General features: G+C 73.0%; 100 protein-coding genes, 2 tRNA genes and 1 pseudogene (2 of these 103 only partly in view). 65 read left to right on the top strand and 38 right to left on the bottom strand.

The annotated features are described in order from the left end of the window. On the bottom strand, positions 1-374 hold the 5' end (the start) of the coding sequence (locus JNO44_RS40510; protein WP_205371380.1) for an FUSC family protein. The gene continues 1,603 nt to the left of window position 1, outside the view; 374 of the gene's 1,977 nt are visible here — the first part of the coding sequence; its start codon is at positions 372-374; the stop codon falls past the left edge of the window. A 123-nt stretch (positions 375-497) separates the two neighbouring features. On the opposite strand from JNO44_RS40510, the gene JNO44_RS40505 reads away from it, so the two are divergent. After that, the gene (locus tag JNO44_RS40505) at positions 498-1,256 is read left to right on the top strand and encodes a TetR/AcrR family transcriptional regulator (RefSeq protein WP_205368941.1); all 759 of its coding nucleotides are present in this window, start codon (positions 498-500) and stop codon (positions 1,254-1,256) included. Positions 1,257-1,314: 58 nt separating this feature from the next. Here JNO44_RS40505 and JNO44_RS40500 read toward each other — a convergent pair whose 3' ends face one another. Together JNO44_RS40500 and JNO44_RS40495 are read right to left on the bottom strand one after the other, a co-directional pair. Further along, complete coding sequence (locus tag JNO44_RS40500) at positions 1,315-1,776, bottom strand: hypothetical protein (protein WP_240167883.1); 462 nt, start codon at positions 1,774-1,776, stop codon at positions 1,315-1,317. 23 nt (positions 1,777-1,799) lie between these two features. Beyond that, a complete protein-coding gene (locus JNO44_RS40495; protein ID WP_205368940.1) occupies positions 1,800-2,363 on the bottom strand; it encodes a TetR/AcrR family transcriptional regulator in 564 nt (187 codons plus the stop codon). Positions 2,364-2,826: 463 nt separating this feature from the next. Between JNO44_RS40495 and JNO44_RS40490 the strand changes: the two genes are divergently transcribed. Next, positions 2,827-3,606: an SDR family oxidoreductase gene (locus JNO44_RS40490; protein ID WP_205368939.1), complete on the top strand. Its 780-nt coding sequence runs from the start codon at positions 2,827-2,829 to the stop codon at positions 3,604-3,606. 198 nt (positions 3,607-3,804) lie between these two features. Here JNO44_RS40490 and JNO44_RS40485 read toward each other — a convergent pair whose 3' ends face one another. From JNO44_RS40485 to JNO44_RS40475, 3 genes are all read right to left on the bottom strand, one after another. Then, positions 3,805-4,608 (bottom strand): DeoR/GlpR family DNA-binding transcription regulator, encoded by an 804-nt coding sequence (locus tag JNO44_RS40485; protein WP_205368938.1) that lies wholly within the window; start codon positions 4,606-4,608, stop codon positions 3,805-3,807. 262 nt (positions 4,609-4,870) lie between these two features. Further along, a complete protein-coding gene (locus tag JNO44_RS40480) occupies positions 4,871-5,752 on the bottom strand; it encodes a class II fructose-bisphosphate aldolase (RefSeq protein ID WP_205368937.1) in 882 nt (293 codons plus the stop codon). 130 nt (positions 5,753-5,882) lie between these two features. Next, positions 5,883-6,788 (bottom strand): SIS domain-containing protein, encoded by a 906-nt coding sequence (locus JNO44_RS40475; RefSeq protein WP_205368936.1) that lies wholly within the window; start codon positions 6,786-6,788, stop codon positions 5,883-5,885. A 361-nt stretch (positions 6,789-7,149) separates the two neighbouring features. On the opposite strand from JNO44_RS40475, the gene JNO44_RS40470 reads away from it, so the two are divergent. Continuing rightward, entirely contained in the window at positions 7,150-8,610 is a 1,461-nt protein-coding gene (locus tag JNO44_RS40470) for a sugar porter family MFS transporter (protein WP_205368935.1), read from the top strand. Positions 8,611-8,673: 63 nt separating this feature from the next. On the opposite strand, the gene JNO44_RS40465 is transcribed toward JNO44_RS40470, so the two are convergent. Next, the gene (locus JNO44_RS40465; protein WP_205368934.1) at positions 8,674-8,973 is read right to left on the bottom strand and encodes a YciI family protein; all 300 of its coding nucleotides are present in this window, start codon (positions 8,971-8,973) and stop codon (positions 8,674-8,676) included. Positions 8,974-9,063: 90 nt separating this feature from the next. Here JNO44_RS40465 and JNO44_RS40460 point away from each other — a divergent pair, with 90 nt between their 5' ends. Further along, positions 9,064-9,786 carry an endonuclease V gene (locus JNO44_RS40460; RefSeq protein ID WP_073448609.1) on the top strand — a complete coding sequence of 241 codons (723 nt, stop codon included), beginning with the start codon at positions 9,064-9,066 and terminating at the stop codon, positions 9,784-9,786. A 12-nt stretch (positions 9,787-9,798) separates the two neighbouring features. Here the strand turns inward: JNO44_RS40460 and JNO44_RS40455 are convergent, their stop codons facing one another. Beyond that, entirely contained in the window at positions 9,799-10,986 is a 1,188-nt protein-coding gene (locus JNO44_RS40455; RefSeq protein WP_205368933.1) for a saccharopine dehydrogenase family protein, read from the bottom strand. 235 nt (positions 10,987-11,221) lie between these two features. On the opposite strand from JNO44_RS40455, the gene JNO44_RS40450 reads away from it, so the two are divergent. Next, positions 11,222-12,757: a sialate:H+ symport family MFS transporter gene (locus JNO44_RS40450; protein WP_205371376.1), complete on the top strand. Its 1,536-nt coding sequence runs from the start codon at positions 11,222-11,224 to the stop codon at positions 12,755-12,757. A 66-nt stretch (positions 12,758-12,823) separates the two neighbouring features. Here the strand turns inward: JNO44_RS40450 and JNO44_RS40445 are convergent, their stop codons facing one another. Beyond that, on the bottom strand, positions 12,824-13,558 hold the full coding sequence (locus JNO44_RS40445; RefSeq protein WP_205368932.1) for an MgtC/SapB family protein: 735 nt from the start codon (positions 13,556-13,558) through the stop codon (positions 12,824-12,826). Between the two features lie 83 nt (positions 13,559-13,641). Between JNO44_RS40445 and JNO44_RS40440 the strand changes: the two genes are divergently transcribed. The 6 genes from JNO44_RS40440 (at position 13,642) to JNO44_RS40415 (ending at position 20,235) form a co-directional block, all read left to right on the top strand. Then, on the top strand, positions 13,642-13,818 hold the full coding sequence (locus JNO44_RS40440) for a hypothetical protein (protein ID WP_205368931.1): 177 nt from the start codon (positions 13,642-13,644) through the stop codon (positions 13,816-13,818). 174 nt (positions 13,819-13,992) lie between these two features. Continuing rightward, entirely contained in the window at positions 13,993-15,159 is a 1,167-nt protein-coding gene (locus JNO44_RS40435) for a CaiB/BaiF CoA transferase family protein (RefSeq protein ID WP_067345178.1), read from the top strand. Then, positions 15,159-15,464: a hypothetical protein gene (locus tag JNO44_RS40430; RefSeq protein ID WP_205368930.1), complete on the top strand. Its 306-nt coding sequence runs from the start codon at positions 15,159-15,161 to the stop codon at positions 15,462-15,464. Before JNO44_RS40435 ends, JNO44_RS40430 begins: the two co-directional genes overlap by 1 nt. Before the next feature lie 97 nt (positions 15,465-15,561). Further along, entirely contained in the window at positions 15,562-16,704 is a 1,143-nt protein-coding gene (locus JNO44_RS40425; protein ID WP_205368929.1) for an acyl-CoA dehydrogenase family protein, read from the top strand. A gap of 87 nt (positions 16,705-16,791) precedes the next feature. Further along, the gene (locus JNO44_RS40420) at positions 16,792-18,006 is read left to right on the top strand and encodes an acetyl-CoA C-acetyltransferase (RefSeq protein ID WP_205368928.1); all 1,215 of its coding nucleotides are present in this window, start codon (positions 16,792-16,794) and stop codon (positions 18,004-18,006) included. 33 nt (positions 18,007-18,039) lie between these two features. Then, the gene (locus JNO44_RS40415) at positions 18,040-20,235 is read left to right on the top strand and encodes a 3-hydroxyacyl-CoA dehydrogenase NAD-binding domain-containing protein (protein ID WP_205368927.1); all 2,196 of its coding nucleotides are present in this window, start codon (positions 18,040-18,042) and stop codon (positions 20,233-20,235) included. Positions 20,236-20,271: 36 nt separating this feature from the next. Here the strand turns inward: JNO44_RS40415 and JNO44_RS40410 are convergent, their stop codons facing one another. Beyond that, the gene (locus JNO44_RS40410) at positions 20,272-21,054 is read right to left on the bottom strand and encodes a MerR family transcriptional regulator (RefSeq protein ID WP_205368926.1); all 783 of its coding nucleotides are present in this window, start codon (positions 21,052-21,054) and stop codon (positions 20,272-20,274) included. A gap of 134 nt (positions 21,055-21,188) precedes the next feature. On the opposite strand from JNO44_RS40410, the gene JNO44_RS40405 reads away from it, so the two are divergent. From JNO44_RS40405 to JNO44_RS40395, 3 genes are all read left to right on the top strand, one after another. Continuing rightward, positions 21,189-23,033 carry an AMP-dependent synthetase/ligase gene (locus tag JNO44_RS40405; RefSeq protein ID WP_205368925.1) on the top strand — a complete coding sequence of 615 codons (1,845 nt, stop codon included), beginning with the start codon at positions 21,189-21,191 and terminating at the stop codon, positions 23,031-23,033. 126 nt (positions 23,034-23,159) lie between these two features. After that, a complete protein-coding gene (locus tag JNO44_RS40400; RefSeq protein WP_205368924.1) occupies positions 23,160-24,602 on the top strand; it encodes an amino acid permease in 1,443 nt (480 codons plus the stop codon). 116 nt (positions 24,603-24,718) lie between these two features. Continuing rightward, positions 24,719-25,213 (top strand): macro domain-containing protein, encoded by a 495-nt coding sequence (locus JNO44_RS40395; protein ID WP_205368923.1) that lies wholly within the window; start codon positions 24,719-24,721, stop codon positions 25,211-25,213. 106 nt (positions 25,214-25,319) lie between these two features. Here JNO44_RS40395 and sph read toward each other — a convergent pair whose 3' ends face one another. After that, positions 25,320-26,336: a sphingomyelin phosphodiesterase gene (sph, locus tag JNO44_RS40390; protein WP_205368922.1), complete on the bottom strand. Its 1,017-nt coding sequence runs from the start codon at positions 26,334-26,336 to the stop codon at positions 25,320-25,322. A 561-nt stretch (positions 26,337-26,897) separates the two neighbouring features. Here sph and JNO44_RS40385 point away from each other — a divergent pair. Further along, positions 26,898-27,536 carry a TetR/AcrR family transcriptional regulator gene (locus JNO44_RS40385; protein ID WP_205368921.1) on the top strand — a complete coding sequence of 213 codons (639 nt, stop codon included), beginning with the start codon at positions 26,898-26,900 and terminating at the stop codon, positions 27,534-27,536. Positions 27,537-27,614: 78 nt separating this feature from the next. Here the strand turns inward: JNO44_RS40385 and JNO44_RS40380 are convergent, their stop codons facing one another. The 4 genes from JNO44_RS40380 to JNO44_RS40365 are packed head-to-tail and all read right to left on the bottom strand — an operon-like array spanning position 27,615 to position 31,934. Further along, positions 27,615-29,087, bottom strand: coding sequence for an aldehyde dehydrogenase family protein (locus tag JNO44_RS40380; RefSeq protein ID WP_205368920.1), 1,473 nt, complete (start codon positions 29,085-29,087; stop codon positions 27,615-27,617). Next, positions 29,084-29,965, bottom strand: a complete 882-nt coding sequence (locus JNO44_RS40375; RefSeq protein WP_205368919.1) for an oxygenase MpaB family protein — start codon at positions 29,963-29,965, stop codon at positions 29,084-29,086. The genes JNO44_RS40380 and JNO44_RS40375 overlap by 4 nt, the downstream gene beginning before the upstream one ends. 39 nt (positions 29,966-30,004) lie before the next feature. After that, on the bottom strand, positions 30,005-31,297 hold the full coding sequence (locus JNO44_RS40370) for a DUF6114 domain-containing protein (RefSeq protein WP_205368918.1): 1,293 nt from the start codon (positions 31,295-31,297) through the stop codon (positions 30,005-30,007). Positions 31,298-31,313: 16 nt separating this feature from the next. Next, on the bottom strand, positions 31,314-31,934 hold the full coding sequence (locus tag JNO44_RS40365; RefSeq protein WP_235094981.1) for a DUF6230 family protein: 621 nt from the start codon (positions 31,932-31,934) through the stop codon (positions 31,314-31,316). A 102-nt stretch (positions 31,935-32,036) separates the two neighbouring features. On the opposite strand from JNO44_RS40365, the gene JNO44_RS40360 reads away from it, so the two are divergent. Continuing rightward, the gene (locus JNO44_RS40360) at positions 32,037-32,963 is read left to right on the top strand and encodes an oxygenase MpaB family protein (protein WP_205368917.1); all 927 of its coding nucleotides are present in this window, start codon (positions 32,037-32,039) and stop codon (positions 32,961-32,963) included. A gap of 11 nt (positions 32,964-32,974) precedes the next feature. After that, positions 32,975-33,850 (top strand): oxygenase MpaB family protein, encoded by an 876-nt coding sequence (locus tag JNO44_RS40355; protein ID WP_205368916.1) that lies wholly within the window; start codon positions 32,975-32,977, stop codon positions 33,848-33,850. Between the two features lie 51 nt (positions 33,851-33,901). Here JNO44_RS40355 and JNO44_RS40350 read toward each other — a convergent pair whose 3' ends face one another. Next, positions 33,902-35,404 carry a M1 family metallopeptidase gene (locus JNO44_RS40350; protein ID WP_205368915.1) on the bottom strand — a complete coding sequence of 501 codons (1,503 nt, stop codon included), beginning with the start codon at positions 35,402-35,404 and terminating at the stop codon, positions 33,902-33,904. Between the two features lie 164 nt (positions 35,405-35,568). Between JNO44_RS40350 and JNO44_RS40345 the strand changes: the two genes are divergently transcribed. Next, positions 35,569-37,542: a Xaa-Pro dipeptidyl-peptidase gene (locus tag JNO44_RS40345; protein WP_235094983.1), complete on the top strand. Its 1,974-nt coding sequence runs from the start codon at positions 35,569-35,571 to the stop codon at positions 37,540-37,542. Between the two features lie 80 nt (positions 37,543-37,622). Beyond that, positions 37,623-38,954 (top strand): M14 family metallopeptidase, encoded by a 1,332-nt coding sequence (locus JNO44_RS40340; RefSeq protein WP_205368914.1) that lies wholly within the window; start codon positions 37,623-37,625, stop codon positions 38,952-38,954. A 66-nt stretch (positions 38,955-39,020) separates the two neighbouring features. Here JNO44_RS40340 and JNO44_RS40335 read toward each other — a convergent pair whose 3' ends face one another. Further along, complete coding sequence (locus tag JNO44_RS40335) at positions 39,021-40,010, bottom strand: FAD-dependent oxidoreductase (protein ID WP_240168042.1); 990 nt, start codon at positions 40,008-40,010, stop codon at positions 39,021-39,023. 372 nt (positions 40,011-40,382) lie between these two features. On the opposite strand from JNO44_RS40335, the gene JNO44_RS40330 reads away from it, so the two are divergent. After that, positions 40,383-42,353 (top strand): FUSC family protein, encoded by a 1,971-nt coding sequence (locus tag JNO44_RS40330; protein WP_205368912.1) that lies wholly within the window; start codon positions 40,383-40,385, stop codon positions 42,351-42,353. A 22-nt stretch (positions 42,354-42,375) separates the two neighbouring features. Here the strand turns inward: JNO44_RS40330 and JNO44_RS40325 are convergent, their stop codons facing one another. The 3 genes from JNO44_RS40325 to JNO44_RS40315 all read right to left on the bottom strand — a co-directional run bounded on the left by JNO44_RS40325 (position 42,376) and on the right by JNO44_RS40315 (position 47,411). Next, positions 42,376-43,572, bottom strand: coding sequence for a Cmx/CmrA family chloramphenicol efflux MFS transporter (locus JNO44_RS40325; protein WP_205368911.1), 1,197 nt, complete (start codon positions 43,570-43,572; stop codon positions 42,376-42,378). Between the two features lie 391 nt (positions 43,573-43,963). Continuing rightward, positions 43,964-46,399, bottom strand: coding sequence for a Tex family protein (locus JNO44_RS40320; RefSeq protein WP_205368910.1), 2,436 nt, complete (start codon positions 46,397-46,399; stop codon positions 43,964-43,966). Between the two features lie 142 nt (positions 46,400-46,541). Then, positions 46,542-47,411 carry an SCO6745 family protein gene (locus JNO44_RS40315; RefSeq protein WP_205368909.1) on the bottom strand — a complete coding sequence of 290 codons (870 nt, stop codon included), beginning with the start codon at positions 47,409-47,411 and terminating at the stop codon, positions 46,542-46,544. Positions 47,412-47,543: 132 nt separating this feature from the next. On the opposite strand from JNO44_RS40315, the gene JNO44_RS40310 reads away from it, so the two are divergent. Beyond that, the gene (locus tag JNO44_RS40310) at positions 47,544-48,503 is read left to right on the top strand and encodes a GlxA family transcriptional regulator (protein WP_073448557.1); all 960 of its coding nucleotides are present in this window, start codon (positions 47,544-47,546) and stop codon (positions 48,501-48,503) included. 61 nt (positions 48,504-48,564) lie between these two features. Further along, positions 48,565-49,236, top strand: coding sequence for a DJ-1/PfpI family protein (locus JNO44_RS40305; protein ID WP_205368908.1), 672 nt, complete (start codon positions 48,565-48,567; stop codon positions 49,234-49,236). A 48-nt stretch (positions 49,237-49,284) separates the two neighbouring features. On the opposite strand, the gene JNO44_RS40300 is transcribed toward JNO44_RS40305, so the two are convergent. Next, positions 49,285-50,055 carry an enoyl-CoA hydratase/isomerase family protein gene (locus JNO44_RS40300; protein WP_205368907.1) on the bottom strand — a complete coding sequence of 257 codons (771 nt, stop codon included), beginning with the start codon at positions 50,053-50,055 and terminating at the stop codon, positions 49,285-49,287. A gap of 54 nt (positions 50,056-50,109) precedes the next feature. Between JNO44_RS40300 and JNO44_RS40295 the strand changes: the two genes are divergently transcribed. From JNO44_RS40295 to JNO44_RS40280, 4 genes are all read left to right on the top strand, one after another. Next, a complete protein-coding gene (locus JNO44_RS40295) occupies positions 50,110-51,762 on the top strand; it encodes an ABC-F family ATP-binding cassette domain-containing protein (protein ID WP_205368906.1) in 1,653 nt (550 codons plus the stop codon). Between the two features lie 80 nt (positions 51,763-51,842). Then, positions 51,843-51,916: transfer RNA gene (locus JNO44_RS40290), tRNA-Met, on the top strand. A 137-nt stretch (positions 51,917-52,053) separates the two neighbouring features. Further along, complete coding sequence (locus JNO44_RS40285) at positions 52,054-52,644, top strand: HdeD family acid-resistance protein (protein ID WP_205368905.1); 591 nt, start codon at positions 52,054-52,056, stop codon at positions 52,642-52,644. Positions 52,645-52,846: 202 nt separating this feature from the next. Then, positions 52,847-53,338, top strand: coding sequence for an ATP-binding protein (locus tag JNO44_RS40280; RefSeq protein ID WP_205371372.1), 492 nt, complete (start codon positions 52,847-52,849; stop codon positions 53,336-53,338). Here the strand turns inward: JNO44_RS40280 and idi are convergent. After that, complete coding sequence (idi, locus tag JNO44_RS40275; protein WP_205368904.1) at positions 53,313-53,924, bottom strand: isopentenyl-diphosphate Delta-isomerase; 612 nt, start codon at positions 53,922-53,924, stop codon at positions 53,313-53,315. The genes JNO44_RS40280 and idi overlap by 26 nt on opposite strands. A 478-nt stretch (positions 53,925-54,402) precedes the next feature. Between idi and JNO44_RS40270 the strand changes: the two genes are divergently transcribed. From JNO44_RS40270 to JNO44_RS40200, 15 genes are all read left to right on the top strand, one after another. Continuing rightward, on the top strand, positions 54,403-56,223 hold the full coding sequence (locus JNO44_RS40270) for a DUF5941 domain-containing protein (protein WP_205371370.1): 1,821 nt from the start codon (positions 54,403-54,405) through the stop codon (positions 56,221-56,223). Continuing rightward, complete coding sequence (locus tag JNO44_RS40265) at positions 56,220-56,963, top strand: phosphocholine cytidylyltransferase family protein (RefSeq protein ID WP_102925479.1); 744 nt, start codon at positions 56,220-56,222, stop codon at positions 56,961-56,963. Before JNO44_RS40270 ends, JNO44_RS40265 begins: the two co-directional genes overlap by 4 nt. After that, positions 56,951-58,012: an iron-containing alcohol dehydrogenase family protein gene (locus JNO44_RS40260; RefSeq protein ID WP_039630807.1), complete on the top strand. Its 1,062-nt coding sequence runs from the start codon at positions 56,951-56,953 to the stop codon at positions 58,010-58,012. Before JNO44_RS40265 ends, JNO44_RS40260 begins: the two co-directional genes overlap by 13 nt. Further along, positions 57,990-58,769, top strand: coding sequence for a CDP-alcohol phosphatidyltransferase family protein (locus JNO44_RS40255; RefSeq protein ID WP_073448613.1), 780 nt, complete (start codon positions 57,990-57,992; stop codon positions 58,767-58,769). The genes JNO44_RS40260 and JNO44_RS40255 overlap by 23 nt, the downstream gene beginning before the upstream one ends. Before the next feature lie 14 nt (positions 58,770-58,783). Further along, positions 58,784-59,674, top strand: a complete 891-nt coding sequence (locus tag JNO44_RS40250) for a glycosyltransferase family 2 protein (RefSeq protein ID WP_039630803.1) — start codon at positions 58,784-58,786, stop codon at positions 59,672-59,674. A 76-nt stretch (positions 59,675-59,750) separates the two neighbouring features. Next, positions 59,751-60,680, top strand: a complete 930-nt coding sequence (locus JNO44_RS40245) for an ABC transporter permease (RefSeq protein ID WP_205368903.1) — start codon at positions 59,751-59,753, stop codon at positions 60,678-60,680. 4 nt (positions 60,681-60,684) lie between these two features. Then, complete coding sequence (locus tag JNO44_RS40240) at positions 60,685-61,476, top strand: ABC transporter ATP-binding protein (protein ID WP_205371368.1); 792 nt, start codon at positions 60,685-60,687, stop codon at positions 61,474-61,476. 484 nt (positions 61,477-61,960) lie between these two features. Continuing rightward, complete coding sequence (gene hpnC / locus JNO44_RS40235) at positions 61,961-62,827, top strand: squalene synthase HpnC (RefSeq protein WP_205371366.1); 867 nt, start codon at positions 61,961-61,963, stop codon at positions 62,825-62,827. Between the two features lie 26 nt (positions 62,828-62,853). Beyond that, the gene (gene hpnD / locus JNO44_RS40230) at positions 62,854-63,780 is read left to right on the top strand and encodes a presqualene diphosphate synthase HpnD (protein WP_420882774.1); all 927 of its coding nucleotides are present in this window, start codon (positions 62,854-62,856) and stop codon (positions 63,778-63,780) included. Positions 63,781-63,880: 100 nt separating this feature from the next. Continuing rightward, complete coding sequence (gene hpnE / locus JNO44_RS40225) at positions 63,881-65,350, top strand: hydroxysqualene dehydroxylase HpnE (RefSeq protein ID WP_205368902.1); 1,470 nt, start codon at positions 63,881-63,883, stop codon at positions 65,348-65,350. Then, complete coding sequence (locus tag JNO44_RS40220; protein ID WP_073448570.1) at positions 65,347-66,462, top strand: polyprenyl synthetase family protein; 1,116 nt, start codon at positions 65,347-65,349, stop codon at positions 66,460-66,462. The genes hpnE and JNO44_RS40220 overlap by 4 nt, the downstream gene beginning before the upstream one ends. 106 nt (positions 66,463-66,568) lie before the next feature. Next, a complete protein-coding gene (gene shc / locus JNO44_RS40215) occupies positions 66,569-68,668 on the top strand; it encodes a squalene--hopene cyclase (RefSeq protein ID WP_205368901.1) in 2,100 nt (699 codons plus the stop codon). Further along, the gene (locus JNO44_RS40210; RefSeq protein WP_205368900.1) at positions 68,668-69,324 is read left to right on the top strand and encodes a phosphorylase family protein; all 657 of its coding nucleotides are present in this window, start codon (positions 68,668-68,670) and stop codon (positions 69,322-69,324) included. Before shc ends, JNO44_RS40210 begins: the two co-directional genes overlap by 1 nt. A 5-nt stretch (positions 69,325-69,329) precedes the next feature. Then, on the top strand, positions 69,330-70,355 hold the full coding sequence (gene hpnH, locus JNO44_RS40205) for an adenosyl-hopene transferase HpnH (RefSeq protein WP_205368899.1): 1,026 nt from the start codon (positions 69,330-69,332) through the stop codon (positions 70,353-70,355). A gap of 93 nt (positions 70,356-70,448) precedes the next feature. Then, positions 70,449-71,831: an aspartate aminotransferase family protein gene (locus tag JNO44_RS40200; protein WP_205368898.1), complete on the top strand. Its 1,383-nt coding sequence runs from the start codon at positions 70,449-70,451 to the stop codon at positions 71,829-71,831. 50 nt (positions 71,832-71,881) lie between these two features. Here the strand turns inward: JNO44_RS40200 and JNO44_RS40195 are convergent, their stop codons facing one another. Further along, entirely contained in the window at positions 71,882-72,691 is an 810-nt protein-coding gene (locus tag JNO44_RS40195) for a tyrosine-protein phosphatase (protein ID WP_205368897.1), read from the bottom strand. A 275-nt stretch (positions 72,692-72,966) separates the two neighbouring features. Here JNO44_RS40195 and JNO44_RS40190 point away from each other — a divergent pair, with 275 nt between their 5' ends. Beyond that, positions 72,967-73,767, top strand: a complete 801-nt coding sequence (locus JNO44_RS40190) for an SGNH/GDSL hydrolase family protein (protein WP_205368896.1) — start codon at positions 72,967-72,969, stop codon at positions 73,765-73,767. An 82-nt stretch (positions 73,768-73,849) separates the two neighbouring features. Here the strand turns inward: JNO44_RS40190 and JNO44_RS40185 are convergent, their stop codons facing one another. Next, the gene (locus tag JNO44_RS40185) at positions 73,850-74,311 is read right to left on the bottom strand and encodes an ATP-binding protein (RefSeq protein WP_235094991.1); all 462 of its coding nucleotides are present in this window, start codon (positions 74,309-74,311) and stop codon (positions 73,850-73,852) included. Between the two features lie 136 nt (positions 74,312-74,447). On the opposite strand from JNO44_RS40185, the gene JNO44_RS40180 reads away from it, so the two are divergent. Genes JNO44_RS40180 through JNO44_RS40170 form a run of 3 tightly spaced genes read left to right on the top strand, consistent with a single transcriptional unit; the run spans position 74,448 to position 76,499 of the window. Continuing rightward, on the top strand, positions 74,448-75,314 hold the full coding sequence (locus JNO44_RS40180; protein WP_205368895.1) for a helix-turn-helix domain-containing protein: 867 nt from the start codon (positions 74,448-74,450) through the stop codon (positions 75,312-75,314). An 8-nt stretch (positions 75,315-75,322) separates the two neighbouring features. After that, positions 75,323-75,586 carry a DUF397 domain-containing protein gene (locus JNO44_RS40175; protein ID WP_039630776.1) on the top strand — a complete coding sequence of 88 codons (264 nt, stop codon included), beginning with the start codon at positions 75,323-75,325 and terminating at the stop codon, positions 75,584-75,586. 10 nt (positions 75,587-75,596) lie between these two features. Beyond that, complete coding sequence (locus JNO44_RS40170; RefSeq protein WP_205368894.1) at positions 75,597-76,499, top strand: SAM-dependent methyltransferase; 903 nt, start codon at positions 75,597-75,599, stop codon at positions 76,497-76,499. A 178-nt stretch (positions 76,500-76,677) separates the two neighbouring features. Here the strand turns inward: JNO44_RS40170 and JNO44_RS40165 are convergent, their stop codons facing one another. After that, the gene (locus tag JNO44_RS40165; RefSeq protein WP_240167882.1) at positions 76,678-77,646 is read right to left on the bottom strand and encodes a carbohydrate kinase family protein; all 969 of its coding nucleotides are present in this window, start codon (positions 77,644-77,646) and stop codon (positions 76,678-76,680) included. Positions 77,647-78,139: 493 nt separating this feature from the next. On the opposite strand from JNO44_RS40165, the gene JNO44_RS40160 reads away from it, so the two are divergent. The 7 genes from JNO44_RS40160 to JNO44_RS40130 all read left to right on the top strand — a co-directional run bounded on the left by JNO44_RS40160 (position 78,140) and on the right by JNO44_RS40130 (position 85,531). Next, positions 78,140-79,546 (top strand): NAD(P)/FAD-dependent oxidoreductase, encoded by a 1,407-nt coding sequence (locus JNO44_RS40160; RefSeq protein WP_205368892.1) that lies wholly within the window; start codon positions 78,140-78,142, stop codon positions 79,544-79,546. A 296-nt stretch (positions 79,547-79,842) separates the two neighbouring features. Further along, positions 79,843-81,021 (top strand): MBL fold metallo-hydrolase, encoded by a 1,179-nt coding sequence (locus tag JNO44_RS40155; protein WP_240167881.1) that lies wholly within the window; start codon positions 79,843-79,845, stop codon positions 81,019-81,021. Between the two features lie 493 nt (positions 81,022-81,514). After that, entirely contained in the window at positions 81,515-83,428 is a 1,914-nt protein-coding gene (locus JNO44_RS40150) for a sensor histidine kinase (RefSeq protein WP_240167880.1), read from the top strand. After that, a complete protein-coding gene (locus tag JNO44_RS40145; RefSeq protein ID WP_039630769.1) occupies positions 83,418-83,867 on the top strand; it encodes a roadblock/LC7 domain-containing protein in 450 nt (149 codons plus the stop codon). The genes JNO44_RS40150 and JNO44_RS40145 overlap by 11 nt, the downstream gene beginning before the upstream one ends. Next, positions 83,864-84,274, top strand: a complete 411-nt coding sequence (locus JNO44_RS40140) for a DUF742 domain-containing protein (RefSeq protein WP_205368889.1) — start codon at positions 83,864-83,866, stop codon at positions 84,272-84,274. Before JNO44_RS40145 ends, JNO44_RS40140 begins: the two co-directional genes overlap by 4 nt. Then, positions 84,252-84,875 (top strand): GTP-binding protein, encoded by a 624-nt coding sequence (locus JNO44_RS40135; protein WP_205368888.1) that lies wholly within the window; start codon positions 84,252-84,254, stop codon positions 84,873-84,875. Before JNO44_RS40140 ends, JNO44_RS40135 begins: the two co-directional genes overlap by 23 nt. Next, positions 84,872-85,531 carry a GAF domain-containing protein gene (locus JNO44_RS40130; protein WP_180990302.1) on the top strand — a complete coding sequence of 220 codons (660 nt, stop codon included), beginning with the start codon at positions 84,872-84,874 and terminating at the stop codon, positions 85,529-85,531. The genes JNO44_RS40135 and JNO44_RS40130 overlap by 4 nt, the downstream gene beginning before the upstream one ends. A gap of 107 nt (positions 85,532-85,638) precedes the next feature. On the opposite strand, the gene JNO44_RS40125 is transcribed toward JNO44_RS40130, so the two are convergent. Continuing rightward, positions 85,639-86,889 (bottom strand): acyl-CoA dehydrogenase family protein, encoded by a 1,251-nt coding sequence (locus JNO44_RS40125; protein ID WP_205368887.1) that lies wholly within the window; start codon positions 86,887-86,889, stop codon positions 85,639-85,641. A 276-nt stretch (positions 86,890-87,165) separates the two neighbouring features. Continuing rightward, positions 87,166-90,390 carry an amidohydrolase family protein gene (locus JNO44_RS40120; protein ID WP_205368886.1) on the bottom strand — a complete coding sequence of 1,075 codons (3,225 nt, stop codon included), beginning with the start codon at positions 90,388-90,390 and terminating at the stop codon, positions 87,166-87,168. 169 nt (positions 90,391-90,559) lie between these two features. On the opposite strand from JNO44_RS40120, the gene JNO44_RS40115 reads away from it, so the two are divergent. Further along, a complete protein-coding gene (locus JNO44_RS40115; protein ID WP_205368885.1) occupies positions 90,560-91,474 on the top strand; it encodes an alpha/beta fold hydrolase in 915 nt (304 codons plus the stop codon). Between the two features lie 20 nt (positions 91,475-91,494). Here the strand turns inward: JNO44_RS40115 and JNO44_RS40110 are convergent, their stop codons facing one another. The 3 genes from JNO44_RS40110 to JNO44_RS40100 form a co-directional block, all read right to left on the bottom strand. Next, entirely contained in the window at positions 91,495-92,397 is a 903-nt protein-coding gene (locus tag JNO44_RS40110) for a transketolase family protein (RefSeq protein WP_205368884.1), read from the bottom strand. 45 nt (positions 92,398-92,442) lie between these two features. Continuing rightward, positions 92,443-93,201 (bottom strand): thiamine pyrophosphate-dependent enzyme, encoded by a 759-nt coding sequence (locus tag JNO44_RS40105; protein ID WP_205368883.1) that lies wholly within the window; start codon positions 93,199-93,201, stop codon positions 92,443-92,445. A gap of 82 nt (positions 93,202-93,283) precedes the next feature. Then, positions 93,284-93,577 carry a YiaA/YiaB family inner membrane protein gene (locus JNO44_RS40100; protein WP_205368882.1) on the bottom strand — a complete coding sequence of 98 codons (294 nt, stop codon included), beginning with the start codon at positions 93,575-93,577 and terminating at the stop codon, positions 93,284-93,286. A gap of 175 nt (positions 93,578-93,752) precedes the next feature. On the opposite strand from JNO44_RS40100, the gene JNO44_RS40095 reads away from it, so the two are divergent. The 6 genes from JNO44_RS40095 to JNO44_RS40070 all read left to right on the top strand — a co-directional run bounded on the left by JNO44_RS40095 (position 93,753) and on the right by JNO44_RS40070 (position 99,473). Continuing rightward, positions 93,753-93,826 (top strand) — tRNA-Pro (locus JNO44_RS40095). A 668-nt stretch (positions 93,827-94,494) separates the two neighbouring features. Continuing rightward, on the top strand, positions 94,495-95,001 hold the full coding sequence (locus JNO44_RS40090; protein WP_039630751.1) for a helix-turn-helix domain-containing protein: 507 nt from the start codon (positions 94,495-94,497) through the stop codon (positions 94,999-95,001). A gap of 61 nt (positions 95,002-95,062) precedes the next feature. Then, the gene (locus JNO44_RS40085) at positions 95,063-95,635 is read left to right on the top strand and encodes a hypothetical protein (protein ID WP_079143372.1); all 573 of its coding nucleotides are present in this window, start codon (positions 95,063-95,065) and stop codon (positions 95,633-95,635) included. Next, complete coding sequence (locus JNO44_RS40080; RefSeq protein ID WP_205368881.1) at positions 95,628-96,848, top strand: MAB_1171c family putative transporter; 1,221 nt, start codon at positions 95,628-95,630, stop codon at positions 96,846-96,848. Before JNO44_RS40085 ends, JNO44_RS40080 begins: the two co-directional genes overlap by 8 nt. Before the next feature lie 141 nt (positions 96,849-96,989). Next, the gene (locus JNO44_RS40075; protein WP_205368880.1) at positions 96,990-98,213 is read left to right on the top strand and encodes a cytochrome P450 family protein; all 1,224 of its coding nucleotides are present in this window, start codon (positions 96,990-96,992) and stop codon (positions 98,211-98,213) included. A gap of 291 nt (positions 98,214-98,504) precedes the next feature. Beyond that, positions 98,505-99,473, top strand: coding sequence for a D-alanyl-D-alanine carboxypeptidase family protein (locus JNO44_RS40070; protein WP_235095002.1), 969 nt, complete (start codon positions 98,505-98,507; stop codon positions 99,471-99,473). 71 nt (positions 99,474-99,544) lie between these two features. On the opposite strand, the gene JNO44_RS40065 is transcribed toward JNO44_RS40070, so the two are convergent. Next, positions 99,545-100,039 (bottom strand): DUF309 domain-containing protein, encoded by a 495-nt coding sequence (locus JNO44_RS40065; RefSeq protein WP_240168041.1) that lies wholly within the window; start codon positions 100,037-100,039, stop codon positions 99,545-99,547. 222 nt (positions 100,040-100,261) lie between these two features. Then, the gene (locus JNO44_RS40060; protein ID WP_039630743.1) at positions 100,262-100,591 is read right to left on the bottom strand and encodes a DUF427 domain-containing protein; all 330 of its coding nucleotides are present in this window, start codon (positions 100,589-100,591) and stop codon (positions 100,262-100,264) included. A 112-nt stretch (positions 100,592-100,703) separates the two neighbouring features. Here JNO44_RS40060 and JNO44_RS40055 point away from each other — a divergent pair, with 112 nt between their 5' ends. Further along, on the top strand, positions 100,704-101,996 hold the full coding sequence (locus tag JNO44_RS40055) for a serine hydrolase domain-containing protein (protein ID WP_240167879.1): 1,293 nt from the start codon (positions 100,704-100,706) through the stop codon (positions 101,994-101,996). Between the two features lie 39 nt (positions 101,997-102,035). On the opposite strand, the gene JNO44_RS40050 is transcribed toward JNO44_RS40055, so the two are convergent. From JNO44_RS40050 to JNO44_RS40035, 5 genes and pseudogenes are all read right to left on the bottom strand, one after another. After that, entirely contained in the window at positions 102,036-102,839 is an 804-nt protein-coding gene (locus tag JNO44_RS40050; protein ID WP_205371358.1) for a GNAT family N-acetyltransferase, read from the bottom strand. A 131-nt stretch (positions 102,840-102,970) separates the two neighbouring features. Continuing rightward, a complete protein-coding gene (locus JNO44_RS44195; protein WP_240168040.1) occupies positions 102,971-103,435 on the bottom strand; it encodes a thioesterase family protein in 465 nt (154 codons plus the stop codon). A 69-nt stretch (positions 103,436-103,504) separates the two neighbouring features. Continuing rightward, positions 103,505-104,452 (bottom strand): annotated as a pseudogene (locus JNO44_RS40045) (3-hydroxyacyl-CoA dehydrogenase NAD-binding domain-containing protein); the annotation flags it as partial. Positions 104,453-104,507: 55 nt separating this feature from the next. After that, entirely contained in the window at positions 104,508-105,404 is an 897-nt protein-coding gene (locus JNO44_RS40040) for a beta-keto acid cleavage family enzyme (protein ID WP_205368878.1), read from the bottom strand. A 306-nt stretch (positions 105,405-105,710) separates the two neighbouring features. Beyond that, the gene (locus JNO44_RS40035) at positions 105,711-106,604 is read right to left on the bottom strand and encodes a TetR/AcrR family transcriptional regulator (RefSeq protein ID WP_205368877.1); all 894 of its coding nucleotides are present in this window, start codon (positions 106,602-106,604) and stop codon (positions 105,711-105,713) included. 203 nt (positions 106,605-106,807) lie between these two features. On the opposite strand from JNO44_RS40035, the gene JNO44_RS40030 reads away from it, so the two are divergent. The 5 genes from JNO44_RS40030 to JNO44_RS40010 all read left to right on the top strand — a co-directional run bounded on the left by JNO44_RS40030 (position 106,808) and on the right by JNO44_RS40010 (position 114,819). After that, a complete protein-coding gene (locus JNO44_RS40030; RefSeq protein ID WP_205368876.1) occupies positions 106,808-108,871 on the top strand; it encodes a SpoIIE family protein phosphatase in 2,064 nt (687 codons plus the stop codon). A 78-nt stretch (positions 108,872-108,949) separates the two neighbouring features. Next, complete coding sequence (locus JNO44_RS40025; protein WP_205368875.1) at positions 108,950-110,332, top strand: glutamine synthetase family protein; 1,383 nt, start codon at positions 108,950-108,952, stop codon at positions 110,330-110,332. Continuing rightward, a complete protein-coding gene (locus JNO44_RS40020; RefSeq protein WP_205368874.1) occupies positions 110,332-111,522 on the top strand; it encodes an amidohydrolase family protein in 1,191 nt (396 codons plus the stop codon). Before JNO44_RS40025 ends, JNO44_RS40020 begins: the two co-directional genes overlap by 1 nt. A gap of 58 nt (positions 111,523-111,580) precedes the next feature. Then, complete coding sequence (locus JNO44_RS40015) at positions 111,581-112,888, top strand: MFS transporter (RefSeq protein WP_420882725.1); 1,308 nt, start codon at positions 111,581-111,583, stop codon at positions 112,886-112,888. 524 nt (positions 112,889-113,412) lie between these two features. Then, complete coding sequence (locus JNO44_RS40010) at positions 113,413-114,819, top strand: NADP-dependent succinic semialdehyde dehydrogenase (RefSeq protein WP_205368872.1); 1,407 nt, start codon at positions 113,413-113,415, stop codon at positions 114,817-114,819. A gap of 25 nt (positions 114,820-114,844) precedes the next feature. Here JNO44_RS40010 and JNO44_RS40005 read toward each other — a convergent pair whose 3' ends face one another. Next, positions 114,845-115,343, bottom strand: the end of a protein-coding gene (locus JNO44_RS40005) for a caspase family protein (protein ID WP_205368871.1). It continues 1,091 nt past the right edge of the window; only the last 499 of its 1,590 coding nucleotides appear in the window; the start codon falls outside the window, past its right edge; the stop codon is at positions 114,845-114,847.

Raw genomic sequence — 115,343 nt, 5'->3', positions numbered from 1 at the left:
TTTCCCGGCGGCCCGATCCGCGCCGCATCGCACACCATCTTGTGCACCGCGGCGAGCAGCGAGGCCAGCACCACCAGCACCGCGGCCGAGGTCACCAGCGACGCCGCGGTCAGCGCGACGGCCAGGCTGGCCACCATCCCGAGCACCACCCACGGCAGCGTCCTGGCCCGCGCCGCATACGGCAGGCCGTGCGCGTACAGGGCGCACATCGCGCCGGCGGAGGTGTAGAGGACCAGGTCGAGTCGCCCCAGCCCGAGCAGCACCAGATCGGGGACGCCCAGGGCCACCACGGCGCTCAGCGCCGGCTTGTGCCAGATGTCGACGGGCCGCCGCAGCCGGACCGTGCTCCGGACCGGCAGCGGCCGGAATCGCACCGCGGTCGTCCCGCCCGGCGCCCCGGCGGTCGTCCGCTGCGCCTTCGATCGCCCCGTGGACCTGACGTGCTTGGCGTGCTTCCCCATGCAAAAACATTAGCAGGTGTTTTACTCGTAAAACTTATGGGTCGGATCACCCCGCCGGCACGCGACAATGTCCACGTGCCAACCGCCAAGAACGCCAAAGACACCAAGGGCCCTGCGATCACCAAGGGTGCGAAGAGCGCACAGGGCGCACGCAGCGCGGGGCGCGCGACGAGCCCCAAGGGCGAGGGGAAGGCGGAGCCGACCCCCGCGCCCGCCTCACCGGACCGCCGGCGCGAACTCCTGGACACCGCGGCGGAGGTGTTCGCCGCGCAGGGCTACAACGCGACCACGGTCCGGCAGATCGCGGACGCGGCCGGGATGCTGGCGGGCAGCCTCTACTACCACTTCGATTCCAAGGAATCGATGGTCGACGAGATCCTCGCGGCGTTCCTGGACGAGCTGTGGGCGGGTTACGACGCGGTGCTGGAGGCGGGCCTGGGGCCGCGGGAGACCATCGAGGCGCTGGTCACCGAGTCCTTCCGGGAGATCGACCGGCACCGTGCCGCGGTCGCGATCTACCAGAAGGAGGCCCGGTACCTCGCCACCCAGCCGCGCTTCGGCTATCTCACCGAATCCCGGCGGAAGTTCGAGCGGGCCTGGCTCGGCACGCTGGAGCGCGGCGTGGCCGAGGGCGTCTTCCGCGCCGACCTCGACCTCCGGCTGGCCTACCGCTTCCTCCGCGACACGGTCTGGGTCGCCGCGAGCTGGTACCGACCGGAGGGCCGGCACAGCCCCGAGGAGATCGCCCGCCAATACCTGGCCATGGTGCTGGACGGCATCGCACTCCCGTCCTGACGCCGGACGGGACGCCCGACGCCTGCCGCACGCCCCGTGGATCCGCGAGCGCCGCCCGTCAGCAGGCCACGTTCTTGACGTACAGGGCCCGCGGCCCGGCGGTCGTGCCGTACTGCACGTCCTTCGTCACGCCCTTGGGGAGCCGGCCCTGCGGATCCGCCTGGTGCGGGACGACGATGGTGTAGCAGGCCGGCCGCTGGGCGCACAGGTTCGTCAACCGGACGTACCGCTGCCCGCCCTGGCTGAAGAACTTGCGCACCTTCACGCACCGCGGCACCTGGTCGGCCGCCGCCTGTGTCGCCGTGGCCAGTGTCAACGAGGCGCCCGCCACCGCACCCGCCACTGCTATCGACATGATCTTCCGCATCTGCTTTCCCCCGTTCACGGCGCGGTGGCGGTCCGTCGACCGGTCCTCGTCCGGCGACCGGTCGATCGCCCCGCCCAGCGCGCCCGCGGTCTTCTTCGCGACGCTCGCCGCGCGGCTGTCGTTGCTTGCGGGCCTTCCTCGGCCCCGCCCCATTCTCCACACCCGCCCCCTGGATTTCAGCCCCTGGCCGCTGCCTGGAGCTCGTCCACCCGTAGATAGGCCAGGGCCCGTCGTGTGAGTTCTGCCACATCGGCGGGCTCGTCCCGCCATGCCCAGTGCTCCATGGCGACCGAGAGCGCATCGATCAACGCGCAGGCCAGCAGCCGGACTTCCATGCTGTGCTCGGTGGCCCCGGTGCGCGCCGCGAGCACCGGGACCAGCTGGTCCTGCATGTCGCGCCCCGCGGCCAGCCATCGCGTCCGGATCGCCGGCACGCTGCCCATGACGCGGATCAGCCGCCGGGCCTTGTCCGGGTCGGCCAGCCGCTGCGCCGACGCCGGGGCGTCGAACGCGGCCCGTACCGCGCTGGTCAGCGGCTCGTCCACGGGCCGGCCGGCGAGCTGCTCGACGAGCACCCCCACGCTGGAGGTCAGCACCGGTGTGAGTGCGTCCTCCTTGGCCGCGCAGTAGCGGTAGAAGGTGCGCAGTGAAATGCCCGCCGCCGACGCGATGTCCTCGACGGTCGTCGCCTCGTACCCGCGCTCGGAGAAGAGGGCGGCCGCGGTCTCAGCGATCTCCATGCGGGTCTCCTGCCGCCGCCGCTCCGTCAACGAGGGTCTGCCCCGCACTGTCGTCATCCGCCCCTCCGTCCTGCCCGCTCCCCGTGGCCACTTGCTCCGGCCCGCTGCCCGGCTCCACATATTGTCACGAACAAGCTCCTTGGCACGTCATGTCAAAAAAGCTATGTTGGCCCCGCTCCCGCTCCACCTGCCGCACTCCGCCCGTCCCGTCCGCACCGCCCCCCGCACGATGGCCCGCCCACCCGCACGAGTCCGACGCCACACCCCCGAGGGAGCGGGCTCGAAGACGCGAGTCCACCGCCGCGAGCCCGAACGCCAGGGTCCGACGGCGAGAGCCCGACGGCCAACGTCCGAGGGTGATGGCCCGAAGGCGATTGCCCGAAGGTGGGAGCCCGAAGGTGAACGTCCGCACACGACGGACCGCTCTTGACGGTCCACGCATGAGGGACCGAAGGAGCCGCCCATGCCCCGCCGCACCTACCTCGTCACCGGCGCCGCCTCCGGCATAGGCCGGGCCACCGCGGCCCGGCTCCGCGGCGGCGGCCACGCCGTGCTCGGCGCCGATCTCCAGGGCACCGAGATCACGGCCGATCTCGCCACCCCCGCCGGCCGCACCGAACTGGCCGAGCGTGCCGACGAGTTGACCGGCGGACGGCTGGACGCCGTGATCGCCTGTGCCGGACTCGCCCACTTCCGCCCCCTCACCCTCCAGGTCAACTATTTCGGCGTGGTCGCCACCCTTGAGGGACTGCGACCTCTGCTCGCCGCGGGCAGCGATCCCCGCGCCGTCCTCGTCTCCTCCGTCGCCGCCGTCCACCCGCCGGACCCGGCCATCGTCGACGCCGCGCTGGCCGGTGACGAGGACGCAGCCGTCGCCGCCGCCCAGGCCGCCATCGACCGGGGCGAGGGCCACACCGTCTACGGCTCCTCCAAGCACGCCATCGCCCGCTGGCTGCGCCGCACCGCCATCACCGACGACTGGGCGGGCGCCGGCATCCCGCTCAACGCCGTCGCTCCCGGCACGGTCGTCACGCCGATGACCGCACCGATGCTCGGTGACGCGGCGATGCGCGAGGTCGTGGACGCCAGCGTGCCGATGCCGCTGCACGGCCACGCCCGCCCCGAGCAGATCGCCCCCCTCCTGGCCTGGCTCGCCTCCCCGGACAACACCCACGTCACCGGCCAGATCCTCTTCGCCGACGGCGGCGCCGACGCCATCCTCCGCGGCGACACGGCCTGGTGAAGCGGCCTGGTGCGGCGGTCTGGTGAAGCGACGTGGTGGCACAGGTCCGACGGCGCGACCTGGTGACCGGGCCTGGTGCCCCGGCCTGATGACGCGACCTGGTGATGGTGACCCGGTCCGGTGACCCGGTCCGGTGACCCGGTCCGGTGACCCGGTCCGGTGACGCGCCGGCGCCCGACGGCTGCCGGCACGCCGCGGTCAGTCGCTCGCGGACGGGCGGGCCGCCACCACCTTCAGCCCGCGCTCCGCGAACTCCCTGCGGGTCTCCTCCGCCACCGCAGCGTCGGTGATGAGGGTGTCGAAGACATCCGCGTCACCGACCCTGGCGAAGCACCGCTCACCGATCTTCGACGAGTCCGCGACGACCACGGCCCGCCGGGCGCGCTCGGCCATGAGCCGGTTGATCCGGGCTTCCGCTTCGTCGTGCACGGTGGCCCCCATCACCGGATCCACGCCGTTGGCCCCGATGAACGCAATGTCGATGGAGATCTGCTGGAGCACCAACTCGCTGAACGGCCCCACCAGTTCATAGGAACGGGAGTGCGCCACGCCGCCCGTGAGCACGATCTTGATCTGCGGCCGGACGGCCAGCTCATTGGCGATGTTCAGCGAGTTGGTGACGATGGTGAGGTCCGGTTGCGGACCCGTCTCGGCGAAGTCCGTCCGGGTGGCGAGCACCCGCGCGATCGCCGTGGTCGTCGTCCCGCCGCTCAGCCCGACCACGTCCCCGCGCTCCACCAGCCGCGCGGCCGCCTTCGCCACCGCCTCCTTCTCCGTCGAACGGTGTCCCTGCTTGTACCGGATGGGAAGGTCGTAGGCCACCGAGCTCAGCACCGCCCCACCCCGGGTGCGGACCAGCAACTGCTGCTCGGCGAGGGCATCCATGTCGCGCCGCATCGTGGCGGCCGAGACCTCCAGCTCGGCCGCCGCCTCCTCGACATCCACCCGGCCCCGATCCCCGAGCAGCTCGAGCAGTGCGTTCATTCGTTCATGGCGCTTCATGGCGCGAGCCTAATTCGTTTTCCCGCAGGCAGTGCTCCCCGGCCCGGGCCCACTCGCCCACCTCCAGCCGTGCTCGCTCACCTCCCTCCGCTCAGGTCCACCCGCACATTTCCGCCCACCCGCTCACCTCCACTTCCTGGTCTCTGCGCGCTCCCCTCATGCGCCGTGCGGGCCCGGAGCCGGGACCGGCCCGCTGGCCAGTCGGGGCGTCCGGCCAAGGCCGCCGAGCGGTGGGGCGCCCGGCCGGCCGAGGGCCGGGGGCTCAGCTCCGCACCGTCGCCTCCGCGGTCCGTAGGGCGGGGACGGTCACCGGGGTGTTCAGGACCTCCAGCAGTCGGGCGGCTTCCTGGGCCACCGCTTCCCGGGCCGGCTTGAGGTACTTCCGGGAGTCGACCAGCCCCGGGTCTGCATCCAGCGTCCGCCGTATCGAGCCGGTGAAGACGGAAACCAGATGGGTGGAGATGTTGATCTTCGTCATGCCCGCGGCGATGGCCCGACGGAGCTCGTCGTCCGGCACCCCGGAGGAGCCGTGCAGGACCAGCGGCACCGGCAGCGTCGTGCGCAGCGCCGCGATCAGCTCCTTGTCCAACTCGGCGGTGCGCTCGCGCATCGCGTGGGAGGAACCGACGGCGACGGCGAGGGCGTCCACTCTCGTGGCCCGGACGAAGGCCAGGGCTTCCGCGGGATCCGTACGGGCTCCCGGCGCATGGACGCCGTCCTTCCCGCCGACCTCGCCGAGTTCCGCCTCGACGTAGGCGCCGCGCTCATGGCACCAGGCGGTGAGCGCGGCCGTGGTGGCGACGTTCTGCTCGTAGGGGAGGGCGGAGGCGTCCACCATGACCGAGCCCACCCCGGCGCCGATGCCCTGGTGGACCAGCTCCGCGTCGGTGATGTGGTCGAGGTGGACCGCGATCCGGGCCGTGGATCCCTCGGCGAGGGCGAGCGTGGCCCTGGTGAGGGGGAGCAGGCTGCCGTGATAGCGGATGCAGTTCTCGCTGATCTGCAGGATCAGTGGGATGCCGGTGCGCTCGGCGGCGGCGACCAGCGCCTCGGCGGTTTCCAGATGGATGACGTTGAAGGCCGCGGCGCCGACCCGCGCTTCGCGCGCGGCATCGACGATCGACGCGGTGGGGACGAGGGGCATGTGTCCTGACTCCCTTGCGGAAGGGGTGAGTTGACGGCGACCGGTGAAGAGCGATGGGTGAACGGTGATCGGTGCATGGTGAACGGCGGGATGGGGGAGGGGCGCGGGCCCGCGGCGCCGGGGTCCGTGGCTAGGACGTGGCGGGTTCCTGGAGCATCACCGAGCGGGTCAGGCTGCGGGGGTTGTCCGGGTCCAGGCCCCGGGCGCGGGCCCGCTCCAGGGCGACGCGCTGCACCAGCACCAGGTCGGCCAGCGGATCCCGGGCATGGCAGACGAAGCGCGCTCCGGTCCGGGTCACCTCCGCCTCCAGTCCCTCCGGTGCCCGGCCGAAGAGCCAGGTCACCCGGCCGGGAGCGGCTATCGAGATCGGGCCGTGGCGGTACTCCATCGCGGGGTAGGACTCCGTCCAACTCTGCGACGCCTCCCGCATCTTGAGCGCCGCCTCATTGGCCAGGCCGTACGTCCAGCCGCTGCCGAGGAACGCGAACTGTTCGGCGTCCACCCACTCCTGCTCGATCGGCGTCGCCAGTGCCTCCTCGGCGTCGCCGACCGCCCGGGCGACGTCCTCTCCCAGGTGCGCGCGCAGCAGCGTCAGTGCCGTGGTCGCGAAGCGGGTCTGCACCACCGACCGCTCGTCGGCGAACGGCAGCGCGACCGTCTCGTCGGACAGCTCGACCGCCGGGGTCTCGGTATCGCCGAGCACCGTCACCGTGGGGATCCGCCCCTTGACCGCCTCCAGCACCCGCAGCACCTCGGTCGTCGTCCCCGAGCGGGTGATCGCCAGCACCGTGTCATATCCGCGGCCGTCGCCGAGGAATGTCTCCGAGGCCGGGAAGGGGTCCGTCACGCCCAGCCCCGCGCCCTCGCGCAGGGCCGCGTAGGACTGCGCCATGAACCACGACGTGCCGCAGCCGACGACGGCCACGCGTTGACCGGCCTTGGGCAGCGGCCCGTCGGCGGCGCCGATCCGCGCGGCCTCCCGCCAGGTCTCCGGCTGGCTGCGCAGCTCCTGCTCCATGTACGACGTCCCGCTCATGGACACCCTCCCGTGGTGCGTGATCGATGGTTGCTGATCGATTGCAGCCAGGCTGCAACTTTCTGCTTCGCTAGAGGCGACTTTACGCATCTTCGCGCACGCGTTCCATCCCTCGTGCGGGTGATCGCGGTAGACGGGGTGCGTGGCGGTACCGCGCCAGGTGGGGGAGTGGCATGGCGTGAAGTGGACGTGGAGTGAAGCGAAAAACGGGTAAGTGGCTGTTGACATCTGTGTGAAAGGTGCCTGATATTCGCAAGATCAGTCATCCCGGCACGGGTCCGGTCATGGCTGAGGGCGCGGCGCCCAGGTGCCCGCCATGCCGTTACGCAGCAATGACGCTCCGTCGCACAAAGGACTCCCCATGTCCACTGCCCCGCTCTCCGCACCGCGCCCGTCGCCGCCGATGCCACGCCGCGCCGGCCGGCTGTTCGCCCTCACCGGCGCCGTCGTCGGCGTCATCTACGGCTACGACACCGGCAGCATCTCCGGCGCCCTGGTCTTCCTCAGCAAGGACTTCGACCTCACCGAGACCGAGAAGGGGCTGGTCAACAGCATCCTGGTATTCGGATCGATCCTGGGCGCGCTGATCGGCGGCAAACTCGCCGACGCGCTGGGTCGCAGGGCCGCGATGCTGATCGTCGCCTGCTCGTACGCGGTCTTCGTCGCGCTGTCCGCGGTCGCCCCCAACGTCGAAGTGCTCGACGCGGTCCGCTTCCTGCTGGGTGTCGCCATCGGCATCTCGATCGTGGCGGCGCCGCTCTATGTCGCCGAATCGACCCCGGCCCGTATCCGCGGTGCCTCCGTCGCCGCCTACCAGGTGGCCACCGTCGTGGGCATCGTCCTCACGTACTTCGTCAACTGGGGCCTGTCCGGCGGCGGTCACTGGCGCTGGATGCTCGGCCTCTCCGCGATCCCCGCGGCCCTCGTCGTGATCCCGCTGCTCCGCCTGCCGGACACCCCCCGCTGGTACGTCCTCAAGGGGCGCACCGAACGGGCCGTCGAGGTCATGGCGGCGACCGACCCGGACGCCGACCCGCACGCCGAGGTCGCCGCGGTGCGCGCCGCACTGACCGAGGAGAGCGGCGGCTCGGTGCGCTCGCTGCTGCGCAAGCCGTATGCCCGCGCCGCGGTCTTCGTGGTCGGCCTCGGATTCTTCTGCCAGATCACCGGCATCAACGCCGTGACGTACTACAGCCCGCAGATCTTCGAAGAGATGGGGTTCACCGGCAACGGCCAGAATTTCCTGCTGCCGTCCTTCGTCGAACTCGCCTCCCTGGTCGCCGCCGTGCTGGCCATCCTCATCATCGATCGCCTCGGCCGCCGGGTGGTGCTGCTCACCGGGATCGGCACGATGGCGGTGATGCTCGCGGTGCTGACCGTCGTCTTCAGTGCGGGAAAACTGCACGGCGCCACCACCTGGGTGGGCTTCGCCGCGATCCTCCTGTTCACCGCCGCCTTCAACTTCGGCTTCGGATCGCTGATCTGGGTCTATGCGAGCGAGGCGTTCCCGGCCCAGCTGCGCTCCACGGGGGCATCGGTGATGCTCACCGCCGACCTGGTCGCCAACCTCGTGATCGCCCAGTTCTTCCCGTCGCTGATGGCCAAGGCCGGTGCCGCCGCGACCTTCGCGGGCCTGGGCGTGCTCGCGCTCTGCGCCCTGGCGTTCGCCGCCGTCACCGCTCCCGAGACCAAGGGGCGTCAACTGGAGGAGATCCAGGATTACTGGCGCAACGGCGGTCGCTGGCCCACCGCACCCGAGCCCGGCCCGGTCGGCGCCGGGCCGCTCGGCGGTTCGGCCGCGTCCCCGGCCTCGCCCTCCTGATACACCAACACGAAGCCCGGCCCACCGGGTACGTCCAGCGGGCCGGGCCACGGTGCGAGGGGTTCAGGAGGGGAGCTGCTCCCGGTATTCCGCCAGGGCCGGCGCGGTCTTCGTCGCCACGAACTCGGTGATCCGGTACTCGCAGACCCCCTCGCGGACGAACGGGTCCTCGGCCGCGAGCTTCTCGGCGGTCGCCCGGTCGATCCCGGCGGCGATGATCACGCCCCCGTCGCGCGGGTCCTTCCGGCCGGACGCGATGAAGTGCCCGGCGGCATACCCCTGCTCCAGCCACGCCACGTGGTCCGAGAGAGCGGCGTCGATCCGGTCGAGCGGCGCGGTGTAGGTCAGCTCCAAGATGAACATGGCTGCAATATAGAGGAGGGGGTGGCGGTCGGCCGGGGCCGGTACGCGGCCGTCGCACCCGGTCGGCGGTTCGGTAGCGTTGCGGGCACCATGGACACTTCCGGAATCATCTCCCGCGCCGACGAACTACGGCACTGGCCCGCGGACGAGGCCGGGGCCCGCGCGGTCCAGGACCGGCTGCGCGCCCACGTACGACTCGACGAGGCCGGCCCGGAACCGGGCTTCGAGGGCACCGTGGTCGGCGTGGACGTCGCCTACGACGACGAGCGGGACGTGGTCGTCGCGGCCGCCGTCGCCCTGGACGCCCGCACCCTCGCGGTCGTCGACGAGGCCACCGCCGTCGGCCCGGTCCCCTTCCCCTACATCCCCGGGCTGCTCGCCTTCCGGGAGATTCCCACGGTCCTGGACGCGCTGGACCGGCTGGCCCGTATTCCCGACCTGGTGGTCTGCGACGGCTACGGGCTCGCCCATCCGCGGCGCTTCGGCCTCGCCAGTCACCTCGGGGTGCTGACCGGACTGCCCACCATCGGGGTCGCCAAGACTCCCTTCACCTTCTCCTACCAGGCGCCGGGGCCGGAGCGCGGCGCCACCTCGCCGCTGTGGGACGACCGGGCGGCGGGCGGCGAGCCCGAAGAGGTGGGACGTGCCCTGCGCACCCAACGGGGCGTCAAACCCGTCTTCGTGTCGGTGGGCCACCGGGTCGACCTCGACCGGGCCTGCGCGCACACGCTCCAACTGGCGGCCAGATACCGCCTTCCGGAGACGACCCGGGCCGCCGACTCACTGTGCCGCAAGGCCCTGGCGAACGTCTGACCGCCGCCTCGGCTACCGGCTGACCACCCGGAACGTGATCCCGGCATCCCGAAGGCGCCGGATCAGCGCGTCCCCCATGGCCACGGCCGTCGTCACCTGGCCCGCGGTCTCGGGGAGGTCGTCGAAGGCCAGGCTGAGCGCCGCCTCGGCGAGCATCTTGGCGGTCTCGTCGTAGCCGGGGTCGTCGCCCGCGACCTCGGTGACCAGGTGCACATCGCCGCCCGAGGCCACGAACCGCACCTTGAACCAACTCCGCGCCCGCCGCTCCTGGCTCGGCCCGTCGCCCGGTTGGAGCCGGCCCGACAACCAACGTCGGACGGGCGGTACCTGGGCGAGCACGGCCAGCGCCCCCGCGCCCACCACGCCGGCCACCACCGTCGGCAGCCGGCGCACCCCCGCGTAGTGCCGGTACCGGAAGTCGGGGCCGTAGTGGTCGAGGGCGGCGGCGGAGCGGGCGACGATCTGCGGGTCCAGGGTGGGCAGGGGGACGCCCCAGGTACGGGTCTCGCGGCTGTGGACGGGCGGGCCGAACGGCGCGCGCACGGAACGGCCGGCGGGCCGCGGTTCGGCTCGAAGGCGGGCCCGGGCGGCCCGGGCCATGGCGGCCGGGCGGGAGGCCGCGGTCAGTGCCGAGGCCAGGGTCCCGCCGGAGAATTGGCCGTTGGTCCGCACGAAGCCGTCGATGCGCACGGGGACGTCCTTGGGGAGCAGCCCCACCGTGTAGTGCACGCCCAGGTCGTACGGGACGGAGTCGAAGCCGCAGGCGTGGACGAGACGGGCCCCGGAGGCGCGGGCGGTGGCGTCGTGCCGCAGGTACATCCGGTCGACGAACTCCGCCTCGCCGGTGAGGTCCAGGTAGTCGGTGCCGGCCGCCGCGCAGGCCGCGACCAGCGGCTCCCCGTGCACCAGATAGGGCCCGACGGTGGTGGCCAGGACCCGGGTGCCGGCGGCGAGGGCGCGCAGCGAATCCGGGTCGGCGCTGTCGGCCCGGAGCAGCGGGAGGTCCGCGCAGGCCGGGTTGACGGCCGTCAGCCGGTCGCGCAGCCGCTCCAGTTTGGCGGTGCTGCGTCCGGCGAGCGCCCAGCGGCAGCCCTCGGGGGCGTGCCGGGCCAGGTACTCCGCGGTGAGCGCGCCGACGAATCCGGTCGCTCCGTACAGGACGAGGTCGTGGTCCCGCCCTGGGGTGTCCTGCCGTGGCATCTGCGTCCTCTCTGGTCCGGGGTCCGGACCTTAGGGAGTTGTCGACCGTACGTCAACGAACGGGTGGGGTGGTGGGGTTGCCGGCCCCGAGGAGCGGCCTGGTGCGTCCCGTCTTGACGCGGAGGGGGAGCAGGTCCAGATTCGTGCGGGAGAGGGGACGTCCGATGTCCGGTTTGACCGGGTAAGCGTGACGGGTGGACCGGGTCGCTGCTGGAGGAAGGCGGTTCCCGCGATGATGCACCCCGCGCAGATCCCCGACCGGTCGCCGCGCCGCCCCTGGTACCGCGAGGTCGCCCCGCACCAGTGGAAAGCGCTGTCCGCCGCCTGGCTCGGCTATCTCCTGGACGGCTTCGACTTCGTGCTGATCACGCTCGTGCTGACCGAGATCGCCGACGGCTTCCGCCTGGACACCGCGACCGCCGCCTCCCTCGTCTCCGCCGCCTTCATCACCCGCTGGCTGGGCGGCGCGCTCCTGGGGTCGCTCGGCGACCGCCACGGCCGGCGAACGGCCATGATCGCCAGCATCGTCCTCTACTCGCTCGCCACCTTCGCCTGCGGGTTCGCCTGGGACTACACCAGCCTGTTCGTCGCCCGCCTGGTGATCGGGGTGGGCATGGCGGGGGAGTACAGCACCAGCGTGACCTACGTCCTGGAGAGCTGGCCGACCCGACTGCGCAACCGGGCCTCCGGATTCCTGATCTCCGGCTATGCGGGCGGTACGGTCCTCGCGGCCCAGCTCTATGCCTGGGTGGTGCCCCGGTGGGGCTGGCGCTGGATGTTCTGGATCGGGGTGCTGCCCGTCCTCGTCGCCCTGTGGATGCGCCGCTCGCTGCCGGAGGCGGGGGACTGGCACACCGAGATCGGCGCCGCCGGGGCAGGACCCGGGGCGCGGCGCCCGGAATGCCCAAGTCCGTTCCGGCCGTTGTTCACCGGCGGTCTGCGGCGCCGGGCCAACGTCGTGCTGGCGGCGCTCGCCTCGGCCGCGCTGTTCTGCGCCTTCACCCCGCTCGGCGCGGGGTTCGTACCCTGGTCGGCCACGGTCGCCGCGCTGTGCCTGGTGGCCTTCGCCGCACAACTGGGCGGGCGTCGCGGCTGGTTGCTGTACGTCTCCCTGATGGTGACGGTGTTCTGCGCCTTCCTCTACAGCTGGCCGGTACAGGCGCTGCTGCCCACCTACCTCAAGTCCGATCTGGGATACACGCCCGCGCAGGTCGGCCACGTGATGTTCTTCGCGGGGTTCGGCACCATGGCCGGCTGCTGGCTGGCCGGGTTCACCGGCGACCTGCTCGGGACCCGGCGCGCCTACGCCTACACCCTGCTGGCCTCGCTGGCGTTCGTCTTCCCGGTGTTCGCGGTGCGCGGGAGTCTGGTGGGGCTGGGGGTGCTGATCTTCATGCTGCTGGCGTTGGGGCAGGGCATCTCCGGGATCCTGCCCAAGTACATCGCGGGGCACTTTCCGACCGGGGCCCGTGCCGCGTCGCTGGGCTTCGTCTACAACGTGGGGGCGCTGGGTGGCGCGGTGGCGCCGGTCCTCGGGGCGCAGCTCGCCCGGGGGATGTCCCTGGGGCGGGCGCTGGCGGTCCTCACCTTCGGGCTGACGCTCCTGGTCGTCGTCCTGGTGGGCGGCGATGTCCCGCGGCGGCTGGCGCGGCTGGTGGACCGTCAGATGCCCGGCGACCTGCTCACGTCGGGTCCGGAGCGCGGCGTGGGCGCGGGCGGGGCCGGCGGGCCGGATGCCGCCCGTGGAGCGGCGTCGCCCGGTGCGGTGTAACGAGGGGCGGGGAACGCGGCGTCCGACGGCGGTGGCAGCTGCCGCCGTACGCGGACACGGCCGGGTTCACTCCGTACTGTCGGTGCGCCGCCCCAGCGCCACGCCACGGACGCCCTCCAGTTCCGTCAGCGCCTCCACTAGAGGATGCGCGGAACCGTTGCCCTCCAGACGGAGCAGCACCTCGGCCGCCGGGTGGCCGTCCTCCTGGCCGGTCTCCACCTGGACGTCGGTGACCCGGAACCCGCTCCCGGTGCACAGCTCCAATATTCGTCCCAGCAGTCCGTGTTGCGCCTGGTAGGCGAGGCGGAGTTCGACCCGGTCGAAGACGGGTCCCGAGGCGATCCGTTCCGAGACCTTCGCGAAGCCGCGCACGATCAGGAAGTGCACCGCCGTGGCGCCGATCGCGAGCAGCGGCAGCCCACCGCCGCAGGCCATCCCGATGGCGCAGGTCAGCCAGATGGTCGCGGCCGTCGTCAGCCCCCGGACCGCGTCCCGTCGCACGAAGATCAGCCCACCGCCGATGAAGCCGATGCCGGAGACGACCTGCGCGGCGACCCGGGAGGGATCCAGCGCCACGCCGTCCGTGCCCAGCAGCGAGCCGAAGCCGTGGATCGACACTTCCATGAACAGGGCGCTGCCGACCCCGACGAGGGTGTGGGTGCGCAGCCCGGCGCTCTTCTGCCGGGCCTCCCGCTCCAACCCGATCAGCGAGGACAGCAGCAGGGCGATGGCCAGCTCGGCGAACTGCCGCAGCCCTTGGCCGGCGCGGACGTCGAATAATGCGGCGGCGAGGTGTGACATGACGGCATTGTCCCTCCGCCGGACCGGTGTCCGACGCTCCGCGGGCCGTTGTCGGTGGTCGCGGTTAGCGTTGAGGGCGATGGGTGGCGCGGGCGGTGCGCGGCCCGCCGGAGGCGCCGCGGGCGGTGCCGGACGGGGGAGTGGACGTGGAGGACGGCATGGCGAAGGCGGCAGGGCCGATGACGGCACCGGTGCGCGCGGTCGCGCCCCGCCGCTGCATAGCGCCCGAGCGGCTCATCGACCGGCTCGGCGGGAATTAGGCGCAGCAGCAGGCGCGCGAAGGTCCGTGACGGCGAGGGCAGTTGAGCATCGCCGACGCGGGCCTTTTGTCTTGACGGCCACTTGGCACAGGGGGGCTTGTGGAAAGTGGAACACGTTCTTAACATCACGAGTGTTACATCAGAAGTGTCACAGTGCGGAAGGCATGGGGCGCGATGACGCAGTCAGGGAACGGCCCGCTGAGCGGGGTGCGGGTGGTGGAGCTCGCGGGCATCGGCCCCGGCCCGTTCGCCGCCATGCTGCTCGCCGACCTCGGTGCCGACGTCGTCCGGGTCGACCGCCCCGGAGGCGCCGGACTGGGCATCGATCCGGCATCCGACATCACCAACCGCAACAAGCGTTCGGTGCTGGTGGATCTGAAGCAGCCCACCGGGGTGGCGCAGGTCCTCGACCTGGCCGAGCGTGCCGACGTCCTGATCGAGGGATACCGCCCCGGCGTGGCCGAACGACTGGGCGTCGGGCCCGAGCCCTGCCTGGCGCGCAACCCCCGCCTGGTCTACGGCCGGATGACCGGCTGGGGGCAGGAAGGCCCGCTGTCCGGCACCGCCGGGCACGACATCGGCTACATCGCCATCACCGGCGCCCTCGGCATGATCGGCCCGCCCGACGGCCCGCCCGCCATCCCCGCCAATCTGCTCGGCGACTACGCCGGCGGCTCCCTGTACCTCGTCATCGGGGTCCTCGCGGCCCTCCAGCACGCCCGCACCGAGGGCGGAGCGGGCCAGGTCGTGGACGCCGCGATCGTCGACGGCACGGCCCATCTGACGGCGATGATCCACGGCATGCTGGCGGCCGGCGGCTGGCAGGACCGGCGGGGCGCCAACCTCCTCGACGGCGGCACACCGTTCTACGGCGCCTACGAGACCGCCGACGGCGGGTACATGGCCGTCGGCGCGCTGGAACAGCGGTTCTACGCCGAGTTCATCCGGCTGCTCGGCATCGCGGACGAGGTCCCCGGCCGGGACGACCTCGCCGCCTGGGAGCAGCTCCGCACCGCCATCGCCGCCCGGTTCCGGACCCGTACCCGGGACGAGTGGACCGCCGTCTTCCAGGACTCCGACGCCTGCGTGGCACCCGTGCTCTCCCTGCGCGAGGCCCCGGCGCACCCGCACCTCGCCGCCCGCGGCACCTTCACCGAGCACGCCGGCCTCACCCAACCCGCCCCCGCGCCCCGCTTCTCGGCCACCCCCGGGACGGTCCGCAGACCTCCCGCCCGGCCCGGAGCGGACACCGAAGAGGTCGCCCGCGACTGGCGCGTGCCCGGCCTCGCCGCACCGGCCGACGGCCCGCGCCGCACCGAGCGGAAGGAGGCGGCCCACTGATGGAGCTCTCCGCCACCCTCCGGTACGTGACCGATCCGCGTCGCGCCGCCGAAGGGGCCGCCGCCCTCGGACGCGCCGGACGCACCCCCGTGCTCGGCCGCCGCAGACCGTCGCCGGCGGCATGGGCACGACGGGGAAGCACGTCCACCACGACCTCGCCGCCTACGGCTGCATGGGCGTCCTCTCGGACGAAGGCCGGGGGGACGCTCGCCGTGTGCCGGGAGGCCGGCGTGACGACGTTCAACGTCCGGCCCATAGGCCCCGATCCCGCCGCGCTCGGCGAGACCGTCACGAGCCGGCTCTGAGGGGACCGGGCACGAGGAAGCGCCCACCGGGGGACCCCGGACCCCCGCCCGAGCAGCCCCGCCGACCACCCAGGACCATCCCCGAAGGGACAGCAGAGTGAAGCGCCAGATCTTCACCGAGGACCACGACGCCTTCCGCGAGACGGTGCGCACCTTCCTCGCCAAGGAGGTGACGCCGCACTACGACAAGTGGGAGAAGGACGGCATCGTCAGCCGGGACGCCTGGCGGGCGGCCGGCCGGCAGGGACTGCTGGGCCTGGCCGTGCCCGAGGAACACGGTGGCGGGGGCACCACCGACTTCCGCTACAGCGCCGTCCTGGCCGAGGAGTTCACCCGCGCCGGCACCCCGGGCTTCGCCATCGGACTGCACAACGACATCATCGGTCCCTACCTGACCTCGCTCGCCACCGAGGAGCAGAAGCGCCGCTGGCTGCCCGGCTTCTGCACCGGCGAGACCATCACCGCCATCGCGATGACCGAGCCCGGCGCCGGCTCCGACCTCCAGGGCATCCGCACCGCCGCCGAGGACCGCGGCGACCACTGGGTCCTCAACGGCTCCAAGACCTTCATCTCCAACGGCATCCTCGCCGACCTCGTGATCGTCGTCGCCAAGACCACCCCCGAGGGCGGCGCGCACGGCCTGAGCCTGCTGGTCGTCGAGCGCGGGATGGCCGGCTTCGAGCGGGGCCGAAACCTCGACAAGATCGGCCAGAAGTCGCAGGACACCGCCGAACTGTTCTTCAACGACGTGCGGGTGCCCAAGGAGAACCTCCTCGGTGAGCTCAACGGTGCCTTCGTGCACCTGATGACCAATCTCGCCCAGGAGCGGATGGCGATAGCGATCGCCGGGATCGCCGCCGCCGAGCACCTGCTGGAGATCACCACCGGCTACGTCAAGGAGCGCGAGGCGTTCGGCCGGCCGCTCGCCAAGCTCCAGCACATCCGGTTCGAGATAGCCGAGATGGCCACCGAGTGCGCGGTCACCCGAACCTTCCTCGACCGCTGCATCGCCGACCACTCCGACGGCACCCTCGACGCCGTGCACGCCTCCATGGCCAAGTGGTGGGCCACCGAGCTGCAGAAGCGGGTTGCCGACCGCTGCCTCCAACTCCACGGCGGATACGGCTACATGGCCGAATTCCCCGTCGCCCGGGCCTTCATCGACGGCCGCATCCAGACCATCTACGGAGGGACGACCGAGATCATGAAGGAGATCATCGGCCGCTCCCTGCTCGGCTGACCCTCCCCGACTGTGCCGTCCCGAAGCATGACATCAGCGGCTGACCCCGCGGGCCCCCGACCCTGGGCCGCGAAGAAAGGCTTTTCAGTGAGCACCGAAGCGTATGTGTACGACGCGGTCCGCACCCCCCGCGGCCGCGGCAAGGCCAATGGCGCGCTGCACGGCACCAAGCCGATCGACCTGGTCGTCGGCCTGATCCACGAGGTGCGGCGGCGCTTCCCCGACCTGGACCCGGCCGCGATCGACGACATCGTGCTGGGCGTCGTCGGACCGGTCGGCGACCAGGGCTCCGACATCGCCCGGATCGCCGCGATCGCCGCCGGCCTGCCCGACACCGTCGCCGGCGTACAGGAGAACCGCTTCTGCGCCTCCGGACTCGAAGCCGTCAACATGGCGGCGGCCAAGGTCCGTTCGGGCTGGGAGGACCTGGTCCTGGCCGGCGGCGTCGAGTCGATGTCGCGGGTCCCGATGGCCTCCGACGGCGGTGCCTGGTTCGCCGACCCGATGACCAACTTCGATACCGGCTTCGTCCCGCAGGGCATCAGCGCCGACCTCATCGCCACCATCGAGGGCTATCGCCGTCGCGATGTCGACGAGTACGCCGCGCTCTCCCAGGAGCGGGCCGCCGCGGCCTGGAAGGACGGTCGCTTCGAGCGCTCCGTCGTCCCCGTCCGGGACCGCAACGGCCTGGTCGTCCTCGATCACGACGAACACCTGCGCCCCGGCACCACCGCCGACTCGCTGGCCGGCCTGAAGCCGTCCTTCGCCACCATCGGCGAGGCCGGCGGCTTCGACGCAGTCGCCCTCCAGAAGTACCACTGGGTCGAGAAGATCGACCACGTCCACCACGCCGGCAACTCCTCCGGCATCGTGGACGGCGCCGCACTGGTCGCCATCGGCTCCAAGGAGGTCGGCGAGCGCTACGGCCTGACCCCGCGGGCCCGCATCGTCTCCGCCGCGGTCTCCGGCTCCGAGCCGACGATCATGCTCACCGGCCCCGCGCCCGCCAGCCGCAAGGCCCTGGCCAAGGCCGGTCTGACCGTCGACGACATCGACCTGGTCGAGATCAACGAGGCGTTCGCCGCGGTCGTCCTGCGCTTCGTCAAGGACATGGGCCTCAGCCTGGACAAGGTCAACGTCAACGGCGGCGCCATCGCCCTGGGCCACCCCCTCGGCGCCACCGGCGCGATGATCCTCGGCACCCTCGTCGACGAGCTGGAGCGGCAGGACAAGCGCTACGGCCTCGCCACCCTCTGCGTCGGCGGCGGCATGGGCGTCGCCACCGTCGTCGAGCGTCTCTGACCCCCTCGTCCCGCCCACCACGGAGTACCAACCATGAGTGAATCCACCACCATTCGCTGGGAGCAGGACGAGACCGGCGTCGTCACCCTGGTCCTGGACGACCCCGACCAGTCCGCCAACACCATGAACAACGCCTTCAAGACCTCCCTCACCGCGGTCGCCGACCGCCTGGAGGCCGAGAAGGACGGGGTCCGCGGCATCATCTTCACCTCCGCCAAGAAGACCTTCTTCGCCGGCGGCGACCTGCGCGACCTGATCGCCGTCACCCCCGCCCAGGCGCAGCAGGCGTTCGAGGCGGGCAACGGCATCAAGCGCGACCTGCGGCGGATCGAGACGCTCGGCAAGCCTGTCGTCGCCGCCATCAACGGCGCCGCGCTGGGCGGTGGTTACGAGATCGCCCTGGCCTGCCACCACCGTGTCGCCCTGGACGCCCCCGGCACCAAGATCGGCCTGCCCGAGGTCACCCTCGGCCTGCTGCCCGCCGGCGGCGGCGTCACCCGCACGGTCCGGCTGCTGGGCATCACCGACGCGCTGCTGAAGGTGCTCCTCCAGGGCACCCAGTACAACGCCACCCGCGCCAAGGACAACGGGCTGATCCACGAGGTCGCCGCGACCCCCGAGGAACTGCTCGTCAAGGCGCGGGAGTTCATCGACGCCCACCCCGAGTCCCAGCAGCCGTGGGACGTCAAGGGCTACAAGATCCCCGGTGGCACCCCGGCCCACCCGAAGTTCGCCGCCAACCTCCCGGCGTTCCCCGCCAACCTCAAGAAGCAGCTCAACGGCGCGCCCTACCCGGCGCCGCGCAACATCCTCGCCGCGGCCGTCGAGGGCTCCCAGGTCGACTTCGAGACCGCGCAGACCATCGAGGCGCGCTACTTCGTCGAGCTGGTCACCGGCCAGGTCTCCAAGAACATGATCCAGGCGTTCTTCTTCGACCTCCAGGCCGTCAACTCCGGTGCCAACCGCCCCAAGGGCGTCGAGCCGCGCACGGTCCGGAAGGTCGGCGTCCTCGGCGCCGGCATGATGGGCGCGGGCATCGCCTACGCCTGTGCCAGGGCGGGCATCGAGGTCGTCCTCAAGGACATCACCCCGGAGGCGGCCGAGCGGGGCAAGGAGTACTCCGAGGGGCTGCTCGCCAAAGCGCTGGCCAAGGGGCGGACCACCGAGGCGCAGCGCGACGAGCTGCTGGCCCGGATCACCCCCACCGCCGAGCCCGCCGACCTCGCCGGCTGCGACGCGGTGATCGAGGCGGTCTTCGAGGACGTAGCCCTCAAGCACAAGGTGTTCAAGGAGATCCAGCACATCGTCGGGCCCGACGCGCTGCTGTGCTCCAACACCTCCACCCTGCCCATCACGCTACTGGCCGAAGGCGTCGAGCGGGACGCCGACTTCATCGGCCTGCACTTCTTCTCGCCGGTCGACAAGATGCCGCTGGTGGAGATCATCAAGGGCGAGCGGACCGGTGACGAGGCGCTGGCCCGCGCCTTCGACCTGGTGCGCCAGATCAAGAAGACCCCGATCGTCGTCAACGACTCGCGCGGCTTCTTCACCTCCCGTGTCATCGGCCACTTCATCAACGAGGGCGTGGCGATGATCGGCGAGGGCCTCGACCCGGCCTCGGTCGAACAGGCCGCGGCCCAGGCCGGCTACCCGGCCAAGGTGCTGTCCCTGATGGACGAGCTCACCCTCACCCTCCCGCGCAAGATCCGCAACGAGGCCAGGCGCGCCGTGGAGGAGGCCGGCGGCACCTGGCAGCCGCACCCGGCCGACGCCGTCATCGACCGCATGGTGGACGAGTTCGGGCGCCCCGGTCGCAGCGGCGGCGCGGGCTTCTACGCGTACGGCGACGACGGCAAGCGGGTCGGCCTGTGGCCGGGGCTGCGCGAGCACTTCCAGCGGGAGGGCGCCGTCATCCCGTTCCGGGACATGCAGGAGCGGATGCTGTTCTCCGAGGCGCTGGACACCGTCCGCTGCCTGGAGGAGGGGGTGCTGACGTCCGTCGCCGACGCCAACATCGGCTCCATCTTCGGCATCGGCTTCCCCGGTTGGACCGGCGGTGTGCTCCAGTACATCAACGGCTACCAGGGTGGGCCAGGGCAGGAGGAGCTCGTCGGTCTGCCCGGGTTCGTGGCCCGTGCCCGGGAGCTCCAGGCGGCCTACGGCGACCGGTTCGCGCCCTCCGCGCTGCTGGTCGAAAAGGCCGAGCGGGGCGAGAAGTTCAGCGACTGAGCGTGTGCGGGGGCGGGCCGTCGCGGCCCGCCCCCGTCACCCCGCGTCCGCGCCGCCGCGTTCGTCCCGGCCGCCGCGTTCCGCCCGGCCCTCGGGGGTGCCCTTGCCGAGCCACTCCCGCAGCTCTTCCTTCATCGATCGTTGGAAGGCGGTGACCAGTGCCTGCACCACCATCGGCTGCATATGGGCCGACAGCGACTTCATCCGCGCCATCTCCTCCGCGTCCGGCCCGCCGTCCCGGTACGGCTCCCATACCTCGTCCTTGAACAGCCGGCCGAGCTCCCGGGCCGCCGAGCGGGTGTGCTCGATGACGACGGTGCGCGCCGCCAGGATCGTCTCCAGCGCGATCGGTACGTCGAGCAGCCGCGTCCCCAGGTGCAGCAGCCCCGGATCGACCCGGAAGACCTCCGGATCCTCGGTGCGCACCAGGACGTTCATCGCGGCCAGTCGGTCGAGGTCCTCCTCGGTGAGCTGCCGGCCGACCCGTCGCTCCAGCTGGTCCCGGGTGGCGTCCTCCGCCTGGTCCGGGATCCAGCTCGCCACCAGGGCGCGGTGGATGGCCAGGTCCTGGGCGCTGAGATCGGGCGGCAGCTGCGCCAGGTAGCGTTCGATGGCGGACAGGGTCAGGCCCTGGTGCTGGAGTTCCTCGATGAGCGCGAGCCGCGAGAGGTGGTCCGGGCCGTAGCGGCCGACCCGCCGCGGGCCGATCTCGGGCGGCGGCAGCAGGCCGCGGGTGCTGTAGAAGCGGATCGTGCGGACCGTGACGCCGGCGCGGGCGGCGAGCTCGTCGACGGTCAGGCCGGGGGCGGACTCCATCATGTTCAACAGTATTGCTGTCTCACCAGACCTGTGAAACCTTCTTCACCGCTCAGCGCGCAGCCGGGCCCCCTTCGGGTAGGGCCTGGGTCCTCCGTACGGTCCGCAGTTCAGGCCCACACCCTCGGGAGGCCGCCATGACCACGCTCCTGCGTATGCCCGGCGAGCCGGGCGAACTCACGCTGCCCGCCCTGTTGTTGCGCAACGCCGAGGACCACGGCGCACGGCCGGCCCTGTCCTGGCGCGGCCCGGACGGCGGTTGGCGGACGCTCAGTTGGGCGGCGGCCCGCCGCCGGATCGGTGAACTGGCAGCCGGGTTCCGGGCACTCGGCGTCCGCCGCGGGGAGATCGTCCTGCTCATGATGGGCAACCGCCCCGAGCACTGGCTCGGCGACCTCGCCCTGGTGCATCTGGGCGCGGTGCCCGTCACGGTCTACGGCACCGCCGCACCGGGCCAGATCGCGCATATCGCCCGGCACAGCCGGGCCCGCCTGGCCGTGGTGGAGGGCCCCCGGGAGCGGGCGCGCTGGGAGCCGCTGCTCGACGATGCGGCGGCGCGGCTGGAGCGGCTGGTGGTCGTCGAACCGGCGGACGGTCCGCCGGCCCCCGGTCGCGGGGCGGCGGACCGGTACGAGAGCTTCGCCGCGGTGGCGGCCCGTGGCGCCGAGGCGTACGACCCCGGGGAGTTCGAGGCCGCCTGGCGGCAGGGCGACGCCGGCGACACCCTCACCGTGGTCTATACCTCCGGCACGACCGGTGACCCCAAGGGGGTGGTGGTCAGCCACCGCCATGTGCTGCTGAACGCGGTGGCGCTGGACGGCGTCGTCGAGCTGCCGGACCACGCCGCGCACCTGTGCTACCTGCCCTTCGCGCACATCGCCGAGCGGATGCTGGGCCTCTACCTGCCGGTCTTCCGGGCCTCGCACGTCTACCTGTGCGCGGATCCGGCGGCCGTCGCGCCGACCGCCCGTGAGCTGCGGCCGGCGCAGTTCTTCGGGGTGCCGCGGGTGTGGGAGAAGCTGGCGGCGGCCGTCCGGGCCGCGCTGGCGGAGCTTCCCGCCGAGCGCCGGCAGGCCGTGGCGGCGGCGGCCGAGACCGCCCGCGCCCACGTCGCCCACCGGGAGCGCGGGCAGCAGCCGCCCGCCGCGCTGGCGGCGGCGTACGCCACCGCGAAGGCGCAGGTGCTGGACCCGCTGCTGGCGGCGGCCGGCTTCGACCGGCTGGTGTGGACGGCGAGCGCCTCCGCGCCGATGCCGCCGGAGGTGGTGCGGTTCTGGGCCGGATTCGGCATCGTGATCATGGACGCGTGGGGGCTGACCGAGACGGTGGGGGTGGCCACGACCAACGGTCCCGGCGGCTTCCGGCTGGGCTCGGTGGGTCGGCCGCTGGCCGGGCTGGAGGTGCGTACGGCCGCGGACGGCGAGATCGAGGTGCGCGGCCGGACGGTGTGTGCCGGGTACCTCCGGGCCGACGGGACGGTGGAGCCGGCCACCGGCGCGGACGGCTGGTTCCGCACCGGCGACATCGGACGGATCGACGCGGACGGCTTCCTCTGGCTGACCGACCGCAAGAAGGAAATGATCGTGACGTCGACCGGCAAGAACGTCTCGCCGGCGCTGGTCGAGAACGCCCTCAAGGAGCATCCACTCGTCGGGCAGGCCCTGGTGCACGGCGACGGCCGGTCGTACCTGGTGGCGCTGCTGGTGCTGGATCCGGAGCTGGCTCCGGCCTGGGCGGCCCGGCACGGCATCGCGGGGAGCCTTGCGGAACTGGCCCGGCATCCGGCCGTCCGTGCCGAGGTCGAACGGGGTGTGGCGGCGGCCAACAGTCGGCTGAATCGCACGGAACAGATCAAGCGGTTTTCCTTGCTGGGCGAGGAATGGGCTCCGGAATCTGGCGAACTAACGCCGTCGCTGAAACTCCGGCGCGGTGTTATTCGCCACAAATACGGACGAATCCTGGAGCGAATGTACGCCATGTGATCTCGCACACAGACGGGGCGGCGCAACTCGTGGAAGGTGTGCGACTGGCCGTTCGCGCAATCCGCGGTACCGGCCATGGCAAAGCGCTCCGAAAGTGAGATACCAGTAGTGAGCACAGAAACCGTCGTGGATGAAGCCCAGCGGCCATCGGACGGGGGGAGCGGGGTCCGGCAGGATGCGGGGGACGCCGGATACAGCAAGGGCCTCAAGGGCCGGCACATCAACATGATCGCCATCGGCGGCGCGATCGGCACCGGCCTCTTCCTGGGCGCGGGTGGTCGACTGCACTCCGCCGGTCCCGCTCTGGCCGTCGCCTACGCGGTCTGTGGTCTGTTCGCCTTCTTCGTCGTCCGAGCGCTCGGCGAACTCGTCGTACACCGCCCGTCGTCCGGCTCGTTCGTCTCCTACGCGCGGGAGTTCCTGGGGGAGAAGGGCGCCTACGTCGCCGGCTGGATGTACGTCGTCAACTGGTCCACGACCGGTATCGCCGACATCACCGCGATCGCCCTGTACACCCACTACTGGAGCATGTTCACCAGCATCCCGCAGTGGGTGATGGCGATGATCGCGCTGGCGGTGGTGCTCTCGATCAACCTGATCTCGGTGAAGATCTTCGGTGAGATGGAGTTCTGGTTCGCGATCATCAAGGTCGCGGCGCTGGTCGTCTTCATGTTCATCGGGATCTTCCTGCTGGCCACTCACCACCCCGTCGACGGGCACACTCCGGGCCTGAACCTGATCACCGACCACGGCGGTATCTTCCCGACCGGTCTGCTCCCCGTGGTGATCGTGCTCCAGGGCGTCGTGTTCGCCTACTCCGCCGTCGAACTGGTCGGCGTCACCGCAGGTGAGACCAGCGAGCCGCACAAGGTCGTGCCCAAGGCCGTGAACTCGATCATGTGGCGGGTCGGCATCTTCTACGTCGGCTCGGTGATCCTGCTGGCCATGCTGCTGCCGTGGAACATGTTCAGCGCCAACGAGAGCCCCTTCGTCACCGTGCTGTCCCACGTCGGCATCCCGCACGCCGGTGACGTGATGAACCTCGTCGTGCTCACCGCGGCGATGTCCAGCCTGAACTCCGGGCTGTACTCCACCGGCCGCATCCTGCGCTCGATGTCCATGGCGGGCTCCGCGCCGAAGTTCGCCGGGCGGATGAACCGCAACCAGGTGCCGTACGGCGGCATCATGCTCACCTCCGCGGTGTGTGTGCTCGGTGTCGGGCTCAACTACTGGCTGCCGGGCAAGGCGTTCGAGATCGTGATCAACATTGCGGCGCTGGGCATCATCAGCACCTGGTGCACGATCATGGTCTGTCACATGGTGTTCGTCCGCCGCGCCAAGGAGGGCCTGGTCGAGCGCCCGCGCTTCCGCCTGCCGGGCACGCCGGTCACCGACATCGCCACCATCGTCTTCCTGCTCGGCGTCATCGTGCTGATGTGGTTCGACGACGGCGTCGGCCGGCAGACCGTGCTGCTGATCCCGGTGCTCGCCGCGGCGCTGGTCGGCGGCTGGTTCGCGGTCCGCGGACGGGTCCGCCGGATCGCCGAGGAGCGCGAACTCGCCGAGTAGTCCAGGCGAGGACGCACGCCCGCACAGTGGAGGGCGGCCGCGGAGGACCGGAGGGTCGCCGCGGCCGCCCTCGTGCGTCCGGGCCCGTTGTCAGTGGTCGCCCTTACCGTGGGGTCATGGCTGAGAAAACGGGGATCGACGCCGCCGTCACCTACCTCAAGGGTGATGCCACCGCGCCTCAGGGCAAGGGCGTCAAAATGATCGTGCACGTCTGCAACGACCTCGGGGGCTGGGGCAAGGGCTTCGTGCTCGCCCTCTCCCGCCGCTGGCCGGAGCCTGAGCGGGCCTACCGCCGCTGGCACCGCGAGCGGGCGCGCAACGACTTCGGGCTGGGCGCCGTCCAGTTCGTGTCGGTCGATGAGCATCTGTGGGTGGCCAATGTCGTCGGGCAACGGGGGACGAGGACCGGCAGCAAGGGTGTGCCGGTGCGGTACGAGGCGATAGCGGCCGGGCTCGGCCGGGTCGCGGACAAGGCGCTGGAGCTGGGTGCCTCGGTCCATATGCCGCGGATCGGCTGCGGGTTGGCGGGCGGGAAGTGGTCCCGGGTGGAGCCGCTGATAACCCAGCGGCTGATCGGCCGCGGGGTTGCCGTGACGGTTTACGACCACTGACGGTCCCGGGAGGGCGGGCCGGCCGGCGGATCGGCTGCCGAGGCCGATCCGCCGCCCCACCGGGTCGGTCGCCTACCGGGCCGGGTCGGCCACCTGCCGGGGCGGGTCAGCCGCCGACGACCGGATAGTGGTCGGAGAGGTTGGTGTAGGTGTAGTCCTTGCCCCAGCTGGAGACGGTCCAGGGCGCCGACTGCTCCTTGATCACGGTGTTCCGCCAACCGGTCGGCCGGGCATGGCCGTTGCGGAACAGCACATAGTCCAGGTCCTCGCGGGGGTCGTTCGGGTAGCGGTACGCGGCGATCGAGTTCTCCTGGGTGTCGAAGGAGTACGGGTGGCCCGTGCGGCTGTCCGCGGGGGCCAGATCGGCGTTGGTCAGCAGCGCGTCGTACTCCGAGCCGTGGGAGTCGATGTTCATGTCGCCGGCGACCATGATCTCCTCTTCCGCCGGGATGTTCTTGGCATCGAGGAAGGCGTCCATCTCCTTGAGCTGCTCGGCGCGGTCGGCCGCCGCCTCCCCCGCCTTGCAGCCCGAGTCGGTGGACTGGGTGTGGGTGCCGACCACATGCACCTTGGTGCCGTTGACGTCCAACACCGCATAGACGAAGCCCTTGTTGGAGAAGGAGTCCGAACCGCAGGCGTCCTTGTAGATGTACTGCTCCTTGCGCAGTACCGGCCACTTGCTCAGCAGCGTCACCCCGCCGTCCTCGGGCGTGACGGCGGAGTAGGCGCCACCGGTGGCGTCCCAGCCGCTCCGGCTGCGGCCGACCACCGGCGTCTGGTGCGGGTACTCCGCGGCGGCCTGCGACTTCAGTGCGTCGGAGGAGGAGTTGTCGAAGGCTTCCTGGAGCACGACGACGTCGTTGCCGTGGAAGAAGTCCGCGGAGGCGATGGCCTGTGCGCGGTGGACCTGGCCCCAGTTGGGATAGAGGTTCTTGCTCATCAGGAAGGTGTTGTAGGTCAGCACCTTGAGCCGGGGCGCGCTCGCGGCCGACGGGGATCCGGCGGGGCCGGCCGCGGCCGACGGGGTCACGGCCGACGCGGTGGGGGACACGACGGCCAGCGTGGCGGCGAGGGCCACGGCGATCGCGGCGACCCGGGACGTGCGCAGCGCGGAGTGCGGCACTGAAACTCCCGATAGAGGGGGGGACTTGGGGTGGGGGACTCGAAGCGAGCCACATGCAGTGGGGTACGTGGAGTGGAGTATGTGCAGGGGGGTGATGAACCGGCGACGCACATCAAACCAGCTGGAGTTACTTCTAGGTAACCTCTCGGTGGGCGGAAGATTGACAGACCGAGGCTCTTGCCGGTGATCGCGCGCCGGATGTCGTTGGTCCCGCCGTGGACGGTCGACGCCACGGCCGTCCGGAGGCGCCGTTCCCGTGTCGCGATGGACGGTGCCCGGCCCGGGGGAGGCCGTGGGCGCACTTCGCCGGGGAGGCGGGCGTCGGTCGTCCCGCCGCCCCCGCCCCCCCCGTACTCCGCCGGGCGGCGAACGGCGGAGGGGAGGGCGCCGGGCGGGTCATGGGATGCCGCCTGGACAGGCCGTCGTTACAAAGTGATTCGGTTAGTGTCTTTGTCGCCGACAGCTGCGCCGGACGGTCACGGTCACGGTCACGGTCACGGACACGGACACGGTGACGGTTCCGGTGACGGTGGTGGGCCTCGGGTGTGAGAAGGGGGACCGATGGGGGACGAACGGAAGGTGCCGGCCCGGGCGTTGGAGCGGGCCCCGGGGGACGGCGGCGCGCTGACGGAGAAGATCCTGGACGCGGCGCGGGAGCAGTTCATGACCTTCGGGCTGCGGCGGTCCACGGTCGATGACGTCGCCAAACGGGCCGGGGTCTCCCGGGTCACGGTGTACCGGCGGGTGGGCAACAAGGACGAGCTGGTGCAGCGGGTGCTGCTGAGGGAGTACCGCCAGTTCGTCGCCGAGGTGGACGCGGCGGTGGCCGGACTGCCCACGATGGAGGCGCGGATGGTGGAGGGGTTCGCCGCCGTCCTGCGGCTGATCCGGGGGCATCCGCTGATCGGCGGCCTGATGCGGTTGGAGCCGGAGACGATGCTGCCGTATCTGACGGTGGAGAGCGGGCCCTCCTTCCTCGCGATGCGGGGGTATCTGGCGGGGCACTTGCGGCGGGCGCGACGGGTGACGGGGGAGGAAGGGGACGAGCAGGAGAGCGGGGATCCGGTGGCGGTGGCCGAACTGATGGTGCGGATCACCGTGTCCTTCCTGCTCAATCCGGTGAGTTGCTTCGAGCTGGACGACGACGAGAAGGCGCGGGAGTTCGCGCGGCGCTATCTCACGCCCCTGCTGAATCGGTGAAGGACGGGTGACGGGTAAGGGGCGGGCGGTGCGCGGGAGGTGCTGAGGCCGGGCTGGCCGATGGGCCCGGTCCCCGACCTAGCGCCGGCTGTGCAGCCACCGGCCCGCCTCGATCGCGCGTGTCGCCCGGCGCCCCGGGGTCGTGAACGACGTCAGGTCCACCGGGGGACGGAAGCGGCGGACGGTGAGCGCTTGAGGGGCGGTGAAGGCGCGCAGGCCCTCGGCGCCGTGGATGCGGCCGTGGCCGGAGGCGCCACCGCCGCCGAAGGGGAGGGCCGGGACGGCGGCGAAGCCGAGGACGGAATTGACCGACACCGCACCGGAGTCGAGGCGCTGCGCGAGGGCCAGGCCGGTGCGGCGGTCGCCGGTGAAGACCGCCGCGCCCAGCGCGTAGTCGGAGGCGTTGGCGCGGGCCACCGCCTCGTCGAGGTCGCGGACGGCGTTGACCGCGACGACCGGTCCGAAGGTCTCCTCGCGCATGGCGGGGGAGTCCTCGGGGACGTCGGCCAGGACGACCGGGTCGGCGTAGGGCGGGCGGAGCGACTCCGGGCCGCCGAGCAGGGCGCGGGCGCCGGCGGCCAGGGCGTCCTTGAGATGGCGTTCGACGGTGGTGAGTTGGGCGGGGAGGGTGATCGGGCCGTAGGCGGCGTCGGGGCCGGAGCCGGGCCGCAGGGCGCGGGCGCGGTGCACGATCCGTTCGCAGAGCGCGGCGTGGATGGGGGCGACGGCGTAGACCCGTTCCACGCCGGCGCAGGTCTGGCCGGCGTTGGCCATGGCACCCCAGACGATGGCGTCGGCCGCGGCGTCCAGGTCCGCGCTGCTGTCGACGAGGACGGCGTCCTTGCCGCCGCACTCGGCGAGCAGCGGGGTCAGCCGCTCGGCGCAGACCGCGGCGACCTTGCGGGCGGTGGCCGGGGAACCGGTGAAGGCGACCTTGTCGACACCGGCGCGGGCCAGGGCCTCGCCGGTGGCGCCGTGGCCGATGACGGTCTGGAGCAGGTGGGGCCGGTCGGGGACCGCCTCGGCGAGCGTTTCGGCGAGCAACACGCCGACACCCGGGGTGAGTTCGGAGGGTTTGAAGACCACCGCGTTGCCCGCGGCGAGGGCGTAGCCGAGGGAGCCCATGGGGGTGTAGAGGGGGTAGTTCCAGGGGCCGATGACGCCTATCACCCCCAGCGGGCGGTGGGCGAGCAGCGCGCGCTGGTGGACGGCGAGCGGGCCGGAGGGGACGCGGCGGCGGCCCAGGACGCGGCGGGCGTTGCGGGCGGCCCAGTCCAGGTGGACAAGGGTGAGCAGCACCTCGGCGCGGGCGTCGTGCGGCGGCTTGCCGGTCTCGGCGGAGACCAACTCGGCCAGTTCGGGCAGCCGGCGGGCCAACGACCGCTTCCAGGTGAGCAGGCGGGCGCGGCGGCCCGCCCACCCGCAGGCCGCCCAGGCGCGGGCCGCCTCCCGGGCCCGGCCGACGGCGGCCCGGACCTCCTCGGGGCCGTGCACGGGATGCTCGCCGACCGGTTCGCCGGTGAGCGGGGAACGGGAGATCAGTACGGTCATCGGGTGTCCTCGCGGGGCAGCGGGCGGAGCGGACGGTGCTGGGCCCAGGCGGGCCCGAGGTCGTCGAGGGTGTAGCCGAAGGGGTAGGAGCGGGGTCGGGACAGTCCGGGCCGGGAGTCGGGCCGGGCGGGCAGCAGCCGGACCACGGTGGCCCGGGTGCGGAGCGCGCGGTGGGCCATGGTCCGTAACCAGGGCGGCTGCACGGGGAACCCGAGGGCGCGCAGCAGGGGTTCGTCCAGCAGGGCCAGGGAGAAGCGGGCGACGGCGGGGCGGAGGGCGGCCGGGTACCAGGAGGCCATGACCCGGAAGGTGGCGTTGGCGACCCGGTGGTTGGCCGGGTGGTAGGCGAACATCGCGGCCTCGTAGTCGTCGAGGAGCTTCTCGTAGCCGGCCATGGTGCGGGGCGCGTCGGGGATGCCCATCAGCTCGGCGAGCTTGTGGCCGACCAGGGCGAGCGCGGCCTTCTCGTTGGCGCACAGGGGGCGCCAGCCGTAGCGGTCGATCCAGCGCCCGGGGCCGACGACGGTGGTGGCGAGGACATAGCGGAAGTCGTCGTCGGGGATGCGGTACGTGCCGTGGATGCGGTTGAGGTGCCGGGCGGCGGCGCGCCCCCGGGCGGAGTCGAAGCCGTCGGCGGCCATCTCGTAGCCCAGGAGCACCGTGTCGTCGTAGCGCTTCTGTCCGTTGTGCTCGAACTCCTGGGTGCGGTCGAGGAGTTGGGAGATGCGCGGGACGCCGTAGTCGCGCAGGAAGGCGACCGAGACGCCCTGGGTGTAGTCCCACGGGAATTCGTACTGGGTGAGCCAGCGGAAGATCTGCTCGAAGTCCCGCTCGGGGTCCATTCGGCGGATCTCCCGCAGCCGGGTGTAGCGGCCCATGTGAGTGCCTCCTGAAGGGGACAGGTGCGCGGTGCTCTCCTAGTGACTGCCCAGGAGCCGGTAGCGGACCTCGGCCGCGTCGACGAGGACCTGGCCCGCGGTGACCGGTCGCAGGGTGAGCGAGGGCAGTCGGACGGCGAGGGGGAGGTTGGCGGGGACGGCGTCCGCGCCGAGGCAGAGTCGCGGGGTGCTGACGTTCAGCCACGGGATCTCCAGGGCGCCCTGGAGGTAGGTGGCGTAGACGTCGACGTCGCGGATGTCGAGCTGGACGTGGAGGAGGTGGTCGGTGCCGTCGGGGCCGGTGACCCGCAGGCGGTAGTCGTCGGCGAGGATCCGGGCGGCGTGCACCCAGAGGACCTTGATCCGGCCGCCGCCCGCGGTGGGCAGGTACGTCGCGCCGTGCACGAGGGCGTCGGTGGCGGCCAGGCGGGTGGCGCCGACGGTGGGGTAGTAGGGGCTGACGGGGTAGGTGGCGCGGCCCGGGCCGGGCTGTTCGCCGACGACGACGGGCGGGGCCAGGGCGGTCGTGTCGTCGGGGGCGCCGATCTCGCCGGGGCGGGCGGTCCGAGTCGGGGGCGCCGGACGGTCGCCGCCGGACGGGGGCGGGCCGGTGGGCGGGGGGTCGGTGGCGCCGCCGGTGTCGAGGCCGGTCAGGCAGGGCAGCGGGATCCGGCCCGGGGCGTCGCGCGGGTCGCCGTCGGCCGCGCGGGCCGGTGCGGGGGTGAGCAGTCCGGCGGCGAGGGCGAGCGGGAGCATCAGCGTGAGGGCGCAGGCACCGGGCCGCGGGGGCCGGGCGCCGCGGCCCTCAGGCGCTTTTGGGCGCGCGGTCACCGCCTCGGTGCCCGTCGCGGACGCCGTTCCGTCCGCCCCTTCCGTACCGTGGCCGGTCCCCGCCGGCTCCGGCGCCGCCGGGTGCGGCAGCCACCCGAAGGCCATCGACGAGCCCAGCAGCCCCAGTCCGCAGCCGACCCCGAAGCCGCCCAGGTTGGTCGTGGCGAGCGAGACCAGGGAGGCGATGGCGGTCACCACGGAGACGAACATCCGCTGGGCGGGCGCGAAGACGAAGAACAGGCCGCCGGCGATCAGCACCAGGCCGACGCCGACCGCGGACATCGCGCCGATGCCGACCTTCAGCATCAGCGGCAGCGGCGCCAGCGGCAGGGCGATCAGCTCCAGACCGCCGGCCACCGCCCACAGCCCGGCCCAGAACGGCCGGCGGCGGCGCCAGGACCGCAGCGGCCGGCGCACTCCGGGCAGGGGCAGGACCCGGTCGAGCCAACTGCCGGTCTCCTTGGCGAGTTCGGCGAGAAAGCCGAGGACGAAGGTGAGCACGGGGCCTCCAAGCGCCCTAGTAGCACTCTTTGCCGGAGTGGCTGAGCTCGATCTCGACCTTGTCGAGGGTGAGCGACCCGCCGTTGGAGGCCCAGGCGGTGCTCTTGACGTTGCGCGCCAGTGCACTGGTCGCCTGGACGCCGAAGAGTCCGCGCGGCCCGTCGACCCCCGGCGCCCCGGTGAGCGTGGCGGCGTCCCGGCCCGCCTGGACGCCGGTCACCCGGCCCCCGCTGCTGGTGAGCGCGTCGGCGTCGACCACGATGTTCTCGCCCCGCACGGGCCGGTCGCCGCCGGAGCGGACGAGCAGCGACACCTCGCCGACCAGCGGCAGTCGCTGCTTCATCGACAGGCAGACGCCCTTGGCTGTACCGGTCCTGATGCCGGCCAGCAGCACCGCGTGGCCGGTGCCGTCCGAGCCGCCGAGCGACGACGGGAAGCTGGCGATCCCCTGGCCGGTGATCTCGTCGGCGGAGACCTTGAAGTTCTTGCCGGACACCGCGAAGGAGGCCGCCATCGCGCCCTGCGCCAGGGCGAGCACCAGCGCCCCGACGCAGGCCGTGCTCGGCACCAGCATCACGGCGGTGCGCTTCCAGTGCGTCCGTCCCTCGGGGCTCAACTCACGTGCGCTCGCGGCCATTTCGGGGACCTCCCGATGGAGTGAGTCAATGTTACAAGGACTATTGACTTGTTTCATGAGCCGCGTCAACACTGCTGACACGGATTCAGCGAGGAGGCGGGAATGGACACCGCGGCAGCATCCGGCACCCCCTTCGGCCATGCGGCGGGGCGCCGCCCAGCCCAGGTCCGGTCGCCCCGCCGGGGCGGCGTCGCCTGGCGCCATTTCGGCGACACCCGAGCCTTTTTGACGTCTCCTCAGCTTCTGCTGCTGCAGGTCGCGCACCCCGTCGTCGGCGCCGGTGTGGCCGCTCACTCGAACTTCCGCGCCGAGCCCTGGCAACGACTCCTGCGCACCGTCGGCTCGCTGGGCACGGTCGTCTACGGCGGGCAGGCCGCGGCCACCGCCGAGGCCCGGCGGCTGATCGAGGTCCACCGGGAGATGAAGGGCACCGACGCGCAGGGCCGCCGCTACCACGCGCTGCACCCCGAGGCGTACCACTGGGTGCACGCCACCCTCGTCCGCGGCCCGGTCGACGCGCTCCGGCTCTTCGGGCCGGGCCTGACGGCGGAGGAGACCGAGGAGTACTACCGCGAGATGCGGGACGTCGGCCGGGTCTGGGGCCTGAAGGACCATCACCTGCCACCCGACTGGGCGTCGTTCTGTGCCTACTACGACCGGGTGGTGGCCGAGCGGCTGGAGCTCAACGACTCGGTGCGGGACGTCCTGGCGGAACTGGCCCGGCCGCAGAAGCCGCCGGTGCGGTGGGTCCCGGCGGTGCTCTGGCGGCCGTTCGCCGCGCTCGCCGCCCACTACGCCCTGCTGGTTACCATCGGCGTGTTGCCGCCCGTCCTCCGCGAGCGGTTCGGGCTCGCCTGGACCGACCGCCGGCAGCGCCGGCTGCGTCGGTTCGCCCGGGTGGTCCGCTGCCTGATGGCGCCGGTGCCGCCGCCGCTGCGGATCGCCCCGGCGCTGTTCCTGGCCTACTGGAACACCCACCGGCCCGGCACCGACCCGCGGACCCGCCGGCCGCTGGGGGCCGCCGTATGATGCGTAGCCGTATGAACACGGTACGAACGGCATCAGAACGCATGGACCCGGAGCCCCCGCCGCCCGGCGGCGTCCTCTGGTCGCTGGTCGGGGACGTCCGCTCGCTGCTGACCCTGCCCGCGGCGCTGACGATGCAGGTCGCCCACCCCGCGGTGGGTGCGGGGGTGGACGACCACTCGGTCTTCCGCGCCGACCCGTGGGGGCGCGGCGAACGCTCGCTGGCCTCGCTCCAACTGTGGGTGTACGGCGGGTCGGAGGCGGTCGAGGAGGGCCGGCGGCTGCGCCGGCTGCACCGGTCCGTCCAGGGCACCGACGCGTACGGCCGGAAGTACCACGCGCTCACCCCCGCGTACTACGCCTGGGTGCACGCCACCGGCTACCCCGTCTTCCGGCACGCCCAGCGCTACCTCGGCCGCCCCTTCACCCCGGCGCAGGAACGGCAGCTCTACGCGGAATGGCTCCAGGTCGGCCGGATCCTGGGCATCCGCGACCGGGACATGCCGCAGACCATCGAGGAGTTCTGGCCGTACTACCGCGAGGTCCTCGACACCGAGATCGAGGAGACCGTGGTGGTGCGGGAGTTGATCGCCACCGACCGGCCGCTGCCGGCGCCCGACCGCGGTCCCTGGTGGCTGCGGCTGCTGCTCCGGCTGGCCTGGCCGGCGATCATGCCGGGGTTCGCCCGCTTCCGCCGGTTCGTCACCATCGGCCTGATGCCGCCGGACGCCCGGCGCGCCATCGGCCTCCCGTGGACCGCCGCCCAGGAGCGCAGGTTGCGCCGCCTGGGGCTGGCGGTGCGGCTGATGATGCCGGTGCTGCCGGAAGGGCTGCGGTTCATGCCGATCGCCCGCCGGGCCCGCCGGAAGCACCGGACGGCCCGCAGCTGAGCCGCGGACGGGCGGAGCCGGGCATGCCCCGACCCCGCCTGCCGCGCTCGGTCAGTGACCGTCGTGCACGTCGTGAGTGGCCGCGATCTGCTTCCAGGACTTGGGCTGGGCGACCAGACCCTGCGCGGCGAACGCCCGCGCGCCCGCGCCGGCCGCCGGCTTGGTCGGCTGGTACAGCCAGGTGTCGAAGAAGCCGGCCAGCGGCTGCCCGGACTTCCGCTCGGCGAACTTCACGAAGTCCCCGACCGCGGCGTTGCCGTACCGGTGCTCGGTCGGCCAGGACTTGAGGATGTCGAAGAACACCTTGTCGCCGAGCTTGTTGCGCAGCGCCTGGAGGGCCAGCGCGCCCCGGTCGTAGACCGCCGAGTCGAACTGCTTGTCCGCGCCCGGGTCGCCCGGCTTCACCGTCCAGAACGCGTCGTCGGCCGGGTGCTGGGCGTAGACGTAGTCCGCCAGCTGCTGCGCGGTGCCCTCGCCCTCCTTCTCCGACCACAGCCACTGGCTGTACGAGGCGAAGCCCTCGTTGAGCCAGATGTCCTTCCAGTCCTTGAGCGACACGCTGTCGCCGTACCACTGGTGGGCCAGCTCGTGCACCACCACCGAGACGTTGGTGCCCTTGTCGAACGCCTGCTTGCCGTAGAACGGCCGGGTCTGGGTCTCCAGCGCGTAGTGCGCCGGGACGTTGGGGACGTAGCCGCCGACCGAGTTGAACGGGTAGGGACCGAAGACGCCCTCCAGCCACTCGGTGACCTCGGTGGTGCGCTCGATGCTCGCCCGCGCCGATCCCAGGTTGGCGCCCAGGTCCGGACTGACCGCGTTGATCACCGGCAGGCCGTCGGCGGTGGTGTCGGTGGTGATGTCGAACTTCCCGATCGCCAGCGTCGTCAGGTACGTCGCCTGCGGCTTGTCCGAGCGCCAGTTGTACCGCGTCCAGCCGAGCTTGGAGCTCTGCGAGGCGAGCACGCCGTTGCTCAGCGCCTGGGTGCCGTCCGGCACCGCGACGGAGATGTCGAACGTCGCCTTGTCGGTGGGGTGGTCGTTGCTGGGGAACCACCACACGGCGGAGTCCGGCTCCTGGGCCACCACCCCACCGTCCGGCGTCCGGGCCCAGGCGGTGAAGCCGTCGATCTTCAGCTCGGAGGGCTTGCCCGCGTAGCGCACCACCACGCTGATGTCCTTGCCCTTCGCCAGCGGCGCGGCCGGAGTGACCTCCAGCTCGTGCTTCCCGGAGGTGGCGAAGGTGGCCTTCTTGCCGTTGACCCGGATCTCGCTGACCTTCAGGCCGAAGTCCAGGTTGAAGCGCGAGAGGTCCTGTGTGGTCCGGGCGAGCAGGGTCGCCGTGCCCTCCAACAGGTCCGTCTTCGGCTGGTACTTGAGCCGCAGGTCGTAGTGGGAGACGTGGTACCCGCCGTTGCCGCTGTCGGGGTAGTAGCTGTCGCCCACGCCGGGGGCACCGGGTGTGCCGTGTACATCGGCCGGGGAAGCAGCCGAAGCCGGGATCGCCAGCATCAGGCTGAGCGCCGCCGCACCCGGGACCAGGAGTCTGTGACGCACGAGTCCTCCAACTCGTAGGGGGGTGGATCTCTTACGGAGCTTATGTGCGCATCGGCGACCGCGTCATGTCCATGGCCACATCTGACACATGACCGACATCTCATCGACATGCACCCCTGACGGCCCCCTTCTGCACGGGAGTTGACCCGCGCTACGGTCCGCCCGTGACAATACGATTGGGACCTCCCCACACCCCATGGAAAACCCTGGTCGGCGCCGCCGTCCTCGCCCTCCTCGCGCTGCTCGCCGCCCCCGGCGCGGTGACCGCCGCCCCCGCCCCGCGGGAGAGCGCGCCCGTCTACTCCTACGCCAACGCCATCCGCGAGACGGTCTGGGTGAACACCGGCCTCGACGGCGACGGCGACGGCCGCCCCGACCGGGTCGCCGCCGACATCATCCGGCCCGCCGAACCCGCCCGGCAGGGCCGTCGGGTCCCCGTGATCATGGATGCCAGCCCCTACTACTCCTGCTGCGGGCGCGGCAACGAGAGCCAGAAGAAGACCTACGACGCCCAGGGCCGCCCGGTCCAGTTCCCGCTGTTCTACGACAACTACTTCGTGCCCCGCGGCTATGCGACCGTCCTCGTCGACCTGGCCGGGACCAACCGCTCCGACGGCTGCATCGACGTCGGCGGCCGCTCGGACGTCCAGTCCGCCAGGGCCGTCGTCGACTGGCTGAACGGCCGGGCCCGCGGCTACACCGCCCGCAGCGGCGGCAAACCCGTGACCGCCGACTGGTCCAACGGCAACACCGGCATGATCGGCAAGAGTTGGGACGCCACCATCGCCAACGGCGTCGCGGCCACCGGCGTCCCGGGCCTGAAGACCATCGTCCCGATCGCCGGCATCTCCTCCTGGTACGACTACTACTTCGCCCAGGGCGCCGCGCTCTACGACGGCGGCCCCGACGGGCTCGCCGCCGCCGTCGAGAGCCCCGCCGCGCACAAGAACTGCGCCGCCGTCCAGCGCAAGCTCGTCGAGGGCGCCCCGCGCAACGGCGACTGGACCGACCTGTGGACCGAGCGGGACTACGTCCGGCACGCCGACAAGGTCCGCGCCAGCGTCTTCCTCGTCCACGGCATGCAGGACCTCAACGTCCGCACCAAGCACTTCGGCCAGTGGTGGGACGCGCTTGCCCGGCACGGCGTCCAGCGCAAGATCTGGCTCTCCCAGACCGGCCACGTCGACCCCTTCGACTACCGCCGCGCCGACTGGGTCCGCACCCTCCACCAGTGGTTCGACCACTACCTGATGGGCTACGACAACGGCATCGAGCGCGCCCCGATGGCCGACGTCGAGCGCGCCCCCGACACCTGGGCCACCGACGCCCGGTGGCCCGCGGCCGGCACCGCCGCGGTCCCCCTGTACCCCCGCACCGGTACCACCGCGGGCGTCGGCGTCCTGAACAACCGGCCCGCCCCGTCCGGCCAGACCGCGGTCTTCACCGACGACCCGGCGCTGGGCGAAGCCGACTGGGCCGCCGCCGTCGACCGCGCGACACCGGCCAAGGCCGGCTTCACCACCGGCCCGCTGACCGCGCCGCTGCGGCTCTCCGGCGCCGGCACGGTCACCGTCACCGCCACCCCCAGCACCACCAGTGCCCACCTCTCCGCGGTCCTCGTCGACCTCGGCCCGGACACCATCCGGAACTACGGCGCCGACGGCGAGGGCATCGTCACCCGCACCAACAGCACCTGCTGGGGCGCCGGCACCTCCGGCGACACCGGCTGCTTCAAGGAGACCGCCGCCGATGTCAGCAAGGTCGGCTTCACGGTCTTCAGCCGTGGCTGGGCCGACCTCGGTCACGCCACCGACCCGCAGCACGGTCACCCGCTGACCCCCGGCAAGCCCTACACCCTCACCCTCCAACTGGCCGCAAGCGACCACGTCGTGCCCGCCGGACACCGGCTCGCGCTCATCGTGGGCGGCACCGACGCCAACCTGATCGACCCGCCCGCCTCCCGCCCCGCGCTCACCCTCGACCTGGCCCGCACCACCGCCCGGCTGCCGGTGACCGGGGGCGCCCCCGCCCTGGCCCGGGCCACCGCGAGCACCCCGGCGGCCGAGCGCCCGACCGGGACCGCCCTCAAGGGCATCGCCCCGCCGGCGGACCCCCGCCGGCTGCCGAACGGAGACTGACCGGCAGCGACCGGCCAAGGGCCGCCCCGCGGGCACGGGGCGGCCCACCCCCCCTGTCGCCGACCCCCGGAGGCACCCTCGTGACACCCCTCAGATCCCTCCGCTCCCGCGGCCTCGCCCTCGGCGCGCTGGCCGCCGCCCTCACCGCCGCGTTCGCCCCCTCCGCGACCACCGGCGCCACCTCGAATCCCCTGCCCCGCACGGGATTCGAGACCAGCCACGGCGCCCGCTGGACCACCGGGTCCGAGGAGGCGGCGTTCCTCACGGCCGTCGACCGGGCCCCGGAAGCCTCGGCCCGGGTCCGCCTCGACCGGATCGGCACCACCGCACAGGGCCGGCCGCTCCGGCTGGTCCGCATCGGCGCCCCCGCCCCCGAACGCCCCGCCGACGTCCGGCGCGGCAACTCCGTGCTGCTGATCTGCTCCCAGCACGGCGACGAGCCCTCCGGCCGCGAGGCGTGCCTGACCACCGTCCGCGACCTCGCCTTCGCCAAGGACCCGGCCACCCGGCACTTCCTGGCGCGCACCAGCGTGCTGGTCGTCCCCACCGCCAACCCCGACGGCCGGGCCGCCGACACCCGCGGCAACGCCGACGGCACCGACATCAACCGCGACCACCTCGCGCTCGCCACCCCCGAAGCCCGCGCGATGGCCGCGGTGCTCCGCGAATACCGCCCCGACATCGTCTACGACCTGCACGAATACACGCCCAAGGCGCCGTACTACGTCAAGGACCTGCTCTCCCTGTGGCCGCGCAACCTCAACGCAGCGGACCCCGTGCGCCGCGCCTCAGCCACCCTGTCCACGGACTTCGTCGGCCCCGCCGCCCGGGCGGCCGGCTTCAGCACCGGCGTCTACGGCATCTGGACCGACCCGGTGACCGGCGCCCCCGTCAAACAGGTCGCCGGCGACGGCCAGGAGCGGATCCTGCGCAACACCGTCGGGATCAAGGGCTCCCTCGGGCAGCTCGTGGAAACCCGCGCGGACCCCCTCACGGACGCCGAGAAGGCCGACCCGGCGCTGAACAACCGCCGCCGGGTGACCTCCCAACTGGCCGCGCTGAAGGGCCTGTTCGCCTTCGTCGAGCAGCGCCGCGGGCGCATCGAGGCGGTCACCGCCGCGGCCCGGGCGGCCGGCCTGGCCGACCGCGGCCCGGTCTACCTCGGCGGCGCCGACAACGAACTCCCGCCCGCTGACCGGGTCCTGACCCGCCCGCCGCGCGCCTACCGCCTGGACGCGGCGCAGTTCGCCCGGGCCCGGGCCGTCCTGGCGGCGCACGGCGTGCGCTGGTGGCGGGACGGCGACGGCGGCGCCACCGTCCCGCTGCGCCAGTCACTGCGCGGGCTGGTCCCGCTGCTGTTGGACGCACGCGCCGACCGCCCCCTCGTGGCCGGCACCCCGATCGGCCCCTGAACAGGCACGTCCGAACAGGCACGACCAGCCAGGCACCGCCAGTCCGGCGCGAGGGGGCGGGCACGATCAAGCCGGCGCGACCGTGTCCCGCACCAGGCGCAGCACCTCGTCCGCGCACCCCCAGGACACGGTCACCCCGGCACCCCCGTGGCCGTAGTTGTGCACGCACACCGTCCCGTCCGGCAGCCGCTCCGCCGCGAGCCGCACCGCCGGGCGGGCCGGCCGCAGGCCCACCCGGTGCGCCAGCACACGGGCCCGCGCCACCTGGGGGAAGTACCGGGCGCAGCGCGCCACGATCGCCTCCGCCACCGCCGGATCGGGCTCCCGCGACCAGGCCCCCTCCCGCGCCGTACCGCCCAGGACCAGCCCGAAGGGCTGCGGCAGGAGATACGTCGAGTTCGCTGCGTCCTCCGCGCCCGCGTCGGCGACGGTGAACCACTCCTCGATGCCCGGATTCTCGACGATCACCAACTGCCCCTGGACGGGCTGCACCCCGTCGTCCGGGACCAGTTCGCGGGCGCCCAGCCCCGAGCAGTTCACGACCGCCCGGACGCCGTCGGCCGCCTCCGCCAGGGACGCCACCGGGCGCGCCACCACGGTCCCGCCGGCAGCCGCCAGCCGCCGCTCCAGATACCGCAGGTGCACCGGCATCTCCACCAGCGGCGTACGCGCCCACCACCCCGCACCACAGCCCGGCGGCAGCTCCTCGGCGCGGGCCGGCCGCAGCCCCGGCACTGCCGCGTACCAGGCCCCCAGCCCCTCCTCGGGAGCGGGAACGCGCGCGCCACCGGCCGTCCCCGCGCCCGCCGTGACGCCCGCCACCAGCCGAGCCCCGGTCTCCGCCGGCCGCCCGGCGAGCCCGGTGAACACCTCCAGCGAGCGCAGCGACCAGCGGACCGCCTCCTCGTACGGCCGGATCAGGTACGGCCAGCACAGACCGCCGGCCACCGCGGAGGTCGTGTCGTCGGCCGCGTCCCGGGCCACCACCCGCACCCGGTACCCGGCCTCGGCGAGCACGATCGCGGACGTCAGCCCGATCACGCCGGCGCCGACCACGCAGATGTCCGGGGCCGCCGACGCGGGGGCCGTCGCGCTCGTGTCCGTCGTGTCCGGGGCGGCTGTCCCCGGGTCCAACGCCCCACCCGTCCCCGCCGACCGCTCGTTCGTCATCTCCGCAGCCTCCCCATCGCCCCGCATCCGGTGGTCCCGTCGCCGTGATCTTGTCCTGCTGTGACGTGGACGTAACCCTCCGGCCGTGAGGCGGACAATCCGGGACCTTACGCTGGTAGGGCCCCGGTGGACCGGCCCGTGCCGTCGCCCCGACCGGGGCCCGGCACCGTCGGCCGATGACGCCCCTCGGATCCGCCCGCGACCACCCGTGGCCGCGCACCCCGTATTCCGTGCCTTCGCCATCGTCCGAGGAGCCCCATGCCCCGCCCCCGGCGCGCCGTGCCCGCCTGGCTCGCCCACCCCTTCCGCTGGCAGCGGCTGCCCGTGCCCTGGGCGGCGGTGGCCCGCGGCACGCTGTGCGCGGGCCCGCTGCTCGCCGCGGGGATCGCCACCGGGCACCCGGCCCCCGGCGTGCTGACCGCCCTCGGCTCGATGCTGGCGGGCGTCAACGACCGGCCGGGCACCCGGCGCACCGGCATCGTCCACATCGGCCTGCCCGCCCTGGCCGCCGCACTCGGCATGCTGCTGGGCGCGTCCCTGCGGGCCGCCGACGCGGGCTGGTGGGTGGTGCCCGCGCTGAGCGCCGTCGGCTTCGTCTCCGGCGCGGGCAGCGTGGCCGGACCGGTGCGCTCCACCGCCGGCATGCAGATGCTGGCCGCCACCGTCCTCGGCGCGGGCATGCCGCTGCCCGGCGCACCCTGGACGAAGGCCCTCTACGTCCTCGCCGGCTGCCTGTGGCTGCTCCTGCTGCGGCTCGTCCTGCGCTCGCCGCGCCCGGCCGGCGGACCGCTCAGCGGCGAGCGGGCGGCCGTCGCCACCGTCTTCGACGCGCTCGCCGACGCCCTGGCGGCGGTCGGCGGGCCGGGCGCGGAGCCCGCCCGGCGCCGGCTCACCGCCGCCCTGGACCGCGCCGACGAGGCGCTGCGGCTGCGCCGGCTCACCAGCCGACTGCTGCGCCGGCCGGCCCGGCCCGAGGAACTGCTGTTGGCCGAGCGGTTCGCCGCGGCCACCGCGCTGTGCGAGGCCAGCGTCGCGCTGCTGTGGGAGGCCCGGCCGCTGCCGGCGCGGGTCGCCGCCGGCCCGCGCCGGTTCGCCGAGGCGCTGCGCACCGGCCGGTCACCGGGCCGGCTCTCCGCCCCGGAGCGCAGCTCCGCCGCCCGCGGGGCCTTCGACCACGCCCTGTTGGACGCCGCGGTCGCCTTCGCCAGGGAACGGCCGCTGCCCCCGGCGACGACCCGCGAGGACCTGCCGCCCGCCCGGACCGGGGGAGTCCGCGGAGCACTGGGCCCGGCCGGTCGGGACTACGGCCTGCGGGTCGCCGTCTGCATCGGCGCCAGCGCGGCGGTGGCGCTGCTGCTCCGCGCCGACCACTGGTACTGGCTCCCGGCGACCGTCACCTTCCTCGTCAAGCCGGACCTGGGCCCGCTGTTCTCCCGCACGGTCAACCGGTTCGCCGGCACCGCGGCCGGGGTCCTGGTCTTCGCGGCGGCCGGGGCCTGGCTGTCCGGCAGTTGGTGGCCCGCCGTGATCGCCGGCGCGGGCGGTGCGCTGCTGCCGTTCGCCACCCGGCACTTCGCGCTCCAGACCGGGGCGATCACGCTGATGGTGCTGTCCTTCGTGTACGTCGGCGGCGCCCGGCAGGCCGCCGCCGAGCGGATCGTGGACACCTCCCTGGCCTGTGCGATCGTGCTCGTCGTCGGGCACCTGCCGCACCTCGCCGACCCGCGTCGCAGGGTCGGCCCCCGGGTCACCGAGGCGCTGCGGAGCACCGAACGCTTCCTGCGCTACGTCCTGGAACCCCGGCCCGCGGCGCCCGTCGCCGAGGGGGCCGCCCCCGGCGCCGTCGCCACCCGCCGGCTGGCGCTGCGCCGGGACGCCTACCGGACGCTGGCCCGGGCGCGGGCCGCCGCCGAGACCGCCGCCGCGGAATTCCACCCCGCCCGCGACCCCGGCCCCGACTGGCCGGCGGTGGTCACCGCGGCGGAGCGCATCGTGGACGCCGCCACCGCCTGCGCCGTCCGCCTCGACCGCGGCGCCCACCGCCCGGGCCCGGAGGAGGCCGAGCGGCTCTGCCAGGCCCTCTCGGCCATGGCCGACGCCCTGGAGGCCCCAGGCCGCCGCCCGCCCGGCACCCCGCCGCCCGCACTGCGGCCGGTTCCGGATTGCGCGACCCTCACCGACGTCGCCGCCGAACTGGAGCGGCTGCGCGGCTACGCCGGCGCCCGCTGACCCGGCGGCCGGGCGGGGCCGTTCACCGGGCCGGCGCCGGCGCCTCCGGGGCACCGCCGGCCGCCCGCCGGCGGACCCGCACCCCCTCCGCCGCACCGCCGACCGCCAGCGCCACGGCCACCAGCAGGGCGCTGACCCACAGCGGCGCGCGGTAGCCGAAGCCGGCGGCGAGCGCGACGCCGCCCCACCACGGGCCGGCCGCGGCGCCGACATTGAGCGCGGCGGTCGCGAACCCGCCGCCCAGCGTGGGCGCTTCGACCGCCGCGTAGAGCACCTGGGCGATCAGGGTGGAGCCGACCGCGAACGACAGGGTCCCCTGGACGAGGACCAGCACGACGGTGGCCACCGCGTTCCCGGCCGTCAGCGCGAACACCACCCAACCCACGAGCAGCGCCGCGCCCCCGATGGCGAGCAGCGGACGGGGCCGCCGGTCCGCCAGCCGTCCGCCGGCCGTGACCCCGACGAACGAACCCAGCCCGAACAGTGCCAGCACCACCGGCACCCCGGCGGCACCGAAACCGGTGACACCGGTGACCAGCGGCGCGAGGTAGGTGAAGGTGCAGAACGTGGCACCGTTGACCAGTGCCCCCAGCAGCAGCGCCACCAGCAGCCGCGGACGGCGCAGGGCCCGCAGCTCACCGCCGGCACCGCCCGCCCCGGTGCCGGCACCGGCCGGACCGCCCGGGACCGACGCCATGATGGCGATCACCGCCGGCACCGACACCGCGGCCACCGCCCAGAACGCCGAGCGCCAGCCCCACTCCTGCCCCAGCACGGCACCGGCCGGGACGCCCACGATGCAGGCCAGCGTCGTGCCGCCCAACAGGACGGAGGTGGCCCGGCCCGTGGCGCCCGGCGCGGCCATCGCGGCCGCGGTCGCCAACGCCACCGCCAGGAATCCCGCGTTGGCCAGCGCCGCCACCACCCGGGTGGCCAGCAGCACGCCGAAGTCGGTGGTCACCGCGCCCACGACGTGCACCAGGAGAAAGGCGATCAGGAAGACCAACAGGGCGCGCCGCCGCGGCCAGCGCCGGCTGAGCAGCGCCATCAGCGGCGCCCCGACGACCATCCCGGCCGCGAACGCCGAAGTGAGCGCGCCGGCGGCCGGGATGGACACCTGGAGGTCGGCGGCGATGTCCGGGATCAGCCCGGACAGCATGAACTCGGACGTGCCCTGCGCGAAAACCGCCAGCGCAAGCATGTAGAGAGTGAACGGCATAGAAAAATCTCCGCAACCACACCAAGGACCGGCACGGGCCGAAGGGCGGCGTCGGCAAGGCCGACGGCGATCGGTACGGCCGGTGGAGGAAGCGGCAGCCCCGGCTACCGCAAGGAACAAGACCTGTCTGAAGAAGGCGGTCCGGTGGCGGAGAAGGTCGAACAGCCACCGGACGACGCCCGGTGGCTAGCGTCTTGAGGACTCGGGGCTGGTCACGATCCGCAGGCTAATCGGGCGGCCCGGCGCCCGTCCACGGATTTGTCGCTCTCGGTCTGTCGTTCCCGGTTCATCGCTCGCGGTGCAGCGCTCCCGGGGCCGGGTGGGGTGCGCAGCGCGCGATCGGGGCGGGCAGCAGTGCCGCCCGCCCCGATCCACCGTCAGGCCATCGCGGTCAGCGACCGCCCTTGCCGCCCAACAGCCCGGCCCGCCGCAGCGCGTCCGCCATCGCGTCGTTGACCGGAGCGGCCTCCCGGCCGCCGCCGCGGCGCTCGCCGCCGCGCTGGCCGCCGCCCTGCCGCTGCCGCGGCGCACCGCCCCGGCCGCCCTCGCGCGGCCCCCGGCCGCCGCCGGCACCGCCGGTACCGCCGCGCCGCTCGCCGCCGCCGGCCGGCGCGCCCTTGCCGGGCTCGTCGTCCAGCCGCAGGGTCAGCGAGATCCGCTTCCGCGGGATGTCCACGTCGAGCACCTTGACCCGGACGATGTCGCCCGGCTTCACCACGTCCCGCGGGTCCTTGACGAAGTTCTTCGACATCGCCGAGACGTGCACCAGGCCGTCCTGGTGGACGCCCACGTCCACGAACGCCCCGAAGGCGGCGACGTTGGTCACCACGCCCTCCAGGATCATCCCCGGCGCCAGGTCGCCGATCTTCTCCACGCCCTCCTTGAAGGTCGCGGTCCGGAACTCCGGCCGCGGGTCACGGCCCGGCTTCTCCAGCTCCTGGAGGATGTCGGTGACCGTCGGCAGACCGAAGGAGTCGTCGACGAAGTCCGCCGGGCGCAGGGCGCGCAACGCGGCCGTGTTGCCGATGAGTTCGCCGACCTCGCTCTTCGCCGTCTGCACGATCCGGCGCACTACCGGATACGCCTCGGGGTGCACGCTGGAGGCGTCCAGCGGGTCGTCGCCGCCCCGGATCCGCAGGAAGCCCGCGCACTGCTCGTACGCCTTGGGGCCCAGCCGCGACACGTCCTTGAGCGCCTTGCGGGAGCGGAACGGGCCGTTGTCGTCCCGGTGGTTCACGATGTTCTCGGCCAGGCCGGTGCTGATGCCGGAGACCCGGGCGAGCAGCGGTGCGGAGGCGGTGTTGACGTCCACGCCGACGCCGTTCACGCAGTCCTCGACCACCGCGTCCAGCGAGCGCGACAGCTTGGTCTCGGACAGGTCGTGCTGGTACTGGCCGACCCCGATCGACTTGGGGTCGATCTTGACCAGCTCGGCCAGCGGGTCCTGGAGGCGCCGCGCGATGGACACCGCGCCGCGCAGCGACACGTCCAGGTCCGGCAGTTCCTGGGAGGCGAAGGCGGAGGCCGAGTACACCGAGGCGCCCGCCTCGGACACCATCACCTTCGTCAGCTTCAACTCCGGCTGCGCGGCGATCAGTTCGGTCGCCAGCTTGTCGGTCTCCCGGGAGGCGGTGCCGTTGCCGATCGCGATCAGCTCGACGCGGTGCTCCCGCGCCAGTCGGGCCAGGGCGGCCAGCGCCGCGTCCCACTTCTGCTGCGGCACGTGCGGGTAGATCGTCTCGGTCCCCGCCACCTTGCCGGTCGCGTCGACCACCGCCACCTTCACGCCCGTACGGAAACCGGGGTCCAGGCCCATCGTGGCGCGCGTCCCGGCGGGGGCCGCCAGCAGCAGGTCGCGCAGGTTCGCGGCGAAGACCCGGACCGCCTCGTCCTCGGCGGCCTGTCGCAGCCGCAGCCGCAGATCGATCCCGAGGTGCACCTGGACGCGGGTGCGCCAGGCCCAGCGGACCGTGTCCTGCAGCCACTTGTCGGCCGGCCGGCCCCGATCGGCGATCCCGAAGCGGTGCGCGATGGACCGCTCGTAGGCGCTGGGGCCCTCGCCCGCCTCCGCCGGGTCCTCCGGCTCCAGGGTGAGGTCGAGGACGTCCTCCTTCTCACCGCGCAGCATCGCCAGCACCCGGTGGGAGGGCAGCTCGGTGAACGGCTCGGCGAAGTCGAAGTAGTCGGCGAACTTGGCGCCCTCCTCCTCCTTGCCGGCCCGCACCTTCGCCGCGACCCGGCCGCGCGTCCACATCCGCTCGCGCAGCTCACCGATCAGGTCCGCGTCCTCGCTGAACCGCTCGGTGAGGATCGCCCGCGCGCCCTCCAGGGCCGCGGCCGGATCGGCGACGCCCTTGTCCGCGTCCACGAACGCCGCGGCGGACGCGCTCGGTTCCACCGACGGGTCCGTCAGCAGCCCGTCGGCCAGCGGCTCCAGCCCCGCCTCCCGCGCGATCTGAGCCTTGGTGCGCCGCTTCGGCTTGAACGGCAGGTAGATGTCCTCCAGCCGGGCCTTGGACTCGGCGCCGCGGATCTGCGCCTCCAGCGCGGTGTCCAGCTTGCCCTGGGAGCGCACGGATTCCAGGACGGCGGTCCGCCGCTCCTCCAGCTCCCGCAGATAGCGCAGCCGTTCCTCCAGGGACCGCAGCTGCGCGTCGTCGAGCATCTCGGTCGCTTCCTTGCGGTAGCGCGCGATGAACGGGACGGTCGAGCCGCCGTCGAGCAGTTCGACCGCGGCCTTCACCTGCCGCTCCTTGACGCCGAGCTCATCGGCGATCCGCGCTTCGATGGACCCGAGTGCCCCGATGGGCTCAGTGGCTGCCGTCACGTTGATCCTGCCCGCCTTCCAGCGACTTTCCTGAGCCTGCATTGTGCCGGTTGGCGGCCCGGACTGTCGCACCGCCCGGCCGGGAGCGCCGGGGTGTGAGAAGACGCACCACACCCCGGCGGCCACGAGGAGGCGGGTGCGACTACTCCTTGTCGAACAGGCTGGCGGGGAACGCCCCGGCCTCCATGAGGCGGGCGGCGAAGGCGCCCGCCAGTTCGGTCAGCCGGGCCACGCCCGCCGCCCCCAGGTGTTCGTACGGCGCCCGGTCCAGCCGGTCCGTCGTCCGCTCCAGGTCCTTGCGCAGCGTCGCACCGGCCTCGGTCAGCTCGTCCGCGCCGCCCAGCAGTCCGCGTTCGCGCAGCCGCTCCTGGGCCGCCGTCAGCTCCTCCTGCGACCAGCCGCGGGTCGCCAGGATGCCGCGGTAGTTCATCCCGCGCCCGCTGGCGGTGTGCGTGACCAGCGCCTCCAGCGGGTCCAGCTCGGCGTCCAGCAGGGCCACCAGGTGGCCGTCGCCGCGGTGTTCGCGCAGCAGCGTGGTGGCGTGCCAGTAGGCGAGGTGCGGCGCGTCGGGCACCGGCAGGTCGGCGTGCGCGGCGTACAGCGGCCGGGCGTGCCGGGTACAGCCCTCGGTGGCGCGCAGCGCCAGCTTCGCCGCCTCGGCCATCTCCGGCGACTCCAGCGCCTCGGCGCCGAGCAGCCGGTGCAACGTGGCGTCCGCCGCGCGCAGCCGCGCTTCCAGGACGGCCTGCGGCGTGGTGCTCCGCCACGCCTGCGGGAGGTGCTCGGCGATCAGCTCGTACTTGAAGGAGTAGAAGGTCGCGGCGACCGTTCCCGGGCCCACCACGCCCATGGGAGCGCTCCGGGAGACGAAGTACCCGGCGCGCCCGTTCACGCCCAACCCCGCCATCTCGGCGCCGAGTTCCGGTGCGAAGTAGTGCGCCGAGTGGAAGGGGTTGAGGACGTTGTGGCAGTGCCGGCCGGCCCGATCGGGCAGTGCGCTGGAAGAGGTCATGCGAGCAGGTTACCGACCCGTCGGTATGGCGCCACCCCCCGTGGGGCGCTCCATGGTCGCCGACCGGCCATGGCAGGAAAAGTGGGAAATCAGTCATTGCCGCCATCGGCATCGCTGACCAGGATGGATGCCATGGAACAGCGCGACGTGCTGGTCGTCCTCTTCGACGACGTGCAGAGCCTCGACGTGACCGGCCCGGTCGAGGTCTTCAACGGGGCCTGCGGCGGCGTCCCCGGCGCCTACCGCATCCGCACCGCCGGCCCGGACGGCGCCCCGGTCCGCACCACCAGCGGCCTGACCCTCGTCCCGGACCTCGCGCTCGACGCCGCCGAACCGCCGCACACCCTCGTCGTACCGGGCGGCGACGGCACCCGGATCCCCGACCCGCGGCTGGTCGACTGGCTGGCCGTGCACGCGCCCCGCGCCCGCCGGGTGGTCTCGGTCTGCAGCGGCGCCTTCCTGCTGGCCGCGGCCGGACTGCTCGACGGTCGCCGCGCCACCACCCACTGGAGCCTGTGCGACGCCCTCGCCGCACGCCATCCCGCGGTCCGCGTCGAATCCGAGCCGATCTACGTGCGCGACGGCAACGTGGCCACCTCCGCGGGCGTCACGGCCGGGATCGACCTCGCGCTGGCCCTGGTCGAGGAGGACCTCGGCCGCGACCTCGCACTGGCCATCGCCCGCTATCTGGTGGTCTTCCTGCGCCGGCCGGGCAACCAGACCCAGTTCAGCGCCCAGCTCGCCGCGCAGACCGCGGAGCGCCGTCCGCTGCGCGACGTCCAGCAGTGGATCACCGAGAACCCGGCGGCGGACCTGTGCGTCGAGGCGCTGGCCGACCGCGCCGGGCTCTCCCCGCGGCACTTCGCCCGCGCCTTCCGCGACGAGACCGGGATGACGCCCGGCCGCTACGTCGACCGGGTCCGCCTGGAGGCCGCCCGGCGGCGCCTGGAGGACACCGCCGACGGCATCGAGCAGATCTCCCGGCAGTGCGGCTACGGCACCACCGAGGCGATGCGCCGCGCCTTCGTCCGGGTCCTCGGCGCCTCCCCGGCCGAATACCGCCGCCGCTTCCGCCCCGCCCCCCGGCCCTGACCCGCCCATCCGCCCCGACCACCACACGCCACACACCAGGAACGACAGGAACGAGGAACCCATGCAGATCGCCGTCCTTCTCTACGACCGCTTCACCGCCCTCGACGCCATCGGCCCCTACGAGACGCTCGGCCTCGTCCCGGGCGCCGAGGTGGTCTTCGTCGCCGAGCGCACCGGAGTGCACCGCAGCGACAAGGGCTCCCTCGGCCTGGTCGTGGACGCCACGCTGGACGAGGTCACCGCGCCGGACATCCTGGTCGTCCCGGGCGGCCCCGGGCAGACCGCGATCATGGAGGACGGGCCGCTGCACGACTGGATCCGGGCGGTGGACGCCGGCACCACCTGGACCACCTCGGTGTGCACCGGCTCGCTCCTCCTCGCCGCCGCCGGTCTCCTCAAGGGCCGCCGGGCCACCACCCACTGGCTCGCGCTGGACCAGCTGTCCACGATGGGGGCCGAGCCGACCGGGGAGCGGGTGGTCTTCGACGGCAAGTACGTCACCGCCGCCGGCGTCTCCTCCGGTATCGACATGGGCCTCGCCCTCGCCGGCCGGATCGCCGGGGACGTCGTCGCGCAGAGCATCCAGCTCGGCATCGAGTACGACCCCCAGCCGCCCTATGACGCGGGCGCCCCGGACAAGGCCCCGGCCGAGGTCGTCGCGGCCATGCGGGACAACAGCCGCTCCATCCTGACCGGCCGGCGCTGGCGGGGCGCGCCCCTCCAGGAGAAGTGACGGACCGTCAGGAAGGGGGTCGCCGGCCGCGGAGTGGTGGCCGGCGGCTCAGTCCTCGGGCCACGTGAACCGCGGCGCCCGGCGCTCCAGGAAGGCGGCGGCACCCTCCGCGGTCTCGCCGCTCTCCCGCGCCTGCGCCGCCCAGTGCGCCCCGCGCGCCTCCGCCTCCTCCGGCGGCACGTCCCACGTCCCGTTGGCCAGCTCCTTCGCCGCGGTCTGGGTCAGCAGCGACCGGCTCGCCAGCACGGCCGTGAACTCCGCGATCCGCTTGTCCAGCTCGCCCTCGGCCACCACCTTGTCCACCAGCCCGGTCCGCAACGCCCGCGCGCAGTCGATCAACTCACCGGAGAACAACAGGTACTTGGCGGCCGACAGTCCCACCAGCCGGACCAGCCGCCGGGTCGCGGACGCCGGATAGGCCACCCCCAGCTTGGCGGGCGTCACCCCGAACAGCGCCCCCTCCTCCGCGAACCGCAGATCGCAGGCGGCCGCCAGCTGGGCGCCGCCGCCCACGCAGTAGCCGCGTATCGCCGCCACCGTCGGCCGCGGAAAGGCCGCCAACGCCTCCTCGGCCACCACCGCCAGCCCCTGCGAAGCGCCCGACGCGTCCCGCAGCGAACCGATGTCCGCCCCCGCGCAGAACGTCCCGCCGTCCCCGGTCAGCACCAGCGCCCGCACCGCGCGGTCGTCCGCCAGCCGCGCCAGCAGCGGCGGCAGCTCCCGCCACATCTGGACGGTCATCGCATTGCGCTTGCCCGTGTTGCTGATGGTGACGGTCGCCGTACCACCGCTGACATGCGTCTTCAGTCCCGGTTCCATGCCCGGATATTAGAGCGGCCGCCGCGCGCCCGGCCGGATACGATCGGCGGTCTGATGTCCGCAACCCTCGTCGCCAAAGATCTCGCCGCCGGCCACGGCGAGCGCGTCCTGTTCTCCGGTCTCGATCTGGTCGTCGCCCCCGGCGATGTGATCGGCCTGGTCGGTGCCAACGGCGCCGGCAAGTCCACCCTGCTGCGCCTGCTGGCCGGGCTGGCGCCCCCGGAGCAGGGCGGCCTCGCCCTCAGCCCGCCGACCGCCACCGTCGGCCACCTCCCGCAGGAGCCCGACCGGCGCCCCGGCGAGTCGGTGCGCGCCTTCCTCGCCCGCCGCACCGGCGTGACCGAGGCACAGCGCGCCCTGGACGCCGCCACCGAGGCCCTCGCAAAGGAGCGCCCCGGCGCCGACGACGCCTACGACACGGCCTTCACGCGCTGGCTCGACCTCGGCGGCGCCGACCTCGACGAGCGCGCCGAGGAGACCGCGGCGCAGCTGGGCCTGGCGATCAGCCTCGACCAGCCGATGACCACCCTCTCCGGCGGCCAGGCCGCCCGCGCCTCGCTCGCCTCGCTGCTGCTCTCCCGCTACGACGTCTTCCTCCTCGACGAGCCCACCAACGACCTCGACCTGGACGGCCTGGACCGCCTGGAGTCCTTCGTCACCGGCCTGCGCGCCGGTACCGTCCTGGTCAGCCACGACCGCGAGTTCCTGGCCCGCACGGTCACCCGCGTCGTGGAGCTCGACCTCGCCCAGCAGCAGGTCAACACCTACGGCGGTGGCTACACCGCGTATCTGGAGGAGCGCGAACGGGCCCGCCGGCACGCCCGCGAGCGCTACGAGGAGTACGCCGACACCAAGGCGGGACTGGAGGTCCGGGCGCACACCCAGCGCAACTGGATGGAGAAGGGCGTCCGCAACGCCCGCCGCAAGGCCACCGACAACGACAAGATCGGCCGCAAGGGCCGGGTCGAGGCCACCGAGAAGCAGGCCGCCAAGGCCAAGCAGACCCAGCGCATGATCGAGCGGCTGGAGGTCGTCGAGGAGCCCCGCAAGGAGTGGGAGCTGCGGATGGAGATCGCCGCGGCGCCCCGGGCCGGCGCGGTGGTGGCCACCCTCCGGCAGGCCGCGGTCCGGCGCGGCGACTTCGGCTTCGGCCCGGTCGACCTCCAGATCGACTGGGCGGACCGGGTCGCCATCACCGGCCCCAACGGCGCCGGCAAGTCCACCCTGCTCGCGGCCCTCCTGGGCCGGCTGCCGCTGGACTCCGGGGCGGCGTCGCTCGGCCCCGGCGTGGTGGTCGGCGAGATCGACCAGGCCCGCGGCCAGCTGTTCCGGGGCGACGGCGACACCCTGCTGATGGACGCCTTCCGGGCCGCCGTCCCGGACCTGGCACCCGCCGACGTGCGCACCCTGCTCGCCAAGTTCGGCCTCAAGGCGGCCCATGTGCTGCGCCCGGCGGCCACCCTCTCACCGGGGGAGCGCACCCGGGCCGCACTGGCCCTCCTCCAGGGCCGCGGGGTCAATCTCCTGGTGCTCGACGAGCCGACCAACCACCTCGACCTCCCCGCCATCGAGCAGCTGGAGTCCGCGCTCGCCTCGTACCCGGGCACCCTGCTGCTGGTCACCCACGACCGCCGGATGCTGACGGCGGTGCACACCACGCGGCGGATCGAGGTGGAGGCCGGGCGGATCACCGATTGGCCGGTGTGACCTGGCACGATGCGGCCCCGGCCCGCTCCGGCATTCGATTTGTTTCCGGGGCGGGGACCCCGTAAGGTAATCCGAGCCGACGCGGGGTGGAGCAGCTCGGTAGCTCGCTGGGCTCATAACCCAGAGGTCGCAGGTTCAAATCCTGTCCCCGCTACTCAGAAGAACAGCAGGTCCGGTGCCCAGGCACCGGACCTGCTGTCGTATGTGCCCACCAGCGCTCCCCGCTCGCCCTGCCACCTCTCCCCATACGCGGTATACCGGGAAAAACGGTCCCCGATCGAGGAGGCGGTGATGGCCGGCAAGTCCAAGTCTTCCCGGCGCAGTCCGACGGCGGCCCGTTTGGGGCGGAGCTTCGGGCTGCTCGCGGTCCTGGGGGCCGTCCTCGTCCTGGCCGGGATCGTCGGGCTGATCTACGTCGCCGTGGCCACCCTCACCACGATGCTGCTCTTCGGCTGGCTGCTGCTGATCGGCGGCGTGGTGGGGCTGGTGCACGCCATCCAGTCCCGGGGCTCGAACTTCTTCTGGCTCGCGGTGATCGTCGCGGCGCTGAACATCGCGGCCGGGGTGGTGGTGCTCCGCCTGCCCGAGGCCACCGCCGCCGCACTGACCATGTTCGCGGCCCTGCTCTTCCTGACCGGCGGGCTGTTCCGGCTGGCCGGCGCCGTGGTGGTGCGCGGGCCGCAGTTCGGCTGGACGCTGCTCCAGGGGGCGCTCGGCATCCTGCTGGGCGCCCTGGTCCTCGCCAGCTGGCCGCACAGCAGCCTCTACGTCATCGGCTGCTTCTTCTCCCTGGCACTGCTCTTCGACGGGCTGGGCCTGCTCGCCATGGGAATCGGCGGCCGGCGCGTGGTCGGCATGGTGGAGGAGGGAAGAGTGGCTTGATCCATACCCCGGCCGCGGCGGTATCGGCGGAGATCCGGCGTCCGGTCCGGGGCGCCACCAAAGAAAAGCGACGGAAAGGTGACGAGACGCGTCGCGAGGCAGATCAATCACGTCAGAATCGACCAAAAGGCGTCGATAGGCGCTGACTTGTGTTCAGGAGGCCGGTCCGGACCAGCACATTCTCAACACTCGTCGTGTGAGGATGCCTTCCGGACCTTCTGCAGAACCCCCCGAGGAGCTGACCTCCCCGCTCGCGTACGAAGGTGTCTGGCGGTTCACCGCCCCGGCACTGGAGTCGTCGGTGCCCCAGGCACGCCACGCGGTCCGGGATCTGCTCGCCGAACAGCACGTGCCCGTCGCCGACGCCATCCTGGACACGCTGCTGCTGATCGTCTCCGAGCTGGTCACCAACGCCGTCCGGCACGCCGCGTTGCTCTCCCCCCAGATCGCCGTCCAGCTCACCCTCGGCGCCAACTGGCTACGGGTCGCCGTCGAGGACGACCACCCCTACCGCCCCAAGGCGCTGGAGGCGGACGAAGGCGACGTCGGCGGCCGAGGGCTGTGGCTGGTCAAGGCGCTCACCGCGGAGGTGGGCGGCAAGTGCGACGTGGCGCACACCGCGGGCGGCGGCAAGGCCATCTGGGCCGAGCTGCCCCTGGCCCCGCTCGCTACCAGCCCGCCGACTTCCCGGTGAGCTCGCGGACCGCCGGACGTGCCGCGTCCAGCACGGTCATGAACCACGCGGAGAACGGCAGCCGGGCATGCCGCTCGGCCAGCTCCTCCGGCGTGACGAACGCGACCTCGGCGATCTCGGCGGGCTCCGGCGCCGGCTCGGTCCGCAGCAGCCCCACGAACAGGTGGTTGTACTCCTGCTCCACCAGCCCGGAGTCCGGGTCGGGATGGTTGTAGCGCACCGTCCCTGCCTCGGCCAGCAGTGCGGGGGCGACCCCGAGCTCCTCCGCGGTCCGCCGGGACGCCGCCGCGAACGGCGTCTCGCCCGGGTACGGGTGACCGCAGCAGGTGTTGGACCACACACCGGGGGAGTGGTACTTCGACAGCGCCCGGCGCTGGAGCAGCAGCCGCCCCTTCTCGTCGAAGAGGAAGACCGAGAACGCCCGGTGCAACTGCCCGGGGGCCTGGTGCGCCGCGAGCTTCTCCGCGGTGCCGATCGTCGTGCCGTCCTCGTCGACCAGCTCCAGCATGATCGGCTCGGCGGCGTCCTCCGGCGCGCCCACCGCGGAGGCTCCGGCGGTCTGTCCGTTGGCAGGTGTGATCGGCATGCGCATCCTTGTCGTCGGTCGTCGGTGTCAAGTCTGCCGTACCAGCGCCCCCATCAGTGGCAGAGCACTGCCGGTCAGCGCGCGGCGCCGCGTGCCCCGGCACCGGACGGACCGCCCGCGCGCCCCGTCCCGCACCGGTCGCCGGCGGCGGGCGGGATCCGCGCCGGCGACCGGCATGGCCCTCGCCACAGCAGCTCACCGGCAACCGTGACCAGCCCCCGCATAACCGGCACCCGGCCCGGCGGCCAGTTGTTCCGGCGCGCCCCGATCCACCATGATGATCGCGGCAGGCGCAGCCGTCGCTCACCCGATCGAGTGGTGAATACGTGGTGAACGGCCGCATTCCGCGATCGGATAGCCTCTGCCGACGTGCCTCCCGGCCCCCGAGGGCCAGGTGTGCCACGCCCGCCGCCCGGGTAGTTCGTGCTGAATGCGGACCGACCGGCGCTGCTCGTCAGCATCCAAGGAGTGAGTTCGTCTGTCGACCGCCATCCTCACCGGTCCGCCGGTCGCCGGGTCGTCGCTCGAAGCCGACCTGCGCACACTGGGCTTCGACGTCCGCACGGCCAGTGACCCCGGCGGCGTCACCGAGCTGCTCGCCGAGGTGCCCGCCCAGCAGCGGGTGGCCCTGGTGGACCCGCGCTTCGTCGGCCACCTGCACGCCCTGCGGCTCGCCCTGACCGACCCCCGCTTCCCGGCCGCGGCGGTGCCCGGCGTGCTCACCGTGCAGGCCGGGGCCCGCGCCGCGCTGGACCGCGCGGCCGGCCGCATCCCGGTCGGCGCCGGCACCGCCCACCTCACCGACGTGCTGACCGACACCCTCACCGACGCGCTCGACCGCGCGGACGTCGGACTGCACCGCGTCGAGCTCGGCAGCCTGGTCGGCACCCTCGCGCTCACCCCCGACCAGCGGTCGGAGGCCCGCGAGGCCGTCGCGGCCGTCGACGACGAGGCGGTCCGGCTGCGCACCGCGGTCAAGTCCCGCGACGGCTTCTTCACCACCTTCTTCATCAGCCCGTACTCGCGCTACCTCGCCCGCTGGTGCGCGCGCCGCGGCCTGACCCCCAACCAGGTCACCACCGCCTCCCTGCTCACCGCGCTGATCGCGGCGGGCTGCGCGGCCACCGGCAGCCGCGGCGGCTTCGTCGCCGCCGGCGTGCTGCTGCTGCTCTCCTTCGTCCTGGACTGCACCGACGGGCAGCTCGCCCGCTACTCGCTGCAGTACTCGACGCTGGGCGCCTGGCTGGACGCCACCTTCGACCGCGCCAAGGAATACGCGTACTACGCGGGGCTCGCCCTCGGGGCCGCCCGGGGCGGCGACGACGTGTGGGCGCTGGCGCTCGGCGCGATGATCCTCCAGACCTGCCGGCACGTCGTCGACTTCGCCTTCAACGAAGGCAGCGAATTCGAGGGCGGCGCCGGGAGCGCCGGCCCCGCCGTGGCGCTGTCCGACCGGCTCGACCAGGTCGGCTGGACCGTCTGGGTGCGCCGGATGATCGTGCTGCCCATCGGCGAACGCTGGGCCATGATCGCCGTGCTGACCGCGCTCACCACCCCGCGCATCGTCTTCTACGCCCTGCTCGTCGGCTGCGCGCTGGCCGCCTGCTACACCACGGCCGGCCGGGTGCTGCGCTCCCGGGCCCGCCGCGCCCGGCGCACCGACCGGGCCGCCCGCGCCCTCGCGGACCTCGCCGACTACGGCCCGCTGGTCGAGCTGCTGACCGGCGGCGGCCGGGGCCGGAGCCGGTCCGGTTCCCTCCTGGCGCCCGTTATGGCCTTTCTCTCGTCCGCGATGCTGCTGGTGTGGTTGATCTCCCAGCCCGACCCCGCCTCCTGGCTCACCGTCGGCGTCGCGTTCTGCTCCGCGCTGCTGGCCGCCGCGGCCCTGTCCCGCCCGCTCAAGGGCGCCCTGGACTGGCTCGTCCCGCCCTTCTTCCGGGCCGGCGAATACCTCACGGTCCTGGTGCTGGCCGCCCGTGTGGACGCCCACGGGGCACTTCCCGCGGCGTTCGGGCTGATCGCGGCGGTCGCCTACCATCACTACGACACGGTCTACCGCATCCGCGGTGGCACCGGGGCCCCACCGCGGTGGCTGGTCCGGGCGACCGGCGGGCACGAAGGACGGATCCTCGTGGTCATCTTCCTGGCCGCCCTGCTGCCCGCCACAGGTTTCACGATCGCGCTCACGGCACTCGCTGTGGTCCTGGCGCTGCTGGTGCTCGCCGAGAGCATCCGCTTCTGGGTGGCCGCACACAAGCACGGCGCACCCGCCGTACACGATGAAGGAGAACCCGCATGATCGGCCTCGTGCTGGCTGCCGGCGCCGGACGGCGTCTGCGCCCCTACACCGACACCCTGCCCAAGGCTCTGGTGCCGGTCGACGGGGAGACCACGATCCTCGACCTGACCCTCGGCAACTTCGCCGAGATCGGCCTGACCGAGGTCGCGATCATCGTCGGCTACCGCAAGGAGGCCGTGTACGAGCGCCGGGAGGCCCTGGAGCAGAAGTACGGCCTCAAGATCACGCTGATCGACAACGACAAGGCCGAGGAGTGGAACAACGCCTACTCCCTGTGGTGCGCCCGTGACGTGATCGCGGCCCACGACTCGGTGATCCTCGCCAACGGCGACACCGTGCACCCGGTCTCCGTCGAGCAGACGCTGCTCGCCGCCCGCGGCAACGGCCAGAAGATCATCCTCGCGCTGGACGCCGTCAAGCAGCTCGCCGACGAGGAGATGAAGGTCGTCGCGGACCCCGCCAAGGGTGTCCAGAAGATCACCAAGCTGATGGACCCGGCCACCGCGACCGGCGAGTACATCGGCGTCACCCTCATCGAGGGCGAGGCCGCCGCCGAGCTGGCCGACGCCCTGAAGACCACCTTCGAGCGGGACCCCGACCTCTACTACGAGGACGGCTACCAGGAACTGGTCAACCGCGGCTTCAAGGTCGACGTGGCGCCGATCGGCGACGTCAAGTGGGTCGAGATCGACAACCACGACGACCTCGCGAAGGGCCGTGACATCGCATGCCAGTACTGACCCGCCTCATCCCGTCCCCGGTCGTCGTCGACATCAGCGCCGGCGCCCTGGACGACCTGGCGGGTCTGCTGGCCGACCAGCGCATCTCGGCTTCCGGCAAGCTCGCCATCGCGATCAGCGGCGGCTCGGGGGCCCGGCTGCGCCGGCGGCTGGCCCCCGCCCTGCCCGGCGCCGAGTGGTACGAGGTCGGCGGCGGCACCCTGGACGACGCGATCAAGCTCGCCGACGCCATGAAGAAGGGGCACTACGACGCCGTCGTGGGCCTGGGCGGCGGCAAGATCATCGACTGTGCGAAGTTCGCCGCGGCGCGCATCGGCCTGCCGCTGGTGGCGGTCGCGACCAACCTGTCGCACGACGGGCTGTGCTCGCCGGTCGCCACCCTCGACAACGACGCGGGCCGCGGCTCGTACGGCGTGCCCAACCCGATCGCCGTGGTGATCGACCTCGACGTCATCCGCGAGGCACCGGTCCGCTTCGTCCGCTCCGGCATCGGCGACGCGATCTCCAACATCTCCGCGGTCGCGGACTGGGAGCTGTCGCACCGCGAGACCGGCGAGGCCATCGACGGGCTGGCCGCGGCCATGGCCCGGCAGGCCGGCGAGGCCGTGCTGCGCCACCCCGGGGGCGTCGGCGACGACAACTTCCTGCAGGTACTGGCCGAGGGCCTGGTGCTCACCGGCATCTCGATGTCGGTGGCCGGCGACAGCCGCCCGGCCTCCGGCGCCTGCCACGAGATCAACCACGCCTTCGACATCCTCTTCCCCAAGCGGGCGGCGAGCCACGGCGAGCAGTGCGGCCTCGCCGCCGCCTTCGCCACCCACCTGCGCGGGGACCGCGCGACCTCCGCGCTGATGGTCGAGGTGCTCCAGCGCCACGGCCTGCCGGTCACCCCGGGCGACATGGGCTTCACCGACGAGGAGTTCGTGCAGGCCGTCGAGTTCGCCCCGAAGACCCGTCCAGGCCGCTACACGATCCTGGAGCACCTGGACCTGTCCACCGATCAGATCAGGGACGCATACGCCGACTATGCCGAAACCATCAGTAGCTGAACTCCGCCCGGTCGTTCACCCCGAGGGCGTGAAGGACCGGCGCAGCGGGGAGCACTGGGGCGGCCGCCTCTACATGCGGGAAATCTCGCTGCGCTGCGACCGGTACCTGGTCAACACCCGGGTCACGCCCAACCAGCTGACCTACGTGATGACCGTCTTCGGCGTGCTCGCGGCCCCGGCGCTGCTGGTGCCCGGCATCTGGGGCGCCGTGCTCGGCGTGGTCATGGTCCAGCTCTACCTCCTCTTCGACTGCATCGACGGCGAGGTCGCGCGCTGGAAGAAGCAGTTCTCGCTCGGCGGCGTCTACCTCGACCGGGTCGGCGCCTACCTCTGCGACGCCGCGGTGCTGGTCGGCTTCGGCCTGCGCGCCGCGGACCTGTGGGGCCCCGGGCGGATCGACTGGCTCTGGGCTTTCCTCGGGACGCTGGCCGCCGTCGGCGCGATCCTGATCAAGGCCGAGACCGACCTCGTCGGCGTCGCCCGCCACCAGGGCGGTCTGCCGCCGGTCAAGGAGGCGGCGTCCGAGCCGCGCTCGTCCGGCCTGGCGCTGGCCCGCAAGGCCGCCGCGGCGCTGAAGTTCCACCGGCTGGTCCTCGGGATCGAGGCGTCCCTGCTGATCCTGGTCCTGGCGATCGTGGACGCGGTGCGCGGCGACCTGTTCTTCTCCCGGCTCGGCGTCGCGGTGCTGGCCGGCATCGCGCTCCTGCAGACCCTGCTGCACCTCGTGTCCATCCTCGCCTCCAGCAGGCTCAAGTGACCGGGGCGCCCGGAATGCGGCTCGGTGCGGTTGTCCTGACCATGGGCAACCGCCCCGAGGAGCTGCGCGCGCTGCTGGAATCCGTCGCCAAGCAGGACGGCGAGCCGATCGAGGTGGTGGTGGTCGGCAACGGCGCACCGCTGCCCGAGCTGGCCGTCCCCGGACTGACCGTGCGGACCGTCGAGCTGCCGGAGAACGTCGGCATCCCGGCCGGCCGCAACGTCGGCATCGAGGCGTTCCGTACCGACGGCCGGGACGGCTTCGACGTCGATGCGCTGCTGTTCCTCGACGACGACGGGCTGCTGCCGCACGCGGACACCGCCGAGCTGTGCCGGGAGGCGTTCGCCGCGGACCGCGAGCTGGGCATCATCAGCTTCCGGATCGCCGACCCGGACACCGGGGCGACCCAGCGCCGGCACGTGCCGCGGCTGCGCGCCTCCGACCCGCTGCGCTCCTCGCGGGTGACCACCTTCCTCGGTGGCGCCAACGCGGTCCGCACCACGGTGTTCGCCGAGGTCGGCGGCCTGCCCGACGAATTCTTCTACGCCCATGAGGAGACCGACCTGGCCTGGCGGGCGCTGAACGCCGGCTGGCTGGTCGACTACCGGGCGGACATGGTCCTGCACCACCCCACCACGGCCCCGGCCCGGCACGCGGTCTACCACCGGATGGTGGCCCGCAACCGGGTCTGGCTGGCCCGCCGGAATCTCCCCGCCCCGCTGGTTCCCGCCTATCTCGGCGTCTGGTTCCTGCTCACCCTCGCTCGCCGGCCGTCGCTGCCGGGGCTCCGGGCCTGGCTGGGCGGCTTCAAGGAGGGCTGGTCCACTCCGTGCGGTCCCAGGCGTCCCATGAAGTGGGCTACCGTTTGGCGACTGACCCGGCTGGGCCGCCCTCCCATCATCTGACAAGCTCGTATCTGAGAGCATCAGGCGCAAACCGGGGCGTCCCCGGTAGCGCACCTTGAGGACGAAAGTGTCAACTGTGAGCGAGACTACGCACGACAGTGCGGTCGCCATGAGTGCCCCGCCATCCGCCGACGAAGGACTCACCCCCCTCCAGCGGGCCCAGAAGTACGACCTGGCGCAGAGCGGTGCCCGGCCCGGCCTTGCGGAGTACATCCGGCAGCTGTGGGCCCGCCGGCATTTCATCTCCGCCTTCGCCAGCGCCAAGCTGACCGCGCAGTTCAGCCAGGCAAAGCTGGGTCAGGTCTGGCAGGTGGCGACGCCGCTGCTGAACGCGCTCGTCTACTACCTCATCTTCGGCCTGCTGATCGGCACGCGGAAGGGCGTCCCGGACTACGTCCCGTTCCTGGTGACCGGTGTCTTCATCTTCACCTTCACCCAGAGCTCGGTGATGGCCGGTACGCGGGCGATCTCCGGCAACCTCGGCCTGGTGCGTGCGCTGCACTTCCCGCGGGCCTGCCTGCCGATCTCGTTCTGCCTCATGCAGCTCCAGCAACTGCTGTTCTCCATGGGTGTGCTGGTGGTCATCCTGCTGGCCTTCGGCCAGGTGCCCACCTGGTCCTGGCTGCTGGTGCTGCCCGCGCTGCTGCTGCAGTTCGTGTTCAACACCGGCCTGGCGATGGTCATGGCCCGGCTCGGCAGCAAGACGCCGGACCTGGCGCAGCTGATGCCCTTCATCATGCGGACGTGGATGTACGCGTCCGGCGTGATGTTCAGCATCAGCGTGATCCTCAAGGGCAAGCACGTCCCGCACTGGGTCGAGGTGCTGCTCTACTCCAACCCCGCCGCGGTCTACATCGACCTGATCCGGTTCGCGCTGATCGACAGCTTCAAGGCGAGCCAGCTCCCGCCGCACGTGTGGGCGTTCGCGCTCGGCTGGGCGGTGCTGGCCGGCGTCGCGGGCTTTGTGTACTTCTGGAAGGCTGAGGAGCGGTACGGACGTGGCTGAGCAGATGGACGGCGTCCCGTCGACGACGGCGACGCAGGAGCGGATCCCGACCGTGATCGCGGACGAGCTGCACATCGTCTACCGGGTCTACGGCACCGGTGCGGGCAAGGGCAGCGCGACCGCGGCACTGAGCCGCATCATCCGGCGCCGGCCGTCGGTGGGTATGCGCGAGGTGCACGCGGTCAAGGGCGTCTCCTTCACCGCCTACCGCGGCGAGTCGATCGGCCTGATCGGTTCGAACGGCTCCGGCAAGTCGACCCTCCTCAAGGCCGTCGCCGGACTGCTGCCCGCCGAGCGCGGCAAGGTCTACACCCACGGCCAGCCCTCGCTGCTGGGCGTGAACGCGGCGCTGATGAACGACCTCACCGGCGAGAAGAACGTCATCCTGGGCGGTCTGGCGATGGGCATGTCCCGCGAGCAGGTCCGCGCCCGCTACGACGACATCGTCGACTTCTCCGGCATCAACGAGAAGGGCGACTTCATCTCGCTGCCGATGCGCACCTATTCGTCCGGTATGGCGGCCCGACTGCGGTTCTCGATCGCGGCGGCCAAGGACCACGACGTGCTGCTGATCGACGAGGCGCTGGCCACCGGTGACCGGGCCTTCCAGAAGCGCTCCGAGGCCCGCATCCGCGAGCTGCGCAAGGAAGCGGGTACGGTCTTCCTGGTCAGCCACAACAACAACTCGATCCGGGACACCTGCGACCGTGTGCTGTGGCTGGAGCGGGGCGAGCTGCTGATGGACGGCCCGACGGACGAGGTCATCAAGGCGTACGAGAAGGAGACGGGCAAATAGCCCATCCTTCGCAGGAGGCCCTCGCGAGTCCGGTTCGCGGGGGCCTTCGATGGTGAAGGAATGGTCAACTCGCCGGGGCTCGGGAACAGTTGGCCCGCGCGCGACGTTGACCAGAACGTTGCCCGAGGCTTCCGAGCCTGCCCGGATGTGCGTGCGATGTACGGCGTAAGCTGTACGGGTACTGAAACGGCACAAGTGGTGCAAGTCGGGCAATCTTCACCCGAGCGAGCGGCGGAAGCTCGTTCGGGGTGCGCCTTCCTCTCTCGACTACGCTCGGGCGGGAGGTGCCCGCACGCTGCGGCGTGTCCGAAATGGGATGTTTTGTCCGGCGGTGTAGAACGGGAGACGTGACGGCAATGGCTACTGGTTCGCTCCGGCTCCACAACGTGCCGGGAAGCCCCCGGTGAGCCGACGAGACGAGCAGGCGCGTCGCGCCTTCCCCCGGAGGGTGGCGGTGGGTGGTGGGAAGGACCACACGCGCACCGTGCTCGATCAGGCCGCGCACGAGAATTTCCCGGTCGCCCCGTTCTTCCTGCCCCGCGCCTGGCGCGCCGACCTGATGGCCCTCTACGGCTTCGCCCGCCTCGTCGACGACATCGGCGACGGCGACCTGGCGCCCGGTGGCGGCGACGCCGTCCTTCTGGGGCTGGACCGCGTCCAGTACGACGACCGCCCGGCGCTGCTCGACGCCCTGGAAGCGGACCTGCACCGGGTCTTCAGCGACCGTGCGCCCGGCCCCAAGCACCCACTCATGCGCCGGCTCGGCCCGACCGTCCGCCGCTGCGCGCTCACCCCCGAGCCCTTCCTCGGCCTCATCGAGGCCAACCGCCAGGACCAGCGGATCAGCCGCTACGGCACCTACGGCGACCTCGCCGCCTACTGCGAGCTGTCCGCCAACCCCGTCGGCCGGCTCGTCCTCGGCGTCACCGGCACCTCCAGCCCCGAGCGCATCCGGCTCTCCGACGCCATCTGTACCGCGCTGCAGCTCGTCGAGCACATCCAGGACGTGGCCGAGGACCTCGGCCGGGACCGGATCTACCTGCCCGCCGAGGACATGAAACGATTCGGCGTCACCGAGGCCGACCTGGCCGCGCCGACCGGGGGCGCCTCGGTGCGCGCACTGATCGCCTTCGAGGCGGAACGCGCCGGTGAGCTGCTGGACGAGGGCGCGCCCCTGGTGGGCAGCGTGCACGGCAGGCTCAAGCTGTTGCTGGCCGGCTTCGTCGCCGGTGGGCGCGCCGCGCTCCAGGCGGTCGCGGCCGCCGATCACGACGTACTCCCTGGACCACCCAAACCGACCAAGCTCAGCCTGCTGCGCGAGGTAGGGGCGACACTGCGACGAGAGGGGTGAGTCGGACCGTGGAGGCAACCGCACAGATGTCCGCGCCGGTGCTCGCTGCGTACCGCTACTGCGAAACGGTCACCGGGCAGCAGGCGCGCAATTTCGCATATGGGATCCGGCTGCTGCCGGCCGACAAGCGGCAGGCCATGTCGGCGCTGTACGCCTTCTCCCGCCGGGTGGACGACATCGGCGACGGCGCCCTGCCCCCCGACGCCAAGGGTCGGCGCCTGGAGGACACCCGCGCCCTGCTCGCCCGGATCAAGGACGGCCGGGTCGCCGAGGACGACACCGACCCGGTGGCCGTGGCGCTCGCCGACGCCGCCCGGCGCTTCCCCGTCCCGCTCGGCGCGCTCGACGAGCTGATCGACGGGGTGCTGGCGGACGTCCGCGGCGAGACCTACGAGACCTGGGACGAGCTCAAGGTCTACTGCCGCTGCGTCGCCGGGGCGATCGGCCGGCTCTCACTCGGTGTGTTCGGCACCGTACCCGGCGCATTCGACGCCGAACGCGCCCCGGAGTACGCCGATACGCTGGGGCTCGCACTGCAACTGACCAATATCCTCAGGGACGTTCGCGAGGACGCGGGCAACGGGCGGACGTACCTTCCCGCCGAGGATCTCGCCAAGTTCGGCTGCTCGGCGGGGTTTCACGGCCCGGTGCCGCCGCCCGGTGCGGACTTCACGGGCCTGGTGCAGTTCGAGGTCCGGCGGGCCCGCGCGCTGTTCGCCGAGGGCTTCCGACTGTTGCCCATGCTCGACCGGCGCAGCGGCGCGTGCGTGGCGGCGATGGCCGGTATCTACCACCGGCTGCTGTCCCGGATCGCCGACGACCCCGAGGCGGTGCTCCGCGGCCGGGTCTCGCTGCCCGGCCGGGAGAAGGCGTTCGTCGCGGTGCGCGGGCTCTCCGGGCTCGACGCCCGGGCGATCGGCCGCCGGCAGGCCGTGAGCAGGAGGCGTGGATGAGCCGTCGGACCGCGTACACCGATCACGGTCCGGCGTCGGTGCGGCGGGCAACCCTTCGTCGGACGGAGGCGTCCATGACAGGCGTAAGGGGGGAGATCACATGACAGCAGGAACCACGCTGCCCGGGCACGACTCCGCCCGTCCCTCCGGCCGTCCCGAAGGGGCGGCCGCGCTGGTCATCGGGGGCGGACTCGCGGGCACCACGGCCGCGCTGGCCCTGGCCGACGCGGGACTGCGGGTCACGCTGGTCGAGGGCCGGCCGCGGCTCGGCGGCCTGGTCTTCTCCTTCCGCCGCGACTCCGCCGTCGGCCCGTTGACCGTCGACAACGGCCAGCACGTCTATCTGCGCTGCTGCACCGCCTACGGCGACCACCTCGAACGGCTCGGCGCGGAACGCCTGGCGCCCCTCCAGGACCGGATGGACGTACCGGTCCTCGATCCGGCCGGTGCGGGGGGCCGGATGCGGCTCGGCCGGCTGCGGCGCACCGCCCTGCCGGTCCCGCTCCACCTGGCGAAGAGCCTGGCGCTCTACCCGCACCTCTCACCCGTCGAGCGCGCCGGCGTGGTCCGCGCCACCCTCGCCCTCGGCCGCCTGGACCCGGCCGACCCCGCGCTGGACGCCGTCGACTTCGGCAGCTGGCTGCGCCGCCACGGGCAGACCCCGCGCGCCGTCGAAGCGCTGTGGGACCTGGTCGGCATCGCCACCCTCAACGCCTCCGCCGGCGACGCCTCGCTGGGGCTGGCCGCCAAGGTCTTCAAGACCGGGCTGCTCTCCGCTCCCGGCGCCGCCGACATCGGCTGGGCCCGGGTGCCGCTCGGCGACGTGCACGACACCCGCGCCGCCGACGCGCTGCGCAAGGCCGGCGTCCGGATCGCCCTGCGCACCCGGGCCGCCGCCGTCACCCGCGACGGCGCCGGCTGGCAGGTCGCGGTGGAGAACGGCCCGCACGGCCGGGAGACGCTCACCGCGGACACCGTCGTCCTGGCCGTACCGCAGCGCGAGGCGCACGCCCTGCTGCCCGAGGGCGCACTGCCCACCAAGGACCGACTGCTGGACATCGGCACCGCGCCGATCCTCAACGTCCACGTCATCTACGACCGCAGGGTGGTGCGCCGCCCGTTCTTCGCGGCGGTCGGCACCCCGGTCCAGTGGGTCTTCGACCGCACCGGCGCCTCCGGGCTGTCCCGTACGGCCGGCCACGCACGCAGCCAGTACCTGGCCCTCTCGCAGTCGGCCGCGCAGGAGGAGATCGACCAGCCGGTCGCCAAACTCCGCGCCCGCTACCTCCCCGAGTTGGAACGGCTGCTGCCGGCCGCCCGGGGCGCCCGGATCCTCGATTTCTTCGTCACCCGCGAGCGCACCGCGACCTTCGCACCCGCACCGGGCGTCGGCCGGCTCCGCCCGGCCGCCCGCACCCAAGTCCCCGGCCTGTTCCTGGCCGGTGCGTGGACCGCCACCGGGTGGCCCGCGACCATGGAGAGCGCCGTCCGCAGCGGCACCGCCGCCGCCCGTGCAGCACTCACCGAACTCGGCGTCCCCCAGGGCCAGTTGCCTCAGGAGGCGGCATGACCGCGCATACGGGCGCTCGCACGAGCACAAGCATCGGAAACAGAGGAGAAACCGTGGCTTCCCCGGCTATCGACACCGCGAGCGTCACCGCGCTGCTGGAGCGCGGGCGGACACTCGCCACTCCCGTGCTGCGTGCCGCCGTGGCCAGGCTCGCCCCTCCCATGGACACCGTCGCCGCCTACCACTTCGGGTGGATCGACGCGGACGGCAAGCCCAGCGCCGGTGACGGCGGCAAGGCGGTGCGGCCCGCGCTCGCCCTGCTGTCCGCCGAGGTCGCCGGCGCCGCCCCCGCGGTCGGCGTGCCCGGTGCGGTCGCCGTCGAGCTGGTGCACAACTTCTCGCTGCTGCACGACGACCTGATGGACGGCGACGAACAGCGCCGGCACCGCGACACCGTGTGGAAGGTGCACGGCCCCGCCCAGGCCATCCTGGTCGGCGACGCGCTGTTCGCGCTGGCCAACGAAATACTGCTGGAGCTCGGCACGGTCGACGCCGGCCGCGCCACCCGCCGACTGACCCTGGCCACCCGCAAGCTGATCGACGGTCAGGCCCAGGACATCTCCTACGAGCACCGCGAGCGGGTCACCGTCGAGGAGTGCCTGGAGATGGAGGGCAACAAGACCGGCGCCCTGCTCGCCTGCGCGGTCTCCATCGGTGCGGTCCTCGGCGGCGCCGACGACCACACCGCCGACATCCTGGAGAAGTACGGCTACCACCTCGGCCTCGCCTTCCAGGCCGTGGACGACCTGCTGGGCATCTGGGGCGACCCGGAGGCCACCGGCAAGCAGACCTGGAGCGACCTGCGGCAGCGCAAGAAGTCGCTGCCGGTCGTGGCCGCGCTCGCCGCCGGTGGACCCGCCTCCGAGCGGCTCGCCGAGATCCTGGCCGCCGACGCCAAGAAGAGCGAGACCGAGATCGCCGACTTCACCGAGGAAGAATTCGCCTCCCGCGCGGCGTTGATCGAGGAGGCCGGCGGCCGCGAGTGGACCTCCGAGGAGGCCCGCCGGCAGCACGCCACCGCGATCGCCGCCCTGGACGAGATCGACATGCCGGAACGGGTCCGCGCGCAGCTGGTTGCGCTCGCGGACTTCGTCGTCGTACGAGAGAGATGATGACCATCAACACGAACTAGATCGCAGTCGCCGGCCGGCGCCGTTTCGGTGCCGGCCGACGGAATCCCTGAGCACGCATTGACAGTTCACTGCAGAAGGGGAAGCCATGACAGCGACGACCGACGGCAGCACCGGGGCGCTCCCGCCCCGGAGCTCCTCGGCCACCGATGCCGCCGCCGAGACCGCACAGGCCGGCCCGGACGGCAGACCGGGCACCGCCGTGCTCCAGGACACGGCGGATGCCGCGCGGGAAGCGACCACCCGCGCCACCGACTACCTGCTCTCCCTCCAGGACCCCGCCGGCTGGTGGAAGGGCGACCTCGAGACCAACGTCACGATGGACGCCGAGGACCTGCTGCTCCGTCAGTTCCTGGGCATCCAGGACCCCGAGATCACCGAGGCCGCCGCCCGTTACATCCGCGGCGAGCAGTGCGAGGACGGCACCTGGGCCACCTTCCACGGCGGCCCCGGCGAACTCTCCGCCACCATCGAGGCGTACGTGGCACTGCGGCTGGCCGGCGACGAGCCGGACGCCCCGCACATGGCCGCCGCCTCCGGCTGGATCCGCGAGCACGGCGGCATCGCCGCCTCCCGGGTCTTCACCCGGATCTGGCTGGCCCTCTTCGGCTGGTGGAAGTGGGACGACCTGCCCGAACTCCCCCCGGAGCTGATCTACTTCCCGAAGTGGTTCCCGCTCAGCATCTACGCCTTCGGCTGCTGGGCCCGGCAGACCATCGTCCCGCTGACCGTCGTCTCGGCCAAGCGCCCGGTCCGCCCGGCGCCGTTCGCCCTCGACGAGCTGCACGCAGACCCCCGCAACCCCAACCCGCCGCGGCCGTTGGCCCCGGCCGTGAGCTGGGACGGCCTCTTCCAGCGCCTGGACAAGGCGCTGCACCTCTACCACAAGGTCGCCCTGCGCCGGCCGCGTGCCGCCGCGATGCGCTCGGCCGCCCGCTGGATCGTCGAACGGCAGGAGAACGACGGCTGTTGGGGCGGCATCCAGCCCCCCGCCGTCTACTCCGTCATCGCCCTGCACCTGCTCGGCTACGACCTCGACCACCCGGTGCTGCGGGCCGGCCTGGAATCCCTGGACCGGTTCGCCGTGTGGCGCGAGGACGGTCCCCCTGGGCCCGACAGCCCGGGTGGGGGTCCCCCCGGCGAAGCCAGGGGGAGTGCCCCCACCCGGATGATCGAGGCGTGCCAGTCCCCGGTCTGGGACACCTGCCTGGCCACCATCGCGCTGGCCGACGCCGGGGTGCCCGCCGACCACCCGCAGCTGGTCCGGGCCGCCGACTGGATGCTCGGCGAGCAGATCGACCGGCCCGGCGACTGGTCCGTGCGACGCCCCGAACTCCCCTCCGGGGGCTGGGCTTTCGAGTTCCACAACGACAACTACCCGGACATCGACGACACCGCCGAGGTGGTCCTGGCGCTGCGCCGGGTCCGGCACCCCGACCCGGAGCGGGTCGAGGCCGCCATCGACCGCGCGGTGCGGTGGAACGTCGGGATGCAGTCGAAGAACGGCGCCTGGGGCGCGTTCGACGCCGACAACACCAGCCCGTTTCCCAACCGGCTGCCGTTCTGCGACTTCGGCGAGGTCATCGACCCGCCCTCGGCCGACGTCACCGCCCATGTCGTCGAGATGCTCGCCGAGGTCGGCCGGGCGCACGACCCGCGGACCCGCCGCGGCCTCGCCTGGCTGCTGGCCGAACAGGAGCCAGGCGGCGCGTGGTTCGGGCGCTGGGGCACCAACTACGTCTACGGCACCGGGTCGGTGCTGCCGGCCCTGGCCGCCGCCGGGATCCCCGCCTCGCACCCCGCCGTCCGACGGGCCGTCAGCTGGCTGGAGCGGGTGCAGAACGACGACGGCGGCTGGGGCGAGGACCAGCGCTCGTACCGCGACAAGGAGCGCTGGGCCGGGCGCGGCGCCTCCACCGCCTCGCAGACCGCCTGGGCGCTGATGGCGCTGCTCGCGGCCGGCGAGCGGGACGGCGAGGCGGTGCGCCGCGGGGTGCGCTGGCTGGTGGAGACCCAACTGCCGGACGGCTCCTGGGACGAGCCGTACTTCACCGGCACCGGCTTCCCGTGGGACTTCTCCATCAACTACCACCTCTACCGCCAGGTCTTCCCCCTGACCGCCCTCGGCCGCTACGTCCACGGCGGACCGGCCGCCGGCGGAACCGCCGGGGCATCGGTGGGGGACTGATGCCGAGACGGCCCCCGCCGGACGCGGATCCGCCGCTGCTGGTCGCCTGTGCGCTCGGCATCGAACGGTTCGCGCTGCGGGGCGGTGGCCACGGGGCGACGGGTTCCCCCGCGGTCACCCTCCGCACCGGCATGGGTCCCCAGGCCGCGGAGCGCGCCGTCGCCGCCGCGCTGGGTGCGGGCTCGGCCACCGCCGGCTCGGCCGTCGTGGCCAGCGGTTTCTGCGCCGGGCTGGTTCCCGGGATGCGGCCCGGCGACGTGATCGTCGCCGAGGCGACCCGGGACCACCGGCCCGGCGTCCCCGACGTGCCCTGCCCGGACAACGGCCCCCTGGTGCGTGCCCTGCGGGACCGCGGCCTGCGGGTGCACCGCGGACTGCTGCGCGGTTCCGACCACGTCGTACGGGGCGCGGAGCGGGCCGCACTGCACGCCGAGGGGGCGATCGCGGTGGACATGGAGTCCGCCGCGACGCTCCGGACGGCGGTGCGCTGCGGCAGCCGCGCGGTTGCGGCCGTCCGGGTGGTCGTGGACGCTCCGGAACATGAACTCGTGCGCATTGGGACGGTACACGGTGGAATATCTGCCTTCCGGGTGCTGCGCTCGGTCTTTCCTGTTTTCTTTGAATGGCACCGTTCTTTGTTGCTCCCCAGGAGGTGAGCCAGATGGCCATGCCGCTCCGTCAATCCATCCGGGTCGGGACCTATCTGTTTGAACAGAAAGTGCTGCGCAAGCGGGAGAAATTTCCGCTGATTGTCGAGCTGGAACCGCTCTTCGCCTGCAATCTCAAGTGCGAGGGATGCGGGAAGATCCAGCATCCGGCCGGGGTGCTCAAGCAGCGGATGCCGGTGGCCCAGGCGGTGGGCGCGGTGCTGGAATCCGGCGCCCCGATGGTTTCCATCGCCGGCGGCGAACCTTTGATGCACCCTCAGATCGACGAGATCGTCCGACAGCTGGTGGCCCGCCGGAAGTACGTCTTCCTGTGCACCAACGCGATGCTGCTGCGCAAGAAGATGGAAAAGTTCACGCCCTCGCCCTATTTCGCCTTCGCGGTGCACATCGACGGAATGCGGGAACGACACGACGAATCCGTCGCGAAGGAGGGCGTTTTCGACGAGGCGGTGGCGGCCATCAAGGAGGCCAAGCGGCGCGGCTTCCGGGTCACCACCAACTCCACCTTCTTCAACACCGACACCCCGCAGACCATCATCGAGGTCCTCAACTTCCTCAACGACGACCTGAAGGTCGACGAGATGATGCTCTCGCCCGCCTACGCCTACGAGAAGGCCCCCGACCAGGAGCACTTCCTGGGCGTGGAGCAGACCCGGGAGCTGTTCCGGAAGGCGTTCGCCGGCGGCAACCGCCGGCGGTGGCGGCTCAACCACAGCCCGCTCTTCCTGGACTTCCTGGAGGGCAAGGCCGACTTCCCGTGCACGGCCTGGGCGATCCCCAACTACTCGCTCTTCGGCTGGCAGCGCCCCTGCTACCTGATGAGCGACGGCTACGTCCCGACCTACCGCGAGCTGATCGAGGAGACCGACTGGGAGAAGTACGGCCGGGGCAAGGACCCGCGGTGCGCCAACTGCATGGCGCACTGCGGCTACGAGCCCACCGCCGTCCTGGCCACCATGGGCTCCCTGAAGGAGTCCCTCCGGGCGGCCAGGGAGACCATCGCCGGGAACCGCGGCTGACGCGACGAGCGGAGAGCCGGCGGCACCGGGCGTCCCGGTGCCGCCGGCCCGGCTTTGGGCGGCCCGGCCCGCCGCCCGTAAGGAGAACACCTCGTGACCGGATTCGACCTGACCGAGCTGCTCGCCGAACGCGGCGCCGAGCGCTACGAACTCCACAGCCGCCACCTCAACCACCAGCTCCCGCGGATGCTGCACACCATCGGCTTCGACAAGTTCTACGAACGGGCCGAGGGCGCCTACTTCTACGACGCCGACGGCCAGGACTACCTCGACATGCTCGCCGGCTTCGGCGTGATGGGCCTGGGCCGGCACCACCCGGTCGTCCGCCGGGCCCTGCACGACGTGCTCGACGCCCAGCTCGCCGACCTCACCCGCTTCGACTGCCCGCCGCTGCCCGGACTGCTAGCCGAGAAGCTGCTGCGCCACGCGCCGCACCTGGACCGGGTCTTCTTCGGCAACAGCGGCACCGAGGCGGTCGAGACCGCCCTGAAGTTCGCCCGCTGCGCCACCGGCCGCCCGCGCATTCTCTACTGCACCCACGCCTTCCACGGCCTGACCACCGGCTCGCTCTCGGTCAACGGCGAGGACGGCTTCCGCGACGGCTTCGCCCCGCTCCTGCCCGACACCGCCATCGAGCTGGGCGACCTGGCGGCGCTGGAGCGGGAGCTGGGCCGCGGCGACGTGGCGGGCTTCGTCGTCGAACCCGTCCAGGGCAAGGGTGTTACCGCCGCCCCGCCCGGATTCCTGCGCGCCGCCCAGGAGTTGCTGCACCGCCACAAGGCCCTGCTGATCGCCGACGAGGTGCAGACCGGCCTCGGCCGCACCGGCGACTTCTTCGCCTACCAGCACGAGGAGGGAGTGGAACCGGACCTGGTCTGCGTCGCCAAGGCGCTCTCCGGCGGCTACGTCCCGGTCGGCGCCACCCTGGGCAAGGAGTGGATCTTCAAGAAGGTCTACTCGTCCATGGACCGGGTGCTGGTGCACTCCGCCAGTTTCGGCGCCAACGCCCAGGCGATGGCGGCCGGTCTGGCGGTGCTCTCGGTGATGGAGGACGAGGGGATCGTCGCCAACGCCCGGCGGACCGGTGATCTGCTGCGCTCCCGACTGGCCGCGCTGACCGACCGGTACGAGCTGCTGCACGAGGTGCGCGGCCGGGGCCTGATGATCGGCATCGAGTTCGGCCGCCCCAAGTCCCTGGGCCTGCGCAGCCGTTGGACGATGCTGCAGGCCGCCCGCAAGGGGCTGTTCGCGCAGATGGTCGTGGTGCCGCTGCTCCAGCGCCACCGCATCCTCACCCAGGTCTCCGGCGATCACCTGGAGGTCATCAAGCTGATTCCGCCGCTGATCATCGGGGAACGGGAAGTGGACCGGTTCGTCGAGGCGTTCACGGCCGTCATGGATGACGCCCACAGCGGCGGCGGCCTGATGTGGGACTTCGGGCGGACACTGGTCAAACAGGCGGTCGCCAACCGCTGACCCAGCCCGGCCGGGTGGGCCACCGAGTCGTGACCCACCCCCGGAGGGCGTCAGTCCGTCAGCAGTTGGTCGCGCAGCCGCTCGCGGGTGGCCGGCGAGAGCTTCAGCCCGTCGGCGAGGTAGGACTCGGTCGAGCCCCAGACCTCCTCGATCGCGTCGAACGCGGCGGTGAGGTAGTCGAGGTGCGCGCCGAACAGCGGCGACAGCAGCTCCATGACCTCCGGCGACATCCCGGCCGCCGAGCTGTCCGAGCGGCGGACCTTGTAGCGCCCGGCCGGCTCGTTGGACTTGAGGTAGTCCGCCACGATGGCGTCCCGCTCCACACCCACCGCGAGCAGGGTGACCGCGACGGACAGGCCCGCACGGTCCTTGCCGGCCGCGCAGTGCATCAGCGCCGGCACGCTGTCCTCGGCGAGCGCGTGCAGCACCCGGCTGTGGTCCTCGGTGCGGGTGGTGATGATCTCGCGGTAGGTGTTCGCCATACGGCCCGCGGCCTTGCCGTCGCCGAGCACGACCCGCAGGTGCTCCAGCTCGCCGTCCCGCACCATCGTCCAGAACTCCGCGCCGTCGGCGGGATCGGTGAGCGGGATGTTGACGTTCTGCACGCCGGGGAGGGCGACGTCCGGTCCCTCCAGCTTGATGTCGGCGGCGTTGCGGAAGTCGAAGATGGTGTGCAGCCCGAGTCCGGCGAGGAACGCGGCATCTTCTGCGGTGGCGTGCGCCAGGTGGCCGCTGCGGAAGAGCCGCCCGTGCCGGATGCGACGCCCGTCCACGGTCGGCAGTCCGCCCACGTCACGGAAGTTGCGGACCTCCGCGAGCTCCGGCGGGGACTGGGGGACCTGCGGCGTCTGCTGCGTCACGGGCGCTCCTCGGGATCGGTCGCCGACGCTGCTCGTCGACGAGGCGGGGGCTTCTTCGACGATACGACATTGCTGCAATGGGCAATCAGGTGGCAGCGCCGTGCAACACCGGCGCAACGGCGCGCATCATCCCCCATGTGTGGCGCCCTGGCAGCACTTCGTGATCGATCATTATTCCAACTTGAGAAGAATTTGACTTGGTGGCATTAATCACCTCGCGTCAACCCCTGGTTACGGTGGCGTAAGTCACTTCTCAAGGTGAAGTATGTCCTGACGTGGCAGACGATTCGAAGAACATCAGCAACAGCGCGGAAAGCGCCATCGGGTCGTACGCAGCCGTCGGGGACAGCTTTACTGAGGGAGTCGGAGATCCCGGTCCGGACGGGGCGTACATCGGCTGGGCGGACCGGCTCGCGGTCCTCCTCGCCGACCAGCGGGACGAGGGGGACTTCCGCTATGCGAACCTTGCCGTGCGCGGACGGCTCTTGGACCGGATCATCGAGGAGCAGGTGCCCCGGGCGCAGCAGCTCGCCCCCGAGCTGGTGACGTTCTGCGCCGGCGGCAACGACATCCTGCGGCCGGGCTCGGACCCGGACGCGGTGGCCGAGCGTTACGAGGCGGCCGTGGCGGCACTGCGCGAGACGGTCCCGACGGTGCTGCTGTGCACCGGTTTCGACACCCGGGGCGTCCCGGTCCTCAAGCATCTGCGCGGCAAGATCGCCACGTACACCGCCCATGTGCGGGCCATCGCCGATCGGCATGACTGCCCGGTGCTCGACCTGTGGTCGCTGAAGTCCGTCCAGGACCGGCGGGCCTGGAGCGAGGACCGGCTGCACCTGTCCGCCGACGGTCACACCCGGGTGGCGCTGCGCGCCGCGCAGGTGCTGGGGCTCGCGGTGCCGGCCGACCCGGACCAGCCGTGGCCGCCGGAGACGGAGCGGACCGCGGCCGAGGCGCGGCGGGACAACATCCACTGGGCGCGCGAGCACCTGGTGCCGTGGATCGGCCGTCGGCTGCGCGGCGTCTCCTCCGGGGACGACGTCGCGCCCAAGCGCCCCGATCTGCTGCCGCTGTAGGTATTTCCCCACCCAAGGCCCCGTGCCCGCCTCGCGGCGGCGCGGGGCCTTGGGCTGTCCGACGGGTCGGGGTCGGACAGACCTAGTGCGCCGCCGTCCGGTACGGCAGGTCGGCCCAGACCACCTGGCCCCGGCCGCTGTCGTCGGGGCGGGTGCCCCAGCTCTCGGAGAGTGCGCAGACCAGCAGCAGCCCGCGCCCGCCCTCTTGGTCGAGGGTGCCGGGGCGGGCGTGCGGTGCTGAGGCGCAGAGGCCGCCCTCGTCGGTTATCTCTATGCGTATGTGTGCGCCGACGAGGGTGATCTCACAACCGACCTTCTCGCTGTCGGTGTGCCGCACCGCGTTGGTGAACAGCTCGGTGACCACCAACTCCACGTCGTCGCGGACCTGTTGAGCGGCGTCCCACTCGCGCAGCAGCGCGCTGACGCGCTTGCGCGCCTCGGGCACGGACGTGCGCCGCGCCGGCAAGTGGAACGCGTCCTGAGGGCTCTGGGCGAGGAAGCCGCCGCATCGCCCTAACGACGGAGCGTTTTTGTAGGAAGCCACGACATAACTATGTGCGATGTTGCTCACCGTTGGCAAGGATCAGTCTGTAATTTGCAGAATTGAAAGTGCAGTCTGTTCGAGCTGATGACGGCATGACACACTGCTGAACACTGAAGCTGGTTGGAGGGGATGGGACGTGGCGGACCCACGGTCTGCAGGTGCACCGACCGTCCTGCGGGTGGTGCTCGGCAAGCGACTGCAGGATCTGCGGGAGAAGGCGGGGCTCTCCTTCGAGCGCGCCGCCGCCGCGCTGGACGTGACGCACGCCACGATACGGCGCATGGAGAAGGCCGAGGTCGGCCTCAAGATCCCCTACGTCGAGAAGCTGCTGGCGACCTACGGCGTCACCGACCGCAAAGAGATCGACGGCTTCGTCTCGCTGGCCCGCGAGGCCAACCGCCCCGGCTGGTGGCACCGCTTCCGCGACATCCTCCCCGAGTGGTTCAGCGCCTTCGTCAGCCTGGAGAGCGAAGCCAACCTCATCCGCTCCTACCAACCGCACTACGTCCCCGGCCTGTTGCAGACCGAGGACTACGCCGCCGCCGTGCTGCGCGCCGGCATGCCGCACGCCGCCCCCGCCGACATCGACCGCATCGTGGCCCTGCGCATGGAACGCCAGGCACTGCTGACCCGTGAGAACGCCCCGATGCTGTGGTCCGTCATGGACGAGACCGTGCTGCGGCGGCCCATCGGCGGACCCAGGGTGATGCGCGACCAGATCACCCGGCTGATGGAGGCCACCTCGATGCCGAACGTCCGGCTCCAGGTGATGCCCTTCGCTGCGGGCCCGCACCCCGCCATGTACGGGCCGTTCCACATCTTCCGCTTCCCGATCCCGGAGCTCCCGGACATCGCGTATGCGGAAAGCCTCGTCGGAGCCGTGTACTTCGACCAGCGCAACGACGTCTCGCAGTTCCTGGAGGCCCTGGACCGGATGTGTGCGCAGGCCGCGCCGGCACACACCACCGAGGCCATTCTGGGTGGCTTTCGCAAGGAGATCTGAACCCCCCCATGGATCGCATACGTATCTACAACGGCATGCCCGCCAATGAACTGGGCACCGACGGCTGGTCCAAGCCGTGGAGCGGCGGAAACGGCGGCGAGTGCGTCGAGGCCATGCGCTTGCGGGACGGCCGGGTCGCGCTGCGCCAGTCCACCGACCCGGACGGCCCCGCGCTGATCTACACCCACCGCGAGATGGTCAGTTTCATCGAGGGCGCGAAGGCCGGCCACGCCGACTTCCTGCTCTCCGCGGCGCCGTGTCCGGCGCACTGAGGGAGGAGCCATGAGCGACCAGTACAGCCCTCCCGAGGCGGACGCCGGCGTTCCGGAGATCGGTCCGTACCCCCCGGGGCCGGACCACCTCGGCTTCGCCGCCGACGAGATCGACACCAGCCGGCCGCACCCGGCCCGGATGTACGACTACTTCCTCGGCGGCTGGGACAACTACGAGGTCGACCGGGTCGCCGGCGACCGGGTCATCGAACTGCACCCGCAGGTGCGCGACAGCGTCCGCGCCAACGGGGCCTTCCGCCGGCGTGCGGTGCGCGCGGTGGTGGCGTCCGGCGTCCGCCAGTTCCTCGTCCTCGGCATCGGCATCCCCACCTCGCCCAACGCCCACGAGGTGGCCCGGGAGACCGCCACCGAGACCCGGGTGGTCTATGTGGACAGCGACCCCATCGTCGCCACCCACGCCCGGGCCCGGCTCGCCAACGCCCCGGGCACCGCCTTCGCACTCGGCGACATCCGCGACCCCAAGGCCGTCCTGGACGACCCGGTGGTCCGCGAGCTGATCGACTTCGATCGGCCGGTGGGGCTGCTGGTCGGCGGCGTGATGGACTTCCTCGGGGACGACGACAACCCCGCCGCGCTGCTTGCCGCGTTCGGCGCGGCGATGCCGGCCGGCAGTCACCTGGTGCTTTCGCACAGCACGTACGAACCGTACGAGGGCTATGCCGAGGGCCGGGTCGACGAGGCGGCCCGGGCGCACGTGGAGGAGGTCTACAAGAGCGCCACCACCCCGCTCGCGCTGCGCACCAAGGACGAGATCGCCGCTCTCCTCGGGCCGTTCACCCCTCTGGAGCCGGGCGTCGTGCGGGTGCCGCTGTGGCGACCGGACGGCGCCGTCCCCGGTCCGGTGGAACTCAACAACACCATCTTCTACGGGGTGGTGGGCCGCAAGGACTGAAGTGGCGCGGCCCCGGACGGCACGGAAGGGCGTCGCGTGGAGCCCCGGGCTCGGGGCCGGGAGCCGGGTCGTGTCCGCAAAGTCCCGCCTGCCGTTCGGCTCTCGGCACGCCGAGAGCACGCACCGAACACCGCCCGACCCGCCCTCCGGGCGAACGACGGGACTTTGCGGACACGCCCTAGGCGCCGGTCGCGGAGACCTCGGCCTCGGGCTCGGGTTCGGGCTCGCGTTCGGGTTCGACCTCAGGCTCGGGCTCGACCTCGGCGGCGGGTACCGGGGCCTGCGGAGGCGGGGCGAGGGCGGCCCTGAGGTCGTCCGGCCCGGCGAGGGCGGTGTGGGTGCCCGCCGCCGTGCAGGCGTGCGCACCCGCCACCGCACCGAGCCTGGCGCACTCCTCCAGGTCCCGGCCCGACATCCTGCCGTAGAGGAAACCGCAGGTGAAGGCGTCTCCGGCGCCATTGCTGTCCACGACCGGGGCGGGCGGCACGGCGGCCGGCACCAGGCGCGGGGTGCGGTCCTCGGGCGTGAGCAGATAGGCGCCGCCCGCGCCGGCGGTGGCGATCACCGCCTGGGCCCGTCCCTCGCGGAGGATCTCCCGCATGATCGAGCTGATCCGCTCGCCGGCCCCGGCCGTGCTGAGGAAGACCAGGTCCGAGCGGAACGCGAAGTCGCGGTGGTGCTCGGTCAGGCCGTCCCAGTCGTGCAGGTCCGTGGAGACCGGGACGCCCAGCGCCTCGATGTCCTCGTAGAGGTGACGGGCGAAGTGGCTGATCGTGAGGTGGACGTGCCGGGTGCGGCGCAGGAGCGGAAGGTAGTGCTCGGGCGACATCCGGAGATCGAGCGGGTCGCGGGCGTCGTAGAAGGACATCCGGCGGCCGTCGGGCGAGACGAGGTTGACCGCACGGCGGGTGCCGTGCGGGGAGATCAGCGGGTGGAAGTCGACGCCGCTGCCGGCCAACCGCTCGCGGACCAGGGCGCCCGGCGGATCGTCGCCGAGGAAGTCCACGAATCCGGTGGTGAGTCCCAGCGCCGCGCAGCCGAGCGCGACACCGGTACCGGTGTGCCCGGCCCATTCGCTGATGGGCGGCACCGCATGGCTGTCGGCGGACGGTACGGGCAGCGCGCCGACCCGCACGATGGTGTCCACGCCCGATCCGCCGACGACGAGTACGTCATATGGCTCAGATACCTGCTGGAAGGTCACAAGCGTCCCTGAATCCCTTGCTGGTGAGACGAGTCCCGTGCTGGTGGGAGCGGCCGCGGCCGCGGTGCGCCCGCCGTCGGGAGTCTAGACGCACACTCGCCTCATATCGGGATGTTAGGGACTGGTGTGACGCGCGAGGGAAGGGGCGTCCCCGAGGCCGCCGCGCAGGTCCGCAGGGCGCTGGTGAGCAGGCGACGGCCCCGGTCGCGCGCCCCCGACGGCCCGTCAGCCCGACCCCCGTCGGACGTCGGATTCCCTCCCCTTCGACTCACCAGGAGAGTGAGGTGAAGGGGGAGTTGTACGGTCGGGTCATCGAATCGGTCGGGGTGGGGAACGGGCCGTTGACACCGGCGCGGCGGGCGCTGAGGCTGAGGCGCAGCAGTGATCGGGTCCGGCACCGGGGGCGACGGCCGGCCGTCGGGGAGAAGGGGCACGCATGGCGGAGCACACCGGGCGCGGGCGGACCGCGATAGTGATCGGCGGCGGACTAGCCGGGATGCTCGCCGTCACCGCCCTCCGCGGCCACGTCGAGACGATCACGGTCGTCGAACGGGACCGCTACCCGGCCGACCGCACCTTCCGCAAGGGCGTCCCGCAAGCCCGCCACCTGCATCTTCTCCTCAGCGGCGGACAGCGCGCAGTGGACCGGCTGCTGCCCGGCACGGTCGCCGCGCTCACCGCGGCCGGGGCCCGCAGACTGTATCTGCCGCGCGATCTGCTCACCCGCACGCCCACCGGCTGGCAGCGCCGCTTCGACGAGCGCCGGCATCCCACGCTGAGCGTCACCCGACCGGTCCTGGACGCCGTGGTACGCGAGCGGGTGCTGCGCGGCGACACCGGCCCGGCGACCCGCGTCGAGGTCCTGGAGGCGACCGAGGCCGTCGGCCTCGCCGGCGACGCCCGGCGGGTCACCGGCGTCAAGGTCCGCACCCGCGACGGCGACCGCTCCGCCGGGACGGCCCGGGTGCTCCCCGCCGACCTGGTCGTGGACGCCTCCGGGCGGGGCTCCCGTACGCCCCGGTGGTGTGCGGAACTGGGCGGCCGGGCGCCGCAGGAGGAGACCGTCGACTCCGGTCTCGCCTACGCCACCCGGATGTACCGCCCCCTCGACCAGGACGGCGCACCCGAGGTCGGCGTCAACGTCCCCGGTTGGCCCGAGTGCCCGCGGGGCGCCGCCTACGTCCCCGTGGAGGACGGCAACTGGCTGCTGACCCTGTCCGGGGTGCGCGGCCACCACCCGCCCACGGACGAGACGGAGTTCGCCGCCTTCAGCGCCACCATCGGCGACCCCTACGTCCACGAACTGCTGGCCCGCGCCGAACCGGTCTCGCCGGTGCACGGCTTCCGCGACACCTGCAACCGCCGCCGGCACTACGAGCGCCCCGGTGCAGCCCCGGACGGCCTCCTGGTCCTCGGGGACGCCACCTGCACCTTCAACCCGGTCTACGGCCAGGGCATGTCGGTGGCCGCGCTCGGCGCACTGGCCGTGCGGGACACCCTCGACGCGGCCGGCGGCCTCGGGCCCGGCGTCCTCGCCCGGGCACAGCGGGCGATCGGCCGGGCCGCGGAACCGGCCTGGATGACCGCGGTCGGCGCGGACCGCCCCTATGTCGGCGGGGCCGCCACCACGGCGGGCCTCGGCGAGCGGCTGACGACGTGGTACCTCGGCCGGCTCGCCGCCCGCGCCGCCATCGACCGGGTCGTCGGCGCCGCCTTCCGGGACGTCTTCTGCCTCACCGCCCCGCCCTCCCGCCTGATGACCCCGCACGTCCTGCTGCGCACCGTCCTCCTGCCGCGCCGCCCGGGCCTGCCGCACCCACCGGCCGCGGTGGAGGCGGCGTGACAACGGGTCAGCGGATCCGGTGGGCGGCCCCGCGCGGCGCCGCCCACCGGATCCGCTGACCCGCCTTCCCTTCCCTTCACCCGAACGGGTGTCTTGGACTGGCGCTCCCGGCCATGCCGTCGTAAGCACGTCTGCGCATCCGTCGTGCCGGGCCGGGAATGCATCGGCCGGCCGGGCCGTTTGTCCGGGAGAGTGCCGGCGCCGGAGCCGGGGGCCCGCAGGGTGGCCCGGCGGTGCCGGAACCCAGCGTTCGCGCGGTCCGTTCACTTCGCGACTGCCCCGACCATGGAGGTGCCGTGACCGCATCCCGACCCCGCCCCACGCGCCTGACCGCGCTGCGCCCCGCGAGCTTCGGCGCCGAGCCGACGGGGGAGCGGTTGGCGAGGATGCGCAGATCGCCGCAGTTCGTGGACGGTCAGTTCCGCAACCCGGCCCCCATCCGACAGCTGCTGCGCGGTGCCGCGCTGCCGATGGCGCGCACACAGCTCCATCGCGCAGGGCGGCTGCGGCGGGCGCCGGTCGGACGGATCCCGGTGCACCGCCCGACCGCCGAGGACTGGGGCCGCCCGCCCGCCTCCGGGCTGCGGCTGACCTGGACGGGACACTCCAGTGTGCTCGCCGAGATCGACGGGCGGCGGGTGCTCTTCGACCCGGTCTGGGGCGAGCGCTGCTCACCGTTCGGCTGGGCCGGGCCCAAGCGGCTGCATCCGGTGCCGGTGGAGTTGGCGGAGCTGCCGCCGGTCGACGTCGTGGTGATCTCGCACGATCACTACGACCACCTCGACATGCCCACCATCAAGGGCCTGGCCGACTCCGGCGCGGTCTTCGTCGTGCCGCTCGGCATCGGCGCCGACCTGGAGTTCTGGGGCGTGCCCGCGGCGCGGATCACCGAGCTGGACTGGCACGAGTCGACCCGGGTCGGCGGGCTGACCCTCACCGCCACGCCGGCCCAGCACTTCTGCGGTCGCGGTCTGCGCGGCCCCCAGCACACCCTGTGGGCCTCCTGGGTGGTCGCCGGTCCCGAGCACCGCATCTACCACAGCGGCGACACCGGATACTTCGCCGGTTTCGCCGAGATCGGCGCGGCGCACGGTCCGTTCGATGCGACGATGATCCAGATAGGCGCGTACTCGGACTTCTGGCCCGACATCCACATGACCCCGGAGGAGGGCATGCGGGCCCACCGCGACCTGCAACAGGGCGACCCGTCCGTCGGCGTGATGATGCCGATCCACTGGGGGACGTTCAACCTCGCCCCGCATCCCTGGGCCGAGCCCGGGGAGCGGACCCTGTACGCCGGTCACAGGGCGGGTGCCGGTGTGGTGACGCCGGTGCCCGGCAAGCCGTTCGAGCCGGCCGACCCGCCGGCTCCGTATCCGTGGTGGCGGGCGGTCGCCGTGCCGCCCGCGCACGGCTGGCCGGCATGGCCGCCGGTGCCCTCGGTCGACCGGCAGGAGCTGGTGGCCGAGCGGTAGTCGTCGCCGCGGCACCGGCGTTGCGCGGACGTCGCGCCGGTGCCGCATCCGAGACCTCCGCAAGGTCGGTGTCGGCGTCAGGTGAGTACAGTGCTGCCCCCTCGCGCGCAGCGCGTCAGGGTGGGCAGGGGTGGCCGGGGCGGGCCGTCGTGGTGGGGCCGGTCCTTGGGGGAACTCCCGTGGTGAGGCGGGGGTCGTGGTGCGGTTGAGGCGAATGTTCCCGTCCTCAACGGCCGTTTTCTGTACGGGAGTTCGGATCTTTTCGCACTTCCGTGCGGAGGGTGCCTCCTCAAGGAGGTGGCGTGGGGTAGCGAAACCCCGAAGGGGGTCCGAACCCCACCCCCGCAACAACTAGCGTGCGTGCTCCGTGAACTGCCAACGGCCGATCCGGAGGGCGCCCATGCCTACCGCTACCCCGCAGAGGACCGAGACGTCCCCGGAGACTCCCAGGTCCCGTGGGGGACGGCACGGCCGGGCGGCCTTCCCGGAGCCGGTGTCCGACGCAGCCATACGGTCCCGCCTGATCCGGCTCGCCGCCGTCCCCGCCCTGCTCGCGGCCGTCGTCTGCGCGGGCGTCGCCGCGTTCGTGGTGCGCAGCGGTGGCGCCCGGCTCACCGGCCGCGAGTGGGCGGTGCTGGCCGGCGGCCTCGCCGTGGTCTGCGCCGTCGTCCTGCTCGGCGGCCTGGCGGGCGGCGCCGAGGCGCGCGGTCTGGCGCGCCGCTGCGGGCAGCTGCGCCAGGTGTGCGCCCGCGCCCAGACCGACCTCGCCGACCTCCTGGACCGGGTGCGCAACGACGAATGGCTGCGGCCCCCCGAAGACCGGGAGCCGCTGGCGGAGCCCGGCGGCGACGCCCTGGGCCGGCTCGCCCACGAGGTCGCCGCCACCGGCCGGGCCGCCGAGGCCGCGCTCATCGAGGCGGTGGGCATCGTCCGCAGCGACGCCACCGGCAACCAGCAGAAGCTGGAGGTCTTCGTCAACCTCGCCCGGCGCCTGCAGTCCCTGGTCCACCGCCAGATCCTGACCCTGGACGAGATGGAGCACCAGGTCGAGGACCCGGACCTGCTCAAGGGCCTGTTCGTCATCGACCACCTGGCCACCCGGATCCGCCGGCACGCCGAGAACCTCGCCGTCCTCGGCGGCGCCATCACCCGCCGCCAGTGGACCCGCCCGATCACCCTGACCGAGGTCGTCCGCTCCTCCACCGCCGAGGTCGAGCAGTACACCCGGATCAAGCTGGTGTCACCCTTCGAGGGCACCCTGCGCGGGCACGCCGTCGCCGACGTCGTGCACCTGCTCGCCGAACTCGTCGAGAACGCCACCGAGTTCTCCGATCCGGAGACGCCGGTCACGGTGCGGGCCCGGCACGTCACCGCGGGGCTTGCCGTCGAGGTCGAGGACCGCGGCCTGGGGATGTCGCCCGAGGAACAGGAGCAGATGAACCGGCTGCTGGCCGACCCCGAGCGGATCGACCTCACCGAGCTCCTGGACGACGGCCGGATCGGCCTCTACGTGGTTTCCTCGCTCGCCCAGCGGCACGGCCTCCTGGTGCGGCTCCAGAGCAGCATCTACGGCGGCGTGCAGGCCGTCGTGATCGTCCCGCCGGAGCTGCTGGGCGCCAACTCGGCCGAGACCCGCGAGGAGTTCCCGGACGGCATGGAGGACGAGGACGAGGAACCCGACCCGGGTCCCGGGCGCGGCCAACGGCCCTACGGCGACCGGTTCGACGACGTCCCCGACCGCCGGGAGGTCGCCGCCGGCCCGACCCCGTCCGACGCCGGCACCCCCGCCCCGGCGCTGCCCGCAGCCGACACCGACACCGACGCCCTCGCCGCCGCGGTCGGTGTCCTCCCCACCGGCACCGGCACCGGCACCGGCGCCAGCACCGACGCCCGACCCACCCGTCGGCGCATCGTCCGCACCCCGGCCTCGGCCACCGCCGCCAGCGTCGAGGCCGCCGCCAACGCCCCGCAGCACGGTTCCGGCGCACCCGACGGCCCGACCGGGGCACCGCTCGGCGGCGGGCACCCCGCCGACCCGGGGCCGGTGGTCCTGCCGCCCCCGCCGCCGCCCGCCGACGACGTCGCCCGCCCCCGGTTGCCGCGCCGCGTCAAACAGGCCCACATCGCCCCCCAGTTGCGCGACGCGCCCCCGCCGCCGCACCGCACCGGCCCCGACCGCCTTCACGACCCCAACCTGATGGCCGCCTACCAGCGCGGCTTCAGCCGCGGCGACCCCAGCTACGCGGCCGGCCTCGCCGCCGCCGGCCACCTCGCCCCCGCTCCTGCCACCACCCCGGGCCAGGACGGCACCCCCGGCAGCCCCGGAGACCCCGAACTGCTCCTTGCCCCTGATCACGACGCCCCGATGGCCCGCCCCCGAGGAGACGACCCCCACCATGGTGAGTGAAGTGCGCGCGCAGGCGCCCGCGGAGTTCCGCGGCAATCAGCACACCGACCTTTCCTGGCTGCTGACCGGACTCGTCCAACGGGTACCGCACACCCGCAGCGCCGTCCTGCTCTCCGCCGACGGCCTGGTCAAGGCATCCCACGGCTTCGAACCGGACGTCGCCGACCACATGGCGGCGCTCTCCTCCGGCCTGTACTCGCTCGCCCGCAGCGCCGGTTCCCGTTTCGGGGAGGGCAGCGACATCCTCCAGGTCGTCGTCGAGATGGAGCAGACCTTCCTCTTCGTCGCCGCCGCCGGGTCCGGCGCGTGCCTGGCCGTCCTCGCCTCCCGCGAGGCCGACGCCGGCGTGCTCGGCTACGAGATGGGGATGCTGGTCAAGAGCGTCCGGCCGTACCTGGCGACGCCCCCGCGCCACCAGGCCCCGGCGGGTGGCCGTTGACCGTTGCCCTGCCCCGCCGGCAGCGGTCGCCCGGCCCGGACGCACCGTGGGTCGACGACGTGGCGGGCCGGCTGGTCCGCCCGTACACGGTCAGCAGGGGCCGCACCCGGCCCACGGCGCACTTCGATCTGATGACCATGGTGCGGGCGACCGGACGGCGACCCGCCGGCCTCCAAGGGCCGGACTACGACCGGGTGTTGGGGCTGTGCGGTCGGCCCGTCCCGGTCGCCGAGGTCGCCGCGCGCGTCCGGCTGCCCGCCGTGGTCACCAAGGTGCTCCTCGCCGACCTCGTCGACTGCGGAGCGCTCACCGCGCGAACCCCCTCGGCCGCCTCGGCCGGGCCCGCCCCCCGTACCGACCGTGCCCTGCTGGAGGCGGTGCTGCATGGACTTCGTCAACGACTTTGATCCCCGGCTCCCCGGGGATCCCGAGGCCGACTCCTTCCCCACCGCGGTGAAGGTCCTGGTCGCGGGCGGGTTCGGCGTCGGCAAGACCACCTTCGTCGGCGCGGTCAGCGAGATCGCACCGCTCAGCACCGAGGAGCTCATCACCCAGATCAGCGTCGGCACCGACGACCTGTCAGGCGTCGCGGACAAGACCACCACGACCGTCGCCATGGACTTCGGCCGGATCACCCTCGGCCCGGAGCACGTCCTCTACCTCTTCGGCACGCCCGGGCAGCACCGCTTCTGGTTCCTGTGGGAGGAACTGTCGCACGGTGCGCTCGGCGCGGTGGTGCTCGCCGACACCCGGCGGCTGGACCAGTGCTTCGCCGCGGTCGACTTCTTCGAGGGGCGCGGCATCCAGTTCGTCGTCGCGGTCAACGAGTTCGACGGCGGCCACCACTACGGGCCCGAAGAGGTGCGGGCCGCCCTGGATCTCGCCCCGGAGATCCCGGTCGTGCTCTGCGACGCCCGCCAGTGCGCCTCAGGCACCCAGGTCCTGCTGTCCCTCGTCGCCCACCTCCTCTCCTCACCTGTCCTCACCTCCACCCCGGAGCCGTCATGAACGTCCCCTCCGCACGCTTCCCGTTCCCCTCGCGCTATCCGTCCTGGCGCTATCCCTCGTCCGAACTTCCCCACCTCACGGACGACTTGACGCGCCGGCTGCTGATCACCCCGGAGGACCACGAGGCGCCGGCCCGGGTGGCCCGGCTGCGCGAGCTGGGCATCGGCAAGAACCCGCTGCCCGCGTTCGACCAGTTCGCGCGCAGGCTCGCCCGGACCACCAACACCCCCTACGCCATGGTCAACTTCATCGACGAGCACGAGCAGTACTTCGCCGGTCTCTACGCCCCCGACCTCGACACCTCCGTCGAGCTGGGCCCGGCGCCGCCCAGCGGCCGCCCGGAGCGGATCATGGCCCGGGACCACGGCTACTGCCCGTACGTCGTGGTGCGGCGCAAGGCGCTGGTGCTGGAGGACGTCTGCGACTACCCGCGGTTCGCCGGCAACCCCGTCGTCGACGAGCTCGGCATCCGCACCTACCTCGGCGCTCCGCTGATCGACCACACCGGGACGACCCTGGGCACCGTCTGCGTCATCGACCGCGAACCCCGGCCCTGGGGACGCGAGGGACTGCACACCATCAAGGCGTTCGCCGCCGAACTCGTCGCGCTGATCCACGAGATGGAACAGCGACAGCGGGAGTCCGACGCCTCCTGACCGGGTGCGCCCCGCGGCCCCGGAGGCCCGACGGCCGGCCGGGGCCCGCGCCCGGGTGGCGCCGCGGAGCGCCGCCCGGCACACCCGGCTCTCCGGGCGTCCGACCCTCAGGACACCCGGGCCAGCGCCTCCCGCCCGCCGGGCAGCCCGTCCTCCTCCGACCACTCCGCCGACGCCGGTCGCAGCAGCTCCGCGAGCCGGCCCGACCACTCGCCCTTCCCCTGCCCCAGCGCCAACTCGCCCAGCCGCAACAGCTGGATGTCGGAGGTGCCGGCCGGCGCGAAGATGTGGTGCGCGTCGCGTAGGAAACGTTCCACCGGCCGGTCGGTGAACAGCCCGCAGGCGGCGTGGATGTCCATCGTGTCCCGCGCGGACTCCAGTGCCGACTCCACATTCACCAACTTGGCGTTCATCAGCTCCGCATCGCACGCCAGTCCCTGGTCCAGCAGGTGCACCGCGTGGTATGCGGACAGCCGGGCCAGCAGCAACCGGGACTGGATCCGGCCCAACTTCAGCTTGATGTTCGGCAGTTCCGCCAGCGGCTCGCCGTAGCGCCGCCGTTCGGTGCAGAAAGCCGTGGTCTCGTCCAGGACGGCCTGGTGGATGCCGAGCGAGACCGCCGTCAGATTCGGTCGCCCGTACAGCATGCTGGAGGAGTACGCCACGGCCAGCCCGTCGCCCTCCCGGCCCAGCAGGTGCGTCGCCGGCACTCGGCAGTCGTCGAAGAACAACTCGCCGAAGCTGAAGCCGTGCAGGCCCATCGCGGGCCGCTGCGGGCCGACCCGGAAGCCAGCGGTGCCGGACTCCACGAGGAACGCCGACAGGCCCTTCGAGCCCTCGCCGGTGCGCACCACCACCCCGTGCAGATCTCCGACGTGGCTGTTGCCGACATAGCACTTCCGGCCGTTGAGGACGTAGTCGTCGCCGTCGCGGACCGCGGTGGAGGCCATGCCCAGGACATGCCCACCGGACTGCGGTTCGGTGACCGCGATGGTCGGCAGGCAGTCGCCGGACGCGACCGCCGGCAGCCAGGTCTTCTTCTGCTCCTCGCTGCCGAAGTGGACGATCTTCGCCACGCCCAGCTGGGACGCCTGCACCATGGCGCCCATCGCGGCACTCACCCGCGACAGCTCCTCGATGATCAGCGTCTTGGCGACGTGCCCGGCGCCCATCCCGCCGTACGCGCGGTCCACCGTCGCGCCGATCCAGCCCTGGCGGGCAATCAGCCGCGAGAGGTCGGGGCAGGCGACGCGTCGCGCCTCCAGCTCGGCGATCCGGGGCCGGACCTCGCGCTCGGCGAAATCCCGCACCCGGCGTCGGAGCGCCTCATGCCGCTGATCGGTGAAGTAGCGATGCAAGACGAGCCCTCCTGCGCGAACTTCCGCGTGCTGGCCGCTCCCCTTCCTCGGGGTGGCGCGGGCGGTGCCGCCATGATCGTACCGGACAGTAATCTATCGCTCACTGCGTGCAATACCCGTTGGCATACCAGCTCCGGGGCGCGCAAAACATCGGACCGGCGCATCCATACGCGCACTTGGAGCGCGCGGATGCGCCGCACAACCCCTGCCCCCGGGGCGCGGCGCGGCGCGGCCCCGAACCCTCCCGGAGCCGCGCCACCCCTCGCCTCCCGGCCGTCAGTGGCCGATGTCGCAGCAGGACTCGCGGCGCTGCTGCCGCCCCACCGCCAGCCAGTCGGTGCCCGCCGCCGCGCGCACCGCCGGCCCACCGGGCGCCGGGAACGACTCCACCAACGCCCGCTGCTCGTACAGCCGCCCGCCCTTGAGCACCGCCGACGTCCGCACCAGCGCGCCGATGTCCCGGAACGGATCGCCGTCCACCAGCGTCATATCGGCGAGCTTGCCCACCTCCAGCGTCCCGAGGTCGCGCTCCGCGCCGAACACCCGGGCCGGCAGCACGGTCGCCGTCCGCAGCGCCTCGACGACGCTCAACCCGCCGCGGTGCAGCGCCCGCAGCGCAAGATGGAGCGACAGCCCCACCGGCACCAGCGGCTGGTCCGTCCCCAGCGCCACCAGACCGCCGCCGTCCAGGACGCGGCGGTAGACACCCACCTCGGTCCCGATGGCGGCCAGTTGCTCCGGCGTCGGCCGCCGTCCGGCGTTCTCCCGGACCACCGCACCGTCCCACGGCGGCATCAGCCGACTCACCCGCACGTCCTCGGCCAGCGCCGGATCCTCGCCGATCAGCGGCGACGCCGAGAACGGCGTGGCCAGCATGTGCAGCCCGCCCGCCGTGTAGACGTTCTCGACGTCCTCGTACGCGTGCCCCGAGGCGGACACCGCGTGCCCGAACTCCAGCCGCTGGGTCGCCTGCAGATGGGTCGTCAGATCCTGCCCCAACTGCACCCCGGGGCTCAGCAGGTGGCTCCCCGAGCGGACCCCCAGGCGCTCGTGCGCGAAGCGCGCCGCCTGGGCCATCACCCAACCCGGCGCCCGGACATAGGTCTTGACGAAGTCCCAGTCCAACGCCGCACCCCGGGCCAGCGACCGCCGTAGCCCCGCCTCGGTGCGGTGCGCCCGCCCCATGCTGTACGCCACCCGCCCGCCGTCCAGCAGCTCGCCGCAGGTCAGCAGCCGCGGCCCGGCCAGCACTCCGGCGGCCAGCGCCTCCCGCAGCCGCGCCTGCTCGTACGAGAAGCCGCCGCAGGACACCGTGGTGGTGATGCCGTACGCCAGTTGCAGCGCGGTCTGCCGCCCGCCGTACGTGAGCTGCCAGGGATGGGTGTGTGCGTCCCACAGCCCCGGCAGCACCGTCCGGTCGGCCGCGTCCACCCGCCGGGCGGCCCCGGCCCGGGACGCCCGGTGCGGCTCCACCGCCGTGATCCGCCCGTCCCGCACCACCACATCGACGTCCTCGCGCACCGTCTCGCCGGTGCCGTCCCAGAACCGGCCCGCGTGCACCACGGTGTCCCGGGCCCGGGCCGGCCGCCGCTCCAGCGCGACCGGAACGGTCCGCGGCGCACCCCCGGACACCGGAACCAGCCGCAGCTTCCCGGCCGAGAGGTACAGCAGCGTCCCGGAGTCCCCGGACCACGACGGATGGTCCGCGGCCTCCTCGGTCAGCTGGCGCGGCGCACCGTCCGGCGTCCCGTCCGGCCGCACCGGCAGCACCCACAGCGCCGACTCGGCGATCACCGCCAGCCACTTCCCGTCCGGCGACCACACCGGACCGGAGTCGTAGCGATCGGCGATCGAGACGTGCTCGGCGACCTGGTACAGCCGGTCCTTCCCGGTCTCCGCGTCGACGATCCGGATGACGTTGTAGCCCTCGCGGAACCGACGGTTGAGCCGGTTGCGGTCGCACAGCGCCAGATGGCGGCCGTCCGGCGACCAACTGGGCCGGCCCGGCAGCCCGCCCGCCCCCATCGGCGCGGCCAGCACCTTCTCCGTGCCGTCCGCCAGCGTCCGCACGGCGAGATTGCCCATCATGTCCAGCGTCGCCAGCCGGCCGCCGTCCGGCGACAGCGCCGGCTGCACCCGCCCGCCGGACGCCAGCACCGTCTCCGCGCCCGACGCCAACTCCCGGCGGCGCACCGCGAACAGCCCGTCCCGGTCGTCCGCGTACACCAGCGCCCGACCGTCCCGGGACCAGCTCGGCGCGAGCACATACCGGGTGGCCGCGGCCGCGGTGATCCGGCGTGGCGCGCCACCGCCCGAAGTGGGCGCTATCCAAAGGGAGTTGAGGGCGGCGAAGGCGACCCGACGGCCGTCCGGGGAGAGCGCCGGCAGGTGGATCCCGCGGACCGGCCCGGCCGTCGTGCGCTCGAAGCCGTAGTCCTTGACGCGGTACCGCGGACGGTCCAGCGGCAGCTCCGCGGCGAACGGAATGGTCTCGGCCCGCTGCGGCGCGCCGGGCCGGACGATCCGGAACTGCCCGCCGACCGTCACCAGCAGCGCGTCCCGCGCCACCCAGCGCGGCGGCACCGGCTCCACATCACCGTCCACATCCACCGCCGCACCGTCCACCACCAGCGTGCAGATCGAGCCCGGCGCGTCGGTGACCCGCAGGTACGCCAACCGCCCGGCCGGGGACAGCGCGGGCACCATCACCTGCGCCGCGGCCGTCTCGGTGTGCTCGATGCGCACCGCGCCCCGCCCGTCGGCGGGCACCGACGCCACCGTCCGGGACTCCAGCCCCGTATCGGCCAGCCGACCCCGGACGAAGACGATCCGCGCGCCGTCCGGCGACCAACAGGGGTCGAAGTCCTCCCAGGCGCCGCCCTGATGGGGCCCGTCCTGACCGGACAGCCCGGTCACCCGGGTCAGCCGCCCGGACGCCACCTCCAGCACCCAGATCCGGTACGGGCTGCCCTTGACCGCGTCGCCGCCGCGCTCCGAGGCGAACGCGATCCGGGTCCCGTCCGGCGACCAGGCCGGCCCCCGGTCGTCCCACGGCCCGTCGGTCAGCTGCGCCAGGCCCGAGCCGTCCGGCGCCAGCGCCCACAGGTGGAAGTTGCCGCCCCGGTAGGCGCAGACCGCGATCCGGCGGCCGTCGGGGGAGTACACCGGGCGGGTCGGCTCCAGGTCGGGCGGGGTGAGCGCCCGCGCCGCGCCGCCCTGGCGGGGCAGCGACCACAGCACGTTCTGCACCTCGGCGACCAGGTGGTCACCGGACGGGGCGAGGGTGGCCGCGCCGTTGGTGGCGGCGGTGAAGGACAGTCCCGCTGCGGCGCCGGCGGCCGGGGCGCCGGCCGGCGCGGCGGGCAGCGCCGCGGCCTCGGGCGCCGCGACGCCCACCAGCCCCGCCGTGGCGGCGGCCGAGGCGGTGCCCTGGAGGAATCTGCGGCGGGAGAGCGGCGAGCGCGGGACGGGAGTGTGCTCGGGGCGGTCTGTGGTGTCCAACGATCCTCCTGTACAAGGGGGTTGCGGCACAGTGCCGACACAGAACCGCCCGATCCTGTCACGTCGGACGGGCCGTGGGCCATCTCCACCGCGCGCCCCGTGGCCAAGCGCGGCCCGGCGGGTCACAGTGGGCCCGACCGACGACCCGCCAGCCCCCAGGAGAGCCCCCGTGCAACAGGACGTCCACCACGCCCCCGACGGCGCCCGCATCGCCACCTACACCTGGCTCCCGGACTCCGGCACCCCGCGCGCCCTGGTCCAGATCGCCCACGGAGCCGCCGAACACGCCCGCCGCTACGACCGCTTCGCACGCTTCCTGACCGGCCACGGCTACGCCGTCGTCGCCTCCGACCACCGCGGCCACGGCGCCACCGCCGCCTCCACCGGCGGCCGCGGGGTGACCGGCGAGGACGCCTGGCGGGCCGTCGTCGGCGACCTCAAGGGCATCGGCGACCACGCGGCCGCCGCCCACCCCGGCCTCCCCCTCGTCCTCCTCGGCCACAGCATGGGGGCGATGCTGGCCCGCGACTACGCCCAGGAGTACGGCGCCGACCTCGCCGGACTGGTCCTCACCGGCACCTTCCGCACCCTGCCGGGCCTCGACATCGACGCCGCGGTGACCGAACTGGAGGCGGAGATCGCGGCGCACGGCCGAGCCCACCCCTCGCCCTTCCTGCCGCGCACCTTCGGCTCCTTCAACGACGCCTTCGCCCACCGCACCGGCTATGAATGGCTCTCCCGCGACACCGCCGAGGTCGAGAGCTACGCCGCCGACGAGGACTGCGGCTTCCCGTTCTGCGCCGGCCTGGTACTGGACTGGGTACGGGCCATCCGCAAGGTCAACGACCCCGCCCACCTCGCCCGCATCCCCCGCGGCCTGCCGATCCACGTCGCGGTCGGCGACCAGGACCCCTGTCACCAGCGGATGACCCTGGTCCACGAGCTCCTGGAGGACTTCCGCTACCTCGGCATCCGCGAGCTGACCTGGCGGGCCTACCCGGGCGCCCGCCACGAGATCCTCCACGAGACCAACCGCGACGAGGTCCAGGACGATCTGCTGTCCTGGCTCGACAAGCACATCTGACCGCCCGTCACAGTTCGGGCCTACGCGCCCAGGAAACCCGTGATCCGTGCCCGCAGGCCCTGCGGGTCGAGCCCGTGCGCCGCCAGGTGCTCGGCGAGCTGCCCGTAGCGGCGCAGCTCCCGGCGGCCGACGCCGAGCCCGAGCACCCGGTGCGGCCGGTCCGCCAGCGCGTCGTTGGCGTGCCGGGTGGAGGTTCCAGCCAGGTACGGCTCGACCAGCACCACGTCCGAGGAGCCGGCCGCCCCGGCGGCGGCCCGCAGCGCCCGGCCGTCGAAGGGACGCACGGTCGTCGCGTAGAGCACGGTCACGTCCAGCCCCTCGGTGGCGGCCAGCACGTTGTCCAGCATCGGTCCGACGGCGACCACCACCCCGCGGCGCCCCTCCCGCACGGTGTCGAACCCCGCCCCGCCCACCGGCCGCGGCACCTCGTTGACCTGCACGGACAGTCGCACGTACACCTTGTCGTCGCCGGCCGCAGCGGCTTCGCGCAGCAGCGTCTCGGCCTCGTCCGGGTGGCCGGGCACATGCACCGTCCAGTCGTCGAGGGTGTCCAGCAGCGCCACGTCGCCCGGCGCCATGTGCGTGAAGCCGCCGCTCGGCCAGTCGTAGGAGGCGCCGGCGCTGACCAGCACCCCGCCGGTGCCCTGGTGGCCGAAGTCCAGCTTGAGCTGCTCGAAGGGGCGCTCCACCAGGAAGCTGGCGAAGGTGTGCAGCACCGGCCGCAGCCCGGCGAGCGCCAGTCCCCCGCCGACGCCGACCAACAGCTGTTCGCGGATGCCGACGTTGACCACCCGCTCGGGGTGCCGCCGCGCCGCGTCCGCGAAGCCGTCGACGCCGATGTCGGCGAGCACCACGGCCAGCCGCGGGTCCTCGTCCAGCAGTCGCGAGGTGACCGCGGCGAACCGCTCCCGCATGGTGTCCATCACTGAATTCCTTCCGTACGACGGGGTGTTCTGGGGCGGGTGCGGTCAGGCGGCGCGCGCGGGGGCCGGCTGTCGGGTGGGGGCCTTGGGCTCGACCCGCGCGACCACCGCGTGCGGCCGGCCCGGGTGCGGGGTGCGGAACGCCTCGTACAGCGCGCGGTGGTCGCGGCCGTCCACGGTGGCGGCGGACCAGCCCGCGGCCTCGAAGCGGGAGGCGATCCCGCCGCGCCAGCCGTGGGTGGCCGAGGAGTTGTCGATGACGAGGGTGTGCAGCCGGTCCAGACCGGCCGGGCCGGCGAAGGCGAGCGCCTCGTGGTTGCTGCCCTCGTCCAGTTCGGCGTCGCCGATCAGCACCCACACGGCCGGTCCGGTGCGGCCCTGGGCGCGCAGCCCCAGCGCGGTGCCGACGGCCAGCGGCAGCCCGTGCCCGAGCGATCCGCTGCCGATCTCGACGCCGGGCACCAGCATCCGGTCGGGGTGGTGGCCGAGCGGCGAGTCGTACGTGCCGAAGCCCGGCAGCCAGTCGGTGGGGAAGAAGCCCTTGGCGGCCAGTACCGCGTAGTAGGCCATCGGGCCGTGGCCCTTGGAGAGCAGGAAGCGGTCCCGGTCGGGGTCGGCGGCGGTGGCGGGGGAGACCCGCAGCACCTGGTCGTAGAGCACCCACAGGGCGTCGAGGGTGGAGGTGGCCGCCGGGCCGTGCTTCTCGTCGCCGGTCATCAGCCCCATCAGTCGGGGCAGTTCGTCGAATCCGCGGGAGCCGGGCAGGGACCCGGCCGCGGTCGGTTCCGTCGCTGTCGTCGTCATGAGACGGATCATGCAACCTCAAGCAAACTTGAGGTCAAGGCGTGGTCCGCGGATCGGCGACCCCGGCCCGCGGTGGCCGGGATCAGGGCTGGCCCGGCTTGAAGACGTCCTGTTCGATGAGGAGCTTGTCGATCCGGGCCTTGTCCACCCGGTTGGTCACCTCCGTCGCCTCCTGCCGGTCGCGGATGCACTTGGCCAGGGTGAATGCCGACGAGACCACGAAGACCAGCCCCAGTGCGAGGAACGCGCGCTCCCAGGCGCCCACCGGCAGCTTGACGATCCCGATGGCCAGCGCCACCAGCGACAGCCCGAAGGAGAGCGCGGCCTGCACGAAGAAGGCCGTGGTCGTCGGCCGCTGAATCGAGGGAGTAGTCATGCGCGTAGCGTGGCCGCGCGGTGACGCCGCCGCATGAGTACGGGTACTCATCCCGCCCGCCCCCGCCACCTGCCCCGTCGCCCGGCCCGGCCGGGAAATGGCAGCACGCACCCTCTGACATGCGGTATTGTTCTCGTGCACGACCGCCCGGGGAACTCCCCGGCGCAGCGGGCATCGGGACGTGGCGCAGCTTGGTAGCGCACTTGACTGGGGGTCAAGGGGTCGCAGGTTCAAATCCTGTCGTCCCGACTCGAAAGAGTCGCAGGTCAGGGGCCGTTTCAGAGAGATCTGAAACGGCCCCTTGATCATTCCTGGGAACCCTGCGGGGACCGGCGCACCTGGCGGGTCTCAGCGCACATCGCGACGGACGTCGTGCTCCGCCGCCCCGAACGGCGGCGCGTGGTGCACGACAGTGATGCCGCTCTGCACGGCGTTCAGTGAGCGTCCCGGGAAGGCGCCCCGCATGGCGCGGTCGCCGTCAGGTGGCCGACACCCGTCCGCGCGTTCAACGCCACGGTGCCGTAGCGGAGTTCGGCGCCGCTGCCGATGACGAACAGGGGGACCCTGGTCGTGGTCGTACATGCCGGTACCCAGGAACAGGAAGCGTGCCGTGCACCTCGCCTTCTTGCGGGTGCGGGCATGCCGTGCGGTGACGGTCCGCCGTCCCTGCGCGGACGAGAACTCCGCGCCGACCACCCGGTGTCCGTAACGGATGCGTTCGGCCCTCGTCCTCCCGATGTGGGGTAAGTCCCGTCATGATCGGCGGGTAGTTGTTGCCATGTCACTCAACTCGCGGTTAAGTTCGAGGCTCCTCACTGTCCGTACGTGGACTGGTGCGGCGCGTTCCCGGCATGTCAGGATGGGGGCGTGGCAGCAACGGCCTTAACTGCTCGTTGGGGCGAGGGAACGAACGGGGGATGACAGTGGGGGGCGACAGCCGGCCCAAGGGGGAGGGCAGCGTGCTCGCGGAACGGCTCAACCACCTGTTCGCGCACATGCACCCGCCGGGCGCGCCGTACACCAACGCCCACGTGGCCGACGAGATCAGCCAGGGGGCGGCGGAGTACGGCGGGGTCAAGGTCACCGAGCAGTACCTGTCGATGCTGCGCAACGGACGGCGGACCAACCCCGGTCCCGAACTCCTGCGGGCGCTGGCGAAGTTCTTCGCGGTGCCGGTCGGCTACCTGCTGGGGGACCTCTCGCAGCCGCAGGCCGCGCGGGTGGAGGAGGAGGTCCGGTTCCTCGCCGCCATGCGGGACCAACGGGTGCGCGCCATCGCACTGCGCTCGGTCGGGCTGCCCCCGGAGGTGCAGGACAGTCTGACGACGATCATCTCCCAGTTCCGCCAGCAGATGAACCTGCCGGACGGCCCGTCGGAGCAGGGTGGTGATCGGCGTGGCGCACGGCCCGATACAGACCGCTGAGCGCGACCGGATCTTCACTACCTGGCGGCGGGCCGGACACGAGGACGGGACGAGCATGCGAGTGGGGCAGATGCGCAGGCGGTGCAAGCAGCTCATCAAGGAGCTGCGGCTGCCCGCCTCGACCGATCTGCGGGGGATCTGCGACATCGTCGCGGCACGGGTGGAGCGGCCCGTCCACCTGGTGCCGATGAGCCTGGGCGGGGTCGTCTCCGGCATGACCGCCACCACGGACGACGGCTACTGGGTCTTCTACGAGCTCAAGACCTCCCCCTGGCACCAGACCCACATCGTGCTGCACGAACTCAGCCACCTCCTCCTCGGGCACGCCCAGGACCCGGCCGTCACGGAGGACGCGCTGCGGATGTGGACCCCGTCCGTCGACGTCGCCACCGCCATGCGACGGATGGGCCTGACCATGGGCTTCGCCCGGCACCACGGCTACGACAACCTCGCCGAGCGGGAGACCGAAGTGCTCGGCACGCTCCTGATGGAGCACGTGGTGCCCTCCGCGGTGGAGCGGGAACTCCCGCTGGAGGGCCCGGCCGCAGAGGTCGCGGCGGCACTGGGGCCCGCCCTCCAGCACATCCGGCGCCAGCAGGAGGCCACCGGGCCGGAGGAGGAAGCCGGTGTTTGACGTCGTCTACCTCTGCTTCGGGGCCGCGGCCTGGGCGTTGGTGGCCTACAAGGCGGTCGCCTGGTTCCGCGACCGCTCCAACACCGACCTCGGACTGGCCTGCGTGATGACCGGCGGGGTGGCCACGGTCTTCCTCTTCTCCGCACCCAGCCTCTACCGGGAATTCGACCGGCTGGTCGGCGTCGCCAACCTCGCCATGGTCTTCCTCTACTCCTCCGTCGTGGTGTTCGCCGCCGGCGCCCTGGTGCTGCTGCTCCGCTGGACGGCGGGCGAGGGCGAGGCGGCCCGGGCCCGGGCGCGGACCAGGGCGCGGTCGGCGGTCGGCGCGGTGGCGCTGCTGTGGGCGGTGGCCGTGACCGGCTTCGCCGTCGGCCGCCCGGACTCCGTCGAGCACCCCCGGGACTTCAGCACCGCCTACACCGACGCCCCCGGCGTGATGCTCTTCCTGGTGCTGTATCTGGCCATCTTCGGGGCGAGCCTGGCGGGCCTGGGGACGCTCTGCCCGCGCTACGCCGCCCGGCTCGGCGGCTCGTGGCTGGCCCGCGGACTGCGGGTGCTGGCCGCCGGCTGCTGGCTCGGCCTGGTCTACTGCGCCTGCAAGGTCATCGGGTTCGCGCTGTCATGGGCCGGGCATCCGGCGCCCTGGCTCTCCAACGGCGTCGCCCCGCTCAGCGCCTCCGTCGCCGCGATCCTCGTCCTCGCCGGCTTCTCCCTGCCCGCGGCCGGCCCGCGGGTCGCCGCCTGGCGCCGGCTGCGCCGCCTGACGCCCCTCTGGCGGACCGTCACCGAGCAGACCCCCGAGGTCACCATGGACGACTCCCGGTGGTCCGGACGCTGGCCCTTCGCCGACCTGGAATGGCGCGCCAACCGCCAGATGGCCGAGATCCGCGACGTGCAGCGCGGCATCCGCCGCCACGTCGAGTCCGACGCCATCGACATCGTCCGCGAACGCGCCCGCGCGGTCTCCCTGGACGACCGGCAACTGGCCGCGGTCGCCGAGGCGGCGGCCCTCCGACGCGGCCTGGAGAACCGCGCGGTCGGCCACGTCCCCGCCCACGGCGCCGACAGCGTGGTGGTCGGCGAAGGCCACCAAGCCATCCGACTCACCGCCGAATACGAGCACTTGGCACTGGTCGCGGACGTCTACCACTCACCGCTGATCGACACGGTGCTCACCGAGTTGCGGCAGCGCAGCGCCACGGCGCGCAGCTGACCGCGACCCCGCAAACGGGGTGGCCCGGTACGGGGGTCCGGGCCTCCCGCTCCGCGCACGGCGGCACCGGCCCACGCGGCCGGTGCCGCCCGGCGCTCCCTGCGGGCGGCACTCCACGGATACCGCCTACGCTCGGATCTCATGCAGAACACCGCCGAGACCGGCCCCGACGCCCGCATCGACACCACCCCGCTCCTGGACGACCCGTACGCCGCCTTGGCCGCCCTGCGCGAGGCCGGCCCGGTGCACCGGATCGCCGGCACCGACGGGCAGCCCGCCTGGCTGGTCACCCGTTACGACGACGTCCGCAGCGCCCTGGCCGACCCCCGGCTCTCGCTCGACAAACGGCATGCCACGCCCGGCAATTACCGCGGCTTCGCCCTGCCGCCCGCCCTCGACGCCAACCTGCTGAACATGGACCCGCCGGACCACACCCGGATCCGCCGCCTGGTCGTCAAGGCGTTCACCCCGCGCCGCGTCGAAGCGCTCCGTGCCCCCGTCCGGCGGATCGCCGACGACCTGCTGGACGCCATGGCGGCCAAGGGCCGCGCGGAACTCGTCGCGGACTACGCCGGACCGCTGCCGATCACCGTCATCTGCGACCTGCTCGGCATCCCCGCCGAGCACCGCCGCGACTTCCTGGCCTGGTCGGACGCGCTCATCACCCCCGACCCCAGTCGCCCGGAGGCGATGAAGCACGCGATCGGCGCGATGCTGGAGTTCTACACCGCACTGATCGCCGCCAAGCGCGCCGAACCCGGCGACGACCTGCTCTCGGACCTCATCACGGTCCGCGACGACACCGCGGACGGCACCGACGCCGACCGGCTCAGCGAGGACGAACTGACCTCCCTCGCCTTCCTCATCCTCTTCGCCGGCTACGAGAACACCGTCCAGCTCATCGGCAACGCCGTCCTCGCCCTCCTCGATCACCCCGAGCAACTCGCCGCGTTGCGCCGAAATCCAGCCGAACTGACCCCCGCCGTCGAGGAGTTCCTCCGCTACGACGGACCGGCCGCCCTGGCCATCCGCCGCTTCCCCGTCGAGGACGTGGAGATCGGCGGCGTCCGCATCCCCGCCGGCGAGAGCGTGCTGCTCTCGATCGCTTCCGCGAACCGTGACCCGAAGCGGTTCCCCGACCCGGACCGACTGGACCCGACCCGCGAGCTGTCGGGCCACCTCGCCCTCGGGCACGGCATCCACTACTGCCTCGGCGCACCGTTGGCCCGGATGGAGGCGGAGACCGCCATCGGCGCGCTCATCAGCCGCTTTCCCGACCTGCGCCTCGACGTCCCGCGGGACGAAGTGCACCACCGAAGGACAATTCGAGCACGTGGCCTGATTTCGCTGCCGGTGGCCTGGTAATCCGGGAACGCACAAGTTTTTGATGCGTAACCGTTCAGTCATGAGGTAGAAAAGTGCTGTGACCCGCCCGGTGTGCATCCCCCGTCGCACCGGGCGGGTCCCTCTTTGCGACTGCGCACATCCCTAGGTCGTGTCCGCGACGTCCCGTCGTTCGCCTGGTGCGGCGAGAGGGCGCACCGCGCGCCGCACGGCAGGCAGGACCTCACGGACCCGCCCTGGCGCATCACCGCCCCGTGGCCCGTCTGGCGCATCCGCGCTGCGCCCACCGCGCACCCTCCTTAGCGTGACCTCATGGCATTCGACGCGCTTGTGTCCAAGAAGGCCGGTGCGCTGGCAATGATCGCCGCCGCCGGTGTGTCCCTCAGCCCCATACCGGCCGACGCCCGACCCGCCGCCGCACCGACGGCCCGTCAGGCCGCGGCCCCCGCACGCCACCTGCCGGGCGGCCTCAGCGCCCTGGCCTGGCTGGTCGCCGACGTCAACACCGGCAAAGTGCTGGCCTCCAAGAACTCGCACCGCAAACTCGCCCCGGCCAGCACCCTCAAAACCCTCTTCGCCGTCACCGTCCTGCCCAAGTTCCCCGCCAAACGGGTCCGCCAGGTCAGCGCCGGCGACCTCGCCGGCCTCGGCTCGGGCAGCAGCCTCGTCGGCGTCCGCCAAGGACAGAGCTACACCGTCGCCGACCTGTGGAACGGCGTCTTCCTGCGCTCCGGCAACGACGCGGTGCACGTCCTCGCCGCCATGAACGGCGGCTGGTCGGCCACCGCCCGGGAGATGCAACAGACCGCCCGCCGACTCGGCGCCCGCGACACCACGGTCAAGTCCCCCGACGGCTACGACGCCCCCGGCCAGGTGTCCTCCGCCTACGACCTGACCGTCTTCGCCCGCGCCGGCCTCGCCAACGAGGACTTCGCCCGCTACTGCTCCACCCCCCGCGTCGCCTTCCCGGCCGCCGGCGGCGGATCCGTCCAGATCGAGAACACCAACCGGATACTGGTCGGTTCGCACGGCCTGTCCCGCTACCCCGGCATCATCGGCGTCAAGAACGGCTACACCAGCAAAGCCGGCAACACCCTCGTCGCCGCCGCCCGCCGCAACGGCCACACCCTGATCGCCACCGTGCTCAACCCCCAGTCGGGTGAGCTCAACGGCGTCTACAAGGAAGCCGGCGCACTGCTGGACTGGGGCTTCGACCATGTGGCGCGCTCCGAACCGGTAGGCCGGAGCGGCCCCGGTGACGACGACGGAGAGGACTCCTGACCCGCCGACCACCAGGCAGGAACCCGACCGACCCGACCTGAGGGCCCGCGGCACCGCGGGCCCTCAGGTACTCAACCGCGCAGCCGGGGAGCCGCCCCGGCTGCCGAGACCGGCCCCGCCGGCCCGCCCTCCGGGGCACCGGCCACACGGTCGATCAGACCACGCGCCCAGGCCGACAACCCACCGACGTCGATGCCGTACGGAGCGGCCTCGGCATACGGAGCGAGGGCCGCCACCCCCCGCCCCAGCAGCGCCGCACCACCCGTGGCATTGCCGCGCGCCGCGTGCGTGAGCCCCACCGCCAGCTGGGCCAGCCCCCGCCACAGCTCCCGCTCGGTCTCCGGAGCCGCCTTCCAGGCGTCCTCCAGCACCTCATGGGCATGGAACGGCATCCCGGCGTCCAACAGCCGCTGCGCCTCCGCCAGCGACTCGTCCGGCGTGCGGGACACCCCCTCCGGCTGCCGGGCGACACCCGCAGCGCCGTAGGGGAGTGGCCGGCCCAGCCCGTCCCGCGGGCGGGCATTGCGTGCCCGCCCCTGCTCGTCGCGATCACGGGAGCGGGACACCGGGGCGCCGCCCTCCTCGTACCGGGTGCGCTGTCGATGGTCCTCCGGGGCATTCACCCTTCGATTGTGCGCCCCGTGGGGACCGGCGTCGTCACGGGGCGCACGGGACGCGCGGGGTGTATGGGGTGCACGGGGCGCGCGGGGTGGTGGGCGACCCGGACGACCGGGGCCGAGCCGGCCGTCCGGCACGGGCGGCACCGGCGCCCCCGCGCGGCCCGCCCGCTACCCCAACTGCACCTCGTAGAAGCAGAGATGATCCTTGATCTCCGCGACCTCGGCATGCGGCTCGGGGTAGGCCCAGGCCAGATCCTCAGGGCCCTGTTCGAGCGACCAGTAGGAGGCGGTGCCCTTGAACGGGCACACCGTATGCGTCGTGGAAGGCGTCAGCAGATCCATCCGCACATCCTCCGGCGGCAGGTAGTACCGCACCGGGCAGCCGGTCTCGAAGAGCAGCAGCGGCTGCCGGCTCTCGGCGAGCAACTGCCCCTCCACCACCACCCGGACGTGCTCGGTGCCGTGCTTGATCTCGATGTGATGGCCTTGCGTGGACATAACCCTGATCTCCGTTCGTGAGTCGGACGGGTACACCCTCAGGGTCGCATCCGGGACGGCCTCAGGGAGATCCCTGAGGCCGGCGAGCCCCGCCATCGGCACAGTGTCAGACATGACTTCAGAGATGGCTTCAGACGCGACCCTCCCCGCGCATTCCGCAGCGGCATCAGCCCGCCCTGGCCCGGCCCTGCACCCCTCCTCCCCGCCCTCCGGTCCGACGCGCCTCTCCCGGCGCGCGGTCGTCGGCGCGGCACTGGCCGGCGCGGCGGCACTCACCGCCATCGGCCCGGCACGCGCCGCCACCGCGGCGGCGCCCCGGCCGCCCGCCCACCCGCCCGTCCCACCCACTCCGCTGCCGCCGCTGGACGTCACGGCCCTGCGCACCGCGATCTCCGATCTGGCCCACCCCGAGGCCACCGGCGCCCAGCTGCGCGTCACCGGCTCCGCCGGCAGCTGGTACGGCACCGCCGGCGTCGCCGACCGGGCGAGCGGCCGGCCCGTCCGCGAGCACGACACCTTCCGCATCGGCAGCATCACCAAGGTGTTCGTCGCCACGGTGATCCTCCAACTGGCCGCCGAACACCGGCTCGTGCTCGACGCACCCGTGCAGCGCTACCTCCCCGGCCTCCTCCCGTCCGCCTTCCCCTCCCTCAGCACCACCCAGCTGCTGAACCACACCAGCGGCCTGCCCGACGAATCCGGTGCCGGCGTACCGGACCTCTCCACCCCCGAGGCCATCGCCCGCCACCGCTACGACAGATGGACCCCGGAGCAACTGGTGGCCCAGATCGCGTCCGGCCCGATGAAGTTCGCCCCCGGCAGCAAACAGGAGTACCGCGGGATCAACTACGTGCTCCTCGCCCTGCTCATCGAGCGGCTCACCGGCCGCCGCTACGGCGAAGTGATCACCAGCCGCATCCTGCGCCCGCTCGGCCTGCGGCAGACCTCCGTGCCCGGCAAGGACATCCGCATCCACGGCCCGCACGTCCACGGCTATCTGCGGATGACCGACGGCAGCCTGCTCGACATCACCGACTACGACCAGACGGCCGCCTGGGGCGAGGGCGAGATGATATCGACCACCGGCGACCTGGACCGCTTCCTGACCGCACTGTTCTCCGGCACGCTGCTGCCGCGGCCGTTCCTGGAGCGCATGCGCACCCTGCCCGCCGGCGTGAGCATGATCGACGGCAGCCCGGCCCGCTACGGCGCCGGCCTGCAGACCGTCACGATGAACGGCGTCACGTTCTGGGGCAAGACCGGCGAGCGGTACGGCTACGGCTCCTTCATGGTGGCCACCCGCGACCAGCAGCGCCGCGCGGTGTTCTCGTTCAACCCCACGCACCGGGACGCCACACAGCTCCAGATGACACTCCGCGTGGCCGCGGCACTCACGAAGGGATGAGCCGGGAACGGCGCACGGGCTTCGGCGGAGGCGGGCTGCTCAGCTCCCCGCTGCCTGGTGGGTGTTGCGCACGGTGGGCGTGGGGGCAAGGGCGTGTTCGGTGAACCGGCCGCACGGGCGGAAGCCCAGCCGGCGGTAGACCGGCTCGCCGTCCGCGGACGCCTGGAGGACGGCGACGTCGGCGCCCGCGGCGCGGGCCGCGTGCAGTGCGGCCAGGGTGAGGGTGGTGCCGTAACCGCGCCGGCGGTGCTCGGCCAGGGTGCAGATGTTGTAGATCCCGGCGACGCCGGCGTGGTGGAAGACCTCGGCCGAGGCGACCGGACGGCCCGCCGCGTAGCCGACGAGATAACGGGCCGGACAGTCGGCGGCCAGTGCCTGTGGGGCGGCCCGGTCGTAGAAGCGGAGGACGGTGTCGGCGGGCGGGTTCCAGTTCGCGGCGAGGACCGTGGCGTAGTGCGAGAGCTGAGCGGGGGTGGTCACCGGCTGGATGTCGAGCAGATCGGCCGAGGGCGAAGGGAGGGTGCCGTCGAGCGCGGCCCACATGGCCGTTTCGTGGGCGGACGGGGCGAGGCCGGCGGCCGACAGCAGCGTGGTCAGGTCCGTCGGTATCGAGGCCGGGCCCACCCACCAGGAGAAGGGGCGGCCGATCCCGGCCACCGCCCGCACGGTCGCGGAGATCCGTGCGGGGGCGGCGCCGGGGGCGAAGCGGGCCGCGGCGACGACGTTGAAGGTGTCGTCGTCGAGGCCGCTGTCGGCGACCAGGAGATCGGTGGTCTCGGTGACGGTCGCGCCGGCCAGGCTCCGGTGCAGATGGCAGGCGTGCTCGGCCAGGTTCTGTTCCATCCTGGCCGGCAGATCGGAGGTATCGGGGAGAGGCGTTCGCATGGGGTGCATGATCGGTGATCAGAGCACAACCACGTCCGCGGAGCATGCCCTTTTCGGGGCGCCGGCCGGGCGCGCCGCGCAGCGCCCGGTCAGGCGTCGACCGGGCGGATCCCGTGGCCGGCCCACTCCGGCGCCGGCGCGCCGGCGGCGGCGAGCAGGTCGCGGGTGGCGTGGGGGAACGGGACGGCGCAGCCCTGGCGCTGGTCGACGTGGAGGGTGAAGAGCTCCTCGGTCGCCACGGGATCACCGCTGGGCTCGCCGGCGGGATCGCAGCGGTACATCTCGTGGAGGACGCGGAGCTTCTTGGCGGCCACGCCCAGCACCGTGGTGCGGACGGCCAGTTGACTGCCGCGGGGGACCTCGTCGAGATAGCGGACGTGCGCCTCGACGGTGTAGAGGGAGCGGCCGGTGCGTGCGCGGTAGTCGGCGCCGAGGCCGGACGCGTCCATCAGGGCGTCGGTCGCGAAGCCGAAGACCAGGACGTAGTACGCCTCGCTGAGGTGGCCGTTGTAGTCGATCCAGTCCTCCTGGACGACCTGGCGGAAGAGGGGGATCGGGGAGAGGGGGCGGGGGCGGGGGAGGCGCGCGGAGGCCGTGGGGTGGGCGGGCTGTGGTGGGTGGGGGAGGCGGCCGGTGGCGCGGAGGACGTTGATGACGCCTTGGTCGCGTTCGGCCACCAGGTCGGCGTAGCTGCGGTCGCCGGCCGCGGTCGCGCAGCCCTCGACCATGGCGTCGCGGAGCGCGCGGTCCAGTTCGGGGGCCTCCAGGCGGGTCCAGGGGGACTTCAGGGAGGGGCCGAAGTGGTCGAGCATATGGGCCATGCCGCCCTCGCCGCCGGCCAGCGCGAACGTCAGACAGGGGCCCATGAACGCCCAGCGCAGGCCCGGGCCTTCGGTGATCGAGGCGTCGATGTCCTCGACCGTGGCCTCGCCGTTGGCCACCATGTGCAGCGCCTCGCGCCACAGCGCTTCCTGGAGGCGGTTGGCGATGAAGCCGGGGAGCTCGCGGTCCATGGTGATGACCGACTTGCCGGCGAGGTCGTAGAAGCGGGACGCCCACGCCACGGCCGCCGGGTCGGTGTGCGTACCGCCGACGACCTCGACGAGCGGGATCAGGTACGGCGGGTTGAAGGGGTGGCCGACGACCAGGCGGGACGGGTCGGTCGCCGTGGTCTGCATGTCGGTCATCGGGTAGCCGGAGGTGGAGGAGGCGATGACCACACCGGGCGGCGTGGCGGCGTCGAGCTCGGCGAGGAGCGAGCGCTTCAACTCCAGCTTCTCCGGGGCGCTTTCCTGGACGAAGTCGGCGTCGGCGACGGCCGCGGCGAGGGTCGGGGCGACCGTCAGCCGGTCCGGGGAGGCGCCGTCGGCGAGGCCCAGCTGTTCCAGGGCGGGCCAGGCGGCGGACACCAGGCGGCGGAGCTTCTCCTCGGCGTCCTCGGCGGGGTCCCAGGCGGTGACGTCGTAGCCGCGGGCGAGGAAGTGGGCCACCCAGCCGCCGCCTATGACGCCGGCGCCGATGCAGGCCACGCGGCGCGCGGACTCGGGGGTGGTGGAGGGGGTGAAGGGCATGGGGCGCTGCCTCCTGGGGGTGGGAAGGGGGGCTGGGCGTGGACGCGGCAGCGGCTCAGGTGCGCGGCTTCAGGCCCAGGCGGGCGCGGGCCTGGTCCGGAGTGGCCACGGTGGCGCCGAGAAGTTCGGTGATCTGGACGGCGCGTTCGACGAGTTGGGCGTTGGTGGCCTTGACACCACGGCTGAGGTAGAGGTTGTCCTCCAGCCCGACGCGGACGTTGCCGCCGAGCAGGATCGACTGGGCGACCCACGGCATCTGCATCCGGCCGAGCGCGAAACTGGCCCACTGGGCGCCCTCGGGCAGCATGTTCACCATCGACTGGAGCACCCCCGGGTCGGCCGGGGCGCCCCACGGGATCCCCATGCAGAGCTGGAAGACGGTGGGGTCGTCCAGCAGCCCCTCGGCGAGCAGCTGCTTGGCGAACCACAGCTGGCCGGTGTCGAAGATCTCCAACTCCGGCCGCACGCCGAGCTCCTGGATCCGCGTGGCGCCCGCGCGCAGCATGTCGGGCGTGGAGACATAGAGCGTCGAGCCGTCGCCGAAGTTGAGGGAGCCGCAGTCCAGGGTGCAGATGTCGGGGAGCAGGTCCTCGACGTGCGGGAGCCGTTCCAGGCCGCCGACCAGGTCGGTGCCGGGCAGCCGGGTGAGCGGGCGTTCCGGGTCGATGACCAGGTCGCCGCCCATGCCGGCGGTGAGGTTGATGACGACGTCGGTGCCGGTCTGCTTGATGCGGTCGACGACCTCGGCGTAGAGGCGCGGGTCGCGGGACGGGTCGCCGGTCTCGGGGTCGCGTACGTGGATGTGCACCACCGCGGCACCGGCGGCGGCCGCCTCGACGGCGGACGTCGCGATCTGCTCGGGCGTCACGGGGACGTGCGGGGAGCGGCGGACGGTGTCGCCGGCGCCGGTGAGGGCGCAGGTGATGATGACCTCGTTGGTGGGCGTGGTCATGGGATTCCTTCGGTCGGAGGGTGTGCGGGGGTGAGGGGGAGGGGCGCACTCGGGCAGGGGCGGTGAGCTGGTCGGCCGTCGGCTGGTGCGTGGCTCTGCTCTTCCGGGCACAGGGCGCCGGGCGCCCGGCGCGGCCCCCAGGGCGGCACACGGCACGGGGGTTCGTCACGCCCGCGGGGTCCATGAGGTCCATGTGGCTGACAGGGCCCATGGGGCCCACAGGACGCACGGGACCCACGGCCACGGTCTCCGTAGGCGCGCGGTGCCGCCGCGTGAGGGGGAGCTCCCGGTGTCCGGCGGTGGTCGTCAGGTGCGGGTCGGGTCGGTGGTCGGGGGCGTCGGTCGGTCGGTGTCCAGTTCGTTCTCCACGAACGTCAGCAGGGCGGCGTGCATGGTGTCGGGGCTGGTGCTGTCCGGTGCGGTGGCCAGGACCTGGGTGGCCAGGCCGTCGATGAGCGCGGTGAGGCGGAGGGCGGTGACGTCGGGGTCGACGGGGCGGAAGACGCCCTGGTCGGTGCCGCGTCGGAGGACGTCGGCGACGGTGGTGCGCCACTGCCGGTAGTAGTGCTCGTGGAGGCGTCCCACGGCGGTGTCGCGGGCGGCCTGGGCCCACAGGTCGAGCCAGACCAGCCACTGTCGGCGTTGCTGCGCGGTGCGCGGGGTCTGCAGGGCGATCAGGTGCAGGAGTTCGGCGCGGGCGTCGGGGGCGGCGGCGAGTCCGGCCGCGCGGCGTTCGGTGTCCTCGTCCATGCACCAGCGGACGGCGGCCTCCAGCAGTTCGTCGCGGCCGGGGAAGTGGTAGTGGACGGCGGCCGGGCTGGTGCCGCAGGCGGTGGCGATGTCGGCGACCCGTACGGCGTGGAAGCCGTGCTCGGCGATCAGGCGGACGGTCTCCCGGACGATCTGCAGCGGGCGACCGCCTTCGGGGGCCGCGGCCGGGGCGCGTTCGGCCGGTGCCGCGGGGCGTTCCGGGGCACCCAGGAGCCAGCCGGTGTCCACCCCGCCGATGTCGGCGATCCGGACGATCTCGGCGAGCGTGAAGCGCCGGGTGCCGCCCAGTGACCGGGACAGCTTGGAGGGGTCCATCACGATCCGGCGGGCGAACTCGCGATGGCTGCAGCCGAGCCGCGCGATCACCTGTCGGACGCGGTCGGTGACGTGTCCGGTGTCGTCGGCGATCCGGCCCCCGGGGTCTTCCATGGCCGGGGACGCTAACAGGGTGTTGAGAACATCGCAACGGTTGTTGCCTGTGTGGGACGGGAAATGGCTGTTCCAGACACAAGTGTGGAGGGGTGTTGAGGGGATACTGATGCTTGAGTCAGTGGTGTGGCGGATGGGTTCGGGCCGCTCGGTCCGGGGGCGCGGACAAGCCGCAATAAGGGTGAATGTGGCAAAGTGACGGCATGGCTGACCGGGGAGCGAAGCGGCCCACCGTGTCGGTGCCGGACGACTGGCCCGCCCACCCGGACCTGACGCTGGCCCTCAACGGGATGGGCGGCTTCGACTGGGACCTCGACAGCGGGCTGATGCACATGGATCCGCCCGCGCTGGAGGTTTTCGACCTCCTGCCGTCGGAGTACGACGACCGCCCCGCGACGCTGAGCTGCCGGGTGCCGGGCTACGAGGCGTCCCGGCTCGACGCCCTGGTGGCCCGCGCCCTCAAGGACGGCAGCGACTCCTACGGCGCCTATTTCCGGGTCCGGCTGCGGGACGGCGCACTGCGCTGGACGCACGCCCAGGGCAGCATCCGCCGCGACCCCACCGGCCGGCCCCGCCGCATCATCGGTGTGGTCCGCGACGCCTCCGACGAGTACGCCCAGGCCGCCGAGCGGATCGCGGTCACCGAGGAACGCCGCCGGCACACCAGCATCGTCGAGCGCACCACCGCCGCCCTGGCGCACGCCCGCACCGTCGGCGAGGTGATCGGCGTCCTTGCCGACGAGCAGGGGCTGAGCCGGCTGGGCGCCGAGAACATCATCCTCGGCCTGGTCGAGGCCGGGCGGATCCGGCTGGTCTCCGAGGGCAAGGCCGGCAGCTTCGTCCCGGACCTGGAGTACACCAGGGTCGGCGACGAGTTCCCGATGAGCGAGGTGGTGCGGACCCTCACCCCGCGGTTCGTGCACAGCCGGGACGAGTTCCGCAGCCACTACCCGCGGCTGTGGCCGGCCATCGAGCCCCTCGACGTCAGCTCCGGCGCCTATCTGCCGCTGATCGCGCAGGGCCGCCTGATCGGGGTGATCGGGCTCTTCTTCGAGCGCGAGAGCGACTTCCGCGACCAGGAGCGCAACGTGCTGGTCGCGCTGGGCAGCAGCATCGCGCAGAGCCTGGCCCGGGCGATGCTCTACGACCAGGAGCACGAGATCGCCGCCGGCCTGCAGCAGGCCATGCTGCCGCGCCGGATCCCCGGCGTCGCCGAGGCGCAGATCGCGGTCCGCTACCGCTCCGCCCGGATGGGCCGGGACATCGGCGGCGACTGGTACGACGTGATCCCGCTGCCGAACGGCCGGGTCGCCGCGGTCATCGGCGACGTCCAGGGCCATGACACCCAGGCCGCCGCGCTCATGGGGCAGCTGCGGATCGTGCTGCGCGCCTACGCGGCGGAGGGGCACGCGCCGGCCACCGTGGTGGCCCGCGCCTCGGCGTTCCTCAACGAGCTCGACACCGACCGCTTCGCCACCTGCACGTACGTCGACGCCGACCTGAGCACCGGGGCCGCCCGGTTCGTCCGGGCCGGCCACCTCGATCCGCTGGTGCGGCACGCCGAGGGCATCTGCCGCCGGCTCCCGGTGGCCGGCGGGCTGCCGCTGGGCATCTCCTCCGAATTCCGGCTGCTCGACTACCCCGTCACCACCGTCCACCTGGCCCCCGGCGACACCCTGGTGCTGTGCACGGACGGGCTGGTCGAGGAGCCCGGCGCCGATCTGGACGCCGGGATGCACCATTTGGCCCGGGAGGTCCGGGACGGCCCGCAAGACGTCCAGCAACTCGCCGACCGGCTCTGCGAGTCGGCGGACGACCGGCGGGGCGAGGACGACATGGCGCTGCTCCTGCTGCGCCGCCTCGGCCCGCCCGAGCACGACATCGTGGGCCGCTTCCGGCAGCACATCCCGCCCGCCGATCCCGAGGCGCTGGCCGCCGCCCGCCACATGATCCGCGCCGCGGTTCGCGCCTGGGGCGCCCGTGAGCGGTCCGAGGAGATCGAGCTGGTCGCCGACGAGTTGATCACCAACGCCCTGCTGCACACCGACGGCGAGGCGGTGGTCAACATCCGGATGCCGCACGGCGTCGAGCGGCGGCTGCGGCTGGAGGTCGAGGACGGGTCCAGCAGCCTGCCGCGCCGCCGCGAACCGGGCGAGGCCGGCGTCTCAGGCCGCGGCCTGCTGCTCGTGGACCGGCTGGCGGACGTCTGGGGAGTGGAGCCGCGCGGCGGCGGAAAATGCGTATGGTGCGAGTTCAACTGCCCCTGACCGGGAAGGCCCTGGCCGACCCGGCACACTGTGGGCACGGGCGCCGAGGGATCGGCACGGCCAGATGAGGACTGTTCTATGGGATCGCGGGCGGAACAGGGCGACAACGCCCGCCAGTCGGCGGCGCGGCTCGACGCGGAGGGCGTCGGGAACGTCGCGCTGACCTGGGTGGACAACGCGGGCATCACACGCGTCAAGACCATTCCGCCACGGCGACTGGCGGACGCCGTGGTGCGCGGCGTCGGGATGTCGCCCGTCTTCGACGTCTTCACCTCCGACGACGCCATCACCGCCTCCGACCACCTCGGCGGCCCGGACGGCGATCTGCGGCTCATCCCCGACCTGGACCGGCTCACCACCCTGGCCGCGCAGCCCGGCTGGGCCTGGGCGCCGGTCGACCGCTACGACCTGCTGGGGCAGCCGCACCCGGCCTGCCAGCGGCTGTTCGCCCGCCGGATGGCCGAGCGGGCCACCGCCGCCGGACTCGACCTGCGGATGGGCTTCGAGACGGAGTGGGTGGTCACCCGCGCCCCGCAGGGGCCCGCCGACGCCGCCCCGCTCGACTACCCCTGCACCGGCCCCGCCTACGGCATGGCCCGGGTCGTGCAGCTCTCCGACTACCTCCGCGACGTGACCGAGGCCCTCACCGTCCAGGGCGTCGAGGTCCTCCAGCTCCATCCCGAGTACGCGCCCGGCCAGTTCGAGGTGAGCACCGCGCCCGCCGACCCGGTGCGCGCCGCCGACGACGTGGTGCTGGTGCGCGAGACGATCCGCGCGGTCTCCACCCGGCACGGGCTGCGCGCCACCTTCGCCCCGTCCGTCGTCGCCGGCGAGGTCGGCAACGGCTGCCACCTCCACCTCAGCCTCCACCGCGAGGGGGCGAGCCTGCACCGGGCCGACGGCGCCGAGTGGTCGCTGGCGCCCGACGCGGTGGCGTTCCTCGCCGGCATCCTGGACGCGCTGCCCGCCCTGCTCGCCATCGGCTGCCCCTCGCCCGCCAGTTACCTGCGGCTGCTGCCCTCCCACTGGGCCGGGGTCTACCAGTGCTGGGGCGTGGAGAACCGCGAGGCGGCGCTCCGGCTGGTGGTCGGCGCGCCCGACGACCCCGACGGCGGCCACGCCGAGGTCAAGACCTTCGACGCCGCCGCCAACCCCTACCTCGCCGTCGGCACGGTGATCGCCGCCGGGCTGCACGGCATCGACACCGCGGCTCACCTGCCCGCCCCGCAGATCGGCGACCCGGGCGTCCTCGGCGTCCGCGAGCGCGCCCGGCGCGGCATCGTGCGGCTGCCCGCCACGCTCACCGAGGCCGCCGACCGGTTCGAGAAGTCGGCGCCGCTGCGCGAGGCGCTCGGCGAGGTGCTGCACGGTGCGGTGCTCGCGGTCCGCCGGGCCGAGGAGGCCCACTACGCGGACTGTGAGCCGGAGGAGATCGTCACGGCCACCCGCTGGCGCTGGTGATGGCCGCGGACGCCCCGGGGCCCGCCGCCCCCGACTCCGCGGTGCTGGACGGGCTGCCGCCGCTGGTGGACCACCACTGCCACGGGGTGGTCCGCTACGCGCCGGACCCCGGGACGTTCGCGGGGTTCCTCACCGAGGCGGACCGGCCGCCCGCGGCGGGCACCAGCTACTTCGACACCCAGACCGGTTTCGCGGTCCGCCGCTGGTGCCCGCCGCTGCTCGACCTGCCCGCGCACTGCCCGCCCGAGCGCTATCTGGCCCGCCGCCGCGAACTGGGACCCGACGCGACGGCGCGGCGGCTGCTGTCCGCGACCGGGATCGGCGTCTACCTCGTCGACACCGGCCTGCCCGGCGACCTCACCGGGCCGGCCGAGACGGCTGAGGCGGGCGGTGGCACCGGCCGCGAGGTGGTGCGGCTGGAGGCGCTGGCCGACCGGACCGCGGCCGGGTACCGCGGGGCCGGCACGGCGGACGCCGCCGAGGAGTTCGCCGACGCCCTGGCCCGCGCCGTGCGGGCGGCGGCCGACACCGCCGTCGCCTTCAAGTCCGTGGCCGCCTACCGGCACGGCCTCGCCCTGGACCCCCGGCCGCCCGGCCCGGACGCGGTGCGCACCGCGGCCCGCGACTGGCTCGCCGCTGGCGCGCCCCGGCTGGCCGACCCCGTCCTGCTGCGCCACCTCATCTGGCTCGCCGTGGCCACCGGCCGCCCGCTCCAACTCCACACCGGCTTCGGCGATCCCGACCTGCGGCTGGACCACGCCGACCCGACGCTGCTCACCGACCTGGTCCGGGCCACCGCGGACACCGGCACCGACCTGGTGCTGCTGCACTGCTACCCGTACCACCGGCAGGCCGCCTATCTGGCCGGCGTCTTCCCGCACGTCCACGCCGACGTCGGGCTGACCCTCACCCACGTCGGCCCGCGGGCGCCCGCGGTGCTCGCCGAGTTCCTGGAACTGGCGCCGTTCGGCAAGCTGCTGTTCTCCACCGACGCCTACGGGCTGCCGGAGCTGTACGTGGTGGGCAGCGCCCTGTTCCGGACGGCGCTGGGCGAGGTGCTGGGCGCCTGGACGGCGTCGGGGGCCTGGTCGGCGGCGGACGCCCGGCGGGTCGCCGGGATGCTCGCGGCGGGCAACGCGCGGCGGGTGTACGGGCTGGACGGCGGCGACGGGGAGGAGGCCGGACGGTAAGGGGTGCTCGGCCCCTGCGCCTATTCCTTTGCGGTCCGGTGGCGTGGTTTACTGCCGCGTGCCCAGTACAACGACCTCTGACACGCCGGCCGATGGTCGGGCCGGCGCGGGCGACAAGCCCCGAATGCCGCTGCGCGGACGGATATTCGCCGACCTGACCCCGCTGCGCACCTCGCCCGACTACCGCCGCCTGTGGTGTGGCAACACCGTCTCCTGGATGGGCCAGCAGATGACCGCGCTCGCGGTCTCCCTCCAGGTATACGCCATCACCGGCTCCACCTTCTCCGTCGGCCTGGTGGGCCTGTGCTCCCTGGTCCCGCTGGTCGTCTTCGGGCTCTACGGCGGCGCCATCGCCGACACCGTCGACCGCCGCAAGCTGGGCCTGGCCAGCGCCGCCGGCGCCACCGTGATGTCCGTCGTGCTGGCCGCCGCCGCACTGGCCGGCTACCACCGCGTCTGGCTGCTCTACACCGTCGTCGCGCTCCAGGCCGTCTGCTTCGCGATGAACTCCCCGGCCCGCTCGTCGATGATCCCCCGCCTGCTGCCCACCGAGCAGCTGCCGGCCGCCAACGCCCTCCAGTCGCTCACCACCAACCTCGGCCTGATGGGCGGCCCGATGCTGGGCGGCGTGATCGTCGGCCTGTGGGGCTACCAGGCGGCCTACCTGATCGACGTGGTCGCCTTCGGCGCATCGCTCTACGCGATGTGGCGCCTGCCCGCCATGCGGCCCGACCAGGGCGAAGGACCGCCCCGCCGGGCCTCCGTCCTGGACGGCCTGCGCTTCCTCGCCACCCGCCCCAACCTGCGGATGACGTTCTTCGCCGACCTCGCGGCGATGGTGCTGGCCCAGCCGCGCGCGCTGTACCCGGCGATCGCAGCCCTGTGGTTCGGCGGCGACGCCAAAACCGTCGGCCTGCTGGTCGCCGCCCCCGCGGTCGGCGCCGTCCTGGGCGGGCTGTTCTCCGGCTGGCTCGGCGGCGTCCGCCGGCACGGCCTGGCCATTCTGCTCGGGGTGGCGGCCTGGGGCGCGGCGATCGCCGCCTTCGGCCTCTCCCGGCACCTGTGGCTGGGCCTGTTCTTCCTGGCCGTCGCGGGCTGCGCGGACACCGTGTCCATGGTGTTCCGCAGCACCATGCTGCAGGCCGCCACCCCGGACGAGATGCGCGGTCGGCTCCAGGGCGTCTTCATCGTGGTGGTCGCCGGCGGGCCGCGGCTCGGCGACTTCCTCGCCGGTTCCACGGCCGACCTGAGCTCGCCCGCCGTCGCGGTCGTCGGCGGCGGCCTGGCCTGCGTCCTGGTCGTGACCGCGCTCGGACTGGGCCGGCGCGCCTTCGCCCGCTACGACGCCCGCGACCCGCAGCCCTGACGCCCCGGGGCCGGGCCGGCCGGTGACGGGAGACCGGCCCGCCCCGGCGCCGGAATCCGCCGTGCGGCCCGGCCACGGACGGGCCAGACTCGGGTACGGGGGCTCATGCGCCACCCGTCGACTCATCCCGGAGGCCCGTCGTGCAGCGGCAACCGCTCGTCCGCCGTGACCGCACACCCGTCTGCGACCGGGAGCCCCCGCCGCTTCCGCCGGACCCCGGTGGCCCGCCGCCCGGCCCCGTCCCGGAACCCCCGCCCGGCCCGATCCCGGAGCCGCCGCCCGGGCCCGCGCCGCCCGAACCGCTGCCCGGGCCGCCCGAGCCCCCGGAGCCGCCCGAGCCGATCCCCCCGGAACCCTCGCCGGTGCCGCGCCCGCCCGGACCCGACCCCGACCCGGTCCCGGAGCCGTCCCCGGCCCCCCGGCCGCTCACCCAGGAGCCGCGGGGCAGACAGGGATGTGACGCCGGTCCCTGAGCCCGGCCGTCGCGCCCCGCCACCGCACCACACCGCAAGGAGGTGCCGACCATGGCCAACACGGCCATCGCCACGGTCAACCCGGCCACCGGCGAGACCCTCAAGACCTTCGACGCGCTCAACGCGGGCGAGATCGAGGACCGCCTGGTCCGCGCCGACCAGGCGTTCCAGATCCACCGCGGCACGTCGTTCGCCCGCCGCGCCGAACTCCTGCACCGCGCCGCCGACCTGCTCGAAGCCGACCAGGAAGGCGTCGCCCGCACCCTCACCACCGAGATGGGCAAACCCCTGGTCCAGGCCCGCGCCGAGGCCGCCAAGTGCGTCAAGGCGATGCGCTGGTACGCCGACCACGCCGAGGCGCTGCTCGCCGACGAGCGGCCCGACCCCGCCGACGTCCGCGACTCCGGCGCGGTCCGCGCGGTGGTGCGCTACCGCCCGCTCGGCACCATCCTCGCGGTGATGCCCTGGAACTTCCCCCTCTGGCAGGTCGTCCGGTTCGCTGCCCCCGCCCTGATGGCCGGCAACACCGGGCTGCTCAAACACGCCTCCAACGTCCCGCAGACCGCGCTCTACCTGGAGGAGCTCTTCCGCCGCGCCGGCTACCCCGACGGCTGTTTCCAGACCCTGCTGATCGGCTCCGGCGCCGTCGAGGAGGTGCTGCGCGACCCGCGGATCGCCGCCGCCACCCTCACCGGCAGCGAACCCGCCGGCCGCTCGGTCGCCGCCGTCGCCGGCGACGAGATCAAGAAGACCGTCCTCGAACTGGGCGGCAGCGACCCCTACGTCGTGCTGCCCTCGGCCGACCTCGACAAGGCCGCCCGGGTCGGCGTCACCGCCCGGGTCCAGAACAACGGCCAATCCTGCATCGCCGCCAAGCGGTTCATCGTCCACGAGGACGTCCATGACGCCTTCGCCGAGCGGTTCACCGCCGGCATGGCCGCGCTCACCGTCGGCGACCCGATGGACGAGGCCACCGACATCGGACCGCTCGCCAGCGAACAGGGCCGCTCCGACCTGGAGGAACTCGTCGACGACGCGGTCCACCAGGGGGCCCGGGCACTGTGCGGCGGCCGGCGCCCGCCCGACCACCGCGCCGGCTGGTTCTACGAGCCGACCGTGCTCGCCGGCATCACCCCGAGCATGCGCATCCACCACGAGGAGGCATTCGGCCCGGTCGCCACGCTCTACCGCGTCGCCGACCTCGACGAGGCGATCGAGCTCGCCAACGACACGCCGTTCGGCCTCAGTTCCAACGCCTGGACCCGGGACGCCGTCGAACAGGAGCGACTGGCCCGGGACCTCCAGGCCGGCGGGGTGTACTTCAACGGCATGACCGCCTCCCACCCCGGCATGCCCTTCGGCGGCGCCAAGCGCTCCGGCTACGGCCGGGAGCTCTCCGGCCACGGCATGCGCGAGTTCTGCAACATGACGACGCTGTGGTACGGGCCGGAGGAGTGAGCGGCGCCGGCGGTCGGGCCGGCGGTCAGGGCCCGGCGGGCGCGTCCCACAGGGTGGCGGTCAGCTCGAAGGTGGGGTTGTCCGCGTTCGCGCCGCTGCCGTCGTCCGCCGTGTCCACCTTGGTGAAGGCCACCTTGGCGACGCGGTGCCGGTTGGTCACCAGGCACCAGACCGTACCGGCGGTGATCTTCGAGGCGTCCGGGTGCGGCCCGACCGGATTGCCCTGTGCCGCGGCCCGGCACGCCTCGGCGGTGTCCGTGCCGGCGTCGGCGCGGCCGACCTGCACACCGTCGTTGGGCGCGAGGATCGCCTGGGCGCCGTACAGATTCCCCTGGAGGCAGCCGGTGTAGAGCAGATCGGCGTCGGCGGAGAAGCTGAGCGGGGCCGGGCCCGAGGACGGTGCGTCGAGGTCGAGCGCTTGGATGGGCGTGCCGAGGCAGGCTGCCGCCCGTAAGGTGAGCCGGCGGTCGTGGTAGAGCACCTTCGCCGTGCTGGGTGAGGGCGTGTGGGACGGCGGCGGACTG

It is taken from the genome of Streptomyces noursei (genome assembly GCF_016917755.1).
Taxonomy (GTDB): domain Bacteria; phylum Actinomycetota; class Actinomycetes; order Streptomycetales; family Streptomycetaceae; genus Streptomyces; species Streptomyces yunnanensis.
The sequence above is the reverse complement of the archived record's forward strand: the minus strand, read 5'-3'. Positions and strand labels throughout refer to the sequence as shown.

Coding starts and splice junctions, on each gene's coding strand:
- JNO44_RS40505 (WP_205368941.1), top strand. CDS start 498: ATGGGTCGGATCACCCCGCCGGCACGCGACAATGTCCACGTGCCAACC.
- JNO44_RS40500 (WP_240167883.1), bottom strand. CDS start 1,776: ATGGGGCGGGGCCGAGGAAGGCCCGCAAGCAACGACAGCCGCGCGGCG.
- JNO44_RS40495 (WP_205368940.1), bottom strand. CDS start 2,363: ATGGAGATCGCTGAGACCGCGGCCGCCCTCTTCTCCGAGCGCGGGTAC.
- JNO44_RS40490 (WP_205368939.1), top strand. CDS start 2,827: ATGCCCCGCCGCACCTACCTCGTCACCGGCGCCGCCTCCGGCATAGGC.
- JNO44_RS40485 (WP_205368938.1), bottom strand. CDS start 4,608: ATGAAGCGCCATGAACGAATGAACGCACTGCTCGAGCTGCTCGGGGAT.
- JNO44_RS40480 (WP_205368937.1), bottom strand. CDS start 5,752: ATGCCCCTCGTCCCCACCGCGTCGATCGTCGATGCCGCGCGCGAAGCG.
- JNO44_RS40475 (WP_205368936.1), bottom strand. CDS start 6,788: ATGAGCGGGACGTCGTACATGGAGCAGGAGCTGCGCAGCCAGCCGGAG.
- JNO44_RS40470 (WP_205368935.1), top strand. CDS start 7,150: ATGTCCACTGCCCCGCTCTCCGCACCGCGCCCGTCGCCGCCGATGCCA.
- JNO44_RS40465 (WP_205368934.1), bottom strand. CDS start 8,973: ATGTTCATCTTGGAGCTGACCTACACCGCGCCGCTCGACCGGATCGAC.
- JNO44_RS40460 (WP_073448609.1), top strand. CDS start 9,064: ATGGACACTTCCGGAATCATCTCCCGCGCCGACGAACTACGGCACTGG.
- JNO44_RS40455 (WP_205368933.1), bottom strand. CDS start 10,986: ATGCCACGGCAGGACACCCCAGGGCGGGACCACGACCTCGTCCTGTAC.
- JNO44_RS40450 (WP_205371376.1), top strand. CDS start 11,222: ATGCACCCCGCGCAGATCCCCGACCGGTCGCCGCGCCGCCCCTGGTAC.
- JNO44_RS40445 (WP_205368932.1), bottom strand. CDS start 13,558: ATGTCACACCTCGCCGCCGCATTATTCGACGTCCGCGCCGGCCAAGGG.
- JNO44_RS40435 (WP_067345178.1), top strand. CDS start 13,993: ATGACGCAGTCAGGGAACGGCCCGCTGAGCGGGGTGCGGGTGGTGGAG.
- JNO44_RS40430 (WP_205368930.1), top strand. CDS start 15,159: ATGGAGCTCTCCGCCACCCTCCGGTACGTGACCGATCCGCGTCGCGCC.
- JNO44_RS40415 (WP_205368927.1), top strand. CDS start 18,040: ATGAGTGAATCCACCACCATTCGCTGGGAGCAGGACGAGACCGGCGTC.
- JNO44_RS40410 (WP_205368926.1), bottom strand. CDS start 21,054: ATGATGGAGTCCGCCCCCGGCCTGACCGTCGACGAGCTCGCCGCCCGC.
- JNO44_RS40405 (WP_205368925.1), top strand. CDS start 21,189: ATGACCACGCTCCTGCGTATGCCCGGCGAGCCGGGCGAACTCACGCTG.
- JNO44_RS40395 (WP_205368923.1), top strand. CDS start 24,719: ATGGCTGAGAAAACGGGGATCGACGCCGCCGTCACCTACCTCAAGGGT.
- JNO44_RS40385 (WP_205368921.1), top strand. CDS start 26,898: ATGGGGGACGAACGGAAGGTGCCGGCCCGGGCGTTGGAGCGGGCCCCG.
- JNO44_RS40380 (WP_205368920.1), bottom strand. CDS start 29,087: ATGACCGTACTGATCTCCCGTTCCCCGCTCACCGGCGAACCGGTCGGC.
- JNO44_RS40375 (WP_205368919.1), bottom strand. CDS start 29,965: ATGGGCCGCTACACCCGGCTGCGGGAGATCCGCCGAATGGACCCCGAG.
- JNO44_RS40365 (WP_235094981.1), bottom strand. CDS start 31,934: ATGGCCGCGAGCGCACGTGAGTTGAGCCCCGAGGGACGGACGCACTGG.
- JNO44_RS40360 (WP_205368917.1), top strand. CDS start 32,037: ATGGACACCGCGGCAGCATCCGGCACCCCCTTCGGCCATGCGGCGGGG.
- JNO44_RS40355 (WP_205368916.1), top strand. CDS start 32,975: ATGAACACGGTACGAACGGCATCAGAACGCATGGACCCGGAGCCCCCG.
- JNO44_RS40330 (WP_205368912.1), top strand. CDS start 40,383: ATGCCCCGCCCCCGGCGCGCCGTGCCCGCCTGGCTCGCCCACCCCTTC.
- JNO44_RS40325 (WP_205368911.1), bottom strand. CDS start 43,572: ATGCCGTTCACTCTCTACATGCTTGCGCTGGCGGTTTTCGCGCAGGGC.
- JNO44_RS40315 (WP_205368909.1), bottom strand. CDS start 47,411: ATGACCTCTTCCAGCGCACTGCCCGATCGGGCCGGCCGGCACTGCCAC.
- JNO44_RS40310 (WP_073448557.1), top strand. CDS start 47,544: ATGGAACAGCGCGACGTGCTGGTCGTCCTCTTCGACGACGTGCAGAGC.
- JNO44_RS40305 (WP_205368908.1), top strand. CDS start 48,565: ATGCAGATCGCCGTCCTTCTCTACGACCGCTTCACCGCCCTCGACGCC.
- JNO44_RS40300 (WP_205368907.1), bottom strand. CDS start 50,055: ATGGAACCGGGACTGAAGACGCATGTCAGCGGTGGTACGGCGACCGTC.
- JNO44_RS40295 (WP_205368906.1), top strand. CDS start 50,110: ATGTCCGCAACCCTCGTCGCCAAAGATCTCGCCGCCGGCCACGGCGAG.
- JNO44_RS40285 (WP_205368905.1), top strand. CDS start 52,054: ATGGCCGGCAAGTCCAAGTCTTCCCGGCGCAGTCCGACGGCGGCCCGT.
- JNO44_RS40280 (WP_205371372.1), top strand. CDS start 52,847: ATGCCTTCCGGACCTTCTGCAGAACCCCCCGAGGAGCTGACCTCCCCG.
- idi (WP_205368904.1), bottom strand. CDS start 53,924: ATGCCGATCACACCTGCCAACGGACAGACCGCCGGAGCCTCCGCGGTG.
- JNO44_RS40265 (WP_102925479.1), top strand. CDS start 56,220: ATGATCGGCCTCGTGCTGGCTGCCGGCGCCGGACGGCGTCTGCGCCCC.
- JNO44_RS40260 (WP_039630807.1), top strand. CDS start 56,951: ATGCCAGTACTGACCCGCCTCATCCCGTCCCCGGTCGTCGTCGACATC.
- JNO44_RS40255 (WP_073448613.1), top strand. CDS start 57,990: ATGCCGAAACCATCAGTAGCTGAACTCCGCCCGGTCGTTCACCCCGAG.
- JNO44_RS40250 (WP_039630803.1), top strand. CDS start 58,784: ATGCGGCTCGGTGCGGTTGTCCTGACCATGGGCAACCGCCCCGAGGAG.
- JNO44_RS40240 (WP_205371368.1), top strand. CDS start 60,685: ATGGACGGCGTCCCGTCGACGACGGCGACGCAGGAGCGGATCCCGACC.
- hpnD (WP_420882774.1), top strand. CDS start 62,854: ATGTCCGCGCCGGTGCTCGCTGCGTACCGCTACTGCGAAACGGTCACC.
- hpnE (WP_205368902.1), top strand. CDS start 63,881: ATGACAGCAGGAACCACGCTGCCCGGGCACGACTCCGCCCGTCCCTCC.
- JNO44_RS40220 (WP_073448570.1), top strand. CDS start 65,347: ATGACCGCGCATACGGGCGCTCGCACGAGCACAAGCATCGGAAACAGA.
- shc (WP_205368901.1), top strand. CDS start 66,569: ATGACAGCGACGACCGACGGCAGCACCGGGGCGCTCCCGCCCCGGAGC.
- JNO44_RS40210 (WP_205368900.1), top strand. CDS start 68,668: ATGCCGAGACGGCCCCCGCCGGACGCGGATCCGCCGCTGCTGGTCGCC.
- hpnH (WP_205368899.1), top strand. CDS start 69,330: ATGGCCATGCCGCTCCGTCAATCCATCCGGGTCGGGACCTATCTGTTT.
- JNO44_RS40175 (WP_039630776.1), top strand. CDS start 75,323: ATGGATCGCATACGTATCTACAACGGCATGCCCGCCAATGAACTGGGC.
- JNO44_RS40170 (WP_205368894.1), top strand. CDS start 75,597: ATGAGCGACCAGTACAGCCCTCCCGAGGCGGACGCCGGCGTTCCGGAG.
- JNO44_RS40160 (WP_205368892.1), top strand. CDS start 78,140: ATGGCGGAGCACACCGGGCGCGGGCGGACCGCGATAGTGATCGGCGGC.
- JNO44_RS40145 (WP_039630769.1), top strand. CDS start 83,418: ATGGTGAGTGAAGTGCGCGCGCAGGCGCCCGCGGAGTTCCGCGGCAAT.
- JNO44_RS40135 (WP_205368888.1), top strand. CDS start 84,252: ATGGACTTCGTCAACGACTTTGATCCCCGGCTCCCCGGGGATCCCGAG.
- JNO44_RS40130 (WP_180990302.1), top strand. CDS start 84,872: ATGAACGTCCCCTCCGCACGCTTCCCGTTCCCCTCGCGCTATCCGTCC.
- JNO44_RS40110 (WP_205368884.1), bottom strand. CDS start 92,397: ATGGACACCATGCGGGAGCGGTTCGCCGCGGTCACCTCGCGACTGCTG.
- JNO44_RS40105 (WP_205368883.1), bottom strand. CDS start 93,201: ATGACGACGACAGCGACGGAACCGACCGCGGCCGGGTCCCTGCCCGGC.
- JNO44_RS40100 (WP_205368882.1), bottom strand. CDS start 93,577: ATGACTACTCCCTCGATTCAGCGGCCGACGACCACGGCCTTCTTCGTG.
- JNO44_RS40090 (WP_039630751.1), top strand. CDS start 94,495: ATGACAGTGGGGGGCGACAGCCGGCCCAAGGGGGAGGGCAGCGTGCTC.
- JNO44_RS40075 (WP_205368880.1), top strand. CDS start 96,990: ATGCAGAACACCGCCGAGACCGGCCCCGACGCCCGCATCGACACCACC.
- JNO44_RS40070 (WP_235095002.1), top strand. CDS start 98,505: ATGGCATTCGACGCGCTTGTGTCCAAGAAGGCCGGTGCGCTGGCAATG.
- JNO44_RS40060 (WP_039630743.1), bottom strand. CDS start 100,591: ATGTCCACGCAAGGCCATCACATCGAGATCAAGCACGGCACCGAGCAC.
- JNO44_RS40055 (WP_240167879.1), top strand. CDS start 100,704: ATGACTTCAGAGATGGCTTCAGACGCGACCCTCCCCGCGCATTCCGCA.
- JNO44_RS40050 (WP_205371358.1), bottom strand. CDS start 102,839: ATGGAACAGAACCTGGCCGAGCACGCCTGCCATCTGCACCGGAGCCTG.
- JNO44_RS40040 (WP_205368878.1), bottom strand. CDS start 105,404: ATGACCACGCCCACCAACGAGGTCATCATCACCTGCGCCCTCACCGGC.
- JNO44_RS40035 (WP_205368877.1), bottom strand. CDS start 106,604: ATGGAAGACCCCGGGGGCCGGATCGCCGACGACACCGGACACGTCACC.
- JNO44_RS40030 (WP_205368876.1), top strand. CDS start 106,808: ATGGCTGACCGGGGAGCGAAGCGGCCCACCGTGTCGGTGCCGGACGAC.
- JNO44_RS40025 (WP_205368875.1), top strand. CDS start 108,950: ATGGGATCGCGGGCGGAACAGGGCGACAACGCCCGCCAGTCGGCGGCG.
- JNO44_RS40020 (WP_205368874.1), top strand. CDS start 110,332: ATGGCCGCGGACGCCCCGGGGCCCGCCGCCCCCGACTCCGCGGTGCTG.
- JNO44_RS40010 (WP_205368872.1), top strand. CDS start 113,413: ATGGCCAACACGGCCATCGCCACGGTCAACCCGGCCACCGGCGAGACC.